104 protein-coding genes, 4 tRNA genes and 1 riboswitch (2 of these 109 running past the window's edge) are annotated in these 113296 nt (G+C 68.6%); of the genes, 63 read left to right on the top strand and 45 right to left on the bottom strand.

Annotation, left to right across the window (positions count from 1 at the left end; translation table 11 throughout):
- The 4 genes in view from KXS11_RS01570 to purU are tightly spaced (at most 21 nt apart) and all read right to left on the bottom strand, a layout consistent with a single transcriptional unit that may run on beyond the window.
- Positions 1–1114, bottom strand: partial view of an FAD-binding oxidoreductase gene (locus KXS11_RS01570; protein WP_437383690.1) — the 5' portion only. 248 nt of this gene lie to the left of the window's left edge; 1114 of the gene's 1362 nt are visible here — the first part of the coding sequence; the start codon lies at positions 1112–1114; its stop codon lies off the left edge, out of view.
- Entirely contained in the window at positions 1111–2265 is a 1155-nt protein-coding gene (nagA, locus tag KXS11_RS01575; protein WP_437383691.1) for an N-acetylglucosamine-6-phosphate deacetylase, read from the bottom strand. Before nagA ends, KXS11_RS01570 begins: the two co-directional genes overlap by 4 nt.
- Positions 2265–2618 (bottom strand): YrdB family protein, encoded by a 354-nt coding sequence (locus tag KXS11_RS01580; RefSeq protein ID WP_437383692.1) that lies wholly within the window; start codon positions 2616–2618, stop codon positions 2265–2267. The genes nagA and KXS11_RS01580 overlap by 1 nt, the downstream gene beginning before the upstream one ends.
- 21 nt (positions 2619–2639) lie before the next feature.
- Positions 2640–3491 carry a formyltetrahydrofolate deformylase gene (gene purU, locus KXS11_RS01585; RefSeq protein WP_437384127.1) on the bottom strand — a complete coding sequence of 284 codons (852 nt, stop codon included), beginning with the start codon at positions 3489–3491 and terminating at the stop codon, positions 2640–2642.
- 200 nt (positions 3492–3691) lie between these two features.
- On the opposite strand from purU, the gene KXS11_RS01590 reads away from it, so the two are divergent.
- Positions 3692–4939, top strand: a complete 1248-nt coding sequence (locus tag KXS11_RS01590; RefSeq protein WP_437383693.1) for an MFS transporter — start codon at positions 3692–3694, stop codon at positions 4937–4939.
- A gap of 25 nt (positions 4940–4964) precedes the next feature.
- Here the strand turns inward: KXS11_RS01590 and KXS11_RS01595 are convergent, their stop codons facing one another.
- Together KXS11_RS01595 and KXS11_RS01600 are read right to left on the bottom strand one after the other, a co-directional pair.
- Complete coding sequence (locus KXS11_RS01595) at positions 4965–7367, bottom strand: sigma-70 family RNA polymerase sigma factor (protein ID WP_437383694.1); 2403 nt, start codon at positions 7365–7367, stop codon at positions 4965–4967.
- Positions 7368–7786: 419 nt separating this feature from the next.
- Positions 7787–9268, bottom strand: coding sequence for a beta-N-acetylhexosaminidase (locus KXS11_RS01600; protein WP_437383695.1), 1482 nt, complete (start codon positions 9266–9268; stop codon positions 7787–7789).
- Positions 9269–9425: 157 nt separating this feature from the next.
- Positions 9426–9545: riboswitch (ZMP/ZTP riboswitch) on the top strand.
- A gap of 42 nt (positions 9546–9587) precedes the next feature.
- On the opposite strand from KXS11_RS01600, the gene glyA reads away from it, so the two are divergent.
- The gene (gene glyA / locus KXS11_RS01605; protein ID WP_437383696.1) at positions 9588–10859 is read left to right on the top strand and encodes a serine hydroxymethyltransferase; all 1272 of its coding nucleotides are present in this window, start codon (positions 9588–9590) and stop codon (positions 10857–10859) included.
- Positions 10860–10870: 11 nt separating this feature from the next.
- Positions 10871–11749: a bifunctional methylenetetrahydrofolate dehydrogenase/methenyltetrahydrofolate cyclohydrolase gene (locus tag KXS11_RS01610; protein ID WP_437383697.1), complete on the top strand. Its 879-nt coding sequence runs from the start codon at positions 10871–10873 to the stop codon at positions 11747–11749.
- A 48-nt stretch (positions 11750–11797) separates the two neighbouring features.
- Here KXS11_RS01610 and KXS11_RS01615 read toward each other — a convergent pair whose 3' ends face one another.
- The 3 genes from KXS11_RS01615 to galT all read right to left on the bottom strand — a co-directional run bounded on the left by KXS11_RS01615 (position 11798) and on the right by galT (position 15153).
- Positions 11798–12706 carry a hypothetical protein gene (locus KXS11_RS01615; protein ID WP_437383698.1) on the bottom strand — a complete coding sequence of 303 codons (909 nt, stop codon included), beginning with the start codon at positions 12704–12706 and terminating at the stop codon, positions 11798–11800.
- Positions 12707–12844: 138 nt separating this feature from the next.
- On the bottom strand, positions 12845–14005 hold the full coding sequence (galK, locus tag KXS11_RS01620) for a galactokinase (protein ID WP_437383699.1): 1161 nt from the start codon (positions 14003–14005) through the stop codon (positions 12845–12847).
- The gene (galT, locus tag KXS11_RS01625) at positions 14002–15153 is read right to left on the bottom strand and encodes a galactose-1-phosphate uridylyltransferase (protein ID WP_437383700.1); all 1152 of its coding nucleotides are present in this window, start codon (positions 15151–15153) and stop codon (positions 14002–14004) included. The genes galK and galT overlap by 4 nt, the downstream gene beginning before the upstream one ends.
- 83 nt (positions 15154–15236) lie before the next feature.
- Between galT and KXS11_RS01630 the strand changes: the two genes are divergently transcribed.
- Together KXS11_RS01630 and KXS11_RS01635 are read left to right on the top strand one after the other, a co-directional pair.
- Entirely contained in the window at positions 15237–16049 is an 813-nt protein-coding gene (locus tag KXS11_RS01630) for a DeoR/GlpR family DNA-binding transcription regulator (RefSeq protein ID WP_437383701.1), read from the top strand.
- Positions 16050–16095: 46 nt separating this feature from the next.
- Positions 16096–16587 carry a YbaK/EbsC family protein gene (locus KXS11_RS01635; protein ID WP_437383702.1) on the top strand — a complete coding sequence of 164 codons (492 nt, stop codon included), beginning with the start codon at positions 16096–16098 and terminating at the stop codon, positions 16585–16587.
- Here the strand turns inward: KXS11_RS01635 and KXS11_RS01640 are convergent.
- The gene (locus tag KXS11_RS01640) at positions 16553–17635 is read right to left on the bottom strand and encodes a CPBP family intramembrane glutamic endopeptidase (protein ID WP_437383703.1); all 1083 of its coding nucleotides are present in this window, start codon (positions 17633–17635) and stop codon (positions 16553–16555) included. The genes KXS11_RS01635 and KXS11_RS01640 overlap by 35 nt on opposite strands.
- Before the next feature lie 181 nt (positions 17636–17816).
- On the opposite strand from KXS11_RS01640, the gene KXS11_RS01645 reads away from it, so the two are divergent.
- The 4 genes from KXS11_RS01645 to KXS11_RS01660 all read left to right on the top strand — a co-directional run bounded on the left by KXS11_RS01645 (position 17817) and on the right by KXS11_RS01660 (position 20221).
- Entirely contained in the window at positions 17817–18326 is a 510-nt protein-coding gene (locus KXS11_RS01645; protein WP_437383704.1) for a hypothetical protein, read from the top strand.
- Positions 18323–19183 carry a hypothetical protein gene (locus KXS11_RS01650; RefSeq protein ID WP_437383705.1) on the top strand — a complete coding sequence of 287 codons (861 nt, stop codon included), beginning with the start codon at positions 18323–18325 and terminating at the stop codon, positions 19181–19183. The genes KXS11_RS01645 and KXS11_RS01650 overlap by 4 nt, the downstream gene beginning before the upstream one ends.
- Positions 19177–19755 carry a hypothetical protein gene (locus tag KXS11_RS01655; protein ID WP_437383706.1) on the top strand — a complete coding sequence of 193 codons (579 nt, stop codon included), beginning with the start codon at positions 19177–19179 and terminating at the stop codon, positions 19753–19755. The genes KXS11_RS01650 and KXS11_RS01655 overlap by 7 nt, the downstream gene beginning before the upstream one ends.
- Positions 19756–19852: 97 nt before the next feature.
- Complete coding sequence (locus tag KXS11_RS01660; protein ID WP_437383707.1) at positions 19853–20221, top strand: DUF2200 domain-containing protein; 369 nt, start codon at positions 19853–19855, stop codon at positions 20219–20221.
- A 107-nt stretch (positions 20222–20328) separates the two neighbouring features.
- Here KXS11_RS01660 and KXS11_RS01665 read toward each other — a convergent pair whose 3' ends face one another.
- Entirely contained in the window at positions 20329–21828 is a 1500-nt protein-coding gene (locus tag KXS11_RS01665; RefSeq protein WP_437383708.1) for an MFS transporter, read from the bottom strand.
- Between the two features lie 105 nt (positions 21829–21933).
- On the opposite strand from KXS11_RS01665, the gene KXS11_RS01670 reads away from it, so the two are divergent.
- A complete protein-coding gene (locus KXS11_RS01670) occupies positions 21934–22533 on the top strand; it encodes a TetR/AcrR family transcriptional regulator (RefSeq protein WP_437383709.1) in 600 nt (199 codons plus the stop codon).
- A gap of 357 nt (positions 22534–22890) precedes the next feature.
- On the opposite strand, the gene KXS11_RS01675 is transcribed toward KXS11_RS01670, so the two are convergent.
- Positions 22891–22963 (bottom strand) — tRNA-Lys (locus KXS11_RS01675).
- Between the two features lie 135 nt (positions 22964–23098).
- On the opposite strand from KXS11_RS01675, the gene KXS11_RS01680 reads away from it, so the two are divergent.
- The 3 genes from KXS11_RS01680 to KXS11_RS01690 all read left to right on the top strand — a co-directional run bounded on the left by KXS11_RS01680 (position 23099) and on the right by KXS11_RS01690 (position 25579).
- On the top strand, positions 23099–23728 hold the full coding sequence (locus KXS11_RS01680) for a DNA-directed RNA polymerase subunit beta (protein ID WP_437383710.1): 630 nt from the start codon (positions 23099–23101) through the stop codon (positions 23726–23728).
- Positions 23729–24101: 373 nt separating this feature from the next.
- Entirely contained in the window at positions 24102–24692 is a 591-nt protein-coding gene (gene sigK, locus KXS11_RS01685; RefSeq protein WP_437383711.1) for an ECF RNA polymerase sigma factor SigK, read from the top strand.
- The gene (locus KXS11_RS01690; protein WP_437383712.1) at positions 24689–25579 is read left to right on the top strand and encodes an anti-sigma factor domain-containing protein; all 891 of its coding nucleotides are present in this window, start codon (positions 24689–24691) and stop codon (positions 25577–25579) included. Before sigK ends, KXS11_RS01690 begins: the two co-directional genes overlap by 4 nt.
- Positions 25580–25696: 117 nt before the next feature.
- On the opposite strand, the gene pstB is transcribed toward KXS11_RS01690, so the two are convergent.
- The 8 genes from pstB to KXS11_RS01730 all read right to left on the bottom strand — a co-directional run bounded on the left by pstB (position 25697) and on the right by KXS11_RS01730 (position 34803).
- A complete protein-coding gene (pstB, locus tag KXS11_RS01695; protein WP_437383713.1) occupies positions 25697–26476 on the bottom strand; it encodes a phosphate ABC transporter ATP-binding protein PstB in 780 nt (259 codons plus the stop codon).
- Positions 26477–26496: 20 nt separating this feature from the next.
- Positions 26497–27597 carry a phosphate ABC transporter permease PstA gene (gene pstA, locus KXS11_RS01700; RefSeq protein WP_437383714.1) on the bottom strand — a complete coding sequence of 367 codons (1101 nt, stop codon included), beginning with the start codon at positions 27595–27597 and terminating at the stop codon, positions 26497–26499.
- A complete protein-coding gene (pstC, locus tag KXS11_RS01705; protein WP_437383715.1) occupies positions 27597–28541 on the bottom strand; it encodes a phosphate ABC transporter permease subunit PstC in 945 nt (314 codons plus the stop codon). Before pstC ends, pstA begins: the two co-directional genes overlap by 1 nt.
- A 113-nt stretch (positions 28542–28654) precedes the next feature.
- Positions 28655–29746 (bottom strand): phosphate ABC transporter substrate-binding protein PstS, encoded by a 1092-nt coding sequence (pstS, locus tag KXS11_RS01710; protein ID WP_437383716.1) that lies wholly within the window; start codon positions 29744–29746, stop codon positions 28655–28657.
- A 211-nt stretch (positions 29747–29957) separates the two neighbouring features.
- The gene (locus tag KXS11_RS01715) at positions 29958–30899 is read right to left on the bottom strand and encodes an NUDIX hydrolase (protein WP_437383717.1); all 942 of its coding nucleotides are present in this window, start codon (positions 30897–30899) and stop codon (positions 29958–29960) included.
- A gap of 50 nt (positions 30900–30949) precedes the next feature.
- Positions 30950–33145, bottom strand: coding sequence for an RNA degradosome polyphosphate kinase (locus tag KXS11_RS01720; RefSeq protein WP_437383718.1), 2196 nt, complete (start codon positions 33143–33145; stop codon positions 30950–30952).
- A gap of 91 nt (positions 33146–33236) precedes the next feature.
- Entirely contained in the window at positions 33237–34142 is a 906-nt protein-coding gene (mshD, locus tag KXS11_RS01725; RefSeq protein WP_437383719.1) for a mycothiol synthase, read from the bottom strand.
- On the bottom strand, positions 34114–34803 hold the full coding sequence (locus KXS11_RS01730) for a response regulator transcription factor (RefSeq protein WP_437383720.1): 690 nt from the start codon (positions 34801–34803) through the stop codon (positions 34114–34116). The genes mshD and KXS11_RS01730 overlap by 29 nt, the downstream gene beginning before the upstream one ends.
- Before the next feature lie 110 nt (positions 34804–34913).
- On the opposite strand from KXS11_RS01730, the gene KXS11_RS01735 reads away from it, so the two are divergent.
- The 9 genes from KXS11_RS01735 to KXS11_RS01775 all read left to right on the top strand — a co-directional run bounded on the left by KXS11_RS01735 (position 34914) and on the right by KXS11_RS01775 (position 43142).
- Positions 34914–35204, top strand: coding sequence for a hypothetical protein (locus KXS11_RS01735; protein ID WP_437383721.1), 291 nt, complete (start codon positions 34914–34916; stop codon positions 35202–35204).
- A 134-nt stretch (positions 35205–35338) separates the two neighbouring features.
- A complete protein-coding gene (locus KXS11_RS01740) occupies positions 35339–36055 on the top strand; it encodes an FABP family protein (RefSeq protein WP_437383722.1) in 717 nt (238 codons plus the stop codon).
- Position 36056: 1 nt separating this feature from the next.
- The gene (ygfZ, locus tag KXS11_RS01745) at positions 36057–37190 is read left to right on the top strand and encodes a CAF17-like 4Fe-4S cluster assembly/insertion protein YgfZ (RefSeq protein ID WP_437383723.1); all 1134 of its coding nucleotides are present in this window, start codon (positions 36057–36059) and stop codon (positions 37188–37190) included.
- A 5-nt stretch (positions 37191–37195) separates the two neighbouring features.
- On the top strand, positions 37196–38320 hold the full coding sequence (locus tag KXS11_RS01750) for an FUSC family protein (protein ID WP_437383724.1): 1125 nt from the start codon (positions 37196–37198) through the stop codon (positions 38318–38320).
- Between the two features lie 127 nt (positions 38321–38447).
- Positions 38448–39041, top strand: a complete 594-nt coding sequence (locus KXS11_RS01755; RefSeq protein WP_437383725.1) for a helix-turn-helix domain-containing protein — start codon at positions 38448–38450, stop codon at positions 39039–39041.
- A gap of 9 nt (positions 39042–39050) precedes the next feature.
- On the top strand, positions 39051–40202 hold the full coding sequence (locus tag KXS11_RS01760) for an ABC transporter substrate-binding protein (protein WP_437383726.1): 1152 nt from the start codon (positions 39051–39053) through the stop codon (positions 40200–40202).
- A complete protein-coding gene (locus KXS11_RS01765) occupies positions 40199–41548 on the top strand; it encodes an amidohydrolase family protein (protein ID WP_437383727.1) in 1350 nt (449 codons plus the stop codon). Before KXS11_RS01760 ends, KXS11_RS01765 begins: the two co-directional genes overlap by 4 nt.
- The gene (locus tag KXS11_RS01770) at positions 41545–42309 is read left to right on the top strand and encodes an ABC transporter ATP-binding protein (RefSeq protein ID WP_437383728.1); all 765 of its coding nucleotides are present in this window, start codon (positions 41545–41547) and stop codon (positions 42307–42309) included. Before KXS11_RS01765 ends, KXS11_RS01770 begins: the two co-directional genes overlap by 4 nt.
- Positions 42306–43142 (top strand): ABC transporter permease, encoded by an 837-nt coding sequence (locus KXS11_RS01775; protein WP_437383729.1) that lies wholly within the window; start codon positions 42306–42308, stop codon positions 43140–43142. The genes KXS11_RS01770 and KXS11_RS01775 overlap by 4 nt, the downstream gene beginning before the upstream one ends.
- A 9-nt stretch (positions 43143–43151) precedes the next feature.
- On the opposite strand, the gene KXS11_RS01780 is transcribed toward KXS11_RS01775, so the two are convergent.
- Complete coding sequence (locus KXS11_RS01780; protein WP_437383730.1) at positions 43152–43991, bottom strand: class I SAM-dependent methyltransferase; 840 nt, start codon at positions 43989–43991, stop codon at positions 43152–43154.
- Between the two features lie 73 nt (positions 43992–44064).
- Between KXS11_RS01780 and KXS11_RS01785 the strand changes: the two genes are divergently transcribed.
- The 3 genes from KXS11_RS01785 (at position 44065) to KXS11_RS01795 (ending at position 47328) form a co-directional block, all read left to right on the top strand.
- Entirely contained in the window at positions 44065–44814 is a 750-nt protein-coding gene (locus KXS11_RS01785; protein WP_437383731.1) for a phosphoglyceromutase, read from the top strand.
- A gap of 164 nt (positions 44815–44978) precedes the next feature.
- Complete coding sequence (locus KXS11_RS01790) at positions 44979–45848, top strand: hypothetical protein (protein ID WP_437383732.1); 870 nt, start codon at positions 44979–44981, stop codon at positions 45846–45848.
- 109 nt (positions 45849–45957) lie between these two features.
- On the top strand, positions 45958–47328 hold the full coding sequence (locus KXS11_RS01795) for a chaplin family protein (protein ID WP_437383733.1): 1371 nt from the start codon (positions 45958–45960) through the stop codon (positions 47326–47328).
- 84 nt (positions 47329–47412) lie between these two features.
- Here KXS11_RS01795 and phoU read toward each other — a convergent pair whose 3' ends face one another.
- Complete coding sequence (gene phoU / locus KXS11_RS01800) at positions 47413–48084, bottom strand: phosphate signaling complex protein PhoU (RefSeq protein ID WP_437383734.1); 672 nt, start codon at positions 48082–48084, stop codon at positions 47413–47415.
- Positions 48085–48250: 166 nt separating this feature from the next.
- Here phoU and KXS11_RS01805 point away from each other — a divergent pair, with 166 nt between their 5' ends.
- Both KXS11_RS01805 and KXS11_RS01810 read left to right on the top strand, forming a co-directional pair.
- Positions 48251–49417 carry a sensor histidine kinase gene (locus tag KXS11_RS01805; RefSeq protein WP_437383735.1) on the top strand — a complete coding sequence of 389 codons (1167 nt, stop codon included), beginning with the start codon at positions 48251–48253 and terminating at the stop codon, positions 49415–49417.
- The gene (locus KXS11_RS01810; protein WP_437383736.1) at positions 49414–50097 is read left to right on the top strand and encodes a response regulator; all 684 of its coding nucleotides are present in this window, start codon (positions 49414–49416) and stop codon (positions 50095–50097) included. The genes KXS11_RS01805 and KXS11_RS01810 overlap by 4 nt, the downstream gene beginning before the upstream one ends.
- Before the next feature lie 91 nt (positions 50098–50188).
- On the opposite strand, the gene KXS11_RS01815 is transcribed toward KXS11_RS01810, so the two are convergent.
- A complete protein-coding gene (locus KXS11_RS01815) occupies positions 50189–50722 on the bottom strand; it encodes a hypothetical protein (protein ID WP_437383737.1) in 534 nt (177 codons plus the stop codon).
- A gap of 211 nt (positions 50723–50933) precedes the next feature.
- On the opposite strand from KXS11_RS01815, the gene KXS11_RS01820 reads away from it, so the two are divergent.
- Positions 50934–51416 carry a CarD family transcriptional regulator gene (locus KXS11_RS01820; RefSeq protein WP_437383738.1) on the top strand — a complete coding sequence of 161 codons (483 nt, stop codon included), beginning with the start codon at positions 50934–50936 and terminating at the stop codon, positions 51414–51416.
- 17 nt (positions 51417–51433) lie between these two features.
- Positions 51434–52693 (top strand): 2-C-methyl-D-erythritol 4-phosphate cytidylyltransferase, encoded by a 1260-nt coding sequence (gene ispD, locus KXS11_RS01825; RefSeq protein ID WP_437383739.1) that lies wholly within the window; start codon positions 51434–51436, stop codon positions 52691–52693.
- Positions 52694–52709: 16 nt separating this feature from the next.
- On the opposite strand, the gene KXS11_RS01830 is transcribed toward ispD, so the two are convergent.
- A complete protein-coding gene (locus KXS11_RS01830) occupies positions 52710–53828 on the bottom strand; it encodes a winged helix DNA-binding domain-containing protein (protein WP_437383740.1) in 1119 nt (372 codons plus the stop codon).
- Positions 53829–53868: 40 nt separating this feature from the next.
- Here KXS11_RS01830 and cysS point away from each other — a divergent pair, with 40 nt between their 5' ends.
- Together cysS and rlmB are read left to right on the top strand one after the other, a co-directional pair.
- Positions 53869–55323, top strand: a complete 1455-nt coding sequence (gene cysS / locus KXS11_RS01835; protein WP_437383741.1) for a cysteine--tRNA ligase — start codon at positions 53869–53871, stop codon at positions 55321–55323.
- Positions 55313–56317: a 23S rRNA (guanosine(2251)-2'-O)-methyltransferase RlmB gene (gene rlmB, locus KXS11_RS01840; protein ID WP_437383742.1), complete on the top strand. Its 1005-nt coding sequence runs from the start codon at positions 55313–55315 to the stop codon at positions 56315–56317. The genes cysS and rlmB overlap by 11 nt, the downstream gene beginning before the upstream one ends.
- Positions 56318–56477: 160 nt before the next feature.
- Here the strand turns inward: rlmB and KXS11_RS01845 are convergent, their stop codons facing one another.
- The gene (locus KXS11_RS01845) at positions 56478–57761 is read right to left on the bottom strand and encodes a DUF4032 domain-containing protein (protein ID WP_437383743.1); all 1284 of its coding nucleotides are present in this window, start codon (positions 57759–57761) and stop codon (positions 56478–56480) included.
- Positions 57762–57862: 101 nt separating this feature from the next.
- Positions 57863–58972 (bottom strand): ABC transporter ATP-binding protein, encoded by a 1110-nt coding sequence (locus tag KXS11_RS01850; RefSeq protein WP_437383744.1) that lies wholly within the window; start codon positions 58970–58972, stop codon positions 57863–57865.
- A 258-nt stretch (positions 58973–59230) separates the two neighbouring features.
- On the opposite strand from KXS11_RS01850, the gene KXS11_RS01855 reads away from it, so the two are divergent.
- The 3 genes from KXS11_RS01855 to KXS11_RS01865 all read left to right on the top strand — a co-directional run bounded on the left by KXS11_RS01855 (position 59231) and on the right by KXS11_RS01865 (position 61417).
- Positions 59231–60199, top strand: a complete 969-nt coding sequence (locus KXS11_RS01855; protein WP_437383745.1) for a DsbA family protein — start codon at positions 59231–59233, stop codon at positions 60197–60199.
- A 47-nt stretch (positions 60200–60246) separates the two neighbouring features.
- A tRNA-Thr gene (locus KXS11_RS01860) sits at positions 60247–60319 on the top strand.
- Between the two features lie 144 nt (positions 60320–60463).
- Positions 60464–61417 (top strand): DMT family transporter, encoded by a 954-nt coding sequence (locus KXS11_RS01865; protein WP_437383746.1) that lies wholly within the window; start codon positions 60464–60466, stop codon positions 61415–61417.
- Positions 61418–61435: 18 nt separating this feature from the next.
- Here the strand turns inward: KXS11_RS01865 and KXS11_RS01870 are convergent, their stop codons facing one another.
- Both KXS11_RS01870 and msrB read right to left on the bottom strand, forming a co-directional pair.
- Positions 61436–61984 carry a nitroreductase family protein gene (locus KXS11_RS01870; RefSeq protein ID WP_437383747.1) on the bottom strand — a complete coding sequence of 183 codons (549 nt, stop codon included), beginning with the start codon at positions 61982–61984 and terminating at the stop codon, positions 61436–61438.
- Positions 61981–62400 (bottom strand): peptide-methionine (R)-S-oxide reductase MsrB, encoded by a 420-nt coding sequence (gene msrB / locus KXS11_RS01875; protein ID WP_437383748.1) that lies wholly within the window; start codon positions 62398–62400, stop codon positions 61981–61983. Before msrB ends, KXS11_RS01870 begins: the two co-directional genes overlap by 4 nt.
- 282 nt (positions 62401–62682) lie before the next feature.
- Here msrB and KXS11_RS01880 point away from each other — a divergent pair, with 282 nt between their 5' ends.
- From KXS11_RS01880 to KXS11_RS01900, 5 genes are all read left to right on the top strand, one after another.
- Positions 62683–62928, top strand: coding sequence for a DUF3263 domain-containing protein (locus KXS11_RS01880; protein WP_437383749.1), 246 nt, complete (start codon positions 62683–62685; stop codon positions 62926–62928).
- A 21-nt stretch (positions 62929–62949) separates the two neighbouring features.
- Positions 62950–63522: a LytR C-terminal domain-containing protein gene (locus KXS11_RS01885; protein ID WP_437383750.1), complete on the top strand. Its 573-nt coding sequence runs from the start codon at positions 62950–62952 to the stop codon at positions 63520–63522.
- A 287-nt stretch (positions 63523–63809) separates the two neighbouring features.
- Positions 63810–64013: a cold-shock protein gene (locus tag KXS11_RS01890; RefSeq protein WP_437383751.1), complete on the top strand. Its 204-nt coding sequence runs from the start codon at positions 63810–63812 to the stop codon at positions 64011–64013.
- A 204-nt stretch (positions 64014–64217) separates the two neighbouring features.
- On the top strand, positions 64218–65837 hold the full coding sequence (gene groL, locus KXS11_RS01895) for a chaperonin GroEL (protein WP_437383752.1): 1620 nt from the start codon (positions 64218–64220) through the stop codon (positions 65835–65837).
- A gap of 179 nt (positions 65838–66016) precedes the next feature.
- Positions 66017–67192, top strand: a complete 1176-nt coding sequence (locus KXS11_RS01900; protein WP_437383753.1) for a hypothetical protein — start codon at positions 66017–66019, stop codon at positions 67190–67192.
- A 64-nt stretch (positions 67193–67256) separates the two neighbouring features.
- On the opposite strand, the gene KXS11_RS01905 is transcribed toward KXS11_RS01900, so the two are convergent.
- The 6 genes from KXS11_RS01905 to KXS11_RS01930 all read right to left on the bottom strand — a co-directional run bounded on the left by KXS11_RS01905 (position 67257) and on the right by KXS11_RS01930 (position 73967).
- Complete coding sequence (locus KXS11_RS01905; RefSeq protein WP_437383754.1) at positions 67257–67547, bottom strand: WXG100 family type VII secretion target; 291 nt, start codon at positions 67545–67547, stop codon at positions 67257–67259.
- Positions 67548–67690: 143 nt separating this feature from the next.
- The gene (locus KXS11_RS01910; protein ID WP_437383755.1) at positions 67691–69361 is read right to left on the bottom strand and encodes an ATP-binding protein; all 1671 of its coding nucleotides are present in this window, start codon (positions 69359–69361) and stop codon (positions 67691–67693) included.
- A 10-nt stretch (positions 69362–69371) separates the two neighbouring features.
- A complete protein-coding gene (locus KXS11_RS01915) occupies positions 69372–70061 on the bottom strand; it encodes a response regulator transcription factor (protein WP_347868548.1) in 690 nt (229 codons plus the stop codon).
- A gap of 83 nt (positions 70062–70144) precedes the next feature.
- Positions 70145–71788 (bottom strand): DNA repair helicase XPB, encoded by a 1644-nt coding sequence (locus KXS11_RS01920; RefSeq protein ID WP_437383756.1) that lies wholly within the window; start codon positions 71786–71788, stop codon positions 70145–70147.
- A gap of 53 nt (positions 71789–71841) precedes the next feature.
- A complete protein-coding gene (locus tag KXS11_RS01925; RefSeq protein ID WP_437383757.1) occupies positions 71842–73686 on the bottom strand; it encodes a helicase-associated domain-containing protein in 1845 nt (614 codons plus the stop codon).
- Positions 73687–73691: 5 nt separating this feature from the next.
- Complete coding sequence (locus tag KXS11_RS01930; RefSeq protein WP_437383758.1) at positions 73692–73967, bottom strand: multidrug ABC transporter ATPase; 276 nt, start codon at positions 73965–73967, stop codon at positions 73692–73694.
- A 136-nt stretch (positions 73968–74103) separates the two neighbouring features.
- On the opposite strand from KXS11_RS01930, the gene KXS11_RS01935 reads away from it, so the two are divergent.
- Positions 74104–74487, top strand: coding sequence for a cold-shock protein (locus KXS11_RS01935; RefSeq protein ID WP_437383759.1), 384 nt, complete (start codon positions 74104–74106; stop codon positions 74485–74487).
- Entirely contained in the window at positions 74480–75133 is a 654-nt protein-coding gene (locus tag KXS11_RS01940; RefSeq protein ID WP_437383760.1) for a DUF3027 domain-containing protein, read from the top strand. The genes KXS11_RS01935 and KXS11_RS01940 overlap by 8 nt, the downstream gene beginning before the upstream one ends.
- Positions 75134–75223: 90 nt before the next feature.
- On the opposite strand, the gene serC is transcribed toward KXS11_RS01940, so the two are convergent.
- Entirely contained in the window at positions 75224–76336 is a 1113-nt protein-coding gene (gene serC / locus KXS11_RS01945; protein ID WP_437383761.1) for a phosphoserine transaminase, read from the bottom strand.
- 109 nt (positions 76337–76445) lie between these two features.
- On the opposite strand from serC, the gene KXS11_RS01950 reads away from it, so the two are divergent.
- The 3 genes from KXS11_RS01950 (at position 76446) to KXS11_RS01960 (ending at position 79425) form a co-directional block, all read left to right on the top strand.
- Positions 76446–77147, top strand: coding sequence for an iron dependent repressor, metal binding and dimerization domain protein (locus KXS11_RS01950; protein ID WP_437383762.1), 702 nt, complete (start codon positions 76446–76448; stop codon positions 77145–77147).
- Between the two features lie 251 nt (positions 77148–77398).
- Complete coding sequence (locus KXS11_RS01955; protein WP_437383763.1) at positions 77399–78520, top strand: CHAP domain-containing protein; 1122 nt, start codon at positions 77399–77401, stop codon at positions 78518–78520.
- Positions 78521–78927: 407 nt separating this feature from the next.
- Positions 78928–79425, top strand: coding sequence for an HNH endonuclease (locus KXS11_RS01960; protein ID WP_437383764.1), 498 nt, complete (start codon positions 78928–78930; stop codon positions 79423–79425).
- Between the two features lie 61 nt (positions 79426–79486).
- On the opposite strand, the gene KXS11_RS01965 is transcribed toward KXS11_RS01960, so the two are convergent.
- A tRNA-Arg gene (locus KXS11_RS01965) sits at positions 79487–79558 on the bottom strand.
- A 73-nt stretch (positions 79559–79631) separates the two neighbouring features.
- Between KXS11_RS01965 and KXS11_RS01970 the strand changes: the two genes are divergently transcribed.
- The 4 genes from KXS11_RS01970 (at position 79632) to KXS11_RS01985 (ending at position 83293) form a co-directional block, all read left to right on the top strand.
- Positions 79632–80573 (top strand): hypothetical protein, encoded by a 942-nt coding sequence (locus KXS11_RS01970; protein ID WP_437383765.1) that lies wholly within the window; start codon positions 79632–79634, stop codon positions 80571–80573.
- 9 nt (positions 80574–80582) lie between these two features.
- The gene (locus tag KXS11_RS01975) at positions 80583–81425 is read left to right on the top strand and encodes a LysR family transcriptional regulator (protein WP_437383766.1); all 843 of its coding nucleotides are present in this window, start codon (positions 80583–80585) and stop codon (positions 81423–81425) included.
- A gap of 178 nt (positions 81426–81603) precedes the next feature.
- Positions 81604–82464, top strand: a complete 861-nt coding sequence (locus KXS11_RS01980; RefSeq protein ID WP_437383767.1) for a pentapeptide repeat-containing protein — start codon at positions 81604–81606, stop codon at positions 82462–82464.
- A gap of 163 nt (positions 82465–82627) precedes the next feature.
- Entirely contained in the window at positions 82628–83293 is a 666-nt protein-coding gene (locus tag KXS11_RS01985; protein ID WP_437383768.1) for a ScbR family autoregulator-binding transcription factor, read from the top strand.
- Between the two features lie 201 nt (positions 83294–83494).
- On the opposite strand, the gene KXS11_RS01990 is transcribed toward KXS11_RS01985, so the two are convergent.
- Both KXS11_RS01990 and KXS11_RS01995 read right to left on the bottom strand, forming a co-directional pair.
- The gene (locus KXS11_RS01990) at positions 83495–84163 is read right to left on the bottom strand and encodes a response regulator (protein ID WP_437383769.1); all 669 of its coding nucleotides are present in this window, start codon (positions 84161–84163) and stop codon (positions 83495–83497) included.
- Positions 84160–85863 carry an ATP-binding protein gene (locus KXS11_RS01995; protein ID WP_437383770.1) on the bottom strand — a complete coding sequence of 568 codons (1704 nt, stop codon included), beginning with the start codon at positions 85861–85863 and terminating at the stop codon, positions 84160–84162. Before KXS11_RS01995 ends, KXS11_RS01990 begins: the two co-directional genes overlap by 4 nt.
- A gap of 199 nt (positions 85864–86062) precedes the next feature.
- On the opposite strand from KXS11_RS01995, the gene KXS11_RS02000 reads away from it, so the two are divergent.
- Positions 86063–87487 (top strand): CitMHS family transporter, encoded by a 1425-nt coding sequence (locus tag KXS11_RS02000; protein ID WP_437383771.1) that lies wholly within the window; start codon positions 86063–86065, stop codon positions 87485–87487.
- Position 87488: 1 nt separating this feature from the next.
- Here KXS11_RS02000 and KXS11_RS02005 read toward each other — a convergent pair whose 3' ends face one another.
- Positions 87489–87986: a LysM peptidoglycan-binding domain-containing protein gene (locus tag KXS11_RS02005; RefSeq protein WP_437383772.1), complete on the bottom strand. Its 498-nt coding sequence runs from the start codon at positions 87984–87986 to the stop codon at positions 87489–87491.
- Positions 87987–88152: 166 nt separating this feature from the next.
- Here KXS11_RS02005 and KXS11_RS02010 point away from each other — a divergent pair, with 166 nt between their 5' ends.
- Positions 88153–89187, top strand: a complete 1035-nt coding sequence (locus KXS11_RS02010) for a Gfo/Idh/MocA family protein (protein ID WP_437383773.1) — start codon at positions 88153–88155, stop codon at positions 89185–89187.
- Here the strand turns inward: KXS11_RS02010 and KXS11_RS02015 are convergent.
- Positions 89150–90352, bottom strand: a complete 1203-nt coding sequence (locus tag KXS11_RS02015) for a glycosyltransferase family 4 protein (protein WP_437383774.1) — start codon at positions 90350–90352, stop codon at positions 89150–89152. The two genes, KXS11_RS02010 and KXS11_RS02015, sit on opposite strands and share 38 nt — an antisense overlap.
- Before the next feature lie 115 nt (positions 90353–90467).
- On the opposite strand from KXS11_RS02015, the gene KXS11_RS02020 reads away from it, so the two are divergent.
- The 3 genes from KXS11_RS02020 (at position 90468) to KXS11_RS02030 (ending at position 95757) form a co-directional block, all read left to right on the top strand.
- Positions 90468–91685, top strand: coding sequence for an ROK family transcriptional regulator (locus tag KXS11_RS02020; protein ID WP_437383775.1), 1218 nt, complete (start codon positions 90468–90470; stop codon positions 91683–91685).
- Between the two features lie 136 nt (positions 91686–91821).
- A complete protein-coding gene (locus KXS11_RS02025) occupies positions 91822–95523 on the top strand; it encodes an AAA family ATPase (protein WP_437383776.1) in 3702 nt (1233 codons plus the stop codon).
- A 15-nt stretch (positions 95524–95538) separates the two neighbouring features.
- Positions 95539–95757, top strand: coding sequence for a hypothetical protein (locus tag KXS11_RS02030; protein WP_437383777.1), 219 nt, complete (start codon positions 95539–95541; stop codon positions 95755–95757).
- A gap of 33 nt (positions 95758–95790) precedes the next feature.
- Here the strand turns inward: KXS11_RS02030 and mscL are convergent, their stop codons facing one another.
- From mscL to KXS11_RS02045, 3 genes are read right to left on the bottom strand one after another with little or no spacing between them, the layout of a single operon-like run.
- Positions 95791–96237, bottom strand: a complete 447-nt coding sequence (gene mscL, locus KXS11_RS02035) for a large conductance mechanosensitive channel protein MscL (protein WP_437383778.1) — start codon at positions 96235–96237, stop codon at positions 95791–95793.
- 52 nt (positions 96238–96289) lie between these two features.
- Positions 96290–96616, bottom strand: coding sequence for an FmdB family zinc ribbon protein (locus KXS11_RS02040; RefSeq protein ID WP_437383779.1), 327 nt, complete (start codon positions 96614–96616; stop codon positions 96290–96292).
- A gap of 32 nt (positions 96617–96648) precedes the next feature.
- On the bottom strand, positions 96649–97248 hold the full coding sequence (locus tag KXS11_RS02045; protein WP_437383780.1) for a 5-formyltetrahydrofolate cyclo-ligase: 600 nt from the start codon (positions 97246–97248) through the stop codon (positions 96649–96651).
- A gap of 153 nt (positions 97249–97401) precedes the next feature.
- Here KXS11_RS02045 and galU point away from each other — a divergent pair, with 153 nt between their 5' ends.
- The 5 genes from galU (at position 97402) to KXS11_RS02070 (ending at position 101109) form a co-directional block, all read left to right on the top strand.
- The gene (gene galU, locus KXS11_RS02050) at positions 97402–98295 is read left to right on the top strand and encodes a UTP--glucose-1-phosphate uridylyltransferase GalU (protein WP_437383781.1); all 894 of its coding nucleotides are present in this window, start codon (positions 97402–97404) and stop codon (positions 98293–98295) included.
- A gap of 122 nt (positions 98296–98417) precedes the next feature.
- The gene (locus KXS11_RS02055; RefSeq protein WP_437383782.1) at positions 98418–99071 is read left to right on the top strand and encodes a GNAT family N-acetyltransferase; all 654 of its coding nucleotides are present in this window, start codon (positions 98418–98420) and stop codon (positions 99069–99071) included.
- An 81-nt stretch (positions 99072–99152) separates the two neighbouring features.
- Positions 99153–100196, top strand: coding sequence for a hypothetical protein (locus tag KXS11_RS02060; RefSeq protein ID WP_437383783.1), 1044 nt, complete (start codon positions 99153–99155; stop codon positions 100194–100196).
- Between the two features lie 154 nt (positions 100197–100350).
- Complete coding sequence (locus KXS11_RS02065) at positions 100351–100965, top strand: hypothetical protein (protein ID WP_437383784.1); 615 nt, start codon at positions 100351–100353, stop codon at positions 100963–100965.
- 67 nt (positions 100966–101032) lie between these two features.
- Positions 101033–101109: transfer RNA gene (locus KXS11_RS02070), tRNA-Ala, on the top strand.
- A gap of 77 nt (positions 101110–101186) precedes the next feature.
- On the opposite strand, the gene KXS11_RS02075 is transcribed toward KXS11_RS02070, so the two are convergent.
- Together KXS11_RS02075 and KXS11_RS02080 are read right to left on the bottom strand one after the other, a co-directional pair.
- Positions 101187–102200 (bottom strand): LacI family DNA-binding transcriptional regulator, encoded by a 1014-nt coding sequence (locus KXS11_RS02075; RefSeq protein ID WP_437383785.1) that lies wholly within the window; start codon positions 102198–102200, stop codon positions 101187–101189.
- Between the two features lie 145 nt (positions 102201–102345).
- Positions 102346–103908: a sugar ABC transporter ATP-binding protein gene (locus KXS11_RS02080; RefSeq protein WP_437383786.1), complete on the bottom strand. Its 1563-nt coding sequence runs from the start codon at positions 103906–103908 to the stop codon at positions 102346–102348.
- 405 nt (positions 103909–104313) lie between these two features.
- On the opposite strand from KXS11_RS02080, the gene KXS11_RS02085 reads away from it, so the two are divergent.
- From KXS11_RS02085 to KXS11_RS02105, 5 genes are all read left to right on the top strand, one after another.
- Complete coding sequence (locus KXS11_RS02085; RefSeq protein WP_437383787.1) at positions 104314–105306, top strand: ABC transporter substrate-binding protein; 993 nt, start codon at positions 104314–104316, stop codon at positions 105304–105306.
- Between the two features lie 118 nt (positions 105307–105424).
- Entirely contained in the window at positions 105425–106951 is a 1527-nt protein-coding gene (locus KXS11_RS02090) for a sugar ABC transporter ATP-binding protein (protein ID WP_437383788.1), read from the top strand.
- Positions 106948–108024 carry an ABC transporter permease gene (locus KXS11_RS02095; RefSeq protein ID WP_437383789.1) on the top strand — a complete coding sequence of 359 codons (1077 nt, stop codon included), beginning with the start codon at positions 106948–106950 and terminating at the stop codon, positions 108022–108024. Before KXS11_RS02090 ends, KXS11_RS02095 begins: the two co-directional genes overlap by 4 nt.
- Positions 108021–109046: an ABC transporter permease subunit gene (locus KXS11_RS02100; RefSeq protein ID WP_437383790.1), complete on the top strand. Its 1026-nt coding sequence runs from the start codon at positions 108021–108023 to the stop codon at positions 109044–109046. The genes KXS11_RS02095 and KXS11_RS02100 overlap by 4 nt, the downstream gene beginning before the upstream one ends.
- Before the next feature lie 140 nt (positions 109047–109186).
- On the top strand, positions 109187–113296 hold the 5' portion of the coding sequence (locus KXS11_RS02105; protein WP_437383791.1) for a family 43 glycosylhydrolase. The gene runs 1134 nt beyond the window's last position; the window shows 4110 of its 5244 coding nt (coding positions 1–4110); it begins with the start codon at positions 109187–109189; the stop codon falls past the right edge of the window.

Below are 113296 nucleotides of genomic sequence, written 5' to 3' on the forward strand. Positions count from 1 at the left end.
CGCCAGCGTGTGCGACGGTGGGGATCGTGATGCCGTACTTCCGTTCGATCTCGCCGATCTCCGCGAACATCGCGGCGAGCTGACTACGCGGCACGGAGACGTCCTCGATGAGCGGCGTCCCGAACTGTTCGAGCGAGGGGTGCAGTGCCCGCCGAACGGCCAGCAGGTGCTCGCCGGTGGCATGGTCGGTCGACATCTCGGCACGTCCGCCGCCGGCGCGCAGCACCTCGACGATCGCGGCCGCCTCCGCTTCGGAGTTCGGCCCGTCGGTCTGGATCACGACGTGGGATTCGCCGGAGGTGGGGGTCGGCAGCTGCAGGTACTGGTGCACGGCGACGAGGGCGACGGGGTCGAGCAGCTCCATGATCGACGGCTGCACACCGGACGCAGTGACGGCCGCGGTCGCAGCGGCGGCGTCGATGACGCTCGGGAAATAGGCGGCGATCGTCGCGACCGTGCCCGGGGTGATGCGTCTGATGCGGACCGTCGCCTCGACGATGACGCCGAGCACACCCTCGGAACCGACCATGAGACTCGTGAGGTCGAGCCCGGTCACGCCCTTGACGCTCCTGTGGCCGACGCTGATGAGTCGGCCGTCGGCGAGGACGACTTTGAGGGCGAGGACCGCGTCGCGGGTCACGCCGTACTTGGCGCAGAGCAGCCCGCCGGCGCCCGTGGCGATGTTGCCGCCGACCGTGGAGATCGCGCGACTCGCGGGGTCCGGCGCGAACCAGAGGCCGCGGGCGAGGAGGAGGTCGTTGAAGTCGCCGTTGATGATGCCCGGTTCGACGACCGCGAGGAGGTCCGGTTCGTTGATCTCGAGCACCCGCGTCATCGCGAGCGTGGACAGGACGATCTCGCCCGCACCACCGAGCGCGCCGCCGGCAAGGCCGGTACCGGCGCCGCGGGTGACGACGGGCGTACCGCTCGCCGTGGCGATGCGCATCACGGTCTGCACGTCTTCGATGCTGCGAGCGGACACGACGGCGATGGGTGCGGCATCGGAGACATGGCCGGACTTGTCGGAGCGGGCCTCGGCGAGGACGGCGTCGTCGGTGGAGACCGCTTCGCCGAGGGCGTCGCGCAGGCTGTCGAGCACGGTGAGGGTGGTCATCGGGGGAGCTCCGTTCCATCGGCCCAGACGGCGAGGACATTCCAGTGGTGGTCGAGGAGGACGGCGTCGGCGACGGAGCCCACCGCCAGTCGGCCGAGACGGTGCTCGAGACCGAGGACCCTGGCGGGTGTGCTCGTCAACGCCTGGACGGCGGCGACGGCCGGGACGCCGCTGTCGACGGCGAGCCGCAGCGCGCGGTCGAGTGTGAGCGTGGATCCGGCGATCGAGTTGCCCTCGACGAGGGTCGCGAGGCCGTTGGAGACGTCGACCTCGAGCGAACCGAGCAGGTACCGGCCGTCGGCGGACCCCGCCGCGGCCATGGCGTCGGTGATGAGGGCGACGCGGCCCGGAGCCTGCTCGAAGACGAGCTTCGCGACGTCGGGGTGCACGTGCTCGCCGTCGAGGATGAGCTCCACGGTGACCCGCTCGTCGGCGAACGACGCGATGATCGGACCGGGTGCGCGGTGGTGGATGCCGTTCATCGCATTGAACACGTGGGTGACGAGGCGTGCACCGGTGTCGAACGCGGTCTTCGTGAGCGCCTCGTCGGCGTCGGTGTGCCCGACCGCGACGACGACGCCGGCCTCGACGAGCACCTGGATCGCTTCGAGGGCGTTCGGCAGCTCAGGCGCGATCGTGATCTGTCGGAGCGTGCCGCGGCTCGCGTCGATGAGTCGCTCGACGATGGCTGGGCTCGGATCGATGAGCGCGGCCGGGTCGTGGGCGCCCTTCTTCGCGGGGGAGAGGAACGGTCCCTCCAGGTGCGAACCGAGGACGAGCGGGTCTTCCGCGACGAGGTCGGCGATGCCCTCGAGACTCGAGACGAGGGTGTCGACCGGGTTCGAGACGAGGCTGATGAGCGAGCGCGTCGTGCCATGGGCGCGGTGGACCGCGAGCGCGCGCCGGATGGCGTCGACCCCGTCGTCGAAGGCCGCTCCGCCTCCACCGTGCACGTGCAGGTCGACGAAGCCCGGAGTGAGATGGGAGCCGTGCGCGTCGTGCACGACGGTGTCGTCGTCGGTGTCCACGGAGCGCCAGTGCTCACCTGAGCCGGTCGCGGTGATCACGCCGTCGACGGCGTGGAACCAGAACGCGTCGACCTGCCCGTCGACATCGATCTTGGTGGCCGAGTGGACGAGCAGGCTGGGCATCAGATCTCCTTGCGACCGTTGATGACGCCGCTGACGACCGCGATGATCGCGAAGACGCCGGCGATGACGGGTTGACCGAGGTTCCACCACGCGAGGGCGGCGGCGCCGAAGATGACGAGCTCCACGACCGTCCGGCCGTAGAGGTCGATGCGGAACACGGCGCGCGGCGAACGGAACAGTGCCCACAGCACGATCGCGGCGAGCGGGGCAGCGATGCCGACCACGACGTTCCACGGGAAGGGGAAGGAGACGACACCCCAGAAGCCCAGGGAGAAGAAGGCGAAGAGTTCGAGGAAGAACCGCAGGATGTCGTTGGGGCCGATCTTCACATCGTCCGGAGTTCGTTCAGGCACCAGACGATTCTACGGCCCCGCTCAACGGAAGATGATCGTGCGTGCTCCGTCGAGGAGGATGCGGTCCTCGGAGAACCACTTCACGGCCTGGGTGAGGGTGCGGCTCTCTTCGTCCTGACCGATCGCGACGAGCTCGCTCGGCGAGCGTGAGTGATCGACGCGGACGACGTTCTGCTCGATGATCGGCCCCTCATCGAGGTCGCTCGTGACGAAGTGCGCCGTGGCGCCGATGAGCTTCACACCACGTGCGTGGGCCTGCTTGTACGGGTTCGCGCCTTTGAAACCGGGGAGGAAGGAGTGGTGGATGTTGATCGCCCGGCCGGCGAGACGTTCGCAGAGCTCGGGCGAGAGGATCTGCATGTACCGGGCGAGCACGACGAGCTCGATGTCGTGCTCCTCGACGGCGGCGAGCACGCGGGCCTCGAACGCCGCCTTCGAGGTCGCATCCGTGACCGGCAGCGACTCGAACGGGACGCCGTAGAACGCTGCGAGGTCGCGCAGCGAACCGTGGTTGCTGAGGACGAGGGGGATCTCGACCGACAGCTGCCCGGCGCGCTGGCGGAACAGGAGGTCGTTGACGCAGTGGGCGGCGGTGGAGGCCAGCACGAGCGTTCGGAGCGGACGACCGACGACGTCAAGACGCCACTCGAGCTCGTAGCGTTCGACGACCGGGGCGATGGCCGCCTCGAACCGTTCGCGGCTGACGGCAGCCTCGACCTGAAGCCGCATGAAGAACCGGCCGGTGTCGTCGCTCGAGAACTGCTGGCTCTCGGTGATGTTGCCGGCGGCTTCGACGATCGCGCCGCTCACGGCGTGCACGATCCCGGGACGGTCCTCGCAGCGGATCGTGAGCACCCAGTGGACGGGGTGCACGGGCTGGTCGGTGGAATCGGAGTCGGTCGTGTTCGTCACCGCCCCAGATTACCGGGACCGGACCCACGCCGCCGACGAGCGCCGGGTAGACTCGTCGGCGGTCGCCGGATGTCGGACGGCCCTGGGCGCGCACATCAGCGCGTAGACGAACTCGCCCGCCAAGCACGCCGACGAGTGAACGCCATCGTTGGAGCAATCCGATGACCTCTTCTCACGCCTCCTCAGAGCGCGCCATCGATCCTTCCTCCCCGGACCGCACCCCGCCGAGTGCCGCGCTACCGCCGTTCCCGTGGGTCGGGCTGATCGCGCTGGCCGCGGGGACCTTCCTCTCGGTGACCGGCGAGATGATCCCGACCGGTCTCCTCCCCGAGATGAGCGAGTCGCTCGGGGTGACCGAGTCGCAGATCGGCCTCCTGGTGAGCGTCTTCGCGTTCACCGTCGTGGTCTCCAGCACCACGCTCATCCACCTCACCAGACGGGTGCCCCGCCACGCGCTCCTCGTCGCGGTCATCGCCCTGCTCGGCATCAGCACCGGCCTCGGCGCACTCGCCCCGAACTACGAACTGCTCGTCGCGACGCGTGTGCTCGGCGGGCTCGCCCACGGCGTGTTCTGGGCCGTCGTCGGTGCCTACGCCGGTCACCTCGTCCCCAAGGAGCAGCTCGCCAGAGCCGTGTCCGTGACGATCGCCGGCGGAACGCTCGCTTTCGTCCTCGGTGTCCCGCTCAGCACCGCGCTCGGGCACGCCCTCGGGTGGCGTCTCGCCTTCGGGGTCCTGGCGGTCGCGATGCTCCTCGGAGCACTCGTCGTGTGGTGGAAGCTGCCTCCCGTGGCGCGCGAGGAATCGCACGCCCACGCTGCAGCGGCCGTCGGGCGCGACCGCACCATCGTGCCCGTCGCCATCGTCTGCATCGCCGTCGGCGTCATCATGGTGGGGCACTACTCGTTCTACACCTACATCGCACCGTTCCTCATCGGCGAGGTCGGCATCCCCTCCGGACAGCTGAGCATCCTGCTCCTCGTCTACGGTGTCGCCGGAGCGCTCGGCCTCCTGCTGACCGGGAGCGTGTTCGCGAAACGAGCGACGACGGGGCTGTTCGTGGCACTGACCGTCTCGGCCGCCATGGTGAGCGCCCTCGCGCTGACCGCCGCGTGGCTGCCGGGCGCCCTCGTCGCGTTCTTCCTCTGGGGGACGGCCTTCGGGATGCTCCCGCCGCTCATGCAGACACGGTTGCTGCACGCGGCGAGCCCACGGATCCGCGACACCGCCAACGCGTTCTACACGACGGCGTTCAACGCGGGCATCGGCGGCGGTTCGGCCCTCGGTGCACTGCTCCTCGCGCAGATCGGCCTCGGAGTGCTGCCCTGGGTCTACGTGGTGCTCGCCGTGGTTGCGACACTGCTCCTCGCGACCGACGTGTTGCGGACCCGCAAGCGGACGATCGGCTGACGGAGCGCGGCCGACCCATGACGCTTCACGGCGTGGGTGCTGCTGCCGGAGTGGTCTGGTCGATCGGCGGATCGGTCTGGGACGGCTCCTCCGGGACGGCGGTCGGGGTGTCGCTGCCGGACACCGGTTCCTCGGGCAGGGCGGGTTGCTCGTCAGCGGGCACGGTGGGCGCTGGAGACTCCGGCACGGAGGTGTCCGCAGGCTCGGCCGGCGGTGTCGTGGCGTCCGGCTGATCGGCGGTTCCCGGGTCCTCCTCAGCGGGCGTCGTCGACGTCGTCGGGTCCACTGGCGCCTCAGCGTTCGACGCCCCGAGCGAGATGAACGAGACCTTTGCTGTCGGGCCCCCGCGGGTCGGGTCGGCGGGGTCGGCGTACGAGACACGGATGACGTGGGTGCCGAGCTCGTCGGCGCCCTCGATCGGCGCAGACCGCCCGGTGTCACCGATCGTCACGAGCTGTTCCGGCCCGTCGTCGAGGGAGGCGCGCACGGTCGCTCCCGGGACGCCGGTGACGGTCAACTGGTCGCCACGATCCAGGTACCAGATGCCGAGGAAGCGGGACAGCCCGCGGACCACCGGCGAACCCACGGTCCCGGTGACGGGAGCAGCAGCCGTCGTCACCACTCCGGCCAGAGTCTGCTGCACGGTGAAGGTGAACGCGCCGGCCTGCGACAGCTCGATCGGCCCAGTGGACCAGGTGCCGGGTGCGACGGTCGTCGTCCGTGCCGCGGGCGCAGGGACCGCCGTCGTGCTGGCGACGACCCTGCCGTTCGAGTCCAGGATGTCGATCGTCGCTCCTGCGGGCGCCGTGCCGGTGAGGATCGGCCAGAATCTGCCGTCGCCCGTGTCGGTGCTCGAGACGACGGGGACGGACGGGGTCGTGTTCGGGCCGTTGGGGTCGACGGGGCCCGTCGGCTCGGTGGGTTTCGGCGTCGGGACCACCGGTGGGGTCGCGGGCGTCGTGGGAACGGGATCCGACGCGGGTGCGGAGGAGTCGACGCTCTCGCTCGCGCCCTCCTGGTCGGCGACGGGAGCAGGGGCGGGCGCCGGCGCCGGCGCAGTGGGGGTCGGAGTCGGACGCGAGCCCGGCGTTGTCGGACCGGCGCTCGGAGGCATCGGCGCCGGACCGGCGGGCGCGGTGTCCTCGGCGACGGCGGAGGTGCCCGCATCGGGCGACTGCGGGAACACCATCGGTCCGACGACGAGGGCTGCGGCCGTACCTGCAATGACGACACCCGTGACGATCGCCGCGATGATGCCGCCGGACAAGCCGGCCGTCGCGACGCCTGCGGCGGTGCCCGCCGCGGCTACGGTCGCACCCGCACCCGCACCCGCACCCGCACCCGCCGTGCCGCCGCTCGAGCCGGCCCCGGCGAGCCCACCGGAGACGGAGGCCCCGGCCGTCCCGACCCCGGCGAGTGCGCCGCCGCTGGCCGCGTGGCCGCCACCGACGTGTGCACCCAGTGTCGTCGCACCGACCGCGTGTGCGCCGAGATGCGTGGCTGCGTCAGGCAGCACTGCGCTCGCTGCATGCGCTCCCGAGGCGTGGGCTCCGATGTGTCCGGCGAGGACGGTGCTGCCGGTCACGCTCGCGGGCATCGCCACTGCGGTCGCCGTCGCATGTCCGCTCGCCTGCAACCACGCGGTGTACCCGGCGGCGCCCGCCGAGCCGGCCACGAGCGGCAGGAGGACCAGCGCCATCCGCGAGCCGACGTCCTTCGCCTCTGCCGCGACGATCGTGCAGCGCTGGCACACATCGAGGTGGGCCTCGAGCTTCGCGGTGTCACGGGCCGCGAGATTCCCCCGGGCGTACGCGCCCAGTCGGCTGATCGTGAACGCGTGCTCCGAGTCGTCGTCCACGGACTGCAGGTGCGCTTGGATCCACGCCTCGCGAAGGCCCTCCCGCGCGCGGTAGGCGAGCGCGGAGACGGAGTTCGCCTTCATCCCGAGCAGCGGCGCCACATCCGCCGGCGTCATGCCCTCGATCTCGGTGTACCAGAGCACCTCCTGCCAGCGCGTCGGCAGGCTGCGGAACGCGCGGGCGCTCAGACTGCGGTCGAGCGCTTCCATCGACGAGGCCTCGTTGGTGTCCGGATCCTCGAAGGAGTCGAGGGTGTCGAGCGACGTCTCGCGTCGGGCACGCCCCCATGCGGCCGCCGTGTTGCGGATCGTGGTGAAGAGGTAGGGCCGGAAGGCGCCGGTCGGTCCCTTGCCGCGAGCGACCGCCTGGTAGATGCGCGCGAACGACTCTGAGACGAGGTCGTCGGGATCGATGCTCGACGTGACCGAGCGTGCGACGGTGCGACCAGCGCTCGCGTGGCGCCGCCAGAGCTCGGCATAGGCGCTCTGAGACCCCGCTCGCGTTCCATCGATGAGCTCGGAGTCCGAGCGTTCGGCGAGCGATGACCTCGGGGTCACGTCCAGGCTCATGATGCCTCCGTCTGCACAGTACGCGTTGCTGGGCGCCTTGCCCGTCCGAAGAGAGTCGGGTGGGGACGGATCATGACGCCGGTTCCAGAATTCTCCCACGCATCCTCCGAAAGGAGGACACGATCTCGCCCACCAGAATTTCTCAAACTCGACGTGGAAGTCGCGTCATGAACCGTTCGGCCTCGACTCTCTCAGCATGAGCAGCACGGTTCCCACCCGAAGGGGACACGGCTGGGCCGCCCACCCGGTGGACGGCCACGACGCACGCTTCACGGCCGCGTGCATCGAAGCAGCGGACCCGGAACGCTGCAGATCTCGACGGGAGGGGGCGCCGACGTGCGAACCCGTCGACAGGCCGGGAGTGGTGCCCGGGGGCGGGCACCACTCCCCGCCGCTTCCCCGCGCCGGCCATGCTGAGGTCAGTCGAACCAGGGGACCTCGGGGGACCGGTGGAAGGCGATGCCGGCCGCCGTCCACCCCTCGGCGACGCCCGCGAGCCGGGAACGGAAGTCCTGCCAGTCGAGCGGGCGCCGCGGCGACCAGCCGATCTCGGCCACCGACGCGATGCGGGGGAAGACCAGGAACTCGAGCGTCTCGGTCCGATCGACCGTCTCCGTCCAGAGCGGAGCCTCCACGCCGAGGATGTCGGTCTCGCCGACGCCGTCGACCATCACGGTCGGTTCCCAGGAGGCGGAGCGTTCAATGCTCGTCGGACCGTCGGCCCACGCGAGACCGGGCGCTTCGATCCCGGGGTACTGCATGTCGAGGTACGCGGCATCGGCTGGAGACATGATGACGCGCCCGCCCTGACGCACGAACGACTGGAGCTTCTCGGCGTGGCCGGCCTCGGGGCACACGTAGTTCCAGTACTGGCCGACCGTGCCGGGAGCGAGGTCGGGAGATGCTCCGAACTCGTGCCACGCGACGACGGTCTTGCCCGTCGCCGCGACGATCTCCGAGGCACGTCGCGCGAACAGGAGGAAGTCCTCGGTCGGTGTCGAGAGGCATTCGTCACCACCAAGGTGGAGGTAGGGGCCGGGTGTCATGGCGGCCAGCTGCGTGAAGACGTCGTCGAGGAAGCGGTAGGTGGCGTCGCCTCGGATGTCGAGGCTCGAGAAGCCCACCTCCGTGCCCGTGTACGGCTCGCGTGCGACGCCGTCCGCGTTCAGCTCCGGGTAGGCGGAGAGCGCGGCGTTCGTGTGGCCAGGGACGTCGATCTCGGGGACGATCGTGATCCGACGGTCGGCCGCGTAGTCGACGATCGCGCGGTAGTCGTTCGCCGTGTAGAAGCCGCCGGCACCGCCACCGACAGCGCTGCTCGCACCGATCCGCGTCAGCTCCGGCCAGCCGTCGACCTCGATCCGCCATCCCTGATCGTCGCTCAAGTGCAGGTGCAGATGGTTGATCTTGAGGCTCGCGAGCTGGTCGATGAACCGCTCGACCTGTCCGACGGTGAAGAAGTGTCTGGCGACATCGAGCATCGCGCCGCGGTACGCGAAGCGCGGTGCGTCCTCGATGACGGTCGCGGCGATCGTCCAGTCCTGCGTGACCGGCTCCGTCGACCAGTTCGCGGCAGGGAGGAGCTGGCGGAGGGTCTGGGTGCCGTTCCAGACGCCGTCGAGGTCGGTGCCGACGATGTCGACGGCGTCCTCGGTGACGCGCAGTCGATAGGCGCCGCCCGTCGAGGAGAGGGTGCTGTCGAGGCTGAGCCGGATCCGCGGTGCGTCGTCGTCCGTTCCGACCGGCAACGCGAAACCGGTCGATGCGCGCAGCGCTGTCGCGAGGATGTCGGCGGTCGTCTCGGTGACCGCCTCCGTCACGACGACGGTGTCCGTCGTCAGCCGGAACGGCGCGGCCGCCGGATCGCCGATCTGTGACACAGGGCGGGGGACGAGGCTCATGCGCGGTTCCTTACGTCGTCGGGGGATCCTCCGGAGCAGCACGAACGGGTTTGTTCGGCGTGCTAACAAGCGTGCATCCATCTTGTCACACCGCCGTCCGCGGCTTCCGATCGTGCGTTCAGGACGGTGCGACAACCTCGTCGCATTGCTATGCTGCTAGCAGTCGCAACTGGCGTATAGACGGAGTCCTGCTCCGCCTCAGATGGTTCACCATCGGGGAGCGACCCTGCACCTTGAAGACAAGGGCGGATTTCGGCCGCACGCCTGGGCCGAAACGGCATATCACCGACATCCGTTCTGTCACAAAAGGGAGCCAGTCTTGTCCGACACCTTCAACGCGCCACTCTCCGAGGTCGATCCCGAGATCGCAGCGGTCCTCGAGCAGGAGCTCGGTCGCCAGCGCAACACGCTCGAGATGATCGCGAGTGAGAACTTCGTGCCCGTCTCCGTCCTGCAGTCGCAGGGCAGCGTCCTCACCAACAAGTACGCCGAGGGCTACCCGGGCCGTCGGTACTACGGTGGCTGCGAGTTCGTCGACATCGCCGAGTCGCTCGCCATCGAGCGCGCGAAGAGCCTCTTCGGCGCCGAGTACGCGAACGTCCAGCCGCACTCCGGTGCCACGGCCAACGCGGCGGTCCTCTCCGCCATCGCCACGCCCGGCGACACGATCCTCGGTCTCGAGCTCGCCCACGGCGGCCACCTCACGCACGGCATGAAGCTCAACTTCTCCGGCAAGCTCTACAACGCCGTCTCCTACGGCGTCGACCCCGAGACCTTCCTCGTCGACATGGACGTCGTCCGCGACAAGGCGCTCGAACACAAGCCGCAGGTCATCATCGCCGGTTGGTCCGCCTACCCGCGTCAGCTCGACTTCGCTGCGTTCCGTGCCATCGCCGACGAGGTGGGTGCGAAGCTCTGGGTCGACATGGCGCACTTCGCCGGCCTCGTCGCCGCGGGTGTCCACCCCTCGCCCGTCCCGTTCGCCGACGTCGTGTCCTCCACCGTGCACAAGACCATCGGCGGCCCGCGCTCCGGCTTCATCGTGAGCCGCGACATGGAGCTCGCCAAGAAGCTCAACTCGAACGTGTTCCCCGGCCAGCAGGGTGGCCCCCTCATGCACGTGATCGCTGCGAAGGCGACCGCGTTCAAGCTCGCCGCGACGCCTGAGTTCAAGGACCGCCAGGAGCGCACGCTCCGCGGTGCCAGCCTTCTTGCCGATGCCCTCACCTCTGACGCGTCGAAGGCCGCCGGCATCGACGTCCTCACGGGTGGCACCGACGTCCACCTCGTGCTCGCCGACCTCCGCACCTCGGAGCTCGACGGTCAGCAGGCGGAGGACGTCCTCCACGAGGTGGGCATCACGGTCAACCGCAACTCGGTTCCGTTCGACCCGCGCCCGCCGATGGTCACCTCCGGTCTCCGCATCGGTACGCCGGCGCTCGCGACGCGCGGCTTCGGCGACGTCGAGTTCGCCGAGGTCGCCGACATCATCGCGCTCGCTCTCCGGAAGGGTGCCGAGACCGGTGCGCTGCGTGAGCGTGTCACGGCGCTCGCCGAGCGCTTCCCGCTCTACCCCGGCCTCCAGCAGTAAGGCGCGGGCGCATGACCGCACAGATCCTCGACGGCAAGGCGACGGCCGCCGCCATCAAAGCAGAGCTCGCGATCGAGGTGGCCGCGCTCAAGGAGCGCGGCATCTCGGTCGGGCTCGGCACCGTCCTCGTGGGCGAAGACCCCGGCTCCCAGTGGTACGTCGCGGGCAAGCACCGCGACTGCGCCGAGGTGGGCATGGAGTCGATCCGTCGCGACCTCCCCGAGACCATCTCGCAGGAGGAGCTCGAGGCCGTCCTCGACGAGCTGAACGCCGATGACAGCTGCACGGGCTACATCGTCCAGCTGCCGTTGCCGAAGCACATCGACACCGACGCGATCCTGGAGCGCATCGATCCGGAGAAGGACGCGGACGGCCTCCACCCGACGAACCTCGGTCGTCTGGTGCTGAACGTCAACCGCCCCATCCACACGCCGCTCCCGTGCACGCCGAAGGGCGTCATCGAGCTCGTGGAACGTCACGGCATCTCCTGGGCTGGGAAGCACGTCGTCGTCGTCGGTCGCGGTGTTACCGTCGGTCGCGCGATCGGTCCGCTGCTCACCCGGCGTGAGTACAACGCCACCGTGACGTTGACCCACACGGGTACCGTCGGTCTCGACGACATCCTGCGCACGGCAGACGTCATCGTCGCCGCTGCCGGCGTGCCCGGCATCGTGAAGCGCGATGCCGTGAAGCCCGGCGTCATCGTCCTCGACGTCGGTGTGAGCCGCGAGGTCGACCCCGAGACGGGCAAGTCCCGGGTGGTCGGCGACGTCGCCCCCGACGTCGCCGAGGTCGCCTCCTGGATGAGCCCCAACCCCGGCGGAGTCGGCCCCATGACGAGAGTCGGCCTGCTGGCCAACGTCGTCAGAATGGCCACCCCCACCTCGTAACCCCCTGCCCGCGAGGGGTCCCAAATGGCTGGTGCGCACGGCGTACCGCTAGCCATTCGGGCCCCCTCGCGAGTGAAGGGCTTGGGCGACACGGTTGGCGATGAGCGACGGCGTGGCCAGGTGGGATCGGTTGACGCGGATGACTCGCCAACCGGCGGCCATCAGACCGTCCAGGCGGTCGATGTCTCTGAACGCCTGACCTTCCGTCGCGAAGTGGACGGCACCGTCATACTCGACGAGCACCTGGTGATCGGGATAGACCAGATCACCGAGCGCCAGAAACGTGCCCGTCTCGTCGAAGATGGCGCGGTTGACCTCGGGCTCAGGAAGCCCCGCCTCGACGAGCAAGCGTCGAAGCCGTGTTTCCTGTGGAGAGTCCGTTCGCGGACGGATCGCCGAGAACGCCGCCCTAAGACGTTTCGCGCCGCGTCGTCCGTTCATGCGAGCGAGCCCGCGGACGAGCTGTTGCATCGTTGCGAGCGGAAGCTGTCGTCGCACCAGTGCATCCCCGACGACGACGAGTTGACCGACCGACAGCAGACTGCCGAGCTGGCACCACACGTCGACGACGGTGGAAACGGGGACCCGTCCGAGCTCGACGGTCTCCCAGTGTGAGCCGTCCAGTTTGTGACCGACGATGCCGGCACCCTTGGGAGCTCGTTGCGGCGCCGCCGCGGACACATGGATCGGACCGTTCTCCAGTGGCAACGGGAGAGGAAGTCCCCAGAGCGTTGCTGCGAACGTATGGCTGTAGAACTGACCCGGCAGGAGGAGCGGCGCGTATGCGAGCGCTCGGTCCCGTGGCGTCTCCGCGTCATGGGCGACCTGCACGCCGTGGTGCGGATGTCGGAGGTCCTGCGCACGGAGACGTGCCCTGGTGACACCGAGTGTGTGCGCCTCTCGCGCCCTGAACGCTCGGTTGCTCAGTGCAGGGGGCAACGGTTCGGGGACTGCCATCCCCTCAGCGTGCCGTGAGTCCGATCTTCTCGCCGAAGTTCCCCACAGCCTGCTCGCGAGGGGTCCCAAATGGCGGTCAGTGGGCTTGATTCTCCAGCCATTTGGGACCCCTCGCGAGCAGGGAGGGAGGGGGATGGGTCAGGACTCTCTTGCGGCTCCGGAGGCTGGGCGCACGGGGAAGATGGACGGAGGGGTGAAGGACGCCGCGGCGAACGCTGCGGTGACCGCGTCCGCGACCGACTGCGCCGCCGCCACCGGGACGAGCGCGATCGCCGCACCACCGAAGCCACCGCCGGTCATGCGGGCGCCGATCGCGCCAGCCGACATCGACGCCTCGACGGCGAGGTCGAGCTCTGGGACCGAGATCTCGAAGTCGTCGCGCATCGACGCATGCGAGGCGAGCAGCAGCTCACCGATCGCGGTCGGACCGTGCTCGCGCAGGGTCCGCACCGTGTCGAGCACTCGCTGATTCTCGGTCACCACGTGCCGCACACGACGGAAGGTCTCGTCGTCGAGCAGCTCGCGCGCGCGCACGAGGTCGTCGACGTCGAGATCGCGCAGCGACGACGCGCCGAGTGCTGCAGCCCCGGCCTCGCAGGATGCCCGGCGCGCCGCGTATCCACCGGACACGTGCGCGTGCTCCACCCTGGTGTCGATCACGAGGAGCTCGAGGTCGTGCTCCTCGAAGCCGAGGGGGATGAGTTCGGTGTCGAGCGACCGGCAGTCGAGGAAGACGCCGCAGTCGCGACGCCCCAGCAGCGACGCCGACTGGTCCATGATCCCGGTCGGAGCACCGACGGCGCGGTTCTCGGCGAGCTGTCCGATCTTCGCGAGGGTCTTGCGGTCGTGGTCGAGGTGCCAGATCTCGTTGAGGGCGACGGCGACCGAGGACTCGATCGCTGCTGATGACGACAGTCCTGCACCGACCGGCACGTCGGAGTCGATGAAGATGTCGACACCCGACAGCTCGCTCAGCGGCGCACCGAACTGGCCGAGCGCCCACACAACGCCGAGCGGGTAGGCGGACCAACCGCTGAGGTCGCCGGGGTCGAGCGAGCCGACGACACCCTCGACGATGCCGGGCGCGAAGCTGCTCGACACGCGGATGCGGTCGTCTTCGCGCCGACGTACGGCGGCGACGGTGCGACGGTCGATCGCCATCGGGAACACGAAACCGTCGTTGTAGTCAGTGTGCTCGCCGATGATGTTCACGCGGCCGGGCGCCGACCACAGGCCGTGCGGTTCGCTGCCGAACGCCTCCTGGAAGCCGCGCGTGGCGGAGTGCTGAAGATCGGTCATACGGGGTTCTCCTCGTCGGCTGCGGCGATCGCCGCACGCAGGGCGGTGGCTGTGGCTTCGGGTGGGACGTCACCGATCCAAGCACCCATCGCGGCTTCGGATCCGGCCAGATACTTCAGGCGGTCTGCGCCGCGTCGGGGCGAGGTCAGCTGCAGGTGCAGGCGCAGTTCGTCGCGGTGCACGCGCGTCGGCGCCTGGTGCCAGGCGGCGATGTACGGCGTGGGGGTGTCGTACAGGGCGTCGACGCCGCGGAGCAGCCGGAGGTACAGGCCGGCGAGCTCATCGCGTTCCTCGAGCGAGGTGGCGGCGAAGTCGGGCACATGACGGTGGGGGAGCACGTGCACCTCGATGGGCCAGCGGGCCGCGAACGGCACGAAGGCCGTCCAGTGCTCACCGGCGATGACGACCCGCTCGTCGGCCTGCTCGGCTGCGAGGATGTCGGCGAAGAGCCCGGGCCCATACGCCTCGCTCGCCGCGATGAGACGCTGGGTGCGCGGTGTCACGTAGGGGTAGGAGTAGATCTGCCCGTGCGGATGGTGCAGGGTGACGCCGATCTGCTCGCCGCGGTTCTCGAACGGGAACACCTGCTGGATCGAGTCGATCTGCGAGAGCGCGTGCGTGCGTCGCGCCCAGGCCTCGATGACCGTCCGGGCACGGGTGCGCGACAGCGAGCCGAACGAGCCGGTGCTTGAGGGGCTGAAGCTCACGACCTCGCAGCGACCGACCGAGGTGCGGGTACGGCCGATGCCGACGGACTGCAGGTCGGCGAGGTCCGCAGGAGCGTTGTCGTCTTCGAGCAGTGGCCCGAAGGAGGGCGACTTGTTCTCGAACACCGCGACGTCGTACTGGTCGGGGATCTCCGAGGGGTTCGTCGGGCTGGCCGGCGCGAGCGGATCGAGGTTCGCCGGCGGCAGCATCACGCGGTTCTGGCGGGCCGCGGCAATGGAGATCCACTCGCCGGTCAGCGGATCCTGGCGCATCGAAGCGGTCGCCGGTCGGGCGTCGAGGACGCGTGCGTCGGGCAGGCGCGTCGCGGGGAGTGTCGTGTCGACGTCGTCGAAGTAGATCAGTTCGCGACCGTCGGCGAGACGCTGCGTCGAGCTCGCGATCGCCGGGTCGATGACGAAGCTGTCGTCGAGATGGGGCATGGGAATCCTCTGTCGGGGTTGTCGAAAGGAAATGTACAACGTTTCGCCTTGAAAAGTATAGGCAAGTCAGCGAAGATTCATCCATGTCTGAACTCGAGTCGACGCAACTGCCGGCGCCGCTGCGTCGCGATCGTATCCGCGAGCTGCTCGACGAGCGCGGATTCGTCCGGGTGGCCGAGATCTCCGACGACTTCGGGGTGTCGCGGGTGACGGCACGCATCGACCTCGACACGCTCGTGGAACAGGGCGACGCGGTGCGCGTGCACGGCGGCGCGATGCCGGTGCAGGGGCGCGGCGTCGTCGAGTCGCCGATCGAGCTCGCGACGGCGACGTCCGCGCACGCGAAGCAGCGGATCGGTGAGGCGGCGGCAGCGATGGTGCGCTCCGGCCAGAGCGTCATCGTCGACGTCGGTAGCACAGGGCTCGCACTCGCCCGGGCTCTCAAGGCGCGGCGTGAGCTCACCGATGTCGTGGTGGTGACCAACGGCCTGACCATCGCCCTCGAGCTCGAGTCCGAGATCCCACGGTTCTCGGTCATCGTCACCGGTGGATCGCTCCGACCGCTGCAGCACTCGCTCGTCGACCCGCTGGCGGGTTCCGTGCTGGCTCAGATCCACACCGACCTCGCGTTCATCGGGTGCAACGGTGTGGATGCCGAGCACGGTGTCACGAACGTGAACCTGCCGGAGGCAGAGGTCAAGGCGCGGATGGTGCAGGCCGCTGAGCGCGTCGTCGTCGTTGCCGATGCGTCGAAGCTCGGAGCGAGGCAGTTGGGCCGGATCGCCGGGCTCGGTGCGTTCGATGCGCTCCTCACCGACGACGGTGCCGACGCGGAGGTCGTCACGCGACTGCGCGAGGCGGGTCTCCCCGTGACGCTCGTACCGCTGAACGACTGAGGTCCGCCACTCGCCTTCCGCCGGTGTGATGCGGCAGCATGGGGAGATGACTGAGCGAACACACCCGGCCGTGACCATCGTCGAGTCGGCGCTCCGCGAGCGCGGGGCGTCCGGCGAGGTGACCTGGCTCGACGACGCGGCCCGGACCGCCGCACTCGCCGCAGAAGCGCTCGGCATCGAGGTCGGCGCGATCGCGAACTCGCTCGTCTTCACGCTCGATGGTGAGCCGACGCTCATCATGACGAGCGGCGCCCACCGGGTGGACACGGCGTACGTCGGTGAGCAGCTCGGTGGTCGGCTCAAACGGGCTGACGCCGAGGTCGTGAAGGCCGCGACCGGCCAGGTGATCGGCGGTGTCGCGCCGATCGGACACCCGACGCCGATCCGAACCTACGTTGACGAGGCCCTCGCCGCCTATCCCGTGGTCTGGGCCGCCGCCGGGCATGCGCACACCGTGTTCCCGACGACGTTCGAGGAACTCATGCGGCTGACCGGCGGGCGCGTCATCGCGGTGGAGCCTGCGGCGGCACCGGCGTAGCGGGTGGCGGCTCCGTGGCCGTCGGGTCGACCGGTTGCCGCTGATCCGGCCACGACACGGTCGGCTGTTCTACGGACGGTTGGTCTCCGGGCCACGCCTGTGGAGCACTGGGACGACGGCCTACCCGCGTGGGCGGCAGCGGCGCCGTGGCGACGACACCGTTGCGTCGGCCCCACCAGGTGCTCACGAGCGCTGCAGCGACGCACAGTGCCATGGGCAGGAGCATGAACGGCCCGCCGGCTCCGTCGCCACGCTCGAACACCTGGTCGGTCTGCGCCATGAGGGCGGTGGGGACGAGGAGGAGGACGTTGTTCGTCGCGTGGATGAGGACGGGTGCTTCCAGGCCTCCGGTGCCGCGGGCCGCGAGTGACATGGAGGCGCCGAACACGAAGTAGTACGCGATGAGCCAGGGGTCGCCGGCGAAGTGCACGGACGCGAAGACCGCTCCCGACACGATCGTGCCCACGACGAACGCCGCAAGCGGGCTGCGGAACCAGGAGCCGACCGAACGCTGGATGAGGCCTCTGGCGCCGTACTCCTCGCCCGCCGACTGCAGCGGTGTCGTGAGGATGACGATCGCCAGCATCGCGATCATCGTGCCGTCGACGACGATCGGTTCGAGCGGGGAGAGGAGGAGCGAGCCGCCCACGTACACGATCCACACCGGCACGATGATGAGTGCGAGCCGCCCCATCCACCGCCAGCGGAAGCCACCGGTGACGGAGGACAACCAGCGGGGCCGGACGCCGAAGACGGCCCACTGGATGAGCATCGATGCGGGGATCAGTGCGGCGAGCGACAGGTTGTTCGCGAGCATGGTCGCCGGGGTCAGGGTGACCACGCCGTTCGCCAGGTCCTGCAAGGAGGTGGTTCCGAGAGCGAGGTCGACGACGACGGCGAGCAGACCGAAGACGAGGGAGAGCGCGAGGAATCCGACCACCAGGAGCAGGATCGCGACGGCACCGCGCCACCAGGCCGGGGCCGCGCGGAGCGCATGGTCGAACGTGGAGGTCGGCGGTGTCTGCGGCAGCTGCTCTGGACTCGTCATACGGCAAGCGTAGGCAGAGGCACTGACGCTCGTCGTCCCCCGAGCGATGGACGACGAGTGGGGGATCGGGCGAGGTATATCTGCATTGTGGATAACCCATTTCAGGGCCGTAGCGCCACCTAGCGTCGAAGGCATGCCCACTCCACGCTCCCGCTGGCTCCTGCCAGCCGTGCCTCTCCTCATGCTCGCCGTGCTCACCGCCTGCACCAGCTCACCCCCGTCGCCGCCGCCTTCGACGACGGCGAAGCCGGTCTTCGAGACAGAGGAGGAGGCGCTCGCCGCGGTCACGGAGGCGTACGAGGCGTTCCAGAGCCGTTCGACGCTCATCCTGACGGAGGGCGGGGTGCATCCCGAGCGGATCGATGACCTGGCTTCGCCGGGTCTCGCTGAACTCGAGCGAGAGGCGTACGCGGAGGTGGCTCGCGACGAATTGAGGGTGACGGGCGCACCGGTGGTTGAAAGCGTCGTGGTGACGCAGTGGTTCCGGATGCCCGACTCGATCGGTGTCGTCGCGCGAGCTGGCATCTGCGTCAACATCTCCAGCGTCGATGTGCTTGGTCCGGACGGGGCTTCGCGTGTCAGTGAGGGGCGGCCAGCCCGGTCGTCTTGGGTCGTCGACTTCGCGCTCCCTGAGGGAGCCGACACCATCATCGTGCACGCACGCGACAAGCAGAGGGGGGACTGCGCATGAAGCGGTCGGTTGCGAGAGGAGCCGCAGCAGGGCTGTTCGCAGGCGTGGTGCTCGGCTGCCTGGTCGTCGGCGGACCTGCAATCGCTCAATCCTGCTCGAGTCTCGGTGACTTCTCAGGTGCCTGCGTCGGCAACGGCACCGTCGATCTCGGCGGCAGCGAGGAGCGTCCGGGCTCCGGAGGCGTCGGTGGCGGCGATGATGGAGGAGCGTGGCAGCCGCATCCCGACTGGGCGATCGGCGGTGACGGGTCGCCCGGTTCGAACATCGGGCCAGGCGGGGAGTACGCCGTCTGCGGCACGAAACGGACGGCGCTCGACTGCTACGTCGTGTCGCCACCGCCGAAGAGCGTCGGTGACCTCGGGACGACCCTGTCGGTGACCGTTCGCGACGTGGCGAGTTTCGCCCCTGACGCCCCGACGGTCGCCACGGAACCGGCCGATTGGGGGCTCGTGAAGCTGCACACGAACGTGATCGCGAGTGCTTCGGGACACGTCAGGTCGGGCACCCTGCTCGGCGCGCCCGCCGAGGTGAACTTCATCCCGATCGGGTTCGCGTTCGACTACGGCGACGGCTCGACCGGTTCGAGTGCCGCAGGCGGTGCATCGTGGGCGTCGCTCGGCGTCGCCGAGTTCACGAAGACCGCGACCAGTCACCGGTACACGCAACCCGGCCCGAAGACGATCACAGCCGAGGTCGAATACGCCGCCGAGTACCGCGTCGGCGGTGGCGAGTGGATCCCTGTCGTCGGCACGCTCAGCATCCCGGCCACGACGCCGCACGAGATCACGGTGCTCCGGAACTCCACGGTCGGCGTGGACAAACCGTGCACGCCCGGCAGGAAGAGCGTCGGATGCTGAGGCGGGCCGTCGCCGGTCTCGCACTCACCGCACTGAGCCTCGGCGTGACCGTCGGATGCTCGGCGCCACCAGCTCCGGTTCCGCAAGCGACGGCGACCGTGGAGCCACTGTTCGCCGACGAACAGGAGGCACTGACCGTGGCGTCGGCGGTGTATGGCGAGTACCTTGCGATGCGCAACCTCATCGAGAGCGAGGGTGGGGTAGGGGGAGAACGTCTCGCCTCGTTCGTCTCGCCCGCACTCCTCGCAGCGGAGACCGAAAGCCTCGAGTCGTTCTACGTCGCTCTCGGCATGCGCGCCACGGGAGCGGTCACGGCCGACTCGATGACGCTCCTCCGACTCGACGCGCGCCCGCGCGCCGACGGCACGGTGATGGTGGTGTCCCTGTGCGAAGACGAATCGGGTCGCACGGTCGCTCGGGACGACGGCTTCACGCTGAAGCGCCAGACAGACGTGGTGCGTTTCCCCTATGAGGTGACCTTGGGCGTCGAGCCAGGGTCGGGCACTGTTGGACCCGGTGGATACCGCATCGTCTCCCGGGAGGCCATCGAAGACGTCGCGCTCTGCGGGTGAGCGCTCGGCGCTCGGCGGTCCGATGGCCGTCCGGCGGGAGGAGCAGACAGTGCGGAACCCCTGCGCGGGATCGGGGTCGCGTGCGAAACTGTCTCCCATGGCAGGACATCGCATCTTCACGACGAGTTTCGCGAGTGTGTACCCGCACTACGTCGCCAAAGCCGAGCGCAAGGGCCACACGAAAGCTGAGGTCGACCACGTGATCTCGTGGCTCACCGGCTACGACGCGGCCGCGCTCGAACGCATCCTCGCCGACGGCACCGACTTCGAGACCTTCTTTGGGCAGGCACCCGCGATGAACCCCAACGCCTCGTTGATCACCGGGCGCATCTGTGGCATCCGCGTCGAAGAGATCGAGGATCCCCTCATGAAGCAGGTCCGCCAGCTCGACAAGATCGTGGACGAGGTCGCCGCCGGGAAGAAGATGACATCGATCCTCCGCGGCGGCGACACCGTCTCATCCTGAGCAGACGACGAACCCTCCGGCATCCCCGCTGAGGAGGATGCCGAAGGGCTGACGTCGACTCGGGAGAACCGGGCCAGCTGTTGCGAGGCCTCGTTCGCCCGATACGCCTAGTGCGCGAGCACCGGCTCCGCCGCAGGCTCCTCCGGCGCGTGGTGCAGGGAGAGCCCCTGACCGCGGCGGCGGAAGAGCAGCGCGGCCAGGATCGCGCCGAGTGCGAAGAACCCGGCGCCCCAGACGTACGCGGTCTGATAGCTGCGGATCGCGGCTTCGGCGAGCACTGCCGGCGTCGCCGGTGCGTTGTCGGTGACGTAGGCGGTCGCGGCGCTCGCCGCGAGGGTGTTGAGCAGCGCGACGCCGATGGATCCACCGACCTGCTGACTGGTGTTGACCGTCGCCGACGCCACTCCGGCGAACGCCCGGTCCACGCCGAGCGTGGCGGTCTGCATCGAGGCGGGCATGATCGAGCCCATCGCGAACCCGAGCACCATGAGTGCGGGGAGTACGTTCGCGACGTAGCTGCTGTCGAGGTCGAGCCGGGTGAGGAGCAGCATGCCGATCGCACCGAGCGTCATCCCGAACGGCACCATGACCTTCGGCCCGAAGCGCGGGACGAGGAGGTTCGTGCCGAGCTGAGCGGCGAGTACCAGCATGGCGATCATCGGCAGGAAGGCGAAGCCGGTCTGCTGCGGCGAGTAGCCGAGTGAGGCCTGCAGGTAGTAGGTGACGAACAGGAAGATGCCGAACATGCCGGCCCCGGCGATCATCACCGAGAGGAAGGCCGCACCGCGGTTGCGGTCGAGCACGATCGAGAGCGGCAGGAGCGGGTGTGCGGCGCGACGCTGCCACAGCACGAAGGTCACGAGCAGCACGGCGGCGGCGGTGAGGAAGCCCCAGCTGAGCGGGGAGTCCCAGCCCTCGGTCTCGGCGTTCGCGAAGCCGTAGACGAGGCTGAACAGCGCTGCGGAGACGAGCAGCGTGCCGGGGACGTCGAGCTTCGGGCGCGGTCCGACGCGCTTGGGGGAGGTGACGAAGATGATCGCGCCGATGATGGCGATCACGGCGATGAAGACGTTGATGTAGAGGTTCCAGCGCCAGTCGAACTGCTCGGTGAGGAAGCCGCCGAGGAGGAGGCCGACGGCGCCGCCGGCACCGGCGATCGCGCCGAACACGCCGAATGCGCGAGCGCGTTCCTTCGGGACCGTGAACGTCGTGGTGAGCATCGCCAGGGCCGTCGGGGCGAGGAGGGCGGCGAACACGCCCTGCAACGCGCGGGCGGCGACGAGGAGTCCGAAGCTGTCCGCCGCGCCACCGAGTGCTGAAGCGATCGCGAAGCCGATGAGGCCGATGATGAAGGCGCGCTTGCGTCCCATGAGGTCGGAGAGACGGCCACCCAGGAGGAGCAGGCTGCCGAATGCGAGGGAGTAGGCGGTGACGATCCATTGGCGGTCGCCGTCGGAGAATCCGAGGTCGGCCTGCGCTGCTGGCATCGCGATGTTCACCACGGTCGCGTCGAGGACGACCATGAGCTGGGCGAGGCCGACGGTGACGAGGGTCCACCAGCGGCGTGAGGAGACTGCCGGGGTTCCGGCGGCGGTGTTCGAAGTCATGGGGATCACCATATACGGAACTTGACAGTTTCGGAACCACTAAGTTCAGGAACTTTGGAGTTCCTGAACTATGCTGTCTCGTAGAAGAAAGGGAGGTGGGCCGCGATGACGCAGCTCGATACCCCGAAGCTCGGTCGCAAGCGCGACCACACCCGTGACGCCGAGATCCTCGACGCCGCGCTCGAAGTGCTCTCGGAGACCGGCTACGACGGCATGACGGTCGACATGGTCGCCGCTCGCGCCAAGGCCGGCAAGGCGACGCTCTACCGCCGATGGGCCTCCAAGTCAGAACTCGTGATCGACGCGGTCGCCTGTATGAAGCAGATCGACCCCGACTTCTCGAAGCTCCCCGACACCGGCTCCTTGCGCGACGACCTCGTGGCGCTGATCAAGGCGCCGACCATCGCCGAGGGTGAGCGCAAGATGAAGATCATGGCCGGCGTCATGTCGATGATCTCCAGCGCGCCCGAACTCTCGGACTCGGTCCATGCGGCCCTCGTCGAGCCGAGGCTGTCGGTCAACCGCTTCCTCCTCCAGCGCGCCATCGACCGCGGTGAGATCCGTGCGGACGCCGACGTCGAAACCCTCGCCCTCGTGAGCCAGGCGATGGTGAGCTATCGGGTGCTCATGCTGCGCGAGCCGATCACGCGGGACTTCCTCGTGTCGATCATCGACGGCGTGGTCATGCCCGCCGTGCGCCGCTAGGCGTCCGCAGACGATCGGAGTCGTCGCGCCGAGGTCGGTCCCAGACCAGTCGGTGTGGCCCGGAACCGGACAACGCCAGTCGCCGTCGCCTGGGCGGCGCCGCATCGACCGGGTGCAGCACGTGCGCGCCGTCGGCTTCGACGACCTCCACACGCGGCCTCGTCCGAACGTCTCGAACAGGTCATCGATGCGGTCGGCCGATTCGGTGCCGTGAGCACTGCTCTGGTGTTCCGCGAATACCCCGGTCACCCGATCATTCCGGCCGGCGCAAACTGACCGTCCCCGGAGCGAGGACACGCCTCCGCAAGGCGGGTGGCGTCACACACGACAGCGTCACGCTCCGAGGAAGGTTGAAAGTGGGCCCGGTGGGGCTCGAACCCACGACCCGCGGATTAAAAGTCCGATGCTCTGCCAACTGAGCTACAGGCCCATACGTCGTCTACTCTACGAGATTTCGGCGGGCCGCGTTGACGCTCCGAGCCGCGCTGGCCGCCAGGGGAATGGCTGACGTGCAACGCGGGTACCGTAGACGGGTGCGCGCACCAGGCGCACGGGAGGAGCACGCATGACCGACGGATTCCACCGACCGACGAAGCTCCCGCCCTCGATGCTCGAAGCGATCCAGGGCGGCCTCGATCCCGCCGAGGAGACCCGCATCGCACACGAGACGGCGGTGGCGCTGCTCGCACGCGTCCGCGAGAACCCGGACCCGGCGGTCGTCGACCGCCTCGTGAACTACACCGACGAGCACGGGATCGACGCGATCGCTGAACTCTGGTCCCACGCGAGTCCGCGCAGCCTGCCAGGAGCGATGTGGCGCATCTACCTGCTCCGCCTCCTCATCCGTCAGGACCCGGTTGGGACGAGCTACAGCTTCCAGCGCGGCACCGAACTCATCCCGACGGTCGACCCGGTCATCGCGGGCGCCGCAGACCCGACCGGGCCGGAGGAGATCACGGTGCTCGCCGACCAGATCCTGCGCGGTCTGTATGTCGGTGACTTCGCCATCGCCCTCGAACGCGCCGCGTCGTTCTGCCGGATCAACGCGGTCGGGTGCAGTGCGCTCGCCGACGACCGTGACGCCGTCGACCCGTCGGACGCCGCGCGCCTCACCACGAAGGCGGCGCGGTTCAGCACGATCGCCGACGAACTCGCCGGCTGTGCCAAGCTGTGGCGCTCCGAATCACTGGACTGAGCACCGCGGAACACCCTGAACCGGCTCTGGGAATATCTTCAGCGGATCACTTGCTACACTCTTCTAGCCGGGCCGCAGTAACCCCGGGCTCCAAAAATCGCCGCTCCGAGCGGCCTTGCGCCGAGAGGCGTTTCTGCGGCCTGGCACTTTCATTGCCCGGGCGCGGACACTGCGCCGGGCGGTCATCATCCGCGGCCCGCCGCAGCCCGTTCTCCGTGTTGTCACCGGAACTGGGGTGGCCTCCGTCGCCGATTCGGCCAATCGGATCCGGCTCGGGTGCCGAATACTCTGCATGACCGCCGAACTGTACACGCCCAGCCCTCACCGGCCGAGCGTCAGGCAATCTCCCGGTGGGCGTGAGAAGCTAAGACTTGTGACCACGGGACCCGAAGCCGACGCTGCCCCGCAGCTCTCCTTGGCGAACGTGCTCGACGCGTTGCTCGTCCGGGTGGCGGGAGGCGACCAGACCGCCTTCAGCGAGCTGTACGACCACATCGCTCCGCGCGTCCTCGGCCTCATCAAACGAGTGCTCGTCGACCACGCGCAGTCGGAGGAGGTCACCCAGGAGGTGTTCCTCGAAGTGTGGCAGAACGCAGCCAGATTCGAAGCCGGCAAAGGCACGGCGACGACCTGGGTGTTGACCATGGCACACCGTCGGGCGATCGACCGGGTACGGGCGTCTCAGGCCGGCCGGGATCGCGACCTGAAGATCGGGATCCGCGACTTCGACGACAGCGTCGACGACGTGCAGGAGACGGTCGAGATCCGCATCGAGCACGAGCGGGTCAAGCGGGCGTTCACCAGACTCAGCGAGTTGCAGCGGGAGGCCGTCACGCTCGCCTACTACGGCGGATACAGCCACAGCGAGATCTCCAATCTCCTCGGGGTGCCGATCGGCACCGTGAAGACGAGATTGCGAGACGGAATGATCAGACTTCGAGACGAATTGGGGGTGCGAACATGACCGACCGAGACGATGCAGCAGACCTGGCAGCGGGACACGCGCTGCACACCCTGACCCCGCGCGAGCAGGAGCGGTTCGACCGCCTTCGCGCCGAACACGACTCGGTCCGCGACGAAGCGGCCGAGTTCGAGGAGACCGTCGCCATGCTCGACCTCGCAGCACCACCCGTGCAGCCGTCGGCAGCGCTCAAGAGCTCCCTGATGGCGGCCATCCAGAATCTGCCGCAGCTGCCTGCCGAGACCCAGGCCACGACCGTCGCGGCGGAGCCGACCCAGGCCACGGCCGTTGCAGCGGAGCCGACTCTGGCCCCCGCCGTCGTCCCATCGGCCGAGCCCGCTCTCACGAAGCCCCGCTTCGGAGAGACGCCTGCCACCGTCCCCGTGGCTCAGCCTGCCGCCCCGGTCGTCGGTGCCGCAGAGCGCAAGGCCGCCTCCCGCTGGCGGCGCGGCACACTCGGCATGGTCGTCGGCGCTGCCGCCGCGATCGGCCTGATCTTCGGCGGCGTCGGCCTCGCGAACACCTTCGGTGGCGGATCGCTGACTCAGACGGTCGCCCTCGCCGAGATCAACGCCGCCCCCGACGTCCAGCGCGCGAAGGTGTCGATGGACGATGCGACGGCGACGCTCGTGTGGTCCGGTGAACTCGGCAAGTCGGCGCTGCTCGTCGACGGACTCGGTTCGTTGCCGGCAGACAAGGTCTACGAACTCTGGTACATCGGGGAAGGCGGCCCGGTCTCGGCCGGCACCTTCTCGGCGGCCAACGGCACGACGTGGCGGGTCCTCGACGGCGCCATGAGCGCCGGTGACAAGGTCGGCGTGACGGTCGAACCGCAGGGCGGCTCGAAGCAGCCGACCACCGATCCGATCATGGTCATCGAGACGGCGTAGCCCCTCGACGGGCTCGGTCAGTGGTGGAGCCGCGACCGGTCCCTCAGCCGGTGAAGGGCATATGCAGAAGTCCCGCCCGAGATCACTCGGACGGGACTTCTGCATGTGGGGCTCAGATCAACCGAAGCGACCCGACACGTAGTCCTCGGTCGCCTGGACCGAGGGCTTCGAGAACATCGTGGTGGTGTCGTCGTACTCGATGAGCTTGCCCGGCTTGCCAGTGCCCGCGATGTTGAAGAAGGCGGTCTTGTCGCTGACTCGGCTCGCCTGCTGCATGTTGTGGGTCACGATCACGATCGTGTACTCCTGCTTGAGCTCCTCGATGAGGTCCTCGATCGCAAGGGTCGAGATCGGGTCGAGGGCCGAGCACGGCTCGTCCATGAGGACCACGTCGGGGGAGACCGCGATGGCACGCGCGATGCACAGGCGCTGCTGCTGGCCACCCGACAGACCCGAACCGGGCTTGTCGAGGCGATCCTTGACCTCGTTCCAGAGGTTCGCACCCTGGAGCGAGCGCTCGACGAGGGATTCCTGGTCGGACTTCGACATCTTGCGGTTGTTGAGCTTCACGCCCGCGAGCACGTTCTCCTTGATGCTCATCGTCGGGAACGGGTTCGGCCGCTGGAAGACCATGCCCACCTGGCGACGGACGAGCACCGGGTCGACGCCCGGGCCGTAGAGGTTGTTGCCGTCGATCAGGACGTCGCCTTCGACGCGAGCGCCGGGGATGACCTCGTGCATGCGGTTCAGCGTGCGGAGGAAGGTCGACTTCCCGCAACCGGACGGGCCGATGAACGCGGTGACCGTGCGGGGCTGGATCTGGAGGGAGACGCCCTCGACAGCCATGAAGCTGCCGTAGAAGACGTTGAGGTCGTTGACTTCGATGCTCTTGGACACGGGGTTCCTTTGCTCGCGGCCTAGCGGCCGAACTTGGGGGCGAAGATCTTGGCGATGAGTCGGGCGATGAGGTTCAGCGCCATGACGATGAGGATGAGGACAAGCGCGCCCGTCCAGGCGCGGTCCACGTAGGAGGCGCCGTCGGTGCCCTGGTTGGCGTACTGCGTGTACACGAACACGGGGAGGGTCATCATCGGGCCGTCGAAGAGGTTGTAGTTCATGCTCTGCGTGAAGCCGGCGATGATGAGCAGCGGGGCGGTCTCGCCGATCACGCGGGCGACGGCGAGCGTCACACCGGTGATGATGCCGGCGATCGAGGTCGGCAGGACGATCTTGAGGATCGTCAGCCACTTCGGCACGCCGAGCGCGTAGGACGCCTCGCGGAGTTCGTTCGGGACGAGCTTCAGCATCTCCTCGCTCGAGCGCACCACGACCGGGATCATGAGCAGCGACAGCGCGATGGCGCCACCGATGCCGAGTCGCACGCCCGGGCCGAAGAAGATCGCGAGGAGCGCGAACGCGAACAGACCGGCGACGATCGAGGGGATACCCGTCATCACGTCGACGAGGAAGGTGATGCCCTGTGCGAGTCGGCCGCGACCGTACTCCACGAGGTAGATCGCCGTCAGGATGCCGATCGGGATCGAGATGATCGAGGTGGCGAGCGTGATGAGGAGCGTCCCCGTGATGGCGTGGAGTGCTCCACCGCCCTCACCGACGACGTTCCGCATCGAGAGGCTGAAGTAGTTGAGGTCGAAGCGGGCGGCGCCAGCGGAGATCACCGTGACGGCGACCGAGATGAGCGGCAGCAGCGCGATGACGAACGCGGCGGTGACGAGCGTCGTGAGCAGACGGTCCTTCGCCTTGCGCCGACCTTCGATGAGGAGGGACGAGCCGTAGACGACGACCGCGTAGAGTGCGGCACCCAGGACCACGGCACCCGGCACGTTGTAGCTCTTGTCGGCGCTGGACTGCTGGATGAGCAGGAAGATGAGCCCCGAGACGATGAGGCTGCCGGCGAGGATCGTGAGCGGGGCGTACTTCGGCAGCTTGCCGGCGGTCAGCGAGTTCGTGAACGGCGTGGCGATGGTCGCCTGAGCGCGGTCGGTCGTGGCGGTCATCAGTTCGCTCCCGAGAATTCTTTACGACGGTTGACGATGAGTCTGGCGATGAAGTTCACGACGAAGGTGATGATGAACAGGATCAGGCCGGTGGCGATGAGCTTGTTCACGTCGATGCCGAAGGACTCGGGGAAGTTCAGTGCGATGTTCGCAGCGATCGTGTTGGGGTTGCTCGAGGTGAGCAGGAAGAACGAGTAGACGGCGGCGGGGGAGAGTACGAGGGCGACGGCCATGGTCTCGCCGAGAGCGCGCCCGAGGCCGAGCATCGAGGCCGAGACGATGCCTGGGCGCCCGAAGGGCAGGACCGCCATCTGGATCATCTCCCAGCGCGTCGCGCCGAGCGCCAGAGCAGCCTCCTCGTGGAGTTTCGGCGTCTGCAGGAAGATCTCACGGGAGATGGCCGTGATGATCGGGATGATCATGACCGCGAGCACGAGGGCCACCGTGAGGATCGTGCGACCGGTACCCGAGACGGTCCCGCCGAAGAGCGGGATCCAACCGAGGTTCTCGGACAGCCAGGCGAAGAACGGCTGCACGAAGGGAGCGAGCACCAGAGCGCCCCACAGGCCGTACACGACCGAGGGCACGGCGGCCAGGAGGTCGATGACGTAGCCGAGAGCGACGGCCAGGCGGCGCGGCGCGTAGTGGGTGATGAAGAGGGCGATCCCGAGGGACAGCGGGACGGCGATGGCGAGCGCCAGGATCGCGGCCCAGATGGTGCCGAAGACGAACGGGCCGACGTACGCCCAGAAGCTCGTCGGAGCGCCGGTGAAGGTCGAGGAGTCGGCCGTCAGGGCCGGGAACGCCTGGACGATGAGGAAGATCGCGACCGCCGCCAGGATGACGAGGATGAGCGATCCGGAGACGACGGACAGCGTGGAGAAGACGCGGTCGCCCGCACGTTGCTTGGCTTTGGGTCTCGCAGCTAGGGCCTCGACAGCCATGGGTTCCCGTTCTCTCGATGCGATGGTGGTGGTGCTTCGGGTGGTGGTGCTGGTGCTGCGGATGAAGCAGGTCGAGCGTGCCGGGGAGGACCCGGCACGCTCGACGCTGTGGACTACTTGATGGTCGCGATCGCGTCCTGGACCTTCTTGGCGAGGTCAGCGGAGAGCGGCGCAGCACCGGCCGACTTCGCTGCCTCTTCCTGGCCGGCGTCGCTGGCGATGTAGCCGGCGTACGCCTTGACGAGGTCTGCGGCCTTGGCGTCCGCGTACTCCTGGCAGGCGATGAGGTAGCTCACGAGCACGATCGGGTAGTGCGTCGGGTCCGTGGTCTCGCGGTCGAGCTTGATCGCGATGTCGTTGGCCTCACGGCCCTCGACGAGCGGCGAGCCCTCGACGACGGCGGCAGCACCCTCGGCGCTGTACTCGACGAAGTCGTCGCCGACCTTGATCTTCGCGACACCGAGGTCGCCGGCCTTGGAAGCGTCGGCGTAGCCGATGGTGCCCGTGCCGCCCTTGACGGTGTCGACGACACCCGAGGTGCCCTTGGCGCCCTCACCGGACTGGAACGGGAAGGTGTCGGCCGGCTCAGCGGTCCACACGTCGGGAGCGTTCTTGTTCAGGTAGTCGGCGAAGTTCTTCGTCGTACCCGAGTCGTCCGAACGGTGCACAGCGGTGATGGCCGTCGACGGCAGCTTCGCGTCGGGGTTCAGGGCGACGATCGCTGCGTCGTCCCAGGTGGTGATCTGGCCGGCGAAGATCTTCGCGGTCGTCGCTGCGTCGAGGTTCAGCTCCTTGACACCGTCGATGTTGAAGATGATCGCGATCGGCGAGATGTAGACGGGGAGGTCGATCGCCTTGGTGTCCGCGGCGCACGCAGCGAAGGTGCTGGTGAGCTCCTCGTCGGACAGTGCCGAGTCGGAACCGGCGAACTGCACGCCGCCGGCGATGAACGCCTTGCGACCCGCGCCGGAGCCGTCGGGCGAGTAGTTGATGGTGACGTCCGGGTTGGACGTCTGGAAGGCGGCGACCCATGCCTCCTGAGCGCTGCCCTGCGACGAAGCGCCGCTCCCGGCCAGGCTGCCCGACAGGTCGCTGGTCGCTGCGGTGGTGGATGCTGCTCCACCTTCGTTGGCTGCACAGGAGGTGAGGGCGAGGGCTGCGACTGCTGCCACGACCGCGACGCGGCCGAAACGTGAGTACTTCACAGGATGTCCATTCATTGGTGTGGGTGCGAGCCGGTGCTGGCTCGTCAGTGACGCTAACCACGTGGCATGAAGAGCATCCCCCGTGATGGTAAACAGCGGGTGAACGGATGTCGACGGCTTCGTTGCGTGCTGAGCGCGGGCGCGACGAAACCACCCTCGGACGGGTGACGGCGCATGGGACGCCGATCCCGTCGAGGGGCTGCGGGACGGCTCAGACGCGGGCTTCGTGCGTCTCGATGGCGATGATGCCGGAGCTCGGGTTGGTGCGCGAGAGGTGCACGACGGAGAACGCGCCCGTGTCGAGTGCGGCGGCGCTGCCGAGGTAGGAGCCGCGAGTCGTGCCCGTGGCGAGCGCGATCTCGTGGAGGATCTCCGGGAGCACCGGGCCGTGGCTGCAGAGGATCGCGGTCTTGAGCGCGCGGACACGGCGACCGACGACACGACGGACGTCCGACTCGCCCCGTTCGTAGGCGTCCTGGCTGATGAGGTCGGTACGCTTCGGTTCGATCCCCGTAGCCGCGGCGACCGGGCTCACAGTGCTCACACAGCGCACCGCAGTGCTCGTGACGATCCGGCGGGGGCCGAACGCCAACAGCGTCGGCACGTTCCCGGCAGCCTGCTTGACGCCGCGGGGCGCAAGGGGGCGCGTCGCGTCGTCTCCGGGCCATTCGGAGGGCGACGTCGCCTTGCCGTGGCGCATCACGATGAGCGCGAACGTCTCCGTCACGCCTTCGTCGACCAGAGCGGCGAAGGCGTCGAGGATCTCGACGTCGCGCTCGTAGCTGAGGTAGCTCCGTGCCCGCTTGATGGTGACCCACTCGAGCGCTGCCACTTCTCCGTTCGGGATGAACGTGCTCTCGCGGATCGCCTGATCGGTCACCTCAGCGGACCAGTAGTGCACGATCTTCTCGCGCCCACTCGACAACGGGTACGTGGAGACGCCGAGCGGCACACCGAGGTGCACGCTGAGGCCGGTCTCCTCCTTGATTTCGCGGACGGCCGTCTCGGCGAGGGACTCACCGGGGTCGACCTTCCCCTTGGGGATCGTGACATCGCCGTAGACGGTGCGGTGGATCACGAGGAGGTGCACCTTGCCGTCGATCAGGCGCCAGCAGACCGCGCCCGCTGCGTAGATTGCCGTGGTCGTCGTCATAACTGCTGCCTCGTTGTCGTGGTGCTCGTGCCTGCGGTGGTGCCGATCCGTCAGCGACGGATCCTCGGACGCCGACGGGCGGCGGTCTCGAGCATGAGCGAGTCTTGCAGATCGGTGAGCGGTCGGCCATCCGCGTCCACCGCGTGGCGCGTCCAGACACCGTCGGCGTCGAGCCACCAGGAGGACGTCTGCTCGTCGAGAGCCTGCTCGAACATCGCGGACGTCGCGGCGAGGTGCGTCGGGTCTGTGAGGCGCACGAGCGCTTCGACCCGGCGGTCGAGGTTCCGGTGCATCATGTCGGCGCTGCCGATGAACACGTGCGGGTCGCCGTCGTTGTGGAACGAGAAGATCCGCGAGTGCTCGAGGAAGCGACCGAGGATGGAACGCACTCTGATCGTCTCGCTCATGCCCGGCTGACCGGGCTTCAGCGCACAGATGCCGCGGACCCAGAGGTCGACGGGCACGCCTGCCTGGCTCGCACGGTACAGCGCGTCGATGATCGCTTCGTCGACCATGGAGTTGACCTTGATGCGGATGCCGGAGGGCTTTCCCTCCTCGGCGTTCGCTCGCTCCTGCTCGATGTGCTTCAGGAGCCCCTTGCGCAGGTGACGCGGTGCGACGAGCAGGCGCTTGAACTTCTTCTCGATCGCGTAGCCGGAGAGTTCGTTGAAGAGCCGCGTGAGGTCTTTGCCGACCTGGTCGTCGGCGGTGAACAGACCGAGGTCCTCGTAGATGCGGCTCGTCTTCGGGTTGTAGTTGCCCGTGCCGATGTGGCTGTAGTGACGCAGGACACCGCGTTCCTGGCGGACGACGAGCGCGAGCTTGCAGTGGGTCTTCAGCCCGACGAGGCCGTACACGACGTGCACGCCGGCCTTCTCGAGCTTCCTGGCCCAGGTGATGTTGTTCTGCTCGTCGAAGCGTGCCTTGATCTCGACGAGGGCGAGGACCTGCTTGCCAGCCTCCGCCGCGTCGATCAGTGCTTCGACGATCGGGCTGTCACCCGACGTCCGGTAGAGCGTCTGCTTGATGGCGAGCACGTGCGGGTCTGCCGCAGCCTGCTCGATGAAGGCCTGCACGCTCGTCGCGAAGGATTCGTACGGGTGGTGGACGAGGACGTCCTCGCGGGAGATGGACCGGAAGAGGTCGGGCTTGCCGTTCGGTTCGTCGGGCTGGAACTGCAGCGCCGTGGTCGGAACCCGCTTCGGGTACTGGAGGTCGGGGCGGTCGATCCCGGCAAGGCTGAAGAGGCCCCCGAGGTCGAGTGGCGCGGGGAGTCGATAGACCTCCTGCTCGGTGATGTCGAGCTCGCGGACGAGGAGACCGAGCGTGACGTCGTCCATGTCATCGGTGATCTCGAGACGGATGGGCGGGCCGAACCGGCGACGCAGCAGCTCCTTCTCGAGGGCCTGGATGAGGTTCTCGCTCTCGTCCTCCTCGATCTCGACGTCCTCGTTGCGGGTGACGCGGAAGACGTGGTGGTCGATGATCTCCATGCCGGGGAAGAGGTGGCTCAAGTGGTTCGCGATGACCTCTTCGAGCGCGATGTAGCGGGCGCTCGGAGCGGTGTCGAGCGTGGCGCTCCGGCGCTCCTCCCGACCGACACGGACGAAGCGCGGCATCATCTGCGGCACCTTGAGGCGGGCGAACTCCTCGCGCCCGGTCTTGGTGTTGCGCACGCGGACCGCAAGGTTGAGCGAGAGTCCGGAGATGTAGGGGAACGGGTGGGCCGGATCGACCGCGAGCGGCATGAGCACCGGGAAGACCTGGTTGCTGAAGTAATCGCCGAGGTAGTCGCGGTCGGCCGCGTCGAGGCTCTCCCACGTGACGACCGTGACGCCGCGTTCGGCGAGGTCGGGGCGCACGAGGTCGTGCCATGCGCGGGCGTGGCGCTCCTGGAGCACGTGCGCCTTCTCGGAGATGTCGCTCAGGACGTCGGTGGGCGCGAGGCCGATGTTGGTGGGGACGGCGAGCCCGGTGAGGATGCGTCGCTTCAGCCCTGCGACCCGCACCATGAAGAACTCGTCGAGGTTCGATGCGAAGATCGCGAGGAAGTTCGCCCGCTCGAGGACGGGCAGCGCCGGGTCCTCGGCCAGTTCGAGGACACGCTGGTTGAACGCGAGCCAGCTCAACTCGCGGTCGAGGTAGCGGTGCTCGGGAAGCGCCGGGTCGTTCCGCTCGAACGCTGGGTCGAAGTCCTCGTCGTCTCCATCGAGGCCGACATCGAGCACGGTTGGGTCTGCTGGCATGCCTTCATCATGACACCGTGACGGCGGTGCCCGCGACGACTGCGGTGAACACTGTGTAAATGCGTCCCGGGTGCGAGCCTGTGGGGGACGGTCAGCGCGCGGTGCGGGCGTACTGCACGTCGACGGTGTGGTCGGTGAATCCGAGCGAGCGGTAGAGCGAGACGGCCGGCACGTTGTCGGCCTCGACGTAGAGCGACACCGAGTCGACCTCGCGCTCCCGCAGGCGGGCGAGCCCGGCCTCCATGAGCAGACGGCCGAGACCGCGGCCACCGGCTGCAGGGTGGACGCCGACGGCGTACACCTCGCCGAGGCCGTCCTCGATCTTCAACCAGATGAAGCCGAGGAGGTCGCCGTCACGGCCTCTCGCCAGGAGGAAGTCGTCGGCGTCGAACCACGGCTCGGTCTCGCGCGCCAGGACGTCGCCCATGGTCATCCGACCCTGTTCCGGATGCGAGGCGAAGGCGAGCGCATTGACCTCGAGCCATTCCGCCTCGTCGTGGCCCGGCTGGAACGGCGCGATCGTGACGTCGGCGTGGCCGGCCGTCGCAGCGAGTGCCCGGTTCGCCGGTGCCTTGGTGAGCCGCAGCTGCAACAGGGTGCGGACGGGGGAGAAGCCGAACTCCTCGGCGAGGACGCGCGAGGCCGGGTGATCGCCGTGCGCCCAGATCCGGACACCCGGAGGGCAGTTGTCGAGGACGCCGCGGAGCGCAGCCCGCCCGTAGCCGTGTCCTCGCCACTCCGGCTCGATCACGAACTCGAGTTCGCCGTGCCCGACGACGGCTGCGCCGACGACCGCGAAGTCGGCCGCGTCGACCGGCGGATCCTGCGGCTCGACGGCCAGGATCAGCGTCCGGGCGCCGGACGCGACGTCGATGAGTGCCTGGTCGCTGAACGGGGGTTGCCCATCGATCAGCGTCGCCGTCCGCACGAGGTGATCGAGCTGGCTCCGCGTGTGGGCGTCCTCGACGCTACGAACCGACAGGGTCAGCCGGGGCATGGTCGTCCTCGTAGACGTTGAAGCGGTAGCCGACGTTGCGTACCGTACCGATGAGCTGTTCGAGGTCGCCGAGCTTCGCGCGCAGGCGGCGGACGTGGACGTCCACCGTGCGGGTGCCGCCGAAGTAGTCGTACCCCCAGACCTCGCTCAGCAGTTGCTCGCGCGTGAACACGCGCGAGGGGTGGGTGGCGAAGAACCGCAGCAGTTCGAACTCCTTGAACGTGAGGTCGAGCGGCTTGCCGTGGACCTTCGCGGAGTAGCTGGCCTCGTCGATGACGACACCGGAGGCCTGGATCTTGCTCGCCGAGTGCTCCTGGGAGGCCCGACCGATGGCGAGCCGGATGCGCGCGTCGACCTCGGCGGGCCCCGCCGACTCGAGGATGACGTCGTTGACGCCCCAGTCGGCGCTGACCGCGGTGAGGCCGCCCTCGGTGAGGATCAGGAGCAGCGGCACGGAGAGCCCGGAGGCCCCGAGGATCTTGCAGAGGGACTTGGCGCTCGCGAGGTCTTGGCGGGCGTCGATGAGCACGAGGTCCGAGCTCGGTGCGTTCACGAGCTGCGCGGGATCCGCTGGAATCTGACGGGTGCGGTGGCTCAAGAGTCCGAGGGATGGAAGGACCTCGGTGCCGACCATGGAGGTCAAGACCAAAATTTGCGCCACGCGCATCCTCCCGACTGAGTTTGGAACCATATTAGGCGACGTGTGGAGTCCACCGCTGCACGGGCGCTGCTCGGGTGGCCCGCGGGCGTCGGCTCTGTGACAATGGGTGCGTGAGCGATACCACTCTCTCCCCCCGGCTGCGCTGGATCAGCGTCGTGTCCATCTGGGCACTGGCGCTCATCGGCGTCCTCGTCTCCGGCGTGGTCTGGAGCGCGGGGGAGACCTTCTTCGGTCTCGCCGCCACCCTCGGGCTGTGCACGCTCGCCGCATTCTCCGCCCAACTGCTCACACGACAGAAGGTCGGCTTCGTCGACCGCATGTCCACGAGCGTCACCGGTGCGGTCATCATCCTCGCCCTGGGCGGCGCTGTGTATGGACTCATCGCTCTGGCGGCGGGGTAGACTTCCCTCATGCTGCTCGCTCTCGAAATCTTCTTCATCGGCTTGCTCGTCCTCGCCAGCCTCGCCATCGCGTTCACCGCCGTGGTCGTGCTGAAGAACCTGTACCGCGGTCAGCGCTAGTCCGGGCCCGCTCGATGATCGAGATCCCGACCGGCCTGCCGAGCGAACTCGTCCCGCTGTCCTGGCTCATCGGCGTCTGGGAGGGCACCGGAGTCATCGACTACAAGATCGGTGACGAGACGGTCACCCGTGAGTTCGGTCAGCGCGTGAGCTTCAGCCACGATGGCCTCCCGTACCTGAACTACAACTCCTACACGTGGTTGCTTCCGGAGCAACCCGCTGCTGACGCCGAAGGCGCGTCGACGACGGACGCCGACGCCCTGGCGGACGACGACTCCCCGGCCTCGGCGCCCGACGAAGCTGCCGCGCTCGCTGCGGCGACGGCGATCAGCGTGCCCGAGCCCCTCGTCACCGAGACGGGCTACTGGCGTCTGGAGCGTCCACTGCTTGAAGGCGACCCCGGTCCCGGCATGCTGCCCGGCGACGGCCCGCGCCCCTTCGGCTCGGCCCAGGCCGTGGAAACGCTCCGCACCTCCACCGGCGCCTTCCCGCTGCAGGTCTCGATCGTGCATCCGAACGGTGTCAGCGAGCTCTACCTCGGGCAGATCGACGGCCCCCGCATCGACCTCGCGACCGACGCCGTCGTGCGGACGGCTGGCGCGAAGGAATACGCGGCGGCGACTCGGCTGTACGGTCTCGTCGACAACCACCTCCTGTGGGCGTGGGACATCGCCGCGCTCGGGCAGGACCTGCGCACGCACGCTTCCGCGCGCCTCGCGAAAGCCGACTGACGTGGCCGGTTCACCGTTCCTCGCGCTGCCCGGCGCTGTGGAACAGCCAGACGGCTTCGATCACGGCGTGCCGTCGCACTACGGCAACCCCACGGTGGAACAGCGACTCATCGAACGCGGTGAGGCCATCGTCGACCTCTCGAATCGCGGCATCGTCACGGTCACCGGGCCCGACCGCCTGAGCTGGTTGCACTCGATCACCAGCCAGGACCTGCGGTCGCTCCCCTCGGGCGGTTCCACCGAGACCCTGTTCCTGGACCAGAGCGGCCGTATCGAGCATGCCGTGAAGGTGCTCGACGACGGCACGACCACCTGGCTCATCACCGAGGCCTCCGATGCAGCGCCGCTGCACGCCTGGCTCGACCGCATGCGGTTCATGCTGCGGGTCGAGGTCCAGATCGTGACGGACGCGTACGCCGTCATCGGTGCGTCCAGCGGCCTCGAGGTCGACGCCGCGCAGCCGAACGGCGAACCGCTCGTGTGGCACGATCCGTGGGCACGCGTGGCCGTCGGCGGACACCAGTACGCGGCGGGTGAGCACCCGGCGGCGTCGTGGTCCTGGACCGAGACGCTCGTCGAGCGTGAGCGCCTCGAGGAGCTTGCGGCGTCCGTCCGGTCCGGCTCCGTCGCGGCAGCCGGTTCGCTCGCAGCCGAGGCGCTCCGGATCGCCGCCTGGCGCCCGCGCCTGCAGGCCGAGGTCGACGACCGCACGATCCCGCACGAACTCGACTGGTTGCGCTCCGCCGTGCACCTCACCAAGGGCTGCTACCGCGGTCAGGAGACCGTGGCCAAGGTCCACAATCTCGGCCACCCGCCGCGTCGCCTCGTCATGCTGCTGCTCGACGGTTCCGATTCCGTGCTGCCTCCCGCGGGCTCGACCGTCGTCCTCGTCCAGGGCGAGGGAGACGACGTCGTGCGGAAGCCCGTCGGCGCGGTGACCTCGAGTGCCATCCACCACGAACTGGGCCCGGTCGCGCTCGCCGTGATCAAACGGTCCACCGACCCGGCCGCAGTGTTGCAGGTCGACGCCGACGGCATCGCCGTCGCCGCGTCTCAGGAGATCGTGGTGCCGGCGGACGCCGGTGCGACGGCGAACGTCCCCCGGTTGCCGCGGCTCGGCGCCGTCCGGCGCTGACCCCGGTGGGCGAGGGCGGGCCCCACGACGCGGAGGCTCGTGCCGACCGTTGGACCGTCGCGGTCCGTCGACGCATCGCGCTCGGCGACGCCTGGCATCGTCTCGTGGGCTCGATTCCGGCGGTGCTGCAGGTCAGCGTCACGGCGATCGCCGCGTACGCCTTCGCGCACTACGTGCTCGGCCATGCCGTCCCGCTCCTCGCCGTCACGGTGACGATCTCGAGCCTCGGTTTCGTTCGCGACGCCCGACCGATCCGGGTTCTCGAGACGGCCGTCGGGATGAGCGTCGGCATCGCGCTCGCCGAGGTGCTGCTCCTGGGCTTCGGGCAGGGGACCTGGCAACTCGCGATCGCCCTCGTGCTCACCCTGCTCGTGGCCCGCTTCCTCTCGCCCGCGGCGTCCTTCGCGATCGCGGCAGCGGTGCAGTCGGTGCTCGTGATGCTGTTGCCGGTGCCCGATGGCGGTCCGTTCGTCCGGACGTTGGACGGTTTGATCGGCGGCGTCTTCGCGCTGATCGCGACCGCGTTGATCCCGCGTGACCCGCGTCGTGGCGCGCGACGCGACGGGCAGCGACTCATCGATGAGCATGTGCGGACCCTGGCCTCGCTGGTCGCGGCGCTCCGTCTCGGTGATGTGGAGGAGGCGGACCGCGCACTCGCTCGGGCACGAGCGACGCAGCCGGCGCTCGAGAGCTGGCGCGCGACCCTCGACTCTGGGCTCGCGATCGCCCGCATCTCGCCGTTCCTCCGTGGAGCGGTGTTCGACCTCGACCGGCAGCGGACGATGCTGTCCGGTATGGATCTCGCGACCCGCAATCTCCGGGTGATCGCTCGGCGGATCGACTACGTGTCCCGCGACGGGGCGGCGCGCCCGGTGCTCGCAGACCTTCTCGCACGGGTCTCGGTCGCGCTCGGCGTGCTCTCGCAGTCGATCGGTGATGTCGCTCAGCAACCCGTCGCCCGACAGTCCCTCCTGGAGATCGCGAAGCACCTCGATCCGGTGGCGATGCTGCCGGACAGCTCGGTCTCGGAGCAGGCGCTCGTGCTCGTCGTCCGCCCGTATCTCGTCGACCTGCTGACCGCGACCGGTGTCTCGACGTCCGATGCGCAGGCCGCCCTGCCCTCCGTCTGATCCCGTTCCGCGCCTTCAGGAGCGGATTTACACGGCCGTAACACGAGGGTCTTCCTTTCGACACGCACGCAGTATACGTTGTGTTCATTCCCAGTAAGCAAAGTGCTTACTGAGGGAAGGGAACCACGTGAACGACATCGACGGCATCACCCTCGGCCGCCGGATCAAGGACCTGCGGACGCTCCGCGGGATCTCGACACGAGAGCTCGCTTCGCGTGCCGGGGTGAGTGCCGGCTACATCAGTCAGATCGAGACCGGCAAGGCGAACGCCAGCCTGCAGACCGTGCGAGCCATCGCATCGGTCTTCGGGCTGCAGTGGATGGAGCTCTTCGAGGCGACCCCTCGTCGCGGCGAACTCCTCCGCAAAGCGGACCGCCCGGAACTCGACTCGACCTCGTCGGCCGTTCGTCACTTCGGCATCACGCGGGCACCGGCGACCGACGTCGAGGTCCTCGTCTCCGAGTACGAGCCAGGCATGGCCGTCGGTGATGAGAACTACGTCCACGGTGATTCCCATGAGGTCGTCGTCATCCTCAAGGGCCGATTCCTGTTCCGGCTCCTCGACCAGGAGTTCGTCCTCGAGGTCGGCGACAGCCTCGACTACCGCACGTCCACCCCCCACATGATCACGAACATCGGCGACACGGTCGGAGAGGCGCTCTGGGTGGTCACCCCACCATCCGGCGTCGCTCCGCAGCCGTCACCGACACCGGCTGAATAGGACCAGAACATGAACGGACCACTGCACCGCACGCACCAGCGCTCCACGCTCCAGCCCGCCACTCCGGCACGGCGCCTCGGCGGATCCGTCGCCGCAGTCGTCCTCGCCGGCCTCGTCCTCACCGGCTGCGCCCCGGCCGCCGGTGACGGCGAAGCCCTCACGACCATCCGCTTCGGTCTGCCCACCCAGATGGGCGCCAACAACTCCCCGATGGCCGTCGCCCAGCGTCTCGGGTACTTCGCGGACGAGGGGCTGTCCGTCGAGATCGTCCACACGAAGGACGCGACGTCGATCGTGCAGGGTATCGACTCCGGTTCGCTCGAGATCGGCAGCACTCCGCCCGAGCCGATCCTGCAGGCGAAGTCGCAGGGCAACGGTGACGACCTCGTCCTGATGTACAACTACATCCGGCAGCAGACCGGTTCGATCGCGGTGCTCGCCGACGGTCCGATCAAGACGATCGGTGACTTCGAGGGCGCGGTGATCGGCCAGGCGAGTCTCGGCACGAGCAACATGCTGTTGTCGAACGGCATCCTCCACACCGAGGGCCTCGAAGCGGACACGGACTTCCAGAACCTCGCCGTCGGTACGGGCGCAGCGGCTCGTCAGGCGCTCGAGACCGGCCAGGTGGACGCGCTCTCCCTGTGGGACACCGAGTATGCGGCCATGGAGGCGACCGGTGTCGAGCTCCGGTACTTCACGACGCCCGAGGTCGAGTCGCTCTTCTCGACGAGCTACTTCACCACGACCGGGTTCCTCGAGGAGCACGCCGATGAGGCTGCGGGCTTCGGCCGGGCGATGGCGAAGGCGACGCTGTTCACCCCGGAGAACCCCGAGGCGGCTCTGACGATCATGTACGAGGACTTCCCCGAGACGCGGATCGCCGGTACCGACCAGGCCGACCAGCTCGCGACCGACGTCATCGCACTCGAACGCCGCATCGAACTCCTGCTTGCCGGCGACCCCGTCGAGACGAGATCGTTCGGCGCGTACGCGCCCGAAGCCGCGGTGGCGTGGGCGGACTTCGCGCTCGAAGCCGGGATCATCGACAGCCCGGTCGATCCGGAGACGCTGTACACGGATGAGCTCGTCGAGCGCATCAACGACTTCGACACGGCGGACGTCATCGACGCCGCAACGGCCTGGAAGGATGGCGAATGAGCGCCACCGAGCTGACCTGGAGCGCCGACGTCCCAGCGATCGACCACCACTCCCACGCGGGCTACGTCCGGCCGGGGGAGCACCTGCACGGATTCGACGGGTACGAACGCGAGTACGCGATGGGCCATGTCGAGGCGAACGTGCCGCACGAGGTCTACGTCGCCTACAACCAGGCGGTGCTTGTGCACGACCAGGACCGTGTCGACGCCATCGAGGCCGAGTTCGACATCCCCGGCCTCATCGCGGACAGCATCCGCTTCCAGTCGACGACGGTGCACGCCGCGTCGCTCGCGGAGGGGACGGAGGCGCTCTACGGGACTGGCTCCCGGGCCGCGCTCATCGAAGCGAGCGTCGAGCAGCGGCGCACCGACTTCGCTGGTCTCTACGATCGGGCACTCCTGCTCTCCGGCACCGAGCAGGTCCTCACCGACATCCCGGCGATCGACGACACGGTGTGGTCGGCCGCGCGCTACAAGCCGATCGCGCGGATCGACCCCTACCTGTTCCCCTTCGGGCACCCACCGATCGTGGACCGGGCGGAGGATTCCCGGAAGTTCCGTCGGGTGTTCCGATCCATCCTCGACGGGCTCCTGGCTACGGCGGGGCTCGACGCCCCGCCGGAGGAGTTCGAGGACTACCGGGCGTTCGTGCTCGGCTCGATCACGCGTCGGCAGCACGCGGGCACCGTCGGTCTGAAGATCGCCTCCGCGTACGTGCGGACGCTCGAGTTCCGACGTACCACGCCGGCCGATGCGGCTGCCGCCTACGGGCGGTTGCGTGCGGCCGAGGCCGCCGGCTCGGACATCGACACCGTCGACCACCGGACACTCGCGGACTTCCTCGTGTACGAGATCGCAGGCCACGCAGCCACGCGGGAGCTCCCCATGCAGATCCACACGGGGATGGGGCACACCGAGCCCGGCTTGAAGCTCACGGGAGCGAACCCCATGCTGCTCGAGCAGTTCCTGGACACTCCGGCGTTGAACCGGCTGAAGGTCATCCTCATCCACGGTGGCTTCCCGTACGGGCAGGCGCTCGCCGCGATGTCACAGGCACGCGGCAACGTGTTCGTCGACTTCTCCTGGATGCCCTATCTCCACGAGCACGCCCTCCATCGCATGCTGCAGGAGTGGCTCGAGGTGCTGCCGGCGAACAAGGTCATCTTCGGCACCGACACCGGTTCGCCAGAGTTCCACGTCTCCGGCACCCGTCGTGGGCGGGTGGCGCTCGACGCGGCGCTGTCAGCAGGTCGGGCCTCGGGTCTGTGGTCCTTCCGTCAGGCCAGCTGGCTCGCCGAGCGGGTCCTCCATCAGAACCTGCGCGACGTCTACGGACTCGATCGATGAGCGCCCCACTCATCTCCATCTCGCATCTGGAGAAGGTCTACCCGACGAAGACGGGTGACGTGCACGCGCTGTCCGACGTGAACCTCGACATCGCGGACGGCGAGTTCGTCGCGATCGTCGGACCGAGCGGGTGCGGCAAGACGACTCTGCTGAAGATCCTCGCCGGTCTGACGGGCTTCACCTCCGGCACGGCGACGATCGCCGGTGCGCCGATCGGCACGCCGCGGGGCGATGTCGGCATGGTGTTCCAGAAACCGACGCTGTTGCCATGGCGCACCATCCTGGAGAACGTGTTGCTCCCGGTCGAGCTGCATCGCAAGGTCGGGACGGCCGAGCGGGAGCACGCGCTCGGATTGCTCGCCATGGTCGGCCTCCAGGACTTCGCCGACAAGTATCCGCATGAGCTGTCCGGCGGGATGCAGCAGCGCGCGGCGATCTGCCGGGCCCTGGTGCACGAACCGGAGGTCCTGCTGATGGACGAACCGTTCGGAGCCCTCGACGCGATGACGAGGGACGCCCTGAACGTCGAGGTCAACCGCATCTGGCGGGAGACCTCGAAGACCGCGGTGCTCATCACGCACAGCATCCCCGAGGCGGTGTTCCTCGCCGAGCGCGTGATCGTCATGGGCCCGCGCCCCGGCCGCATCATCGATGTGATCGACATCCCGTTCGGCAGGGAACGCACGCTGGACCTGCTCGGCTCGAGTGAGTTCGCCGACCTCAGCTCGCACATCCGGACCTACTTCGAGGTGACAGTATGACCGCTCAGGACCTCCAGCGACCGCTGCGGACGACCGGGAAGCCGAGGGCGGAGTCCGCCGGTGCCCGTCCGGCCGGCAACCGTCGGACAGTGGTGTTCGGTGGTGTCGTCGTGGCTGCTGTCATCCTGCTCTCGTGGCAGTTCCTGCCCGGGCTGACGGGCACGCCCAGCTACGTGGTGCCGGCCCTGTCGGACGTGATCCAGGCACTCGTCGACCCAGCAGCCTTCCCGCGCTATCTCTCGAACGCCGGAACGACGCTGGGGGAGGTCCTCGCGGGCCTCGCGATCGGTGTTGCGATCGGGCTCGTGGGAGCGATCCTCCTCGCGCAGTTCCCGACGGCCTACGCGATCGCCTTCCCGTACATCGTCGCGATCGAGTCGATCCCGAAGGTGGCCATCGCGCCGCTGTTCGTCATCTGGTTCGGCTTCGGTATGCCGTCGAAGATCGTCGTCGTGGTGCTGCTGGCGTTCTTCCCTGTCCTGGTGAACACGATCCACGGGATCCGAGGCGTGGATCGCGACCAGGTCGAACTGTTCGAGGCCAACGGTGCCAGTCGCGGGCAGATCCGGCGCAAACTGCTCATCCCGGCAGCACTGCCGAGTATCTTCAGCGGCCTCGAGCTCGCAGTCGCGAACGCGATGATCGGTGCGATCGTCGCGGAGTTCGTCGGCGCGCAGCACGGGCTCGGGGTGCTGATCCTGCAGGCGCAGGGGGCGATGCAGACGGCGGCGGTGTTCGCGCTGCTGATCATCCTGTCTGCGCTCGGCATCACCCTGAATGCTCTGGTGCGCCTCGCCCGTCGGAAGGTCATCTTCTGGCAGCGGGACGCGTGACGCCTGTGCTCAGTGAGCCGTGGCGGTCGTCGCCTCCGAGTCCTCGGGGGTGACGGCCGACCATGGCAGCGTCATTTCGCCGAGTCGCCAGCGGCTGCGCCCGGCGAGGACGGGCCAACCGGCGTCGCGGAGGGTCGCCACCGTCGCGAGCCAGCGCTGCACCGGGCTGTAGACCGAGAGCGACGCGTGCGTCCGCCAGGCGCGATCGAGTTCCGTGAGCAGACGGTGCACCCGCTCGCCGGGGACGTTGTGGTGGATGAGCGCCTTCGGCAGTCGTTCAGCGACGATCGACGGCAGTTCCAGTTCGGCGAGCCTGAGACTGATGGTGAAGGTCTGCGGCATCCCGGTCGCGTCGACGGCCACCCAACTCGCGATCCGGCCGATCTCGTCGCACGTCCCCTCGACGAGCACGCCCTCGGGCTGCAGCCGTGAGCCCATGAGCTGCCAAGCGTCTCGCACCGCCGCTTCGTCGTACTGGCGGAGGACGTTGAAGGCGCGGACGACGACGGGGCGGTCGCTACCGGTCGGCACTTCGAAGCCTCCGAGGGCGAACGACACAGCGGCGTCCGGCGCGAACAGCGTGCCACCGGCACGCACCTGTCGCAGCTGCGCATTGGCTGTGTCGACGCGCCCAGGCTCGATCTCCAGACCGAGGACGCGCAGGTCCTCCCGGACGACGTGCAGTCGGTGGTGCAGTTCGAGGGCGGTGACCCCGCTCGCTCCATAGCCGAGGTCCACGACCAGTGGGCTCGTCGTGTGGCGGAGCGCCGGCAGCGTCGCGATCCACCGATCCACCCGGCGCAGGCGGTTCGTGTTCGTGGTCCCGCGGGTGATGGATCCGACCGGCATGGGTCCATTGTCCCGCACCTCCGAGGCTGTCGTCGCCCGTGTCCACCGGCTGCGCGATCGGTATGCTGGGATCATGCCTGAGACCTACACCCTCGTCCTGCTGCGCCACGGCAACAGCGACTGGAACCAGAAGAACCTGTTCACCGGCTGGGTCGACGTCCGACTCAGCGAGCTCGGCGTCTCCGAGGCCAAGCGCGCAGGTGAGCTCCTCGCCGAGTCGGGGATCACCCCCGACGTCCTCTACACCTCAGTGCTCACGCGCGCGATCCAGACGGCGAACCTCGCCCTCGAGACGGCCGACCGTCTGTGGATCCCGGTGAAGCGCAGCTGGCGCCTGAACGAGCGCCACTACGGCGCCCTGCAGGGCAAGGACAAGGCGCAGACGCTCGCCGAGTACGGCCCCGAGCAGTTCCAGACCTGGCGTCGTTCCTTCGACGTGCCGCCGCCGCCCATCGAGGACGACAACGAGTGGTCGCAGGCGAACGACCCGCGCTACGTCGGCATCGACGGCGAACTGCCGCGCACCGAGTGCCTCAAGGACGTCATCGACCGCATGCTGCCCTACTGGGAGTCCGACATCACGGTCGACCTCGCCGCGGGCAAGACGGTCCTCGTCACCGCGCACGGCAACTCGCTCCGCGCGCTCGTGAAGCACCTCGACGGCATCTCCGACGACGAGATCGCCGAGCTGAACATCCCCACCGGCATTCCGCTGGTCTACGAGCTCGACGCCGACTTCCGTCCGACGAAGCCCGGTGTGTACCTCGATCCCGAGGCCGCCGCTGCGGGTGCAGCTGCCGTCGCCGCGCAGGGAAAGAAGTAGTAGGAACCCCACCAAACCAGGGCCCCGATCATGGAGCGATGCAGCCTGCCGGAGCAGGTGAAATCGCTCCTGATCGGGGCTTTCTGTGTTTTTTTGATGGGGCTTGTCTCTCCTCGATCGTGAGCGTACAGTGATCGCACTGTGACCCGATTGGGGGGATACGCATGGAGCAGTCAGCCGACAGCACCGGCTTCCCCCTGTGGCGCGCGATCGCCATCGGCGGATTCGCCGCAGCCGCGTTCACGGCCATCGCACTGTTCGGTTCCCCGGCCTCGGCGCACGCCGACGATGATGCCGCGACCGACCCGAGCCTGCTCGGCGCCGTGACGCAGGTCGTCGGCTCACTGGAGCAGCCGCTCGACGCTGTCGCCGACGTCGTCGACGCGGTCGACACGACCGTGGTCGAACCCGTCGTCTCGGTCGTCGACGACACCGTCGCCGCCGTACCCGTCGTGAACGACGTGGTCGACCAGACCCTCGGTGAAGCGCCGGTCGCGGCGATCGTCGAGCCGGTCGTCGACACCGTGGATCAGACGATCACCGGAGCAGGCGATGTCCTTGGCGGCGTCGCCGTGCCGGCCGTACCTGGCGTCGACCCCACCGTTCCGGTGAGCCCTGAGACCCCCGCCCTCCCCGGTCCGGCAGACGGGTCGGTCGAATCACCCTCGGTCGCCACGAGCGGGCCGCTGGTGAGTGGACCGGCGACGTCCGTCACGGACACGGAGCGAACCGACGGATACGCGGCATTCCTGGCCGGACGAGTCGTGGGGGCTCCGTCCTCAGCCGCATCGACCACCCCGCCGCCGGAACAGCCCAGTGCTCCTCAGCTGCCGCAGAACGACCCGGCGTGGGCCGTCGCGCCCACCGGTTCGGGCTCGTCCGCGTCTGGCGCCGCCGCTGGCGGACCGGGTGTTGCGAGCGATGCGGGGGTGGACACGGTCATCCCGGCGCTCCGCGACGACCGCCGAGGTCCGGCGCGCGACGACGATCTTCCAGCCTCTCCCACGTTCCCCTCTGACACCTCTCCTGACTGACGCAGGACCACTCCGCCCACTCGTGGCGGAGTCCCACCCTCTGGTGGGTCACGGTCCGAAGTCTCCCGATCCCGGGAGCACACCAGTCACTCTGCAAGGAGCAGGAATCATGAATTCGTATGTCAAGAAAGGCCTCTACTGCGGCCTCTTCGTCGCGGGGCTCACGCTCCTCGGCGCAACAGCGGCCAATGCGGCCGACACTTCGGGCGATGACAGCATCGTCGGCGGCAACATCGTCGACGTCGTGCTGGACGTCCCGGTCGACATCGTCGACACCGCGGTGAGCGTCATCGGCGACTCGAGCGCGACGCCGGCCGCTGAGCCGGCGCCGGAGCCCGCGGCGCCTGAACCGGCACCAGAACCGGCGCCACAACCAGAACCGGCACCGGCACCTGAACCAGCCGTGACGACCGGTGACGACAGCGTCGCCGGCGGGAACCAGGTGGACCTCCCCGTAGCCATCCCGGTGACGGTCGAGGACAACGCGATCTCGATCATCGGGGACGCGGAGACCAGCTCGAGTGCCGAGCCGGCTGCCCAGCCGACCGCTCCGGCTCCTGCGCCGGCCGAGACGTCCGGCGAGGACAGCGTCGCTGGCGGCAATCAGGTGTCACCGGTCATCTCGATCCCGGTGACCGTGGGCGGCAACGCCATCTCCCTCTTCGGCGACTCGTCGAGCTCCGGGGGAGCGGCCACCTCGAACGGCGGTCAGTCTGCGACTCCGGTCGCCGACAGCACGACCGGTGAGGACAGCGTCGCTGGCGGCAATCAGGTGTCTCCGGTGATCACGGTCCCGGTGACCGTGGGCGGCAACGCCATCTCGCTGCTCGGCGACTCGTCGACGACCGGTGGGACGTCGACCGGCGCTCCGACCGGAGCCACTCCGCCGTCTTCGGCCACGACGTCTGGTGAGGACGGTATCGCCGGAGGCAACCAGGTGCTCGGAACCATCGACGTGCCGGTCACCGCGGCAGGCAACGCGATCAGCGTGATCGGCGACTCGCAGTCGACGGGTTCGCCGGCCACGCAGCCCGTCAGCGGTGCTGGCACCGGGTCGACGACAGCCGGTGGGGACAGCGTCCTCGGCGGCAACCAGGTGTTGCTCGACCTCGGTCTCCCGGTCACGATCGGCGGAAACGCCGTCTCCGTGATCGGCGACAGCGAGACCGGTGGGCCCGTCCTCGTCGACCCGACGGATCCGGTGGACCCGACCGACCCCGTGGACCCGACCGACCCGGTCGACCCCACTGAGCCGGTCGACCCGGTGATCCCGACGGAGACCGTCGTCTCCTCCGGGACGGCGTCTGCACAGCTGAACACCCGTGTCGCGGCAGCATCCGCTGCTCGCTCGGGTGCTCCGGCGCTCGCGGACACCGGTTTCGACGGTATGCAGGCGCTGCCCGGCGCCGGCATCGCGCTCGTCCTCGGCCTGCTGTTCCTGGCCGGCGGGGCGATCACGCGTCGTCGTCAGCACAGCTGAGTCGCGACAACGACTGAGCGGTGCCGGCCCCGATGGGGCCGACACCGCTCATCGGTGCGTCTGCAAGCCCGCGACGGGCTCAGCTCAGTGGTGAGCCGGGGCGGTCGCGTCCTCGGGGATCCAATCGCCGGTGGCGAGGTACTGGACCTTCTTGGCGATCGACACGGCGTGGTCGGCGAAGCGCTCGTGGTACCGGGAGGCCAGCGTCGCGTCGACGGTCGCGACCGGTTCGCCCTTCCAGGTGTCGCCGAGGACCTTCTCGAAGACGCTCGCGTGCAGCTCGTCCACGTCGTCGTCGTCGTTGCGGATCTCGTCAGCGATGCGCGTGTCCTGCGTGCGCAGCAGCTCGGTGAGCTTCTGGGAGATCGACACGTCGAGGCGGCCCATCTCGGCGAACGTCGAGCGCAGACCCTTCGGCACGGCCTTGTCGGGGAAGCGGTAGCGCGACAACTGAGCGATGTGCTCAGCCATGTCGCCCATGCGCTCCAGCGACGCACTGATCCGCAGCGCGCTCACGACGATGCGGAGGTCGCGGGCGACCGGCTGCTGGCGGGCGAGGATGTCGATCGCGAGCTCGTCGAGCTCGATCGCGAGCTGGTCGATCCGGTTGTCGTTCGCGATGACCTCTTCGGCGACCGCGACGTCCGAGGTGCCGAAGGACTGGGTGGCCTTCTCGATGGAGACCGTGACGAGCTCGGAGATCTCGACGAGTCGATCCTGGACCTCTCGCAGTGACTGCTGGAATACCTCGCGCATGGCTCTGGGTGCCGTCCTTCCGTGACCTGGCGGTGGGCAGGCAGGTGCCCGCACAGGCGATGATGCCGAACCAAGGTTAACAGTTGGTGCCCGCGGCATGAACAGTCGCCCAAGTGGCGGGGTACTCGGAACTTCGACGTTCGACGGATTGGATAACGTAGACCCCATGGACACCATGTGGTTGGTGCTGATCGCCTTGGCACTCGGCCTCATCGTCGGCGGCGGGTTCGTCGCCCTCATCATCCTCGCCATGCAGCGGGGTCAGCGTGCGGCGACCGTTGTGAGTCCCGTCGTGCCCGACGGCGTCGACCAGGTCTTGGAGGCGCTCGACAGCGCCGGCATCGTCGTGGACCCGTCGGGCAACGTCCTGAAGGCCTCGCCGGGCGCGTTCGCATTGGGCCTCGTGCGCGACCGCGTCATGACCAGTGACGAGCTGAAAGACCTCGCCCTCGAGGTCCGCCGCACCGGTGAAGCGGTGACGGACGACATCGAACTCGCGCTCGGCCGCTTCGGTGAGGCGACCCGGCACCTGTCCGTCCGCGCCGCGCCGCTCGGTTCACGGTTCATCCTGCTGCTCGCCGAGGACCACACCGAGGCCAAGCGCCTCGACGAGGTCCGCCGCGACTTCATCGCCAACATCAGTCACGAACTGAAGACGCCCATCGGAGCGATCGGCCTGCTGTCCGAGGCGCTCGACACCGCCGCCGAGGACCCCGAGCGGGTGAAGCGGTTCGCCAGTCGGCTCGCGACCGAGTCACAGCGGCTCACTCGGATGACGGCCGAGATCATCGACCTGTCCCGGCTGCAGGCCGCTGACGCGTTGCACCAGCCCGAGCTCGTGCGGCTCGATCGGGTGATCGCCGCGGCCGTCGATCAGAACCGTGTGCCCGCGGAGGCGATCGGGGTCGGCCTCTCGGTCCGCGGCGGGAAGGGACTCGAGGTGTACGGCGACGAGGCCATGCTCGTCGTCGCGGTGCACAACCTCATCTCCAATGCGATCCACTACTCACCGACGGGCTCGCAGGTCGGCGTCGGAGTCCGTTCCGTCGACGACGTCGTCGAGGTCGCGGTGACCGACCAGGGTGTCGGCATCGCGGAGGAGGACCGGGACCGCGTGTTCGAGCGCTTCTTCCGTGTCGACCAGGCCCGCTCCCGTCACACCGGCGGAACGGGCCTCGGCCTCAGCATCGTCAAGCACACCGTCCAGAACCACGGTGGCGAGGTGAAGGTGTGGTCGCAGCTCGGTCGCGGCTCCACGTTCACCATCCGCCTGCCCAGAGCAACCACCCCGCCGGAGGATCTCGCCACCGGCACAGCAAGGAGTTCCCAGTGACCCGCATCCTGCTCGTCGAAGACGAAGCGTCCCTCAGCGAACCGCTCAGCTACCTGCTGGAGCGAGAAGGCTACGAGGTCGAGGTTGCCGAGGACGGTCCGTCGGCCGTCCAGGCGTTCACCGCGCGCGGTGCCGACCTCGTCCTGCTCGACCTCATGCTCCCGGGTATCCCGGGCACTGAGGTGTGTCGGCAGATCAGGGCCGTCTCCAGCACCCCGATCATCATGCTCACGGCCAAGGACTCCGAAGTCGACATCGTGGTCGGGCTCGAGCTCGGCGCCGACGACTACGTGACGAAGCCCTACTCCACGCGCGAGCTGCTCGCGCGGATCCGTGCCGTCCTGCGCCGTCGCGTCGAGGCGGATCAGGCGCAGGAGGAGGTGCTGCTCGAAGCCGGGACGGTCCGCATGGACACCGAGCGTCACGTCGTCGAGGTGAGCGGCTCGCCCATTCCGATGCCGCTGAAGGAGTACGAGCTGCTCGAGCTCCTGCTGCGCAATGCCGGCCGCGTGCTGACGCGCGGGCAGCTCATCGACCGTGTGTGGGGGAGTGACTACTACGGCGACACCAAGACGCTCGACGTCCACATCAAGCGCATCCGCTCGCGCATCGAGGCGAACCCGTCCGAGCCCGTGATGCTCGTCACCGTCCGCGGCCTCGGCTACCGGTTCGAGGCGTAGACCGACGGCCCGTCGTGAACGGCGAACGCCCCGCTGCTCCGAGGAGCGGCGGGGCGTTCTGCGCGACAGGGTCGACCCTGACGGGCAGAGACTAGTCGGTCGGCTCCGTCGTTGGAGTCGCTTCCGGGGTCGGCGCGAGCGTCGGCTCGTCCGTGGGCTGCGGCGTCGGGACGAGCGTGGAGTACTCGGCCAGCGTGCCGGTCAGGATCGGGACGCTCGCGGTGGCACCCGTCTCCTCTCCGTACTGGAAGAAGACGTCGAGGATGGCACCCGGCTGGGCGCCGAGCGGCTCGATGCGGATCGGCTCGTTGGCGCCGGAGCCGTCGAAGCTGGTGAGGCCGGGCTCCGCGAGCACCTGGAACTTCTCGTCGCTGCCCTCGACCTCGATGAGGACGGTGTGGGCGCGGTCGTCGGTGTTGGCGACACTGAACACGAGGTTGCCGACCTCGCCGTCGTCGGAGATGACGATGGCGTTGCGGACCTTCACGTGGCCGACCGTGACCCCGACACCGTCGGAGGCGTCGTACTGCTTCAGGGTCGCCTGCGGCGCGATGAGGTTGCAACCGCTCATGCCGAGTGTCAGTGCACCCGCGACGACGATGGAAGCGATGAGACGCGCCTTCACAGAACCCTCCAAGGTGTGGTGTCCCCGGGCGCAGACGAGTGACAGGTGTCCCGGGATCCGGCTTCGAGTCTAGCCCACCCCGCGCGCGCCCCGAGATCGGCTCGTCGGCAGAGCGGACGGGTCGGAGGCCGCCATCGTGGCAGGGTGGCCGGACCCGGCTCTGATCAGGGGTCCTGTGGTATTCTGGTGGGCGCTGAAGGGACTGACACCCATGATCTTCGAAGTTGGCGAGACCGTTGTCTACCCGCACCACGGTGCCGCGATCATCACCGAGGTGAAGACCCGGATCGTCAAGGGCGAGGAGAAGCTCTACCTCAAGTTGCGCGTGACGCAGGGCGACCTCATGATCGAGGTGCCCGCTGAGAACGTCGACCTCGTGGGTGTGCGCGACGTGATCGGTCAAGAGGGTGTCGACCGGGTGTTCGAGGTGCTGCGCGCACCGTTCACCGAAGAGCCGACGAACTGGTCCCGCCGGTACAAGGCGAACCTCGAGAAGCTCGCCTCCGGGGACGTCATCAAGGTGTCCGAGGTCGTCCGCGATCTCTGGCGTCGCGACCAGGACCGCGGGTTGTCGGCCGGTGAGAAGCGGATGCTCGCCAAGGCGCGCCAGATCCTCATCTCGGAACTGGCGCTCGCGGAGCAGACCGACGAGGAGCGGGCGTCGACGGTGCTCGACGAGGTGCTCGCGTCCTGACGCCGTAGGCTCGGCGCATGGGTGCGATCTACGAACCGTCCGCTGCCGAGGAATCCTCGATCGGCTCGTCGACGACCGTCGGCGTGATCGTCGTCGCGGCCGGGAGCGGCACGCGGCTCGGTGCCGGACTGCCCAAGGCGTTCGTGGCATTGGCCGGGGCGACCGTGCTCGAGCACGCGATAGACCCGATCCTGCGTCTGCCCGACCCGGTTCAGCTCGTCGTCGTCGTACCGACCGACCGTCTCGGTGAGGCCGAGACCATCGCGCGTCGCGTCGCCGGCTCGGCGTTCGGCAACGTGCGCATCGTGGCCGGCGGCGGAAACCGACAGGAGTCCGTGCTCGCCGGCCTCGGAGCACTCTGGCCCGGCGTGCGAACCGTGCTCGTCCACGACGCAGCCCGCGCGCTCACGCCGCCGGTCCTGTTCGAACGGGTGATCGAGGCCGCACGCCGCACCGGCTGGGGCGTCGTCCCGGGTCTGCCGGTCACCGACACGATCAAACGGGTGGACGAGGGCGGACGCATCGAGCAGACGGTCGACCGTGCTGCGCTCCGGGCGGTCCAGACCCCGCAGGCCTTCCCGAAGGACTCGCTCCTCGCGGCGTTCCGGGTCGCCGCTGACCGCCTCGCGACCGCGACGGACGATGCCGCGCTCTACGCGGAGGCCGGGCACCCGGTCATCGTCGTCGAGGGTGAGGAAGCCGCCTTCAAGATCACGACGCCCTGGGACGCCCAGCGCGCGGAACGACTGTTGGGCGAGAGGCCCGTTCCCACCGCGTCGACCCACGGCGGCGAGGGGACGGGACGCAGCACGCTCCGCACGGGCATCGGGATCGACGTGCACGCGTTCGCCGACGACGCCGAACTGTGGCTCGCGGGACTGTCCTGGCCGGAGGAGCGCGGACTCGCCGGCCACAGCGACGGCGACCCCGTGGCCCACGCGATCGTCGACGCGCTGCTCTCCGCCGCGGGGCTCGGCGACATCGGCTCCGTGTTCGGCACCTCGGACCCGCAGTTCGACGGCGCGCACGGAGACGTCTTCCTGCGGGCCACCCGGCAGCGCCTGGAAGCGTCCGGGTTCGTCGTCGTGAACGTCGCGGTCCAGCTCGTCGGCAACCGTCCGCGGTTCGCGCCACGTCGTGCTGAGGCTGAGGCGCTGCTGAGCGAGCTCGTCGGCGCCCCCGTGAGCGTCTCGGCCACGACGACCGACGCGCTCGGGTTCACCGGGCGCGGTGAGGGTGTCGCGGCGATCGCGACCGCGCTCGTCGAACGACGCTGACGGGGCTGCGGGCGCTTCAGTCGAGCGGCCGTTCTTCGGCGACCGTCGCCGGGAGCCCGAGGAAACGGCCGTAGTCGCGGGCGGCCCGTCGGAACCCGGCCGACGCACGCTGCGACAGCGGACGGAAGGGCGCCGGGGTGATCGCGACCCCTCCGGCGGTGACCCGTCGTCGCCAGGTCCCGACGATCCGCCCGTCCACCGTGATGAGTGGCAGGAAGATCCCGTTGCCTCCGGGGACGATGAGTTCGAAGTGCTCCGGAGCCAGCACGAGACGGCGATCCCGGTATCCGAGGAGGAGTTCGTCGAAGCCCGGCAGGGCGAGGACCGCGTGCTCGGCGGTGGCGGCGACGTCGGCGGCCACCTGCTCCGAGCTCGCCCAGAGTGTCGCGCCGTCGACCGTGCCGGTCTCGGCCACCCGATCAGCGGCGACCGCCAGTCCTCGCTTGGCCTGAGCGACGGTGAGTTTCGACCACCAGGTGAAGTCGGCCAGGGTCGCGGGCCCATGGCCCGCGAGGTACCGGACGAGGAACTCGCCGAGTGCCTCGTCGGGTTCGAGCACGCGGGGCGACCGGATCCATTCCTCGCTGAGCACGAGCGCCTGCTGTTTGCCGGCCGGCGGCCCCCAGCAGACGACACCGGTCATCGCGAGCTCCATGATGAGGTGAGGACCCCGCTGGCCGGTCGTCGGGATGTCGGCGGCTTCATGCGCCGCCATGAGCTCATCGCGGGTCGTGCGACCGCCTCCGGCCAGCAGCCCCTCCGTCACGGCGCGTGAGCGTGCGAGTGTCGCCTCGTCGAGCCCGAGCTGGCGGTGTCGTCCGCCGATCGCGGAGCGGACCCGTGGGACCCCGAGGGACAGCATCCATCCGAGGTCCGACGCGGCCACGAAGTGCAGGGTGCCGCGCATGGGCCACGAGCGGACGATCGAGCCGTCCTCCAGAGCGCCGAGCACGTCTGCTGCCGTGGCACCGGACGAGCGGACGCCGATCGCCCAGAGCCCGGCGGCGAAGTCCTGCGCCTGCACGGCGAGCAGACGCTCCACGACCTGGGCGGGGCCGAGGTTCAGCGCGCCGTCGAGCGCCTGGGCCTCGAGTCGTGCTCGCAGAACGGTCCGGTCGCCTCGTCGCATCGTCATGCGACCATCATGCCCCTGGTACGGCGGCTAGTCTGGTGTCGTGGCTCTCCGACTCTACGACTCGAAAACGCAGTCCCTCCGGGACTTCGTGCCGCTCCGCGAAGCCGAGGCGGGGCTGTACGTCTGCGGACCCACGGTGCAGTCCTCACCCCACATCGGTCACCTCCGGAGCGCGCTCGTCTACGACCAGCTCCGTCGATGGCTGACGGCCTCCGGACTCCGAGTGACGCTCGTCCGGAACGTGACCGACATCGACGACAAGATCCTCGCGAACGCAGCGGCCGGAGTCGACGGCGGCTTCGCGCTGCCGGGCGAGCAGTGGTGGGCCCTCGCCTACCGCTACGAGCTCGAGTTCACCGCCGCCTACAACGCGCTCGGCATCCTGCCGCCCAGTTACGAGCCGCGCGCCACAGCGAGTATCCCGGAGATGGAGGAGCTCATCGAGCGACTCATCGACGCCGGACACGCGTACCCCGCTCCCGACGACTCCGGAGACGTCTACTTCGACACCGCCTCCTGGAGCCGCTACGGCGAACTCACCCGCCAGAGTGCGGAGAACATGGAGGCGGCCTCCGACGCCGACCCTCGCGGTAAGCGCGATCCGCGCGACTTCGCGCTCTGGAAGGGCACCAAGCCCGGCGAGCCGAGGTCCGCGAGTTGGATGTCACCGTGGGGCGAAGGCCGACCCGGTTGGCACATCGAGTGCTCCGCCATGTCGACCAAGTACCTCGGTGAGGAGTTCGACATCCACGGCGGTGGGCTCGACTTGCGGTTCCCGCACCACGAGAACGAACTCGCCCAGTCGAGTGCCGCTGGCGACCCCTTCGCCCGGTACTGGTTGCACAACGGTCTCGTCGCGGTCACGGGCGGTCAGAAGATGTCGAAGTCGCTCGGCAACTCCGTCTACGCCGCCGACCTCCTCGGCCAGGCCAGGCCACTCGTCGTCCGGTACTACCTCGGCGCCGCGCAGTACCGCTCGACCCTGGAGTTCCACGACGGTGCGCTCGCCGAGGCCGAGGCGGCGCTCGGACGCATCGAGGGCTTCCTCGACCGCGCCGTGCGTGAGGGGCTGCTCCAGAGTGACGGAGCACTGCCCGCGCGGAGCGACCTGCCGCCGGCGTTCGTCGAGGCCATGGACGACGACCTCAACATCCCACGCGCGCTCGCCGTGGTGCACGACGCGGTCCGGGTCGGCAACGCCGCGCTCGACCGCGGCGATGCTGCCGATACAGCTGCCGAGTCCGCTCACGCCGTGCTCGCCATGACGCGAGTCCTCGGCATCGACCCGACCGACCCCGCGTGGTCGATCGGGACAGACCCTGTCACCCACCGATCCCTGTCCGCCCTCGTCGAGCGGCTGCTCGTCGATCGCGCGGACGCCAGGGTCGCCAAGGACTTCGCCGCGGCCGACCGGATCCGCGACGAACTCACGGCGGCCGGCATTACCATCGAAGACACCCCGTCCGGAGCACATTGGAGTATCAGTGGCAAGTAAGCCTTCCCGCCCGACCGGGCCGAAGAAAGCGAAGAAGGGTCCCACCAAGGGCACCGGTGGCCTCGGCCGCAAGGCGCTCGAGGGTCGCGGCCCGACCCCGAAAGCCGAAGACCGCGCCTGGCACCCTGCCGGCAAGCGGAAGGCTGCGCAGGAGCGCTACGCCGCTGCCGGTGGCACCGGCAAGCCGAAGCCGGCCACGCAGGGCGGCCGTCCGTCCACGAACGGGCGCACCAAGCAGAAGTCGGGCGACGAGTCCGAGGTCGTGACCGGCCGCAACTCCGTGCTCGAAGCGCTCCGCGCGAAGATCCCTGCCACCACGCTCTACGTCGCGACACGCATCGAGATGGACGACCGGGTGAAGGAGGCGCTCAGCATCGCCACACGGCGCGGCATCCCCGTGCTCGAGGTCATGCGTCCGGAGCTCGACCGCATGGCCGGCTTCGACGGCGTCCACCAGGGCATCGCCATCAAGGTGCCGCCGTACGAGTACTCGCACCCGATGGAGCTGCTCGACACGGTGATCTCCCGCGGGCAGAACCCGCTGTTCGTCGCGCTGGACGGCATCACCGACCCGCGCAACCTCGGCGCGATCATCCGCTCGACCGCGGCGTTCGGCGGACACGGCATCATCCTGCCGCAGCGTCGGAGCGTCGGTCTCACGGCTTCCGCGTGGAAGACCTCGGCCGGTGCCGCGGCTCGCACGCCGGTCGCGATGGCCGCCAACCTCACCCAGACGCTCAATGCGTTCAAGGAGCGCGGTGTCTTCGTGATCGGCCTCGACGGCGACGGCGACGTCTCGCTGCCAGGTCTCGAACTCGCCGACCAGCCGATCCTCGTGGTCGTCGGGAGCGAGGGCAAGGGTCTCTCCCGTCTCGTCACCGAAACCTGCGACGCCGTCGTCTCCATCCCGATCTCGGCTGCGACCGAGTCGCTCAACGCCGGTATCGCCGCGAGCGTCACGCTCTACGAGATCGCACGCCGCCGCAGCGCGTAGTTCCTCTGCGATGCCGCGAAGGCTCGGCGACCGGTCTCCGGTCGCCGAGCCTTCGTCGTTCCGGGCCGCAGTCGCCCACGACTCGTCGATCTCCCGTCGTCCAGTCACTCCGTCGGTGCCTCGAGCCTGTCGACGGGCAGCCCTTCGACACGCCCCACGCCTAGACCAGGTCGCGCCAGTCCACCGGGCCCGTCATCGTCGAACCCGGCAGGGTGATGGCCTCGGTCGGCGGCACGATCATCGTGGCCTCATCGCGGCGGTGCCGCAGCACGGTGTTCACGTACGACCCGACGGCCTCGGCGAGGGGAATGTCGCGCCCTTCGTCCTGCGCGAGGAACCAGCGGTGCTCGAGCAGCTGGTGGAAGATCTCCGCCGGCTCCAGTTTGCCGCGGAGCTCACGAGGGATCGCCTTGACGACCGGCTCGAACACGCGGGTGAGCCATTCGTGAGCGGCCATCTCCTCGTCGAAGCCGTCCTTGCCGAACGACGCCGAATAGGCGTCGAGGTCGTTGAGGAGGCGTCGGGCCTGGTTCTCTCCGGCGTCGAGCCCGGTGAGCCGCAGCAGCCTGCGCTGGTGGTGACCGGCGTCGACGACCTTCGGCTGGATGCGGACGGTCGAGCCCTCGTCGGTCGTCTTGATGGCGAGTTCTTCGATGTCGAAGCCGAGGTCGTTGAGACGGTGCACCCGCTCCGTGATGCGCCAGCGCTCCGACGCGTCGAACGACTCGGATCCCGTGAGCTCTTTCCAGAGCGAACGATAGGCGGCGACGATCCCGTTGCTGACCGTCACGGGGTCGAGTTCGGGGTCGGCTCGGCCTCCGGCTTCGAGGTCGAGGAGCTCGCCGGCGATGTTGACGCGAGCGATCTCGAGGTCGTTCTCGCGCTGGCCGTTCGACAACCCGCCCTCGTAGAGTTTGCCGGTCTCTGCGTCGACGAGATACGCGGCGAACGCGCCGGCATCGCGCCGGAAGAGGGTGTTCGACAGCGAGACATCGCCCCAGAAGAATCCGACGATGTGCAGGCGGACGAGCAGGACGGCGAGGGCGTCGACGAGTCGCGTGGCGGTGTCGGGACGGAGCGTGCCCTGGAACAGGGCACGGTATGGGAGCGAGAACTTCAGATGCCGCGTGACGAGCACACTCGGCAGCGGCCGGTTCTTGCGGTCGGTGCGGTTCGTGATGACCGCGAGCGGGTCGACGCAGGGGATGTCGAGGCGCTGGAGCGTACGAAGCATGTCGTATTCGCCCCGCGCCATCTCGTCCGTGGTCTCCTTGACGGCGATGACGTAGCCGGACAGGTTGGCGAAGCGGACGAGGTGGCGGGAGATGCCCTTCGGAAGCGATGCGATGGCTTCGTTCGGCCACGCCTCCAACGGGAGTTCCCAGGGGAGGTCGAGGAGCGCGGGATCGACGGTGGCAGCGGTGATGTTCAGTGCGCCGGACATGGGACGATGCGCTCCTCAGGAATGGTGACGACGGCGGGTGGTGCAGAAACGACGATGGTCGAGCGATCGGAAACCGACCGCTCGACCATCGTCGTCAGGAACTAGATGCCGGAGGAGACGACCGGCTTGTTGCCGAGGCGCTCACCCGAGGCCGAGTCGAACGCGTGCACGTGGTGCGGCGTCGGGGCAAGGAACACGGTGTCGCCGATGTGGGCGTGGTTGCGACCGTCGACGCGGGCCACGATGTCGGTGCGCTTGCCCGAGACCTCGGTGTGGCCGTAGAGGTAGCCGTCTGCGCCGAGCTCCTCGACCAGGTCGACCGTCACCTCGATGCCGGAACCAGCATTGGCGGAGACCGAGATGTCCTCGGGGCGGACGCCGACCGTGACGTTCTTCGACGGTGCGGCGTCGGTGATCTCACGCTCGACGGGGATGATGAAGCCGCCGAGCTTGATGCCGCCGTCGGCGATCTCGCCCTCGAACAGGTTCATTGCCGGGCTGCCGATGAAGCCGGCGACGAAGACGTTGTTCGGCTTCTCGTACAGGTCGCGCGGGGTGCCGACCTGCTGGAGGATGCCGTCCTTGAGGACCGCGATGCGGTCGCCCATGGTGAGTGCCTCGGTCTGGTCGTGGGTGACGTAGACCGTGGTGACGCCGAGGCGACGCTGCAGCGATGCGATCTGGGTGCGGGTCTGGACGCGGAGCTTGGCGTCGAGGTTCGACAGCGGCTCGTCCATGAGGAACACCTGCGGCTGGCGGACGATTGCGCGGCCCATGGCGACACGCTGACGCTGACCACCGGAGAGTGCCTTCGGCTTGCGGGTGAGGTAGTCCTCGAGGTCGAGGAGCTTGGCCGCCTCGAGCACGCGGGTGGCGCGCTCTTCCTTGCCGACACCGGCGATCTTGAGCGCGAAGCCCATGTTCTCGGCGACGGTCATGTGCGGGTACAGCGCGTAGTTCTGGAACACCATCGCGATGTCGCGGTCCTTCGGCGGCACGTCGGTGACGTCGCGGTCACCGATAAAGATGTGGCCGTCGTTGACCTCTTCGAGGCCGGCGAGCATGCGCAGCGAGGTGGACTTTCCGCAGCCGGACGGGCCGACCAGGACGAGGAATTCGCCGTCGGCGACCTCGAGGTTCAGCTTGTCGACCGCGGGGCGGGTGCCGCCCGGGTAGAAACGGGTTGCGTTGTCAAACGTCACTGACGCCATGATTTATTCTCCTTCACCGGCAGGTACGTGCCGGACGATCCGTTGTGAATGGACGCGAACACATCGTCGTTGGCGTGTTCGCCGTCCCAGTATGCCATGAGGTGGTGAGAATGGAAGCGGCCTCCGCTGTGCACGGCTCACGGCAGACCCACAGCCCGCTCACCGCCTGGTTTGGGCCTCTCTCAGGCAGCAGCACTACGATTGGTCTGTTTGGTGCTGCTGAGTCAACGCAGCGCAATCCCCCTGAAACGAGGATCAATGTCTGGCGCTGGATCGCAGAACCGACCCACCAAGAACGAACGCCGCGATGCGGCCCGCGAGAAGGCCCGCGTGCTCCGCGAGCAGCAGAAGCGGAAGGACCGTCGTAACCGGGTCCTGCTGCAGGGTGGCATCGTGCTCGGTGCGCTCGCGATCGTGGCGGCCGTCGCACTCATCATCGTGACGTCCATCAAGCCGAGCGGCCCGGTCCCCACCGCTGCCCAGAACGACGGCTTCACCGTCGGTGCGGGCCTCCAGCTCGTCGGTGCGCCAGCGAGCGCCTCCACGCCTTCAGCGACGCCGAGCGACGCTCCGGCAACTGAGGCGCCCGCCGCCGAGGCGACTCCGGCCGCGACGGAGACGCCCAGCGCGCAGGACGTCGAGATCCGGGTCTACCAGGACTACCTCTGCCCGTACTGCGGTCAGTTCGAGACGACGAACGCCGAGCAGATCGGCGGCTGGCTGAAGGCCGGCGCCGCGACCTACACGGTCCACCCGCTCGCAACGCTCAGCAACCTGTCGCTCGGCACCCAGTACTCACTGCGTGCGTCGAACGCTGCGGCCTGCGTCGCCGAGTACTCGCCGAACGACTTCTTCACGTTCAACACGGCGCTGTTCGAGAACCAGCCCAAGGAGAACACCGAGGGTCTGACGGACACCGAACTGAAGTCGATCGCCAAGGGCGTCATCTCCGGCGGAGAGAAGAAGGTCAACACCTGCATCGACGACGGCACCTACAAGTCGTGGGTGAAGGACGCCACCGACAAGGCACGCAGCGGCCCGCTTCCCGGCACCGACGTCGCCAAGGTCGAAGGCACGCCCACCATCCTCGTGAACGGCAAGCAGTACACGGGTTCGCTGACCGACGCTGAGCAGTTCGCCGCCTTCGTCCTCGCCGTCTCGAGCGAGAGCTACTCGACGAGCACGCCCACGCCGAGCGCGACCGAGACGCCGGCGACCAACGGCTGATCGTCTGCCATCGTAAGATGGTCCAGACCGGGGCTCGCCCCGTGTCGGCCGACGTGGCGCAATTGGTAGCGCAACGCTCTTGTAAAGCGTAGGTTACGGGTTCAAGTCCCGTCGTCGGCTCACTCCGGAACCGCTCGTCCAGCACTGCTGGGCGGGCGGTTCCGTCGTTCGCTCAGCAGTGCAGCAAGAGTGTGTGGGAGGAGCGGGCCGGCCCTCGTGGGAGGATGGTACGTCGTCGCGGGAGCGACGTGAGAGGAACCATTCGTGACCCGTATCCCCGCGCCGCTGGCGCTGCTCATCGCCATCGTCAGTGGAGCGTTCATCGCCGTGCAGGCCCGGCTCAACGGGGAGCTCGGCGCGCGCTTGGGCGACGGTTTCACCGCGGCGGCGATCTCGTTCGGCGGCGGCCTGGTCATTCTCAGCATCGGGATGCTCGTCTCGCGCACCGGGCGGCGCGGAATCGCGACCGTGGTGGGAGCCGTACGCAGTCGCGAGATGCCGTGGTGGACCGTGCTCGGCGGCTGTGCCGGCGCGTTCCTCGTCCTGTCCCAGGGATTGACTGCGGCAGCCTTGGGCGTCGCACTGTTCACGGTCGCCGTCGTGGCCGGTCAGACGGCGAGTGGGCTCGTGCTCGACCGGGTCGGCTTCGGTCCCGGCGGCGTCGTCCCGTTCACGCTCCAGCGGGTGCTCGGCGCGGTCGTCGCCCTCGTGGCTGTCGGTATCGCCGTCTCCGGAGAGCTCGGAGGGAGCATCCCGCTCGGTCTGCTCCTGTTACCACTGCTCGCCGGTATCGGGATCGCCTGGCAGCAGGCGGTGAACGGCCGGGTGAAGGTGCGGGCGCAGAGCACACTCGCCGCGACCTTCATCAACTTCGTCGTCGGAACCATCGTGCTCGTCATCGCGGCCGTCGTCCACGCACTCGTCGTGGCGCCCCCTGGGCCGCTGCCGGGGGAGTGGTGGCTCTACCTCGGCGGTCCCATCGGCTGCGTCTTCATCGCCGTCGCAGCGTTCCTCGTCCAGCACACCGGGGTGCTCATCCTCGGGCTCGGCACCGTGGCCGGACAGACACTCAGCGCGCTCGCTCTCGACCTCTTCCTGCCGACGGACGACGGCGGAGTGCACCTCGCCACGGTCGTCGGCACCCTGTTGGCGTTCGCCGCAGTCGCGATCGCGTCGGTCCGGCGCAGACGTTCGGACCCAGGGCCGGCTGCTGCGTGAGCCGGCCCCGTCGTCCGGTCACGGCATTGCGCTGAGGTGCGCTTTCGCGTTCACGACCTTGCGTCGTCCAGCGCGGGCGTTCGCGGGCTTCCCCCCGACATAGAGCCACCCGAGCAGTTCCTCGCCCTTCTTGAGGCCGTGGGCCTTCCTGACGGCCTTCGCGCGCGTCGCGCTCCCAGTGCGCCAGAACACGCCCCATCCCGCGTCGTCGAGGAGGAGGCTGACCATGTGCGCGACACCGGCGGCGGTCGCCTCCTGTTCCCAGGCGGGCACCTTCGACTTCTTGACGCTGACGACGACGGCGAGCACGAGCGGCGCCCGCATCGGCTTCGTCGAGGGCTTCGAATCACCCTCGGCCTTCGCGAGCGCGCGTCCGAGCTTCACCCGGTCGTCGCCGCGCAGGGTGATGATCCGCCACGGACGCAGTGAGCTGTGGTCTGCGACGCGACCGGCCGCTCCGACGATCTGCAGGAGTTCGTCCTGCGTCGGTGCTGCATCGGTCACCTTCGACCAGGAGCGGCGTCCGGCGACGGCCGCGAGGACGGTGCTCTCGACCAGCTCGGTCACTCCGTGGGCTCGGCCGAGTCGGCTGCGGCGAAGTTCAGCGCGATCGAGTTCATGCAGTACCGGTCGCCCGTGGGGGTTCCGAAGCCGTCGTCGAACACATGGCCGAGGTGCGAGCCGCAGTTGGCGCAGCGGACTTCTGTGCGCACCATGCCGAGGCTCCGATCCTCGATGAGCTGCACAGCCTCGGGGTTCACCGACTCGTAGAAGCTCGGCCAGCCGCAGCCGGAGTCGAACTTGGTTCCGCTCTTGAAGAGCTCGGCGTTGCAGGCGGCACAGGTGTACAGACCTGCACGGGACTCGTCGAGGAGTTCACCCGTCCAGGCGCGCTCCGTCGCGGCGCCGCGCAGCACCTGGTACTGCTCCGGCGTGAGCTCTTCGCGCCACTGCTCGTCGGTCTTCGTCACGTCGTACGTCATGCTGCTCCATTCTTCTCGGTCATCCTATGCGCGGGAGGGCGTCGTCCTCGCCCCCGCAGGGCCCACATGACGCAACGCTGCAGAACCGCTGAACCTTCCCGGTGAACGTGCTGCCTCGCCGGGTCGGATGCGGGCTCACGCGCGAGGGCTGAATAGGATGGACCAGCGGCAGCCCCCTGCCGGACTCCAGTCGCCGAATCGGCGCCGATCAGCAGGAAGGTCAGCATGCAGCCAGCGTCGCACGAGCCAGCCGCTGACGACCTGCCCGTAGAGGCATCCGGGTTGACCGCGCGCGAACTCGAGATCCTCGAGTTCGAGTCCCACTGGAGGCGCCACGTCGGTGCCAAGGAAGCCGCCATCCGCGACCGCTTCTCGCTGTCGCCCACCCGGTACTACCAGTTGCTCGGTGCGCTCATCGACTCACCGTTCGCCCTCGCCCACGACCCCATGCTGATCAAGCGGCTGCAGCGCACCCGCGACGCCCGCCTCGCGGCGCGTGGAGCTTCGGCTCCCCGCCACGAGGGGTGAGCATCATCCGGAGACCACACCATGGCTGAATCCTTCCCTCCAGACCGCTTCGACGAGGTCCCCGACCTCAAGCGCGTCGGGGCGCACCGCGCGCCTGCGCCGAAAGGCCGCGGCTGGATCGCCTTCCTGGTCGCCGTGGTGGCGACGCTCATCCTCGTGGGGATCGGCACGCTCGCGCTGTTCGGCCTGAACGACCGCATCGACTTCTTCGGCGGTTCCGCGAGTCCGAGCGCCACGGCCACGCCCACCCCGACGCCGACAGAGGCTGCACCTGTCGTCGATCCCGCGGCCAGCATCCTCGTGCTCAACGGCACCCCGACGTCCGGCCTCGCGGCGGCGGGCGCCGCAGCGATCACCGCGGCCGGCTTCCCGCAGCAGATCTCGACGAGCGACGCCGCGACCGACAACGTGGCCGCGAGCGGCGTCTACTACCAGGATGCCTCGCAGGAGGGTGCTGCCCGCGCCATCGCCGCCGCGCTCGGAGGCATTCCCATCCAGCTCACCGACCAGTACGCGATCCCGGTGGAAGAGGGGGAGACGCCCATCCTGCGCATCGTCGTCGTCCTCGGTGCGGACTACCAGCCGGCGGCCTGAGCGACGCGTACTCCGGGCGCCGTTGACGGGCAGGACTGAGGGGCTGTGTTTCGGGGGTGTTTCCTCCGTGTTGAGTTGTCGTAATACTCCGCGCAAAACACAGATATTCGCGTGATTCCGCAGGTCACTCCGGATTAGTATCTGAAACTGTCCGCTCATCCCGCTCCGTGTCGACTCGCCCCCGAGGCGTCACGGCAGGGATGGCCGCCCGGAGTCCCGACTCCGGATGGCAGGTCCGGCATCGGCAACGGTCGACGCCTGTGAGCACGCAGCAATGGGAGTATGAAATGGCGAACGGAACCGTGAAGTGGTTCAACGCTGAGAAGGGCTACGGCTTTATCACGGTTGACGGAGACGGACAGGATGTCTTCGTCCATTACTCGGCTATCGACATGAACGGCTACAAGTCCCTCGAGGAAGGCCAGGCGGTCGTCTTCGAGGTCGGCACTGGCGCGAAGGGGCCCCAGGCAGAGGCCGTCCGGCTGGCGTAGTCACGAACCACCGGGAGCGATCCCCGCAACGCCGTCCACTCCGGTGGGCGGCGTTGTCCGTTGCCCGAGGGCGTTCCCGGGAGTTCGCTCAGGGCGCCCGCGCTCACTTGCACTCCCACCCCCTGAGTGCCAGAATCGAACTAGCACTCGTACTCATTGAGTGCTAACAACGTTCATGACGTCCGGGAGGGACGAAAAACACACATGGCTAAGATCATTGCTTTCGACGAGGAGGCCCGTCGCGGCCTCGAGCGTGGACTGAACATTCTTGCTGACACGGTCAAGGTCACCCTTGGGCCGCGCGGTCGCAACGTTGTCCTCGAGAAGAAGTGGGGCGCCCCCACGATCACCAACGATGGCGTGTCCATCGCCAAGGAGATCGAGCTCGACGACCCGTACGAGAAGATCGGCGCGGAGCTCGTCAAGGAGGTCGCCAAGAAGACCGACGACGTCGCTGGCGACGGCACCACCACCGCGACCGTGCTGGCACAGGCACTCGTGCGTGAGGGCCTCCGCAACGTCGCCGCAGGCGCCGACCCCATCAGCCTGAAGCGCGGCATCGAGAAGGCCGTCGAGGCCGTCACGGTCGAGCTCATCGCGAACGCCAAGGAGGTGGAGACCAAGGAGGAGATCGCAGCGACCGCTTCCATCTCCGCCGGCGACACCACCATCGGCGAGATCATCGCCGAGGCGATCGACAAGGTCGGCAAGGAAGGCGTCGTCACCGTTGAGGAGTCGAACACCTTCGGTACCGAGCTCGAGCTCACCGAGGGTATGCGCTTCGACAAGGGTTACCTGTCGCAGTACTTCGTGACCGACCCCGACCGCCAGGAGGCGGTGTTCGAGGACCCCTACATCCTCATCGCCAACCAGAAGATCTCGGCGATCAAGGACCTCCTCCCGATCGTCGACCAGGTCATCCAGTCGGGCAAGCAGCTCCTCATCATCGCCGAGGACGTCGACGGCGAAGCGCTCGCGACCCTCGTCGTGAACAAGATCCGTGGCATCTTCAAGTCCGTCGCCGTCAAGGCTCCGGGCTTCGGCGACCGCCGCAAGGCACAGCTGCAGGACATCGCCATCCTCACCGGTGGCCAGGTCATCTCCGAGGAGGTCGGCCTCAAGCTCGAGACCGTCACCCTCGACCTGCTCGGTCGTGCCCGCAAGGTCGTCATCACCAAGGATGAGACCACCATCGTCGAAGGTGCCGGCGACGCCGAGGCCATCGCCGGTCGCGTCTCGCAGATCCGCAAGGAGATCGAGAACACCGACAGCGACTACGACCGCGAGAAGCTCCAGGAGCGCCTCGCCAAGCTCGCGGGCGGTGTCGCGGTCATCAAGGCCGGTGCAGCGACCGAGGTCGAGCTCAAGGAGCGCAAGCACCGCATCGAGGACGCCGTCCGCAACGCGAAGGCTGCCGTCGAAGAGGGCATCGTCGCCGGTGGTGGCGTCGCGCTCATCCAGGCCGGTAAGACCGCGTTCGAGAAGCTGGAGCTCGTCGGCGACGAGGCGACCGGTGCGAACATCGTCAAGGTGGCCATCGACGCTCCGCTCAAGCAGATCGCTCTCAACGCGGGCCTCGAGCCCGGCGTCGTGGCAGACAAGGTCCGCAACCTGCCCGTCGGACACGGCCTCAACGCCGCGACCGGTGAGTACGTCGACATGCTGGCTGCAGGCATCAACGACCCGGTGAAGGTCACCCGCTCCGCGCTGCTCAACGCAGCGTCGATCGCAGGTCTGTTCCTCACCACCGAGGCCGTCGTCGCCGACAAGCCGGAGAAGAACCCGGCTCCGGCCGGCGACCCGACCGGTGGCATGGACTTCTAAGTCCGACCAGTCCCACACGCGCAGGGCGTCTCCTTCGGGAGGCGCCCTGCGTCGTTTCCGTGCGTGCATCGGGGGCAACCCTCGACCTGCATGCCGTCGCGCGCATATGTCGGACATTCGTTGCGCATACGTGATCCGAATGGCCGATCGCTCGACGCCCCTGTTCCTATGATCGAGCTATGAGAACACTCGGGGGAGTCGCGGTCGTCGCCGCGCTGTTGCTGGCCATGACCGCTTGTACGTCGCCGGAGCCGGCACCGACGGCGACCCCGTCGTCCACCGCTCCGTCCCCGACCACGACCCCGCGTCCGACGGTCCCGGAGAGCTCATACGGCTTCGGCTGCGCGAACCTGGTGCCGCAGGACGTCCTGGCGACGGCACTCGCCCCGTCGGTCGAGCTCGATCCGGCCTTCACGCACGCCCAAGACCGCAACCCGCTCATGTGGGCTGTGAGTTCGCTCGGCGGACTGCACTGCACCTGGAGCAACGGCGTTCCACTCACCCAGTCGGAGGGCGGGACACCCCTCGGGACCGAGCGCTTCGCGCAAGTGACGATCCTGCCCGATGCGCACGCCGACTGGGATTCGTACTTCGAGCGATGGGCCGACGGCGAGACGGGACCGTGGGAGGACTCCACGACGCTCGCCTGCTTCACGCAGGACGGCCAGAACCCCGGCGTGTGCAGCATCAACTTCCTGGTCGGGGACAGCTGGGTGGACGTTCGCATCGACGGCCCTGCCGACAACGCCGCGAGCTCCGACGAAGAAGCCGCTGCGCTCGTCACCCCCTTCCTCGAGGCGATCCGTTCAGCCCTCGAACCGGTCGGGACGGCAGCTCGATTCGACTGGGCCGGCCAGGCGCCGGGCCTGAACACCCTGCCGACGGAGTGCGCCAGCTTCGTCTCGGAAGCGGACATGAGCACCACGTTCGGCCAGGAACTCACCTACAGCTCGGTCGCGAAGAAGCGGATGTGGAACCTTCGCGTCGCCGCAGACGACTTCGGCGCCCCGGACTGCATCTTCTCCCTCCCCGACAGCGACTCGTCGCGCGGCCTCCTCACCGCGCTACCCGGAGGACGCTGGGCGTATGAGCAGATGCTGGAATCCCGCATGAGTGCAGGGGAGGACATCCAGACGGTGAGCATCGACGGGCTCGGTGCGAGGGACGCGTTCCTCGAATGCGCGTCAGAGCCGTGGTTGGAGTGCAACCTCCAGCTCACCGTCGCCGGTCATTGGCTGGATGTGCAGGTGTCCAACGTTTCGTCGCTCGACGGCACCTACGCTCTCGAGGAGCTCGGAGCACAGGCGACCGCCTACGCCAAGCTCGCGGCATCCAACCTGCTGGCGATTCCCTGAGACGCTGCGCGATCGCGGGCCGCTGAGCAGCCTCTCCCACTGGCGTCCAGCGGCCCGCGGACTGTCAGCCGCTGAACATGCTCGCGTTGGCGCGCTCGATGTCGGCGTACTGCGATCCGGCGACCGTGAGGGCACGACTGATCTCGCCGAGGTGTTCCTCGACCTGACGCTGGGTTCCCCGCCAGCGGTCGACGACCCCGTGGAACGCCGCTGCCGCGGTGCCCGTCCACTGCCCGTCGAGGGCGGACAGCTGCGCGTGCAGCCGGTTCACCTCGCTCTGGATCTGTTCGATCGTGACGCGTGCGGCGGTCGCGGCACGCTCCACCGCGTCGCTGTCGACCTGGAATGTTGCCATGGGATGCTCCGTTCGTCGTGACGATGCGGATGCATCGCCCTGTCCACGACGCTACGAGCGCGGGGGATCCGCGCCCGGCCAGGAACGGCCTGATGTGCATGCATCACCGACCGCCCGCTCCTGTGGAGCGGTGTCGCGAGCGATCAGGCGGGCGGACCGTCGATGACGAGCGGTGTGGTCGCGGCAGCCGGAGCGAGCGGGAAGGTGACCCGGAACGTCGCCCCGCCGCCGGGCGTCTCAGTGACGTCGACGGTACCGCCGTGTGCGGCGACGATGGACGCCACGATGGCCAGTCCGAGACCGCTGCCGCCGGTCTCACGGGTTCGAGAGCTGTCGGCACGCCAGAAGCGCTGGAAGATCTTCTCCCGGATCTGCGGCGGGATGCCCTCACCATGGTCGACGATCGAGATGCTCGCCGTCCCGGCACGCACGTCGGCGCCCACGGCGAGTTCGATCGGGCTGTCTGCCGGGGTGAAGCGCAGGGCGTTGCCGATGAGGTTGGTGACGACCTGGCGGATCTTGTTCTCCTCGCCCAGCACGATCGGCGGGACGGCCAGGATCAGCGGTTCGGCGACCGGTGCCGGCGACTGCTGCGCGACCGCCTCCGTTCCCGATTTCGGTCGACGGCGGAACCGGTTGAACGTCGCGCCGAAGATGGGTCCGGTGCCCGCCGCCTGCTGCGAGGTCTCGCCGGTGGTCGTGGGGACTGCGGATGATTCCTGGGTTGATTCGGTGCGGGGAGCCGGCGCGGCGTGCTCATCGCGCACGACCCGAACGGTGCGCCCGGGGGCCTGCGCCGTGGTGTCGAGTGCTGCGTCCCGGGCGACGGGCAGCAGATCGACGGCCGACAGGTTGAGCGGGCGGGTCTCGTCGAGGCGCGCCAGCTGCAGGAGGTCTTCGACGAGCGCGCCCATACGGATCGCCTCCTTCTCGATGCGCTCCATCGCCTGCGCGACGTCCTGCGGGGTCTGGAGGGCGCCCATCCGGTAGAGCTCGGCATAGCCGCGCACGGAGACGAGTGGGGTGCGCAGCTCGTGGCTCGCATCGCCGACGAAGTTGCGCATCTGCTCGATGGTCTTCCCGCGGTCGGAGTACGCGCGGTCCATCCGGGCGAGCATGGTGTTCAGCGAGCGGCTGAGTCGTCCGACCTCGGTGTTCGGGGTGGACCCCGCGAGTCGCTGGCTGAAGTCGCCGTCCGCGAACGCGGCCGCAGTGCGCTCGACCTGCCGGAGGGGCTCGAACGTCCCGGTGACGAGCCAGCGGGTCAGGAGCGCCCCAACGACGATGATGAGCACCCCGAGGACGAAGAAGATCGTGAGGTAGGTGGCGATCGTGTTGTCGGTGGACTGCATGGAGATGGCAACCCACGCGGCGCCCGTGCGGAAGCCGTCGAGCGTGACCGGCACCGAGACCGCGTGGTACACGATCGTTCCGCTCGCGTTGGACGTGGAGTAGATCTGATCGCCCGAGGCCGCCACGTCGTTGGCGCTCAGATGCGCCGGGTGCTTCGGAGCGACGCTGTCGTCCCACCCGGACGATGCCCTGAGCTCACCGTTCGTGTCGTACACCGCGACGAACAGCGAGGTCGGAGCGTCGAGCTGGAGCTGGCCGTCCTCGGAGATCTCGCCGACGATCTTGCCCTTGGCAGCGGTGATGAGACTGTCGTTCGCCTGCTGCGTCAGGACCTCCTTGAGGAGCGGCGTCGTGCCCATACCGGCGACCAGCAGGCCGAAGGCGAGCACGAGCACCGTGACACCGGTGATCTTCGTGCGGAGGGAGACGCTGCTCCACCAGGTGGACAGGGAATCGGCCATCGGGTGCGGTCTACGCCTTCCCTGCCTTGAGCATGTAGCCGAAGCCGCGCTTCGTCTGGATGAGTGGCTCGGTGGAGAACTGGTCGAGCTTGCGACGCAGGTAGGAGATGTAGCTCTCGACGATGCCTGCATCGCCGTTGAAGTCGTACTCCCACACGTGGTCGAGGATCTGCGCCTTCGACAGCACGCGGTTCGGGTTCAGCATGAGGTAGCGGAGCAGCTTGAACTCCGTCGGGCTGAGGTCGATGGGGGTGTCGCCGACGAGCACCTCGTGGGTGTCCTGGTCCATCGTGAGCTCGCCGGTGCGGATGACCGCGTCCTCGTCGGCCTGCATGGTGCGACGGAGGATCGCCTTGATGCGGGCGACGATCTCGTCGAGGCTGAACGGTTTGGTGACGTAGTCGTCGCCGCCGACGGTGAGGCCCGTGATCTTGTCCTCGGTGTCGTCTTTCGCGGTGAGGAACAGGATGGGGGCCGTGTAACCGGCGCTGCGGAGCCGCTTCGTGACGCCGAAGCCGTTCATGTCGGGGAGCATGACGTCGAGGATGATGAGGTCCGGCTCCTCCTCGAGCACTGCCGAGATGGCGGCTGCACCGTTGCCGACGGCGCGCACGGCGAATCCGGCGAAGCGCAGGCTGGTGGTGAGGAGGTCGCGGATGTTCGGTTCGTCGTCGACGATGAGGATGCGGGGTCCGGTCATACGACCATTATCTGCACGTTTCTTGGGACTTTTCTGAGAGCCGCGCGGCGTGCCCTGTGGATCGGCGATGAACCGCGCGCGGCTCAGGCGGTCTGCAGGGCGTGAGCGTCGAGGATCGTGTAGCTGTAGCCCTGTTCGGCAAGGAATCGCTGGCGATTCTGGGCGAACTCCTGGTCGACGGTGTCGCGGGACACGAGCGTGTAGAAGCTCGCCGTGAGTCCCGTCGTCTTCGGGCGGAGCAGTCGCCCGAGTCGCTGCGCCTCCTCCTGGCGGGAGCCGAATGACCCCGACACCTGGATGGCGACGGTCGCCTCGGGGAGGTCGACCGAGAAGTTGGCGACCTTGGAGACGACGAGCACCTGTTCGGTGCCGTCGCGGAACGCCTGATAGAGCCGCTCCCGCTCGTCGATCGGCGTGGCACCGGTGAGCTGGGGCGCACCGAGGGTCTCGGCCAGCTCCTCGATCTGATCGAGGTACTGCCCGATGACGAGGATCTGCTCGCCACGGTGCCGCTCCACGAGCTGGCGGACGACGTCGAGCTTCGCCGGAGCGGTGGCTGCGAGACGGTAGCGCTCGTCGTCGGCCGAGGCCGCGTAGGTGAGCCGATCGGCCTGCGGCAGGTCGACCCGAACTTCGAAGCAGGCCGCCGGGGAGATGAAGCCCTGGGCCTCGATCTCCTTCCACGGTGCGTCGAAGCGCTTGGGGCCGATGAGCGAGAACACGTCGCCCTCCCGGCCGTCCTCGCGGATCAGGGTCGCCGTGAGTCCGAGCCGGCGCCTGGCCTGCAACTCGGCGGTCAGCTTGAACACGGGCGCCGGGAGCAGGTGCACCTCGTCGTAGACCACGAGACCCCAGTCCATGGCGTCGAGGAGCGCGAGGTGCGCGTACTCACCCTTCCGCTTGGCCGTGAGGATCTGATACGTCGCGATCGTGACCGGCTTGACCTCCTTCACCTGCCCGGAGTACTCGCCGATCTCCTCGGCGGTGAGCGAGGTGCGCTTGAGCAGCTCGTCGCGCCACTGCCTGGCCGAGACCGTGTTGGTGACGAGGATGAGGGTGTTGGTCGACGCCGTCGCCATCGCCCCCGCGCCGACGAGTGTCTTGCCGGCGCCACAGGGGAGCACGACGACGCCCGAGCCGCCCTCGAAGAAGTTGTCGACGGCCTGCTGCTGGTAGTCGCGCAGGTGCCAGCCGTCCTCCACCAGATCGATCTGGTGCGGCGTTCCAGCGGTGTACCCGGCGAGGTCCTCAGCCGGCCACCCGAGCTTGACGAGTTCCTGCTTCAACTGGCCCCGCGCCCACGGCTCGACGAGGTAGGTGTCGGGAGCCGGGTGTCCGATGAGCAGCGGCGCGATGCGCTTCGCGCCCGAGACCTCGGTGAGGATCGGGAGATCGGTGGAACGCAGGACCAGCTCGCCGTCGACCGAGCGCTCGATGACGAGGCGACCGTAACGGTTCACCGTCTCGCGCATGTCGATGGTCACCGACGCCGGGATGGAGAACTTCGAATAGCGTTCGAGCGTCTCGATCATCTGATCGGCGTCGTGTCCTGCGGCACGCGCGTTCCAGAGCCCGAGCCGCGTGATGCGGTAGGTGTGGATGTGCTCCGGTGCCCGTTCGAGCTCGGCGAAGACCGAGAGGTCGTGCCGTGCGTCCTCGGCGAGCGGGTGGGCGACCTCGAGGAGCACGGTGCGGTCGCTTTGGACGATCAGTGGTCCATCAGACATAACCGCCAAGTCTACCGGCCGAACGGCCACTCGGCGCACCTGGGAGGCGCCGCTCAGTCCGCGACCCGCACCTCGGTGATCATCGCGAGTGGCAGCGTGCGTTCGACGTCGGCCGTGCGGTCGAGTCCGCGCAGACGACCCCCCGCGAGACTCACCGGCTCGATCGTGAAGGAGGACCGGCGCTCGCCGTGCTGCAGCTGCACCGTCACCGGCGTGTGGTCTCGGACGGCGATCTCCAACTGCTTGGCGAGCCACGCGGTGCTCGTGTCGCCGCGATCGTCGGCGCGGAGCCGCGACACGAGGTCCTGTTCGGGCGCTGGGGGCGCGGCGTCCACCGACCGACGGAGGGTCGGCTGACGACGGACGCGGAGCGGAGCGCCGTCGGCGTCCTCAGCGACCACCGGGTATCGCGCGTCGTGCAGGGCCCAGTAGACGGTGAGTGCGTCGGCACGACTCGTCAGGCGACCTTCGCCGCCCGGGCGCAGACCCAGCGCGATGAGGCTCTGGTCGACGGAGACCGCGGCGATGAGTCCGGCGTCGTGCGAGCGGATGTAGCTGGAACGGCCCGGCTCCGCAGAGGCGTCCGCTGATGCGCCGATCATGCCGACGCGGATGAGTCCGAACCGTTGTTCCGCTTCGGACACGAGGTAGCGCAGGGGCTGCGGCATTCCCGTCAGCGAGACGGAACCGAGGAACTCGAGGACGCTCTCCGCCGTCTCACCTGCTGCGAGGGCCCTGGTGACGCTCTGCGAGGTGATCCGGTAGCGCGATGCCTGGGCGCGTCCTTCGGGCTCCGCGATGGACCGCAGCCTGGCGTCGAGTTCGGCGGTCGGCGGTCCGAGGGCGATGACCGTGAGGTCGTCCTGCAAGACGACCTGTGACACCTCCGCAGGCAGGCCCGCGGCGAGCTCAGCCGCCGCGGCGTCGACGTCGCCGTCCAGGAGGAGCCGACCGATGCTGCTCGTGCTGCCGTCCGCGACGACGCCGAGGAGGGCCGCGACCGCTGCGACGGCGGCTCCAGGCACACGGACAGCGTCGCCTGCGAGTGGGTACCACCAGGAGAGTTCTTCGACGAGGTCGCTGGCACCGCGACGGTAGGCGCTGACGATGCGATCGCGGAGCGCGCCAGGGATCGCCGCCTCCCAGGCGGTGGCCAGCGTCGTCCAGCGCGCCGGAGTCGTCGATGCGAGCCAGGTCTCGCCCTCGGCGCTCACCCGGATGGTGGACGCCACGGCGTGGGTCAGTCCTGCGGCAGCGGCGACGGACAGGGCGAGCTCGACCTCTTCAGGGGTGCTCGCCGCGGCCGTGGCGAGCCGCTTGAGGTCCGGCATGGACGGCGCGCCGCGGCCGAGGAGGCGGGCGGGTTCCCGATCGAGTTCGTGCAGGCTCTCGCCGAGGACGCCGACGGCCCGTGCCGCCTGCTCGATGGAGAGGGAGTCGACGTCATGCGGGGAACTGAGCAGGGGCGAAGCGGGTGGTGTCGCCGGCCGGAGGAGCTCGGTGCGCCCGGGGCGGCCCTCCGCCTCCCAGGCGTCGAAGACCGCTCCGACGGCGTTCACCGGCGTCGAAGCGTCGTCGTCGTGCGCGAGGAGGAGGGCGTCGTCGAGCTGCGCGAGCGCCGCGGACACCGCCTCAGGGCTCCGCGAGCTGCGCTCGGCGAGCGCGGCGAGGTCCTGCGTCGATGCCGCGGGAGCGAGGAGGGCGGCGAGCACGGCGAGGGTGTCGCGGTCGAGGAGCGCCATGCGGCGACCGACGCTCGCCTCGTCGAGGAGCGCCTCCGCAAGATCGAAGAAGTCGCCGATCCGAGACGGGGAGACCTTGCGGTCGAGCAGCAGCCTGCGGAGCGCGTCGTCCGGGAGGTCCCGGAGGCGGCGCGCGATCGCGAAGGCCTCGCCCATGGTCGTCAGCGCGACGCGGATCCGCGGGACTCGCGGGAGCGCCTGACGGCGCCCACGATCATCAGCGCGATGACGAGGACGAAGGCGAGTGGGAGGCCGACGTACGGCACCATCGCGACGAACGGCCAGACGCCGCTTCCGAAGTCTGCCTGCTGGAGACCCGTCGCGGTGCCGACCATGATGGCGACGAACGCGGCGATGGACGCGGCCACGATCGTCACGACCATGTAGGCCAGGATGCGTTCGGGCCGCGAGATACTCGGCGTCTTGTCGTCAGTCACAGTTCCCAGGATAGAGGCACCTGGTCGCTGCACCGAATAGGCTGGGGAGCGAGGGCCCATCGCCCTCTCGATCGTGCTGTCTGCGCGATCACCGCACGGCGCTGCAGTTCTGCGCACGACACACAGCGAGGTTCCCATGCCCACCGGCAAGGTCAAGTTCTACGACGAGGAGAAAGGCTTCGGCTTCATCAGCTCCGATGACGGCCAGGAGGTCTTCCTGCACGCCTCTGCGCTGCCCACCGGCACCGTCGGCGTCAAACCAGGGACGCGGCTCGAGTTCGGCATCGCCGACGGCAAGCGCGGCGCTCAAGCCCTTTCAGTGCGTGTCCTCGAGGCACCGCCGAGCCTGTCGAAGCTGAAGCGCAAGCCTGCCGACGACATGGCGATCATCGTCGAAGACCTCGTCAAGCTGCTCGACGGCATGGGCGGCGACCTGCGTCGCGGCAAGTACCCGAACAGCAGCCACAGCAAGAAGATCGCGGCCGTGCTGCGCAAGGTCGCGGACGAGCTGGATGCCTGACGCCGGGTTCGAGACCCCGGAGCAGCCGGGTGAGCGCGTCGAGTCCGACGAGCTGACCGATGCGAGCCCGGCCGGCGAGCACGTGCCGGTCCCCGACGAGGTGTTGATCGCCGCCGTGGAGCTCGCGCGTGAGGCGCTCGAGGAGATCACGCCGGCCAGCACGGTCGGCGAGCCCGCGGGTCACGTCGTGGTCGACGACCACCTGGTGTCGCTGCTGTTCGCGAACACGATGCCCGGCTACCCGGGCTGGTTCTGGACGGTCACGTTGTCGCGAACCGCAGACGACGCCGTGCCGAACGTGCTCGAGACGGAACTGATGCCCGGCGACGGTGCGTTGCTCGCGCCGCAGTGGGTGCCGTGGTCCGAGCGCCTTGCCGACTACCGAGCGGCTCAGGAGGCGGCTGCCGCGGCGGCTGCCGACGAAGCGCTCGACGATGACGACGTCGACGCTGACGAGTTCGACGACGACGCCGCCCTGTCCGGAGACCCGCGCGACCGCGATCGCGACGGCATCGAGCTGGAGTACGACGACGAGGACGACTCGGACGAGGACGACTCGGACGAAGACGACTCCGACGACGACGACTCCGACCAGGACGAGGACGACGAGGACGACGACGACGACGACCGTTTCGAGGACGAGTAGTCCCGTCCAGCGCCGTGAAACACCGAACGGGCGGCCGACCTCCAGCAGGAGGTCGGCCGCCCGTTCGGTGCTTCGCCGCGGGTCAGCTGATCAGAGCGCGCCGACGACGTGCTCGATGCTCGCGATGAGCTGACGGACGTCGGCGGGGTCGATCGCCGTGAAGGTGGCGACGCGCAGCTGGTTGCGACCGAGTTTGCGATAGGGCTCGGTGTCGACGATGCCGTTCGCGCGAAGCGTCTTGGCGACGAGGGCCGCATCGATCGCGTCGTCGAAGTCGATCGTGACGACGACCTGCGAGCGGTGCTCGGGGTTCGTCACGAAGGGGGAGGTGTAGGAGGTGCGCTCAGCCCACTCGTACAGTGCGCCGGACGACTCTGCCGTGCGAGCGGCGGCCCAGGCGAGCCCACCGTTGCCGTTGATCCAGGAGATCTGCTCCTCGAGCAGCACCAGTGTCGACAGCGCCGGCGTGTTCAGCGTCTGTTCGAGCCGGGAGTTGTCGACGGCGTTCTTGAGGCTCAGGAACTCGGGGATGTAGCGCCCGCTGGCTGCGATGCGCTCGATGCGCTCGATGGCGGCGGGGGAGCACAGCGCGAACCACAGGCCGCCGTCGGAGGCGAAGTTCTTCTGCGGTGCGAAGTAGTAGACGTCGGCTTGCGCGGCGTCGAAGTCCACACCGCCCGCCGCGCTCGTCGCGTCGATGACGGTCAGTGCGCCCGCATCGCCCGCGACCCGCTTGACCGGTGCCATGACGCCCGTGGACGTCTCGTTGTGCGGCCACGCGTACACGTCGACGCCCTCGACCACCTCGGGATCGATCCGCGACCCACCGGCGACCTCGCGGACGTCGGGAGCGGTCAGCCAGGGTGCGCCGGCCGCCTTCGCGAACTTGCCACCGAACTCGCCGAAGACCAGGTTCTGGCTGCGCTGCTCGATGAGACCGAACGCGGCCGCATCCCAGAACGCGGTGGAGCCGCCGTTGCCGACGATGATCTCGTAGCCCTCCGGGGCGCGGAACAGCTCGGAGAGGCCGGCGCGGACGCGGCCGACGAGCTGCTTCACAGGCGCCTGTCGGTGCGACGTGCCGAGGAGCGAGAGGCCCGCTGCGGACAGTGCGGCGATCTGCTCAGGACGGATCTTCGAGGGGCCGCAGCCGAATCGACCGTCGGCGGGCAGCAGGGACGTGGGAATGGTGATCTCCGGCATACGGAGATTCTAGAGGCGAAGCCGCCTCTGGTGGAGCGCCATGGCGCTGGAACGTCGCCGGCGCGCACTAGGCTTACCGGGAACGTGCAATCGGGCAGGGAGGGCGTCGATGACCGATTTGATTGACACCACGGAGATGTATCTTCGCACCATTCTCGAGCTGGAAGAGGAGAACATCGTCCCGCTGCGTGCGCGGATCTCCGAGCGGCTCGGGCATTCGGGTCCGACGGTCTCGCAGACTGTCGGACGCATGGAGCGCGACGGCCTCGTCGTGGTCTCCGGAGACCGTCACCTCGAACTGACCGAGTCCGGTCGGCGCAAGGCGGTGCACGTCATGCGCAAGCACCGGCTGGCCGAGCGCCTGCTCAGCGACGTGATCGGGCTCGAGTGGGAGTTCGTCCACGAGGAGGCCTGCCGCTGGGAGCACGTCATGAGCGAGCAGGTCGAGCGCAAGCTGCTCGACATGCTCAACCACCCGACCGAGTCGCCCTATGGCACGCCGATCCCGGGGCTCGATGAATTCGGCGACAGCCCTGCCGCGGCCTTCTCGCAGGGCGTGGTCAACATCTCCGGACTGGTCGAGGGTCGCACGGAGCCCGTCACGGCGACGATCCGTCGTCTCGGCGAGCCCGCGCAGGTCGACCCCGAGCTGCTGCTCCAGCTGAAGCAGGCCGGCGTCATGCCGGGCCGTACCGGCTCGTTCTCCGCAGCTGGCGGGTACGTCCTCGTCAGCATCGACGGTGTCGAGGGCGGGCTCGAGCTGCCGAACGAACTGGCGACGCACATCTTCGTGGCGACTCCAAACGCCTGAGGATGAGACGAGCATGAGGATTCGGCCCACGTGGGCCGAATCCCGTGATCGAAACGTGACTTTCTCAGGGGTAACCCGTAGGCTGTCACACGTCCGCGAGGCCAGGACCTGGCCTGTGGATGACGACCGAGGCACCCCCTAGCCCGTCCCTCGGCCACACGAACCGACACCCAAACGTCGGATGGGGCTGCGCTGTGCCGATCGCCGAGATGCGAGGGGCACCGGGCACGCGGGGTGCCGGAGGAATCCACTTGACTGCAGCTGGCGCGAACGGCCCCGACGGAGCCGGCACGAACCCGAGCGAGATTCCGCTCACCCGCAAGCAGCTCCGACTCCAGGAGCAGGCTGCTGCGGCGGGCGATGCCGAGGGAACCGTCGAGTCGCCGGACTCCGCGATCGTCGAGCACCCGGAGATCGTCCTCGACGACGCCGTGGTCGAGGACTCGATCGTCGATGAGCGTCCGCTCACCAAGCCTGCTGCTCCGGAACTGAGCGCGCCGAGCTCCTTCACCGTCCGCACCGCTGCGGACGCCTCGATCAGCCGTGTCGCTCCGCTGCGCACCGGCGCCGAGCGCGTCGCACGCAACAAGCCTCCCGTGAAGCCGACGCCGTCGTCCGCCGTCGCGGTCCGCAAGCCCAAGAAGACTGGTGCCCGTCCCGGTTCGGTCCGCGGCGTCGCCACCATGGCGATCCTCGTCCCGGCACTGCTCGCGACGGTCGCCCTGCCCGCCTACGCGGCGAGCACGAACGCGCCAGCCGACTACGAGACCTCCGCCGCCGAGCAGCTGAAGGCATCCGGTGCGCAGAGCGTGGTCGTCTCGGACGATGTCGCCGCGACCACCATCAGCCGTGACCTGTACACGGCCACCACGCCGGACGAACTCGCCGAGCGCCAGCGTCAACTCGACGCGGCTGCTGCGGCGAGCGAGGCGACCTACTCGGTCACGGTCGGTGCTGCCCGTCAGGCCGGAGACGACTACCCCTGGTTCGATCAGGCCACGGATGACGAGGGCGGCGGACTGTCGCCGCTGCGCTACTACTACCGCGAGTGCGTCGACTTCGTCGCCTGGCGACTGAACCGCGACGCCGGTACGCCGAGCGGTGGCTGGGCGTTCACCTGGGGCAACGGACTTCCGCCGAGCAGCGCGTACGGTTGGGCCGACTCGTGGCAGTACGGCAAGGGCACGAACGCCATCGCCGGCTCGGTCGCCTGGTTCAACTACAACCACGTCGCGTACGTGCAGTCGGTCAACGGCGACGGCACGGTCACGCTCGAGGAGTACAACTGGGGATCGGCGCGCCACAGCTACAACACCCGCACGATCGCTGCCAGCGCCGTCGCGCTCTACCTGTACCCGCCGGGCGTCGGCTAGATCGACCATCGCCGCTTCACGCATCGCGTCCCTCTGTCGGAGGGGCGCGATGCGTTCGTCCGGGGTGTCGCGGATGTGTCCGCCGGGTGACGCGAGCAGGAAATCTCCGGCAAGGTGCGGAAATCCGGCCGTCGTGGGTTAATCTGGTGCTCTGCAACTCGGAGAGGTTCAGGAGCTGATGCACGCTATAGGTCGCAACACGGTCGCGAATGGTCGCGGCCTCTATGTGTTGCGGCATTCCAGCCAAGCGTGCCGCGGCCCCGCCGTGCGCATGAAGGGTGCTGTCATGATGACAGCGCCCTTTTTTGTTGCCCGGAAACGACCCGCTCCCGAGGTGCAGTGGTTCTGCAGGTGGTGATCGTCGACCGGTCGCGGCAGCCGTCGTGGCCCTTCGGAAGGGAACGTGCATGCGCACACTGGTGTTGAACGCGGGTTACGAGCCGCTCGCGATCGTCTCGTTCAAGCGGGCCTTGCTGCTCGTCATGAATCAGAAGGCGACCGTCGTGGAGATCGACTCCTCGCATCCCGTCTTCGCGACGAGCGGATCGTTCGATCGGCCGTCGGTCATCATCCTCACCAGATACGTTCGGATCCCTCATGGCAGACGCGTCCCGGTCACACGTCGCGGTGTGCTGCGCCGTGACGGCCACCGCTGCGCCTACTGCAACAAGGCAGCGACGACGATCGATCACGTCCTGCCGCGTTCCCGCGGGGGAGCGGACAGCTGGGAGAATCTCGTCGCCTGCTGCCTGCGGTGCAACAACGTGAAGGGTGACCGCACGCCAGCCGAGATGAACTGGGACCTCGGGGTGCTTCCGGGCATGCCGCACGGCTCGCACTGGATGGTGCGTGGCGTGGAGCGCTCGGAGCCCGACTGGGAGCAATACCTGGCGCCAGCCGCCTGACGCGTGCGTTGCGCGGTGCCGGAACGGGGTCATCGAGCGGATGGCCTGACGGACTGGACGGTGCCCCTGGAGGGACTCGAACCCCCAACCCTTTCCTTAGGACGGAACTGCTCTTCCATTGAGCTACAGAGGCTGACTCGACGAGTGTACCGGAGCTGAGTGACCTGCGCGCCCAGACCACTCCGGTCGATATGTAGTATTTGTGTATGACGATCACTCCGACGGAGACCTCCCGAACCGAGGCGCATGAGCGCTGGCAGCGCGGAGGGCTCACGCCGGTCATGGTGCGTGCCCTGCTCTCGCGATGCGATCGGAGTGCGGCTGCGGCCTGGGCCGGCTTCCCCGCCCACGTCTTCGAGCTGTGGGCAGCCGGTCAGTTGTATCCCAGTTGGGGCGCCCTCGGTCGGATCGCGTCCGGAGTCGGCCTCGACGCCGAGGCGGTGTTCGCGCTCGAACCGGCGACCGTCGACGAGCCCGGCGACATCGACGGGCTCCTCGCTCGCCGCTACGACCAGGGCCTCGTCGCACTGACCGTGGAGGCCGGGGATGAGTACCCCGAGCTCACCTCCGAACGGCAGGAACTCCTCGGGCGAACCATCCTGACCGCGCTCGGCCGGGCGGCCGCGGAGCTGTCCGACCGGATCGCCGGCGACCCCGACGGTCCGCTCGCTGAGGCCGTCGTCCGCGTTCTGCGGTCGCGACATGCGGTCGCGTTGCGTGCGCTCCGAGAGGCGCTGTTCGGCGGCGATGTCATTGCTCCGCGATCGCGCGCGGAGCGACGTCGCATCGAGAGAGGGGTGATGCAGGACGCCGACGATTCGGCTGTGCCTGCGGGGGTGCTCGGGCCGTTCCGGGCAGCCACGCAGTTCGGCACGCACGTGGCGTTCTCGCTGGAGGTGCACCGTGTGCCTGTCGAATCGTCCGGACCGGCTCCGGCGATCGAGGTGTCCTGCACCGACCACCTCGGCTCGCCGAGTCCGGTGGAACGACTGCTGTGGTGGCGGGCGCTCCTCGGCGGCTCGACGTGCGATCCCGCCGGTCTCCTGGAGGTGGACGGCGAGCCGGAGCTCGGTGCAGATGGTGTGCTCCGGGGCAGGTTCGTGCTGACCCGGCCCGGTGGAGCGGAGGAGGTGGAGGTCACGCCGTAGGCTCGAAGCATGACGCACGACCTCCACCGCCAGCTCGAACGCGACGCCATCACCCTTCGTCAACTGCGCTCGGCCGTCGTCGTCGCGGATGCGCGGACGCTCAGCGCTGCAGCCAACCTGCTCGGTGTGGCGCAGCCGAGCCTTGCCCAGCAACTGCGTCGGCTCGAAGCGGCGATCGGTGTCGAGATCTTCAGCGTGCTCGGCGAGGAGTACCGTCCGACGCGCGACGGGCAGCGGTTCCTCCTGAAGGTGCGCACCTTCATCGACGTCGTCGCCGACATGGATCCGAAGGCGCCCGCCAGGCACATCCGCGTCGGCCGTCCCTCGACGACCTGGGATGCCGTGGTGTCCGAGGTCGGGCGCCGGATCGACGTCCCCGCCGTCGCCGTCGCCGTCGAATCCGTCGAACAGCTCCACCTCGTCACCACGGGCCGCCTCGACGCGACCATCGTCCGGCTGCCGATCGACCTGCCCGACGAGCTCTCCGCCGAGGAGGTCGCCGCCCTGCCGCTCGGTGTCGTCATGCGCGCTGAGCACCCGCTGTCCGCCAAAGACTCGATCGAATGGTCCGACCTCGTCGATCAGGAGCTCCTGCGACCGGAACCCGGCAAGGACCCGGAGTACTCCGCGTGGCTCGCCTCGGCCCTCGCTGCGCGCGGCTGGTACCCGCGTTCGCTCACGATCGATGCCGGGAACGACACGCTCTTCCTCGACGCGCTCCGCTTCGGCGAACGGTTGATCGCCCTGCGCCCCGTGGCCGCGATGCGTGAGGACGACGGACTCTCCTGGCGGCCCCTCGCGGACGCTCCGGAGCTCCGCGAACGCTTCGCCCTCGTCACCCGCCGCGAGTAGCGGCTCGAGCGGTATCCTGGACGCAGTGTCATTCATGGTTTCCGCTTAATCAGCACCATCCGTCGCCGCTCACCGCGCCGTCCCGGGATGGCTGTCCTGTGCGCCTGGAAACGGGGCTCCCGATCAGGAGTCCCGTCGCCCCAGCCCACGACGCCCTCTTCCCGACGGAGATCCCACCATGACCGCTGTCCCCCTGACCCTCGGCCGTTCGGCCGACGACCCCCGCGCCCACCTGCGCGCGGACTGTTCGACGTGCTTCGGCCTGTGCTGCGTCGCGCTCTCGTTCACCCGTTCGGCGGACTTCGCCGCGTCGAAGTCCGCCGGCACGCCGTGCGGCAATCTGCAGGACGATTTCCGCTGCGGCATCCATGAACGTCTCCGCGACACCGGCTACCGCGGCTGCACCGTGTACGACTGCTTCGGAGCTGGACAGGCGGTGTCGCAGCAGATGTCCGGCGGTGCGAACTGGCGTGACGTCCCTGAGGTCGGCACGGCCATGTTCGCCGTGTTCCCGCTGGTCCAGGCATTGCATGAGGTGCTCTGGCTCCTCACGGAGGCCGCGGAGCATGCGGTCGGCGAGGAATCACGCGACCGGATCGCCCGACAGCAGGCGACGATCGACGCGGTCCTCGCGGGTCGTCCTGAGTGCATCGTCGAGGAGGACGTCGACCACGCGAGGCGCGAGGCATCGCCGGTGTTCGACGCGGTCGCGGCGGTGGTTGCTGCGCGGATCCGTCCGGACGCGGCCGGTCCGCTCGATGCGCGACTGGTGCCCCGTGCGCAGCTCGGAGGCGTCAGGTTCCGGAATCGGGATCTCCGCGGCGCTGCGCTCCGAGGCGCGTCGCTCATCGCCGCCGACCTCCGCGGGTCCGATCTCCGTGGGGCGTCCCTGCTCGGCGCGGACCTGCGCGACACGAGGCTTGAGGGGGCCAGGCTCGACGGCGCGTTGTTCCTCACCCAGCCGCAGCTCAACGCCGCTCGCGGTGACGCGGCGACCACGGTGCCGCACGCGCTCGACCGTCCGTGGTCCTGGCGATGACCCGTGCGGGCAACGCCGGGCTTTTCCGAGCCGACCGGGATGTTGTGCGCCTCCAAGTCGGTCGACTTGTTCACGGAAAAGCACGTTTTCGACACAGTGTTCTCAGGTTCGAGTGGGTACGCTTATCCCTGAATCGGGGGATGACAAGAAGCAGGAAACGTACATGCCCGAACGACGACCGCAGCAGCAACGAGGTCATGAACGACGCCAGACCGTCGTCGAGGGTGCCGCGCGCATGTTCGACCGCGTCGGCTACGGACAGGCCAGCCTGTCCGACATCGCCCGAGAGGCGGGCACGACCCAGGGGTCGCTCTACTTCTACTTCCCATCGAAGGAAGAACTCGCTCTCGCCGTGATCAACGAGCAGAGCACCCGATCGATCGCCGCACTGACGGCTCCGACGACGGCTCCATCGCCGTTCGGTGGGCTCGTCCAGGCCTCACGCGCCGTCGCTGACCTGATGCTCACCGACCCGATCGCCCGCGCAGGTGTCCGTCTGTCGCTCGAGCAGGGCGTCATCCAAGCGCAGACCACCGGATTCCACGAGCAGTGGATCGCGAACGTCCAAGCACGCGTGCAGGAGTCCATGGAGCTCGGTGAACTGCAGTCGCAGCTGGCGTCGGAGGTGCTCGCACGATCCTTCGTCGCATTCTTCACCGGCACCCAGCTGCTCTCGAGTCTCCTGAGCGGTCGCAGCGACCTGTTGAGTGCGATCGATGCGATGTGGCGGATCGCCGTGGCGGCCGTCATCGTCGCCGATCGACAGTCGGAAGTGCTTGCCGTCATCGACGAGGCCTTCGGTCCGCTGCAGCACGACGGCGCACAATAGGGGATAACCCTGACGCAGCTCTGCTGAGTCCGGCCTAAACTCAATCGGGTGATTAACTCACTTTGCTGATCGTCGTGTCACGACGGACGGATCGCGGCGTGCGGGGGCATCCCGCGTTCCGTCGGCGAAGGGTTGGTTCACGTGCCGGGCTGGGCGATGTCGTGGGGGGATCGCCCAGCCGACGGCGGCCCGTCGTGATCCTCACGATCCGCGCCTGACGGAGTACCGATGTTCCGGTCGGCCCGTCGTGCCGTATCGCAGCTGCGTCGTGACGAGACCGCGTCCGGCCAGTGCCGCGAGATAGCGTTGCGCGGTCGCCCGGGACACGCCGACGACCGCCGCGATGTCGGCCGCGGAGTGCTCGCCACCCGCCTCGGCGACGGCTTCGAGGACGGCCGACTCGGTCGCGGACCGGGAGCGGGTGCTCGCCGTCGCGTCGCCGGAGTGGAGGATGCGCAGCGCCCGCTCGATCGACTCCTGATCGACCGTCGCGTCATCGGCCAGGACGTTGCGGAAACGCGCGTACGCGGTGAGTCGATCGTGCAGCAGCTGCGGCGCGAACGGCTTCACGAGATAGCCGAGGGCTCCGGCGCGGAGTGCCCGGCGGACCGAGGCGGCGTCGGACGCGGCGGAGATCACGATCGTGTCGACGGTGAGTTCGGTGAGTAGCTCGAGCCCGTTCCGGTCGGGCAGGTACCCGTCCAACAGGATCAGCTCCGGCCTGCCGGTCGCGACGGCTCGCATCGCTTCCGCCGCGCTCCCCACCGGAGGGAGTGCACGGAAACCGTCCAGGTGGTCGACGATCCGACAGTGCAACCGCGCGACGTGGAAGTCGTCGTCGACGACGAGGACCGGGAGTTCAGGGATCATCGACGGGTTTCCTCGGTGGTGTGCTCGACCGCGTCGACCGTCCCGGGAAGGCGCGCGCAGAAGACCGCGCCGTGCTCTCCGGGGACGCCGGGCGACGCGAGCCAGACGTCGCCGCCGCGGCGACGGGCGATGTCGCGTGACAGCGGCAGGCCGAAGCCGTGTCCGTGGACGTCGTCGTCACCCGGAGACGACGGGGCTTCACCCGGGGCGGAGCTCGTCTGGATCCCGTCACCCGAGTCCATGACCGAGCAGTGCAGTTCCGTGCCGTGGTCGAGCACCTCGACCTCGACCCAGGCGGGACGCGCCGACCCCGCGACGGCAGCGGTGACGGCGTTGTCGAGGAGGTTGCCCAGCACGGTCGTCACGTCCTCAGGATCGCACAGCGTGCCGGTGACCAGGGTCTCCGATCCGATCGTCAGGAGCACTCCGCGTTCTGCGGCCTCGACGCCCTTCGCCCCGATGAACGCCTGCAGGTAGGGCTCAGTGAGGCGGTCCGCGTGCTCGACCGGGTACTTCAACGGCCCGTGGTCGAGGACACCGGCGAGGTAGCTGCGGGCCTCCGCGTCCTGGCCGATCTCGAGCAGTCCGGAGATCGCGTGCAGGCGGTTCGCGAACTCGTGGCGTTGGGCACGCAGGGCGGTCGTCATCGTCGCGACGGCGTCGAGTCTGCGGGTCAGGCCCTCGACGTCGGTCCGGTCGCGCACGAGGACGACCCGCCCGAGGTCGACGCCGTCTTGGAACACCGTGCGCACGTCGATGAAGAGCACGCGTGAACCGACGACGAGCTGGGCGGGCGGGGGACTGTCCTCGACGCTGTCCACGAGCTGCAGGAGCGGTTGCGGGAGACCGAGGTCGACGAACCGTCGGCCGATGATCGGACCGACGCCGAGGAGCGTGGAAGCCTGCTCGGTGCACACGGTGACGATGCCGGCGGGCGAGATCCCGAGCACGCCCTCGCCGACGCCACCGAGCACTGCGGCCTGGTTCTGGACGAGGGCCGCGAGGTCCTCCGGTCCGAGGCCCAGCGTGAGGCGGCGGAGCCGGCGGCGGATGAGCATGGATGCGACGAGGCCGATCGTCATCGCGAGCAGCGCTGCGCCTCCGACCGGGACGATCTCGCGCAGGACGTCGGCGAAGACCCGCTGCGGTGCGAACCCGACGCTGACCTCTCCGACGACCTCGCCGGCTTCGCCCGCACCGCTCGCGTAGACGGGCACCTTCGCCCGGGCGGACGGGCCGAGCGTCCCGGTCTCCCAGGACACGGTCTCCTCGCCGCGCAGGGCTGCGTCGGGGCTCGTGCTGACCTGGCGGCCGAGCTGGTCCGGATCGGGGTGCGCGAGTCGGATGCCTCGCTCGTCCGTCACGACCACGAAGAGGGCACCCGTCCGCGTCTGCACCGCGGCGGCGAGTGCCTGCACCGGCCCGTCCTGCAGGCCGGCCGGCTTGGGAACTCCCGCGGTGCGCGCCTCGAGCGTGACCTCGGCGCGGATGTCGGGGTCGCTCGCCACGCTCTGGGCGATGGCGAGGGCGGTCGACTGCGCTTCGTGGACCAGACGTTCGCTGCTCAACCAGGCGTAGGCGCCGGCGCAGACGAGGACCACGGCCGTCACGACGATGAGCTGGAGGACGAGCACCTGGGCGGCGAAACTCGAACGCCGGCCCCGTCGCCGTTCCGCCTGGTCCGCTTCGTCGCCGGTCATGCCTCGATGCTACGTCCAGGGGTCATCGGGCTCGACCCGACCCCTGATGAGCAGAATGCGCAGAACATGCGGCAACACGCAGATCCGAGCCGAACGTCGACAAGCGAGCGATCGGGGAGGAGGTCTCGTAGCGTGCCGTGAACGCCTCGACAGGCGGACGGCAGTGCACACCGCGGTGCACGCAGACGAAGGAGTCGACATGCTGGTCATTCTCGGGTTCGCGATGATCCTGACGTTCATGGTGCTGATCATGACGAAACGCCTGACGCCCATGGTGGCGCTCATCATCGTGCCCACCGTCTTCGGACTGTTCGCCGGTGCGGGACTCGGCCTCGGCGACATGGTCATCGAGGCGATCGGCGGGCTCGCTCCGACCGCTGCGCTGCTGATGTTCGCCATCATGTACTTCGGGATCATGATCGACGTCGGACTCTTCGACCCGCTCGTCCGGTTCATCGTGCGGGCGCTCGGCAACGATCCGGCCAAGATCGTCCTCGGGACGGCCCTGTTGGCGGGCGCCGTCTCACTCGACGGGGACGGGTCGACGACCTTCATCGTGACGACGGCGGCGATGCTGCCGATCTACCTGCGCCTCGGCATGAATCCCGTGGTCCTCACCTGTGTCGCGGGCCTGGCGAACGGCACCCTGAACATCGTGCCCTGGGGCGGGCCGACGGTCCGTGCCGCCTCCGCGCTCGGTGTCTCGCCGACCGAGATCTTCGTGCCCATGCTGCCGTCGCTCGCTGCCGGCCTCGTCGTCGTGTTCGCCTTCGCCTGGATGCTCGGCCTCGCCGAACGGAAGCGTCTCGCGGGCGTCGACCTCCTGGGCGACAGCGCCGTCGGGATCGCCGCGCCAGCCTCCGGGACCGGGCCGACCGACCACCCGCTCACGGGAGGCATGTCGACGACGTTCTCGACGCCATCGAGTGGGCGCCTCGCGACCCTCGTGCGCCCCGACGACACCGCCATGGCCGACACGATGCTCGATCCGCAGCGCGAGACCCTGCGCCCCCGCCTCATCTGGGTGAACCTCGTCCTCACGGTCGCCGTCATGGTGCTCCTCGTGATCGACCTCGTGCCCCTCCCGTTCGTGTTCATGGCCGGCACCGCGGTTGCACTCCTCGTGAACTTCCCCAAGCTGTCGCAGCAGTCGAAGGAGATCGTCGCGCACGCACCGAGCATCGTGGGCGTGGTGTCGATGGTGCTCGCTGCAGGCGTGCTCATCGGGGTGCTGAACGGAACCGGGATGGTCACGGCGATGGCGGACTGGATCGTCGACATCATCCCGAACGAGCTCGGACCGTTCCTCGCCGTGATCACGGGTGTGCTGAGCATCCCCATGACCTTCTTCATGAGCAACGACGCGTTCTACTTCGGGATCCTGCCCGTGCTCGCCGAGAGCGCCTCGGCCTTCGGTATCGAGCCGGTCGAGATGGCGCGGGCCTCGATCACGGGTCAGCCGGTGCATCTGCAGAGCCCGCTGGTGCCGGCGATCCTGCTCCTGGTGTCCCTCGCGAGCGTGAACCTCGGTGACCACCACAAGAAGGTGCTGTGGCGTGCGGCGGTCGTCTCCGTCGTGATGCTCGTGGTCGGTGTGCTCGTCGGCACCATCCCGTTCGGCTGATTCAGCGCGTCGTCGTCCAGTCGAGGTTCACGATGTCGCCGATGTAGATGTCGAGTCCGAAGCCGGGGATCGACGGGTTCATCCGCAGCAGCTGCTGCTGCGGGAGGTCGAACCGTTGGGCGATGTCGAAGAACACGTCACCGGCGACGACCGTGTAGGTGAGCGGATTCCCGTCGCCGTCGGTGACGACCGAGCCGAGAGCGCCGTCCCGGGGGCCGAGATCGAACGCCGGGCCCTCGGGCAGGGGCTCCGCGGGCTGAGCAGGTGCATTCGGCTCGATGGGGGCGGGCTCGGGCGGCAGTGCGTCTCGAGGCGTCTGCGTCGGTACCGGGGCGACCGAGGGCGACGGATCCGGCTGCTGGGTGACCACGACGGTGACCGGCGGTGGGGCCGGGGTGCCGACGCAGCCGGTGAGGAGCAGGAGGCCTGTGGTGGCCAATCCGGCTCCGGCCAGAGCGAGGCGGGCGCGACGGCGTGCCCACGGATCAGGTCGCTTCACGGTGCATCCCCCCAAGGATGGAACAGGCTCGAGGCCGGACCGACAGAACTCGGTCGAAATATCAGTCTACGACCCCGTATCGCCGCGCCAAGCAGGGCTAGCCCCGAATCGAAAGGCGCGCGCATGCCTCAAGTAGGCTGACTCGGACGCGCATCGAAGGAGAGCCATGACGGACCAGTCCATCACCCAGCCGGGCACCACCACACCGGAGAGCGGAACGTCGACAGGCCTGCGCTGGGGCATCCTCGGGCCTGCCGGGGTCGCCAAGTCCTTCACGGCCGACCTCCGTCTCCACGGCTTCGACGTCCGAGCGGTCGCATCGCGATCGGCCGAGACCGCGGCCGCCTTCGCCGCTGAGTTCGACGTCCCGAACGTGCACGTCGGCTACGAGGCGCTCGTGGCCGACCCTGAGGTCGACGTCGTGTACATCGCGACGCCGCATCCGTTCCACGCCGAGCAGGCCGTCCTCGCCCTCGACGCCGGCAAGCACGTGCTCATCGAGAAGCCCTTCACCCTGAACGCAGCCGAGGCCCAGGCGGTCGTCGCCCTCGCAGCACAGCGTGGGCTGGTCGTGCTCGAGGCGATGTGGACGCGTTTCCTGCCGCACATGGTGCGCCTGCGCGAACTGCTCGCGGCCGGCATCATCGGACAGCCTCGCAGTCTCGTCGCCGACCACACGCAACTCCTCTCCGACGACCCGGCGCACCGGATGAACGCGCTCGAACTCGGCGGCGGTGCGCTGCTCGACCTCGGGATCTACCCGATCTCGTTCGCCTCAGCGCTGTTCGGCACGCCGACGACCATCCAAGCGACCGCAGCCCTCCGCGAGACGGGAGCCGACATGCAGGTCGCGACGCTCTTCACCTATGCGGACGGGCAGGTCGCGAACACGCTCTCGGCAAGCAACACCGTCGGCCCGAACCGCGCCGCGATCGTCGGGACGGACGGCTGGATCGAGTTCGACCGCGTCTGGTACACCGCGACCACGTTCCACGTGTTCGACACCTCGGGCGAGGTCGTCGAGACCTACCGCTCCGAGGTCGAGGGGCGCGGCATGCATTACCAGGCGTGGGAACTCGAGCGTCTCGTCTCCGAGGGCCGTCTGTCCGGTGAGATCCTGCCGCTCACCGAGACCGTCGCGATCATGGAGACCCTCGACGAGATCAGGCGCCAGATCGGCGTCCGTTACCCGACCGAGTGATGCGGGCGGCCGTCCCGCGGGGCTCCCAGACCGACCGTGGGGCAGTCCTCCCCGAGTGGAGCTCGATCGCGTCACTGTAGTGGCCGATCAGGGCACTGCTGACGCTCTTCCAGCTGCGCGGCAGGACCCCGGCCCTCGCCGCCGCTCCGAACGCTTCGCGCTTGAGGTCGTCGCCGACGAGGTCGACGACGAAGCCGCGCAGCTGCTCCAAATGGCCGGGTTCGTAGAGCCAACCCGTGCGACTCGAATCGACGAGGTCGACCGGGCCGCCGCGTCCGGTGGCGACCACGGGCACGCCCGAAGCCATCGCCTCCTGGATCGTCTGACAGAAGGTCTCCGACTCGCCGGGGTGCACGAACACGTCGAGCCCGGCCATCGCGACCGCGAGCTCGTCACCGCCGAGGAAGCCCGTGAAGACGGCGTCGGGGAGGCGGTGCTCGAGCGCTTGGCGGAGCGGACCCTCCCCGACGATCACGAGTTTGACCCCGGGGAGGCCGCCGAGCACCGCGAGGTCCTCGACCTGCTTCTCAGCCGCCAAGCGACCGACGTAGCCGACGATCCGTTCGCCGTTCGGGGCGATCCGCGCCCGCCAGGCGGCACTGCGGCGCTCTGGCGAGAACCGGACCGAGTCGACACCGCGGACCCAGAGCCGGATCCGCTCGATGCTGTGCGAGGCCAACTGCTCGATCGACTGCTGCGACGGGGCGAGCGTGATCGTCGCCTTACCGTGCAGGCGTTCGACGTGCTGCCAGAGCAGCGCCTCCGCGACCGGGAAGCCGTAGCGGCCGGCGTAGGCGGGGATGTCGGTCTGGTACACCGCGACCGTCGGCACGCCGAGGCGCTCTGCTGCTTGCACGCCTCGCCATCCGAGCACGAAGGGCGAGGCGAGATGGACGACGTCCGGGCGGAAGCCGCGCAATAGCTCCGTGATGCGTCCGACTCCGCCGGCCGCGACCCGCACGTTGCGGTAGCGGGGGAGTGGGATGGACGGCACGCCGTCGACTCGGAAGCCTTCGTGGCGTCGCGGTGTGGAGGCACCGGTGCCCGGAGCGATGACGAGCACCTCATCTCCGCGGTCCGCGAAGTGCTCCATGATGCGGAGCAGGGAGTGGGTGACGCCGTTCATCTGCGGCAGGAACGACTCGGTCACGATTGCGATCCTCACAGGAACGATGCTCCGCGCCGCGCTCGGCGAGGAGGTGCCCGCGAGGAGACGTGTCGGTGACCATCGGGTGACATCCCGGTGCGCGTGATGAGGCGCAGCCTGCTTTACTTATCGCATGAGTGTTGGCGGATTCGGGAGCGGCGGTGGCGAGGTCGCGTCGGATCGGGCCGACACCTTCTCCTACACGCCGGCGAGACGCCTCCGCCCCAATGCGAAGGTCCTCCCCGAGCACGCCCGCGGGCACAACCGGGCGCTCGTCCTCCAGACGCTGTTCGCGAGCGGAGCGATGAGCCGCGCCGACATCGCCCGTGCCACCGGCCTGACCCGGGTGAGCATCTCCGACCTCGTCGCCTCGCTCATCGCCGACAACCTCATCGTCGAGATCGGCCTGCGCGAGACCTCGCGCCCCGGCAAGCCCGCCACGCTCATCGACATCAACCGCGACGAGTTCCAGATCGTCGGACTCGACCTCTCCGACACCGAACTGTTCCGCGGCGCCGTCCTCACCCTGGACGGCGACATCGTCACGCTGCGCGAAGTCCCCCTCGACGGCTCGACCGGGGAGCAGGCGATCGACAAGGCGGTGGCGCTCGCCGCAGGCCTGCTGGAGGAGGCGACCGTCGAGGTGCTCGGCATCGGCGTCGGGTCGCCCGGTGTCGTCGACATGACCGGCACCGTCCGGAGTGCTCCGAACCTCGGCTGGACCGATGTCGACCTGCAGGGTGCGCTCGAACAGGTCGCCCAGGTGCCCGTGCTCGTCGCGAACGACGCGAATGCCGCGGTCCTCGCCGAGTACAGTTTCGGCGGAGCCGACGGCGACCTCATGCTCGTGAGCGTCGGCAACGGTGTCGGCGCCGGCCTCCTCGTCGGCGGGCACCCGCTCTTCGGAAGTCGGTTCGCCGCCGGCGAGATCGGACACGTCGTCGTCGGGACGGACGGCGGGCCGCTCTGCGCGTGCGGGAAGCGCGGCTGCCTCGAGGCCTGGCTCGCTGTGCCGCACCTCCGCGAGCTCCTCGACGCGGTCGACGCGGCAGGACTCCCCGCCGAGGAGGTCGTGCTCCGGCAGGACGAGATCCTCCGGGCAGCGGGCGAGCGGCTCGGCATCTCGCTCGCCGCGATCGTCGGCGCACTGAACCTCTCCGAGATCGTCGTCAGCGGGCCGGAGGAGCTCCTCGGCGGCGTGCTGTTGGCTGCCGCGATCGACACCGTGCGCGAACGGACGATGACCGAGTTCCACGGTGGCGTGCAGATCCGCATGAGCGAGCAGGGGTCGGACATCGTGCTCCGCGGCACCGCGGTCATGGTCCTCTCGGGCCTCCTCGGCGTCTCCTAAACGACACTCGTGGGCTTTGACCCCGCATTTCGGGGGTGAACTCGACGAAAAACCGAAGCGCTTCCCGGCGTTTCGGGCTCTCGGCGCTTAGGGTGCAAGTGTGTGGCGGCTAGAGAAGAGACGGGATGACGGCGACGTGACGTCCGGAGTCGAACGGGAAGCAGCGGAGGCGAACCTCCGCGAGGGCCCCGTGGCGGCGTCGGCAGGCGTGGTCGACACAGCGCTGAACGGGTGGCGTGAGCAGCTCGGCACGGTCGGTGGACCCTCGCCGCTGCTGCATTTCGTCGATGCACCGACCACCCGCGTGGAGCTCAGCTCCACCCACCCCGGTGGCCTGCCGCAGTTCATCTCCGGCAAGTCGACCCTGCTCTCCAACCTCATCCGAGACGAGATCGCGCTCCGCGGCGCCAAGCGCGCGGCCGACCGCATCACGACCAAGGGCATCGAACTCTCGACCGTCCGCGGTATCGACTCGGTGCACCTGGCCGTCGGTCTCGCCCAGTGGAAGCATCAGGGGGAGGAGTTCAGCGCGCCCGTGCTGCTGCGTCCCCTCGCCATCCGCCGCTACGGCCGCGACTTCGAGGTCAAGCTCCGTGGAACGACGACGGCGAACCCCGAACTCGTCCGGGCGCTCCGCGAGCAGTTCGGCATCGTGCTCGATGCCGACGAGTTCGTCGCCCTCAGCGAATCCGGCGGCGTGTTCAAGCCGCAGCCCGTGATCGACCGACTCCGTGCGCTCGCCGCAGGTCTCGAATGGTTCACGGTGCAGCCTCGCCTGCTCGTCTCCTCCTTCGCCGCCGTCGGGCACTCGCTGCTCGACGACGCCGCGAAGCTCGACCACCCGATCCTCGACGCCGTCGCCGGTGACGAGGACGCGATCGGCCTCGTGCGCGGTAGCTTCACGCCGGTCGACGCCCCCGGCCAGGATGACCGGCCGCCGTCGACGGACACGCTGCTGCTCGACGCCGACGTCGAGCAGGAGAACGTCATCGCGCAGATCGGGGCGGGCAACTCGCTCGTCGTCACGACGCTGCCCGGAACCGGCGGTACGCAGACCATCGTCAATGCGATCGGCGTCCTCGCCGCGCAGCACAAGCGTGTGCTCGTCGTGAGCCCGCGTCGGTCGACGCTCGAAGGCATCCGCCACCGCCTCACCAAGGTCGGTCTGCCCGGCCTGTGCGCCTCGCCCGCGACGCTCCGTCGCGACCTCATCCAAGCGATCACCCGCAACGAACGCGCGATCGCGCCGCAGGTCGGCGAAGTCGACGACGCGCTCGTCCGTCTCCGGCGCGTGCTCCTCGACTACCGCACCTCGCTCCAGGCCAGAGACCCAGACCTCCGCGTCTCGGTCATCGAGGCGCTCGAAGCACTGTCCAAGCTGTCGAAGCTGCCCAATCCACCCGGGACGCTCGTGCGACTCGATCGCCAGACACTCGTCGGCCTGGCCGCCGGGCGTTCGCGGGCCGCCGAGGCGCTCGAGGGCGCGGCCGCCCTCGGCGAGTTCCGCTACGGTCCGAGCGACTCACCCTGGTACGGGGCCTCGTTCGACACGACGGCAGCCGCACAGGAGACCCACGAGCTCGCGAAGCGCCTGCACCGTAAGGACCTCCCGCAGCTGCTCGAACGAGCCTACGGGCTCGTCGGCCAGACGCAGATGCGCCCGTTCGAGTCGATCGACGAGCTGGGCATCTACCTCCGGCTCCTCGCCGACATCCGCGAGACGCTCGACCGTTTCCAGCCGGACGTGTTCGACCGCTCACTCGCCGACCTCATCGTCGCGACGAGCGCGCGCAAGGACTCGGCGGCGATGTCGTCCGCAAGCCGCCGGCGGCTCAAGGCGCTCGCCAAGGAGTACCTGCGTCCTGGCGCGCACGTGCCCGACATGAACGCCGCACTCCGTCGTATCCAGCAGCAGCGGACGCTCTGGCAGCGCTATGTCACCACGGGTGCGCCGCCCGAGGTGCCGCTCGGCATCGCCGAGGTCGACCAGGCCTACGCCGCGGTCGCCGCGAAACTCGAACTCGTCGATCAACCCCTCGGCATCGCAGACACGCCGGATCGCCTCGGACGCCTCGCCATCCCGAGCCTCGTGCGGACGATCTCCGAACTCGCCGCAGAGTCCGAGGTGCTCCACAACCTGCAGGAGCGCACCGCCATCCTCGCGGGCCTCCGCGAGCAGGGTCTCGGTGAACTCATCATCGACCTCTCGCAGCGACACGTCCCGCGGAGCCGCCTCGCCGACGAGCTCGAGCTCGCCTGGTGGCAGTCGATGCTCGAACTCGTGCTCACCGAGGACCGCGGTCTGCTCGGTGCCAACACGAGCGTCGTCGAACGCCTCGAGTCAGACTTCCGGCTCGTGGACGAGGCACACGCCTCCGCCTCCGGACAGCTCCTCGCCTCCCTGCTCGCCGACACCTGGAAGATCGGGCTCGTCGACCACGCAGGGGAGGGCATGGCGCTTCGCACGCTCCTGAAGCGCGACCGCCCGCTGCGCGCGGCGGAACTCGAGCAGGTCGCTCCGACGCTCTCACGCGTCCTCGCGCCGGTCTGGCTCGTCTCGCCGTACGAGGTGCCCCGCATCCCCGAGAGCTCGTCGTTCGACGCGGTGTTCCTGGTTGACGCCGGTGCGACACTGCTCGCCGAGAACGTCGACGCCATCCGTCGTGCCCGCCAGGTCGTCGCCTTCGGTGATCCGGTGACGCAGAGCCCGTCGCCCTTCGCGATCCGCCTCGAGGACCAGGAGTCCGCCCCCGAGAACCCCGCGGATGTCGCAGAACTCCACCGTGACTCGGCGCTCGAGCAGTTGAGCGCCGTGCTGCCGACGCTCATGCTCACCCGCTCCTACCGCGCCGGTGGAGAAGACCTCGCCGAGCTCGTCAACGAACGGTTCTACGGTGGACAGATCGACTCGCTGCCGTGGGCCGGGTCGTTCCTCGGCCACGGCAGTCTCAGCCTCGACTACGTCCCTGGTGGCCTGGGGATGCCCGACCCGGTCACGGGTGCCGTGGAGAGCGTCGACGTCGAGGTGGAGCGCGTCGTCGAACTCGTGCTCGAACACGCGTCCAACCGTCCTCGCGAGTCGCTCATGGTCGTGACGGCGAGCGACAAGCACGCCGTGCGCGTGCAACAGGCCGTCCTCGCCGCCTTCTCGCGTCGGGCCGACCTCTCCGACTTCCTGCTGCGCGAGCGTGCAGAGCCGTTCACGGTCCTGACGCTCGAGCAGTCCGTCGCTGAGAGCCGTGACCGCGTCATCTTCTCCATCGGCTACGGACTCACCCCGCACGGCCGGGTGCTGTCAGACTTCGGTGCCCTCGGACAGCCGGGCGGCGACCGACTGCTCGCCGTCGGGATGACCCGTGCACGCCGATCCATGGTGATCGTCTCCTGCGTGCGCCCGGAAGACCTCGATCAGGGCCGCGTCCAGCACGGCATCCTCGCGCTCGCACGTATCCTCACCGACACCTCTCGGCGAGCTTCGGAGGACCAGGCGACGCACGAGGCCGAGCCGATGCTCGTCGACCTGGCCACCCGCCTCGAGACCCTCGGCATGCGTGTCGACATGGGCTACCGCGGCAAGCTCGCGCTCGTGGCCTCCTGGAACGGCCGGGCCGTCGTCGTCGAATGCGATGAGGAACTGGGCGATGCGAGCCTCCGCGAGTCGCTGCGTCTGCGTCCCGACGTCCTCCGGCGCCTCGGGTGGCACTACGTCCGAGTGCACAGCTTCGACCTGTTCGCCGACGCCGAAGCGGTCGCGCAGCGCGTCGCCGGTGTCCTCGGGTTGGTCTCGACGGAACATCTCGACACCGCACCCATCCCGGTGCAGGTGCCGCGTCACTGACGTCCGGCGCTGATCATGCAGGACGATCAGGAGCCGCGGATCGTCCGATCCCGCGGTGCTCGACGCGCCACGCGTCCGGGAGCAGCCGGGACCGATCCGTCGCCCCAGCTCCCGAAGGCGCCGGTGAAGGCCGCTGAGGACACCGACGAGGCCTGGAACGGCACGGCCCGGCCACCTCGCACGGGCGGCGGGAACGACGATGAGCTGAAACGGAACGTCCCGCCCCACTGGTGAGCGGGACGGGACGTCGACGGTGGTGCGGAGCGGCTAACGGCCGTCGGTCGTGTCGTCGCGTGCCGGCGGCAGCGGAGCGCTCTCGCCGGTCTTCAGCAGGTCGCGGATCTCCGTGAGGAGCGACAGCTCGCTCGGAGCGGCCGGTTCGTCGGCGACGGTCGGCTTGGTCGTGACGCGCTTGAAGCGATTCATCGGCAGCACGATGACGAAGTACACGACCGCGGCGATGAGCACGAACTGGATCGCCGCGCCGAGGAACGCACCGAACGCGAGGACAGCGGGCTCGCCGTTCACGGTCGGGATCTCCACCTTGAACGCATCGTTCAGGCTCTCCGCCTTGAACAGCGCGCCGAGCAGCGGGTTGAAGATGTTCTCGACGAGCGAGTTGACGATCGCGGTGAACGCGGCGCCGATGACGACGGCGACCGCGAGATCGATCACGTTTCCGCGGAGGATGAACTCTTTGAAGCCTTTGAGCATGGGCGTCTCCCTGATCGGGGATTGAAAGGACGGACCCCGCTACGCTATCCGGTCAGGACGCGGAGCCACCACTCGTCGCCGGAGCGGCGCTCGACCCGGACGAACCGCTCGACGAGGCGGTGGAGGTGCTCGACGATGACGACGAGGAGCTGTCGGAGCTGCTCGACGACGCGGGGATCGAGCTCGAACCCTTGCTCGCTCCGGCGCGCGAATCGGTGCGGTAGAAGCCCGAGCCGTTGAACGTGACACCGACAGCGCTGAAGAGCTTGCGGAGCTTGCCGGAGCACGCCGGGCACTCGGTGAGCGAGTCGTCGGTGAACGCCTGCTGGACGTCGAAGGCGTTGCCGCACTCGGTGCAGCGGTAGGCATAGGTGGGCACGGGGTCTCCTGGGATGTGGTGGGGGAGCGCGCTCAGCGGCGCGGTCTGACCTGGTCGAAATCGATGATGCGGCTCGGCGTCACGGCGCCGCCGACGGGTTCGTCGTGGACCTCCCGAGGGACCTCGTCGAGGATCTCGGTGTCGAACACGACGGCGTAGACGGGTGGGCAGCGCTCCATCGAGCCGAGCGTCTTGTCGAAGTAACCGCGTCCCCAGCCCATCCGCATGCCCTGGCCGTCGACGGCGGCGGCGGGGACGAGGATGAGGTCGACGTCGTTGATCGCGATGGGGCCGAGCCGCACACCTTCGAGCTCCGGGGTGCCGGCGAATCCGGACGTCTCGATGCCGGCTTCGCCGATGGTCCAGTCGAGCAGTCCGTCGGGTCGGGTGACGGGGAAGAGGATCCGGATCCCGGACTCCTGCGCCCACTGCAGGAACGGGCGTGTGTCCGGTTCGCTCGGAGAGGACAGGTAACAGGCGATCGACGTCGCCTCGAAGCGGGAGACCAGCGCGCGGAGGTTGTCGGTCAGGCCGGTGGCCGACCGTTCCTTCTCGAGGGAGGTCAGCAGCTCGCGTCGCTCGCGGAGCTCGGCGCGCAGCGCTCGTTTCTCATGCTCGGCCGGGCTCGTCATGGGACCTATTCTAAGCGGCTCCGTGTTCCGGGCCGCCCGCTGTCCACCACTTAGCGGACAAATCGCGCCGAGTCCAGGGGTCACCGACCACTTCACCCCCGTTCGGGGGGAGATTTCATCTGTTTGACACATCAGCACGGTAGGTTTCCCTCTATGACCACTCGAGTTACCAAAGCCGTCATCCCTGCAGCCGGTCTCGGCACCCGGTTCCTCCCGGCGACGAAGGCCCTCCCGAAGGAGATGCTTCCCGTCGTCGACAAGCCGGCGATCCAGTACGTCGTCGAAGAAGCCGTCGGCGCAGGTCTTGCAGACGTCCTCATGATCATCGGACGCAACAAGAACGCGCTCGCGAACCATTTCGACCGCGTCACCGAGCTCGAGCTCAACCTCGCCAAGAAGGGCGACACGCAGCGCCTCGAGAAGGTCAACGAGTCGAGTGAGCTCGCCGACATCCACTTCCTCCGTCAGGGCGACCCGAAGGGCCTCGGTCACGCCGTGTTGCGCGCCAAGCGTCACGTCGGCGACGAGCCCTTCGCCGTGCTGCTCGGCGACGACCTGATCGACGCCCGCGACGTGCTGCTCGAGCGCATGCTCGACGAGCAGGAGAGCCGGAACGCGACCATCATCGCCCTCATGGAGGTCGACCCGGACGCCATCCACATGTACGGTGCCGCAGCCGTCGAGGCCACCGACGACCCGGACGTCGTGCGCGTCACGGGCCTCGTCGAGAAGCCCGCGAAGGAGGACGCGCCGTCCAACCTCGCGGTCATCGGACGCTACGTGTTGAAGCCCGAGGTGTTCGAGATCCTCGAGCGCACCGAGCCGGGCAAGGGCGGCGAGATCCAGCTGACCGACGCGCTCCAGGAGATGGCTGCAGACGTCGAAGGCACGGGCGGCGTCTACGGCGTCATCTTCCGCGGCCGTCGCTACGACACGGGTGACCGCCTCGACTACATCAAGGCGATCGTGCAGCTCGCGGTGGACCGCGAAGACCTCGGTCCCGAGCTGCGTCCGTGGCTCAAGGACTTCGCCGGCGACCTGGCCTGATCCACGCCGGACCATGCACACCGCGCCCCGCGCCCACCTCGGTGGAACGCGGGGCGCGGCCTTGTCGGCGAGTCGGTGGGGGCTCCACTAGGCTCACCACAGAGCGCGAGAGGGGTGGCAACGTGGCGCAGGTCGTACCCGTGCTGAGCAGTGGTCGAGTGAGCATCCGTCCCATCAAGGCGCGGGACGCGAAGGCACTCGAACGCGAGCTCGCGGAGAACCGTGGATGGTTGCGTCGCTGGGAGGCCACGAGCCCCTACGGCCCCATCCCCACCGACAGCCGTGCCGCGATCCGCTCGCTGCAGAACCACGCCAGGTCCGGCGGTGGCCTCCCCTTCGTGATCGAGGTCGACGGCGAGTTCGCCGGTCAGCTCAACGTCTCGGGCATCACCTATGGCTCGCTCGCCTCGGCGTCGATCGGCTACTGGGTGTCGCAGCGTTTCGCCGGCCTCGGCGCCACGCCGATCGCGACGGCGCTCGCGACGGACCACTGCTTCACCGCGCTGCAGCTGCACCGCCTGGAGATCTGCATCCGACCGGAGAACGCTCCGAGCCTCCGCGTCGTGGAGAAACTCGGCTTCCGCTACGAGGGGCTCCGGCGTCGGTTCATCCACATCGACGGCGACTGGCGCGACCACTTCTGCTTCGCGCTCGTTCGCGAGGAGGTGCCGGGCGGGGTGCTCAACCGCTGGCTCGACGGACAGGTCCCGAAGGATGCGTGCGTCATCCCGGACGCCGACCGCGCCGCGGCCGCGATCCCGTTCCCCTTCCGGTGATCCAGTGGATTCGCTGACGCATCCGGGGACACACCCGCGAACAGAGCTGCCCTGGTCGATCAACCCGCTACCGTCATGACCATGGACGGTGGATTCCTGAGCGGTGGGGTGATCATTCTGGTCGCGGCGATGCTGTGGCTGGTCTACCTCGTGCCGTCCTGGGTGCGCGACAGCCAGTTCTCCGCGAGCGAGCGCAACGCCATCCGGCTGCAGCAGACGCTCCGGATCCTCGCCGAGACGGCCGAGGTACCAGAGGCGGTCCGGCTCGAAGCCACCTCGAAGGAAGTCGCCGCGCAGCGCAAGCTCCTGAAGCAGCTCGAAGCGCGCACCAAGGCCACGGCCGACGCCGCTGCTCGTGTCGAGCTCGCCGAAGCCGACCGCATCCGACGCGAGGAGGAGGCGAGGGCCGTCCAGGCCGAGGCCGTCGCCCGTGCCGCGGAGGAGGCGCGCCGAGCAGCCGTCGCAGCCGCTCGTTCCGCACAGCGCAACGCCCGAGCCGCACGGCTGGCACGCAGCCGTCGTCGGTCGCGTCTGCTCGCCACCACGATCCTGGTGGCCTCCATCATCGGCGTCTGCTCCGGTGTCGGGACGTTCCTCGCCGGCGGCGGTCTCGTCCTCGGTGTCGTCTCCACGATCGTCGGCCTGCTGGCCCTCTCAGGTCTGTCTCGCATGTCCCGCATCGCACACCGTGCCGTCGCACCGGTTCCGACCGTCGCGGTGACGACCAGACGCGTCGAGTCAGCGCTGTTCGAGTACAGCGAACCCGTGAAGGCCGCGTCGCACGCGCAGACCTGGACGCCCACCGTCATCCCGAAGCCGCTCCACCTCTCCGAGGGGTCCTCGGCTGCCGCGGAGATCGCGAAGGCCGACGCCTACGATCGACTCCGTCAGGCCGCCATGGCCGAGGCGATGGCCTCCCGGGCCGAGCGCCTCGCGCCGGCCGTGCCGACCATCGCTCGTCGGCCGGAGCCGATCGTGGCACCGGCACATGTCGTCGCACCGCAGTCGGAGCGTCCTGTGCAACAGCCGACCCCGAGTCGTTTCGCCGCAATGGGCGTCGTCGACGAGGGCGAGATCGCGGCGAGCGGCTCATCTCTGCTGCAGCGTCGCCGCGCAGCGGGCTGACCCACTGGCGGTTGTGGGATTCCGGCCGTTCATGATGCGGCAACCGGCGACGGATACACTCGTCGTGGGGGTTCGTCGATCCGATCGTGACACCGACGCCCCTGAACGTGAAAGGTGATCGATGGGCGTGTGGCGCAAGAGCCGGCGGAAGCCGATGAAGCCATATGTGGCCCCTCCGGAGGTCGCTCCGCCGCCCGTGTCGCACGCGGTGGACGAAGGCCTCCTCATCGCCCGCTCGTGGACGGTCGTCGAGATCACCAACTGGATCATCGAACGTGCGCTCCGCGACGGCGCACCGTACGACGCCGAGGCGACGCAGGCCGCCGTCCGCCGTGAGCTGGGGCGCATGGCCGACGAGCAGGAGGAGTACGCCGACCTGGCGCGCGAAGCCCGGCAGACGGCCTTCCAGCGCCGGGGGAGCGCTCGCCACCAGCACGACTACCGTGCCGGCGACCTGAGTGCCCTGTCGCGTCGCCGTGAGGTGTACTCGGGACTCGCCGCCGAGCTGCGTCGGGTGAGCGCGGACGAGGAGTTCGTCGCCGCGATCGCCGAATCCGCGAGGGAACGCGCCTGGGGCGACCTGGAGCGCGCGATCGAGGCGAAGTTGGAGCGGGTGCTCGACGAGCCCGTCGTCGATGAGAGCTACCGTCGCGCCCGCAGCCAGCGTCTCCGCTGGTTCCGAGACCTCGACCTCGCGGCCCTCATCGCCGCCCATCCGACGGACGGCAGCATGCCGGTCGACGACGGCCCGAACCCGTACGAGGACTGATCCGATCAGCGCACTCCGCTCGATTCGGAATCGGAGGGTAGGTTCTGATAGCCTGATCGAGCAGTTTGGGCCCATGGCGCAGTCCGGTAGCGCACCTCGTTCGCATCGAGGGGGTCAGGGGTTCGAATCCCCTTGGGTCCACCATTGCACCACGACAGCCCGCACCTCACCGTGCGGGCTGTCGCGTTTTCACCGCGCGATAATTGCTCGGGCGGGCGGGCTCAGTCGCCGGCGGCGAGGCGCCGCGTGGAAGCGCGCTCGATGAGTTCCGGCACGGACGGGCTGGCTGTCCGCTGTTCGCCGTTGATGCGCGCGAGCAGGGCGTCCAGCATGTCGCGGCCGATCTGCTCGAAGTCCTGACGGATGGTCGTCAGCGGGGGAGCGACGTAGGCGGCTTCGGGGATGTCGTCGAACCCGACGATGCTGACGTCGGCGGGAACGCTGCGGCCGCGCTCGGTGATCGCGTGGATGAGACCCATGGACATCTGGTCGTTCGAGACGAACACCGCCGTCAGTCGGTCGAGATCGCACTCCCGGCCGAAGCGGTAGCCGGACGACGGCGACCAGTCGCCTTCGCCGACGATGCGCGCAGCGAGGCCGCGCGCTGAGAGCTCGTCGCGCCAACCCCGGGCGCGCTCCTGCGCGTCGACGGAGTCGGGCGGACCGGCCAGATGCGCGATCTCGCGATGGCCCAGGTCTGCGAGATGCGCGACCGCACGTCGCGCGCCCGTGTACTGGTCGGCGCCGATGGTGGTGATGCCGGTCCGCGGAGTCGCTTCGAGTGCGACCAGGGGGATCGTGAGCTCCATGCCGGCCACGATGTCGACCGTGCTCTGATGCGACGTCATCACCGCGATACCCTCGACGTTCTGCCGCAGGAACGCGCTGATCGCCGCCCGGATGGCGTTCGGTTCGCTCCCGATCATGTTGGCGGTGAACACCGACCACGATGCCTGCCGCGCGGCTGCGTTGAAGTGGAGCAGCGTCGTCGACGGCCCGAACTCGGGGCCGCCCGTGGCGATGAGCCCGATGGTGCGCGAACGCCGCGTCACCAGAGCACGCGCCGCGGGCGACGGCACGTACCGCAGCTTCTTGATCGCCTCCTCGACCCGCACCCTCGTGGATGCGCGGACGTTCGGCAGGTCGTTGAGGACGCGCGACACGGTCTGATGCGACACCCCGGCGAGCCGGGCGACGTCGAAGATCGTCGACTGGCGCGGCGTCTCCTCGCTCACGATTCCCTCCCGTCCGGCGACTCGTGGTGCTCCGCGCCGACCGCGACCAGCGCGCATCGAGCGGCCCCCGGTACCGAATCGTGTCTCCATTCGAACTGTAGTCGAGGGACGACACGATCCCGACGCACACGCGAGCTCGGCGCGGTCAGGGAGCATCACTCCCATCGGCGTCCTCGTCCTCGTCCGCAACCCCGGCGATGACGGCGAGCAGGTGGTCGACGGTCAGGTCGTGATTCACGAGGTCGCCCACCTTCACCCGTTCGCGCAGCACGGCCACCCGGTGACTGATGCGCAGGACCTCCTCGAGCTCGGCGGAGATCATCACGACCGACAGGCCGTTATCGGCCAGGTCGGAGACCAGCCGCTGGATCTCGGCCTTCGCGCCGATGTCGATCCCTCGCGTCGGCTCATCGAGGATGAGCAGCCGGGGAGCTGTCGCGAGCCACCGGGCGAGGAGCACCTTCTGCTGATTGCCACCCGAGAGGTTCCGGACGAGCGTCTCCGGGTCGGCCGGCCGGATGCTCATCGCCTGGATGTAGCTGACGGCGAGTTCCTCCTGCCGCCGACGGGAGATGGGTCGCAGCCAGCCGAGATCCGCCTGGAGCGCGAGCGCGATGTTCTCGCGCACCGTGAGGTCGCCGATGATGCCCTCCGTCCGGCGATCCTCGGACGCGTGCACCACGCGGTTCCGCAACGCCCCGTGCGGGCTGCCGAACCGGCGACGGACACCGTCGACGAGGACCTCGCCGGTGTCGGGCCGATCCGCGCCGGCCAGGAGGCGCGCCAGTTCCGTGCGACCAGAGCCGAGCAGCCCGGCGACACCGACCACCTCGCCCTCGTAGATCGAGAGGTCGAACGCCTCGATGCCGCCGCTGCGACCGAGTCCGACGGCCTGCACGAGCGGCGTCTCATCGGTCTGGGCGTCCCGTGCCGTGCTCTCCTCGGTGTGCGCATGCAGTTCCTCGAGCATCGACAGCTTCGTGCCGACCATCTTGTGGACGAGGTCGATCCGGAGCAGATCCTCGGTGAGGTACTCGCCCATCAGGCGTCCATCGCGCAGCACGGTCAGCCGGTCGGAGATCTCGTACACCTGGTGCAGGAAGTGGGAGATGAACAGGATGGCGACGCCGTCCTCCTTGAGCCGCGTGATGGCACGGAAGAGCTCCGTCACCTCGTCGTTGTCGAGGCTCGACGTCGGCTCGTCGAGGATGAGGACGCGCGCGTCCACGGCGATCGCGCGGGAGATGGCGACGAGCTGCTGGATCGCGGGGGAGTGGTCGCCGAGCGTGGAGGCGGGGTCGATCTCGAGCCCCAGGGTCGCCAGGTGCTCTGCGGCGAGTCGCCTGGTCGCACGCCAGTCGATGCCGCCCAGGCGCCCGCGCGGCTCACGGCCGAGCATCACGTTCTCGGCCACCGACAGGTTCGCGAGCAGGTTGCCCTCCTGGTAGACCGTGCTGATGCCCGCGCGCTGGGCGTCGGCGGGAGCTGCGAAATGCGCAGGCACCCCGTCGATCTCGATCGTGCCGCGGTCGATGCCGTGCACGCCGGTGAGCGCTTTGATGAGCGTCGACTTGCCCGCGCCGTTCTCACCCATGAGCGAGTGGACCTCGCCCGGGAACAGACGGAAGTCCACGTCGTCGAGTGCGACGACCCCGGGGAACTCGACGCCGATGCCCGACATCGTCACGCGCGGCGACACGGCGTTCATCGGCGCGGCAGCGTGAGGACGCGGCTGAGAGTGCTGTCATAGCGCTCGTCCATCGACGAACCTCCTTCTCCTGGTGAATGTTAGGGTTCACAACTCCCGTTTGCAAGCGGCCTCCTCGGACCGTCTGGAGGCGAGCGGGCGACGGGAGCCCTGTCGATCAGGGGAGCTGACGGCCTGCGCCCCGGCGAAACACTGATGCTTGACAAGGATCGAAGACGGCCGTTATCGTCGCGTCAGACGGAAATGTGAAGGCTAACAATTCGTCCGGAATCCCCTCTCAATGCAGATCGAGGGTTCACTGCCGGATGTGTTGTGAGCGATAACACTCGTCACGCACCGCAGTTCGTCCGCTCGGACGCAATCACCCTGCCGCACCCCGGTGCGCAGTTCTCAAGGAGGAGACCAATGGCACACTCAGCACGCTTCACGTCGATCGCGGGCCTCGCGCTCGCCGGAGCCCTCGCGCTCAGCGTCACGGCATGCTCGTCGGGTGCGACCGACGACGCGGCAGGCGGCGAAGACGGACTCGTCACCGTCGGATTCGTGGCCGTCGGCCCCGAGGGCGGATGGCGCACCGCCAACGAGCAGAACATCCAGGACTCGTTCTCGAAGGAGAACGGCTTCGACCTCAAGTACGCCCCGGCCACCAACGGCGACCAGAACTCGCAGATCACGGCGTTCACCTCCTTCATCGACGAGGGCGTCGACGCGATCCTCCTGTCGGCGACCGAGGCGACCGGCTGGGAGGACGTGCTGAAGCGGGCCCAGGAGGCGGAGATCCCCGTCGTGCTCCTCGACCGCGGCATCGAGCCGAACGACGAGAGCCTGTACACGAGCCGGATCGCTCCGGACAACGTGGGCATCAGCACCTCGGCCGCCGAGTGGGCGAACGCACAGTTCCCCGAGGGTGCCAAGTACGTCGTGCTCGAAGGCCCTCCCGGCCTGTCCGTCGTCAACGACCGCAACAAGGGTTGGGACGCGTCCATCGCGGACAACTTCACCAAGGTCGAGAGCCAGTCCGCGAACTGGTCGACCGAGGAGGCCAAGAGCGTCTTCGAGACGATCCTGAAGGCCAACAACAACGACGTCCAGCTCGTCTTCGCACAGAACGACGAAATGGGGCTCGGCGCGGCCCTGGCAGTCGAGGAAGCCGGCCTGAAGCCCGGTACCGACGTCAAGATCATCACGATCGACGGCACCAAGTCCGCCCTCGAGGCGCTCGCCGCAGGCCGACTGAGCTTCGTCGCCGAGTACAACCCGCTGTTCGGCGAGGATGCGGTCGACGTCGTGAACAAGGCACTCGCCGGTGAGAAGGTCGAGTCGAGCATCGTCGTCGACTCCACGACCTTCGACTCGCCGGAGGCGGCTCAGGAAGCCCTTCCCGAGCGCAAGTTCTAGCTTCCATCCACCACACGAGTCCGTCCCCGCGTCATCGCGCGGGGACGGACCCGTGGACCGTGCGGCAGAGCCGCACGACAGGGCGACGCCGGCACGCCGGCAGAACAACGAGGCACCCATGGCAGCGACAGCGCCGATCATCGAGATGACCGGCATCGGGATCGAGTTCCCCGGAGTCAAAGCACTCCAAGACGTCGACTTCCGGCTGTTCCCCGGCGAGGTCCACACCCTCATGGGCGAGAACGGCGCAGGCAAGTCGACGCTGATCAAGGCCCTCACGGGCGTGTACACGATCGACGCCGGCACGATCAGCGTGGCCGGTCGATCCGTCAGGTTCTCCGGCACCGCCGAAGCGCAGGACGCCGGCATCTCGACGGTGTACCAAGAGGTCAACCTGTGCGACAACCTCACCGTCGGTGAGAACGTCATGCTCGGGCACGAGATCCGCGGGCCCCTCGGCATCAACTGGCGGAAGACCAACGCGGCAGCGCACGATGCACTCGTGAAACTCGGACTCGGCGCGCTCGACCCCGCCCAACCGCTCTCCAGCATCTCGCTCGCGCTCCAGCAGCTCGTCGCGATCAGCCGCGCGATGGTGTCGGAATCGAAGGTGCTCATCCTCGACGAACCCACCTCGAGCCTCGACGCGAACGAGGTCGAGGGACTCTTCACCGTCATCCGCAAGCTGCGCGACGAGGGCGTCGCGATCCTCTTCGTCTCCCACTTCCTCGACCAGGTCTACGCGATCAGCGATCGCCTCACGGTGCTCCGCAACGGTGAGTTCGTCGGCGAGTACCTCACCCCCGACCTCTCCAGGGCCCAGCTCATCTCGAAGATGATCGGCAAGGACTTCGACACGCTGGCCTCGCTGGGGTCGAACCGCGGTCGCGCCGAGCACTCGGCGAGCGCTCCGTTCTACGCCGCCACCGGGCTCGGTCGCAAGGGTTCCATCGACCCGGTCGACATCGAGGTGCACCCGGGCGAAGTCGTCGGCCTCGCCGGTCTGCTCGGCTCCGGTCGCACCGAGTTGGGGCGCCTCATGTACGGCGCCGACCGTCCGGACTTCGGCTCGGTGTCGATCGAGGGCCGTCCGGCGGATGTGCACACGCCCGTCGCAGGGCTCGCGAAGAAGATCGCGTTCTCCACCGAGAACCGTCGCGACGAGGGCATCATCGGGGATCTGACCGTTCGCGAGAACCTCATCCTCGCCGTGCAGGCGCGTCGCGGCTGGGCGAAACCGCTCTCCCGACGCGAGCAGACGGCGCTCTGCGACAAGTACCTCGTGGAGCTCAACGTGCGACCGGCGGATCCCGAACGCCCCATCAAGAACCTCTCGGGCGGCAACCAGCAGAAGGTGCTCCTCGGTCGCTGGCTCGCCACGGACCCGGAGCTCCTGATCCTCGACGAACCCACACGCGGCATCGACATCGGCGCGAAGGCGGAGATCCAGGAGACGATCGCGAAGCTGGCCGAGGACGGCATGGCCGTCGTCTTCATCTCCTCAGAGCTCGAGGAGGTCGTTCGTCTCAGCGAACGCATCGTCGTGCTGAAGGACCACCGCAAGATCGGCGAGATCGTGAACGGGCCGGACATCACCGCGGAGACCGTCGTGGACGTCATCGCCGCAGAAGGGACCAACGCATGAACGACGTGACCGGTCGTCGCCCCACGGTCGCGAGGGCCGTCAACGCGCTCGTGCACCAGCCGTACATCTGGGCGATCGTGGCCCTCGTCCTGCTCCTCGTCGTCAACCTGGTCAAGAACCCGGCCTACCTGGGCGTGTCGATCAACCAGACCACGGGCGACCTCTCAGGCAACGTCATCGACATCCTCCGCGCGAGCGCGCCGATCATGATGATCGCCGTCGGCATGACCCTCGTCATCGCGACCCGCGGCATCGACCTGTCGGTCGGATCGGTCATGGCGGTCGCGGGTGCGGTGTCGATGGAGTTCCTGCGCGGTGCGGGTTCCGGCGACGTCGGCAGCGCCCTGCTCGCCGTGGCACTCGCGCTCGGGATCAGCGCCCTCCTGGGCACCGTGAACGGCATCCTGGTCTCCATCGTCGGCCTGCAACCGTTCATCACCACGCTCGTGATGATGCTGGCGGGCCGGGGGCTCGCGAAGGTCATCACCTCGGGTCAGAACACCTCGGCGAGCAACGACGGGTTCCGGTGGATCGCGAACGGCACGATCCTCGGCTTCCCCGTCGTGTTCGTCATCGCGGCGATCATCGTCGCGGTCATCGCGATCCTCGTCAGACGGACGGCGCTCGGGCTCATGATCGAAGCGATCGGCATCAACCCGAAGGCCGCTCGGATGGCGGGCATCCGCCCGATCGGCATCCTCATCTCCGTCTACATCGTCAGCGCGATCCTCGCCGGCGTCGCGGGCATCTTCGCCACGGCGAGCGTGATGACGGTGGAGGTGGCCAAGACCGGCGTCTCGGCCGAGATGGACGCGATCCTCGCGGTCGTCATCGGCGGCACCTCGCTCGCGGGTGGCAAGTTCTCGCTCACCGGCAGCGTCATCGGTGCCCTGCTCATCGCGACGCTCGACAAGACCATCGTGTACCTCTCGATCCCGTCCTCGGCGACACCGGCGTTCAAAGCCGTCGTGATCGTCATCGTCTGCCTGCTGCAGTCGCAGCGGGTGCGTGCCCTCTTCAACCAACGACGCAGCAGTCCCACCAGGACGACGAAGGGAGCGGTGTCGGTATGACCTCCACGCTCATCGACCAGCCGACGCGCCGAACGCTCGTCTCACGCCTCCGACCGAGACTGGAGACCCTGCCGACGCTCGCCGCCATGGTGATCTTCGTCGGCATGATCATCTACGGCGAGGTGGCCTACGGCCGGATCACGCAGTTCAGCACCGTCTCGAACCTCTTCATCAACAACGCCTACCTGATCATCCTCGCTGTGGGGCTCACCTTCGTCATCCTCACCGGGGGCATCGACCTCTCCGTCGGCGCAGTGATCGCGATCAGCTCCCTGGTGGGGGTGATGCTCGCGAACGCCGGCTGGAACCCGCTCGCCGTCATGGTGCTGATGGTGGTCATCGGCTCGGTGTTCGGAGCCGCCTCCGGGGTGCTCATCCAGTACTTCAACGTGCAACCCTTCATCGCGACGCTCGCGATGATGTTCCTCGCCCGCGGCCTCGCGGCCATCCTCAGCACGACACCGCAACGCCTCGGCGACGATTCGCCCATCCGCGCGCTGTCGACCGAGTGGAAGGTCATCGACGGGCCGAAGATCAACGACCTCGTGATCACGCCGAACGTGCTCATCGCCGCCATCGTCGTGATCGGTGCGTTCTTCGTGCTGCACCGGACACGCCTCGGACGGACCGTGTACGCGATCGGCGGCTCCGAGCAGTCGGCGCTCCTCATGGGGCTCCCGGTCGTGCGCACCAAGCTCGCGGTCTACGTCATCAGCGGCACGCTCGCCGGACTCGCCGCCGTCGTCTACACGTCGAAGCTCGGCATCGCGCAGAACATCACGGGGAGTGGCTGGGAGCTCGACGCGATCGCAGCCGTCATCATCGGCGGCACGCTGTTGACGGGCGGTGCCGGCTTCGTGCTCGGCTCGGTCGTCGGGGCGCTCGTGCTCGGCCTCATGAACGTGCTCATCACCCGTGACGGCAGCATCCGGCCGGAGGCGACCACCATCATCACCGGCGGCATCCTGCTGGTGTTCGTCCTGCTCCAACGCCTCGTCGTCTCGCGCAAGCGCAAGACCTGATCAGCCCCGCCGCAGCAACCGACAACGGATCCACCCACCCCACCGGCGGTCCTCACGACCGCACCACTGTCGAACCTCGCTCACCGCGACGTCCGGCGCGCCCTGTCGACAACGAAGCCGAACCCAGGAGGACGTGCAGCATGAAACCCATCTCGACCAGAACAGTGGTCGCCGCGCTCGCGGCGTCACTGACGATCCCATTGCTGAGTGCGATACCAGCCTCCGCAGACGACAGCGGACTCGTGCTCCACTACGCGCTCGACGAGACGGCCGGCACGACCGCGACGGACTCCTCGGGCAACGGACACGACGGCACCTTCGTCGGCGGTCCCGGCTACGGCGGCACCGAGGGTGTCTCCCTGGACGGCGTCGACGATTACGTCGCCCTGCCGAACGACATCCTCGCCGGACTCGACTCGATCACCGTGAGCACGGACGTCCTCATCCGACCGAGCCAGGCGACCCCCTACTTCATCTTCGGCCTCGGGAACCCCGCGACCAGTAACGCCGGAACCGGCTACCTCTTCGCGACGGGCAACTCGTACCGGGCCTCGATCACTCCGGGCAACTGGAGCGGAGAGCAGACGGCGGATTCCGCGTCGAACCTGGCGCGCGGTGTCTGGAAGACGCTGACCTACACCCTCGACGACGCGAGTGACACGGCGACCCTGTACCTGGACGGCGTGCAGGTCAGCCGGAAGACCGGCGTGACGGTGAAGCCGAGCGCCATCGGTGGCGGGGTCACCACGGCCAACGCCATCGGCAAGTCCAACTACGCCAGCGACCGTCTGCTCTCGGGCAACGTCCGTGACTTCCGCATCTACGACTCGGCGCTCGACGGCTCGGCCGTTGCCGCTCTGCAACCGACGGATGCCACGAGAGCGGCCCGCGACGCGGCGTCCCTCGGCCTCGGCGACCTCTCGGCCGTGACCGCCGACCTGTCGCTGCCGAGCAGCGGGGTGAACGGCAGCACCATCGCCTGGACATCGGACACCCCGGCGCGCATCTCGGACGCCGGTGTCGTGACGCGGCCGGCGCCTACCGACGGTGCCGCCACCGTGACCCTCACCGCGACGATCACCCGCGGGAGCGAGAGCGCCAGCAAGCGGTTCATCGCGACGGTGCAGCCGCTGCGGTCCGACCAGTCCGACGTCGACGCCGCCGCAGCCGAACTCGTGATCAACACGATCGACGACGTCCGCGGCAACCTCACCCTGCCGGGTGCGCCCGACGGCATCGGCATCGAGTGGGAGTCTTCCGACCCCGGCATCGTCCAGACGGACGGGATCGTCTCACGGCCTGACCGGGACACCGAGGTCGTGCTGACCGCGCATCTCACCAAGAACGCCGCGACCGCTGAGCGCACCTTCACCGCCACGGTCCGGAAGGCCGTGGACCTCCCGGACTACGAGGGCTACGCCTTCGCCTACTTCACCGGGAACTCGCTCGAGGGCGAGAACATCTACTTCGCCGCGAGCGAAGGCAACGACGCACTCTCGTGGCGCGAACTCAACGGCGGCAAGCCTGTGCTGCGCTCCACCGAGGGCACGAAGGGTCTCCGCGACCCCTTCCTCATCCGCTCACCCGAAGGGGACAAGTTCTTCCTCATCGCCACCGACCTCTCCATCGGCAGCGGCACCTCGTGGGGCGATTCTGTCCGGCAGGGCAGCCGGTTCCTCGAGGTCTGGGAGTCGACCGACCTCGTGAACTGGTCGCAGCAACGCCACATCGAGGTGTCGTCGGCCAACGCCGGCAACACCTGGGCGCCCGAAGCCTACTACGACGAGTCCATCGGCTCGTACGTCGTGTTCTGGGCGTCGTCGCTCTACGCCGACGACGACCCCGGCCACGTCGGCAACTCCTACCACCGCATGATGTACGTGACCACGCGTGACTTCGTGACCTTCACCGAACCGCAGGTGTGGCAGGACCAGGGCGTCTCGCGCATCGACTCGACCGTGCTCGAGGACGACGGCACGTACTACCGCTTCACGAAGGACGAGGGTGCTGGCGGCACCGGATGCAGCGACATCATCCAGGAGTCGTCAACGGAGCTCCGCGCGCAGCTCGACGCCTGGACGATGGTGGACAGCTGCATCGGGCGCAACGCCGGTACGAGTGCCGTCGAAGGCCCGACGGCCTTCGTCGCCAACCCCGGTGACGTCAACGGTCAGCAGTACTACCTGTTCGTCGACGAGTACGGCGGACGCGGCTACATCCCGCTCGCCACGGACGACATCGCCGACCCGGACTGGAAGGTCCCGGCGAAGTACGATCTCCCGGCGAGCCCCCGCCACGGCACCGTCATCCCGGTGACCGCAGCCGAGCTCGCCGCGCTCGTCGACAACGAGCCGACCGGCCCGGAACCCGCGCCGGTGAACGAGGTCGGTGAGATCCTGCGCTACTCGTTCGACGGTGGATCCGGCTCGACCGTGGCCGACGTCTCCGGCAACGGACAGGACGGCGCGATCGTGGGCGGTGCGACCTGGCAGGACGGCTCGCTCGCGCTCAACGGCACGACCGGCTACGTGGACCTGCCCGACAACCTCCTCGCCGGCGTCGAGGACGTGACGGTGGAAGCGGACGTGTGGATCGACCCCGGACAGTCGGGCGCCTACTTCATCTACGGACTCGGCAACACATTGTCGGGCGTCGGCAACGGCTACCTGTTCACCTCGGGCAACGCCTACCGGACGAGTCTCGCGACCGGCAACTGGACGACCGAGCAGACCGTCTCGCAGGGATCGAACCTGCCCAGAGGGAAGTGGGCGCACCTGACCTACACGCTCTCGGGGACCTCCGCGACGATCTACCTCGACGGCGTCGCGGTCGCGACGAGCACCGTCACGACCGACCCCGGTGACATCGGCGGCGGTGAGACCACGGCCAACTACCTGGGGCGCTCGAACTACGACGCGGACAACCGTTTCCGCGGCCAGTTCCGGGAGTTCGCGATCTACAACCGCGCGCTCTCAGCGGCCGAGGTGCTGCAGTCGTCCGGCAACACCCAGGCGCTCGCCGAGGTCACCCTCGCCGAAGCTGATGTGCTCCGCACGGCACCGATCATCGATTCGACGAAGCGGGAGATCGTGTTCCCGGTCGAGCCGGGGACGGATCTGACGGCGCTCACGCCCGTGTTCTCCACCGCTGCGAGCGCCGTCGCGACGCCGGCCTCCGGCACCACCCGCGACCTGAGTACTCCGGTCCAGGTCAGTCTGTCCTCGGGGTCCGGTGACCCGGTGGTCTGGACGATGCGTGCCGTCGACATGGGGAGCCCGACCATTCCGGGCCTCTACGCCGACCCGAACATCGTGGCCTTCGGCGACACCTACTACGTCTACGCGACGACGGACGGCTACGCGGGTTGGGGCGGCAAGGACTTCTACGTCTGGTCGTCGAAGAACCTCGTCGACTGGGAGCGATCGGCCGATCCGATCCTCACGCTCGACGGATCCGCCGGCAACGTGCCCTGGGCGACGGGCAACGCGTGGGCACCGACCATCACCGAGAAGGACGGCAAGTTCTACTTCTACTTCAGCGGACACAACCCCTCGGTCGATCGGAAGACCATCGGCGTCGCCGTCGCGGACGATCCTGCCGGCCCGTTCACGGCCGACCCGACGGCGATGATCCTCAACAACGAGTCTGTCACCTCGGGCCAGGCCATCGACCCCGCCGCCTTCACCGACCCGGTCTCGGGCAAGAGCTACCTGTTCTGGGGCAACGGCTCTCCGGTGTACGCGGAACTCTCGGACGACATGCGCTCGATCAAGCAGGACACCCTCCGTCGCATCAGCGGATTGACGGACTTCCGCGAGGGGGCCTTCGTGAACTACCGCGACGGCCTCTACCACCTGACGTACTCGATCGACGACACCGGCTCGGCGAACTACCGCGTCGGCTACGCGACCTCGACGAGCATCGACGGCCCGTGGACGTATCGCGGCGTCATCCTCGAGAAGGACGCCTCACTCGGCATCCTCGCGACGGGTCACAGCTCGATCGTGAACGTGCCGGGCACGGACGACTGGTACATCGCCTACCACCGGTTCGCGATTCCGGGCGGTGACGGTCAGCACCGCGAGACGACGATCGACCGCATCACCTTCAACCCTGCGACCGGGCTCATGAACGTCGTGACGCCGACGCTCGAGAGCATCGAGCCGCAGACGATCGTCGACGCCGAGCCGCTGTCCGCAGGGATCACCGGCACCGCCAGGGCCGGCGAGACCCTGACGGCGACGGCCTCT

Source organism: Plantibacter flavus, from assembly GCF_051487245.1.
GTDB lineage: Bacteria > Actinomycetota > Actinomycetes > Actinomycetales > Microbacteriaceae > Plantibacter > Plantibacter flavus_B.

Excerpts from the sequence above, each read along its gene's own strand:
- nagA (WP_437383691.1), bottom strand. The coding sequence starts at position 2,265 with ATGCCCAGCCTGCTCGTCCACTCGGCCACCAAGATCGATGTCGACGGG.
- KXS11_RS01590 (WP_437383693.1), top strand. The coding sequence starts at position 3,692 with ATGACCTCTTCTCACGCCTCCTCAGAGCGCGCCATCGATCCTTCCTCC.
- KXS11_RS01595 (WP_437383694.1), bottom strand. The coding sequence starts at position 7,367 with ATGAGCCTGGACGTGACCCCGAGGTCATCGCTCGCCGAACGCTCGGAC.
- KXS11_RS01600 (WP_437383695.1), bottom strand. The coding sequence starts at position 9,268 with ATGAGCCTCGTCCCCCGCCCTGTGTCACAGATCGGCGATCCGGCGGCC.
- KXS11_RS01610 (WP_437383697.1), top strand. The coding sequence starts at position 10,871 with ATGACCGCACAGATCCTCGACGGCAAGGCGACGGCCGCCGCCATCAAA.
- KXS11_RS01615 (WP_437383698.1), bottom strand. The coding sequence starts at position 12,706 with ATGGCAGTCCCCGAACCGTTGCCCCCTGCACTGAGCAACCGAGCGTTC.
- galK (WP_437383699.1), bottom strand. The coding sequence starts at position 14,005 with ATGACCGATCTTCAGCACTCCGCCACGCGCGGCTTCCAGGAGGCGTTC.
- galT (WP_437383700.1), bottom strand. The coding sequence starts at position 15,153 with ATGCCCCATCTCGACGACAGCTTCGTCATCGACCCGGCGATCGCGAGC.
- KXS11_RS01630 (WP_437383701.1), top strand. The coding sequence starts at position 15,237 with ATGTCTGAACTCGAGTCGACGCAACTGCCGGCGCCGCTGCGTCGCGAT.
- KXS11_RS01635 (WP_437383702.1), top strand. The coding sequence starts at position 16,096 with ATGACTGAGCGAACACACCCGGCCGTGACCATCGTCGAGTCGGCGCTC.
- KXS11_RS01640 (WP_437383703.1), bottom strand. The coding sequence starts at position 17,635 with ATGACGAGTCCAGAGCAGCTGCCGCAGACACCGCCGACCTCCACGTTC.
- KXS11_RS01645 (WP_437383704.1), top strand. The coding sequence starts at position 17,817 with ATGCTCGCCGTGCTCACCGCCTGCACCAGCTCACCCCCGTCGCCGCCG.
- KXS11_RS01650 (WP_437383705.1), top strand. The coding sequence starts at position 18,323 with ATGAAGCGGTCGGTTGCGAGAGGAGCCGCAGCAGGGCTGTTCGCAGGC.
- KXS11_RS01655 (WP_437383706.1), top strand. The coding sequence starts at position 19,177 with ATGCTGAGGCGGGCCGTCGCCGGTCTCGCACTCACCGCACTGAGCCTC.
- KXS11_RS01660 (WP_437383707.1), top strand. The coding sequence starts at position 19,853 with ATGGCAGGACATCGCATCTTCACGACGAGTTTCGCGAGTGTGTACCCG.
- KXS11_RS01665 (WP_437383708.1), bottom strand. The coding sequence starts at position 21,828 with ATGACTTCGAACACCGCCGCCGGAACCCCGGCAGTCTCCTCACGCCGC.
- KXS11_RS01670 (WP_437383709.1), top strand. The coding sequence starts at position 21,934 with ATGACGCAGCTCGATACCCCGAAGCTCGGTCGCAAGCGCGACCACACC.
- KXS11_RS01680 (WP_437383710.1), top strand. The coding sequence starts at position 23,099 with ATGACCGACGGATTCCACCGACCGACGAAGCTCCCGCCCTCGATGCTC.
- KXS11_RS01690 (WP_437383712.1), top strand. The coding sequence starts at position 24,689 with ATGACCGACCGAGACGATGCAGCAGACCTGGCAGCGGGACACGCGCTG.
- pstA (WP_437383714.1), bottom strand. The coding sequence starts at position 27,597 with ATGACCGCCACGACCGACCGCGCTCAGGCGACCATCGCCACGCCGTTC.
- pstC (WP_437383715.1), bottom strand. The coding sequence starts at position 28,541 with ATGGCTGTCGAGGCCCTAGCTGCGAGACCCAAAGCCAAGCAACGTGCG.
- KXS11_RS01715 (WP_437383717.1), bottom strand. The coding sequence starts at position 30,899 with ATGACGACGACCACGGCAATCTACGCAGCGGGCGCGGTCTGCTGGCGC.
- KXS11_RS01720 (WP_437383718.1), bottom strand. The coding sequence starts at position 33,145 with ATGCCAGCAGACCCAACCGTGCTCGATGTCGGCCTCGATGGAGACGAC.
- mshD (WP_437383719.1), bottom strand. The coding sequence starts at position 34,142 with ATGCCCCGGCTGACCCTGTCGGTTCGTAGCGTCGAGGACGCCCACACG.
- KXS11_RS01740 (WP_437383722.1), top strand. The coding sequence starts at position 35,339 with ATGATCGAGATCCCGACCGGCCTGCCGAGCGAACTCGTCCCGCTGTCC.
- KXS11_RS01760 (WP_437383726.1), top strand. The coding sequence starts at position 39,051 with ATGAACGGACCACTGCACCGCACGCACCAGCGCTCCACGCTCCAGCCC.
- KXS11_RS01765 (WP_437383727.1), top strand. The coding sequence starts at position 40,199 with ATGAGCGCCACCGAGCTGACCTGGAGCGCCGACGTCCCAGCGATCGAC.
- KXS11_RS01770 (WP_437383728.1), top strand. The coding sequence starts at position 41,545 with ATGAGCGCCCCACTCATCTCCATCTCGCATCTGGAGAAGGTCTACCCG.
- KXS11_RS01775 (WP_437383729.1), top strand. The coding sequence starts at position 42,306 with ATGACCGCTCAGGACCTCCAGCGACCGCTGCGGACGACCGGGAAGCCG.
- KXS11_RS01780 (WP_437383730.1), bottom strand. The coding sequence starts at position 43,991 with ATGCCGGTCGGATCCATCACCCGCGGGACCACGAACACGAACCGCCTG.
- KXS11_RS01785 (WP_437383731.1), top strand. The coding sequence starts at position 44,065 with ATGCCTGAGACCTACACCCTCGTCCTGCTGCGCCACGGCAACAGCGAC.
- KXS11_RS01790 (WP_437383732.1), top strand. The coding sequence starts at position 44,979 with ATGGAGCAGTCAGCCGACAGCACCGGCTTCCCCCTGTGGCGCGCGATC.
- KXS11_RS01795 (WP_437383733.1), top strand. The coding sequence starts at position 45,958 with ATGAATTCGTATGTCAAGAAAGGCCTCTACTGCGGCCTCTTCGTCGCG.
- phoU (WP_437383734.1), bottom strand. The coding sequence starts at position 48,084 with ATGCGCGAGGTATTCCAGCAGTCACTGCGAGAGGTCCAGGATCGACTC.
- KXS11_RS01805 (WP_437383735.1), top strand. The coding sequence starts at position 48,251 with ATGGACACCATGTGGTTGGTGCTGATCGCCTTGGCACTCGGCCTCATC.
- KXS11_RS01820 (WP_437383738.1), top strand. The coding sequence starts at position 50,934 with ATGATCTTCGAAGTTGGCGAGACCGTTGTCTACCCGCACCACGGTGCC.
- ispD (WP_437383739.1), top strand. The coding sequence starts at position 51,434 with ATGGGTGCGATCTACGAACCGTCCGCTGCCGAGGAATCCTCGATCGGC.
- KXS11_RS01830 (WP_437383740.1), bottom strand. The coding sequence starts at position 53,828 with ATGACGATGCGACGAGGCGACCGGACCGTTCTGCGAGCACGACTCGAG.
- KXS11_RS01845 (WP_437383743.1), bottom strand. The coding sequence starts at position 57,761 with ATGTCCGGCGCACTGAACATCACCGCTGCCACCGTCGATCCCGCGCTC.
- KXS11_RS01850 (WP_437383744.1), bottom strand. The coding sequence starts at position 58,972 with ATGGCGTCAGTGACGTTTGACAACGCAACCCGTTTCTACCCGGGCGGC.
- KXS11_RS01855 (WP_437383745.1), top strand. The coding sequence starts at position 59,231 with ATGTCTGGCGCTGGATCGCAGAACCGACCCACCAAGAACGAACGCCGC.
- msrB (WP_437383748.1), bottom strand. The coding sequence starts at position 62,400 with ATGACGTACGACGTGACGAAGACCGACGAGCAGTGGCGCGAAGAGCTC.
- KXS11_RS01885 (WP_437383750.1), top strand. The coding sequence starts at position 62,950 with ATGGCTGAATCCTTCCCTCCAGACCGCTTCGACGAGGTCCCCGACCTC.
- KXS11_RS01890 (WP_437383751.1), top strand. The coding sequence starts at position 63,810 with ATGGCGAACGGAACCGTGAAGTGGTTCAACGCTGAGAAGGGCTACGGC.
- groL (WP_437383752.1), top strand. The coding sequence starts at position 64,218 with ATGGCTAAGATCATTGCTTTCGACGAGGAGGCCCGTCGCGGCCTCGAG.
- KXS11_RS01900 (WP_437383753.1), top strand. The coding sequence starts at position 66,017 with ATGAGAACACTCGGGGGAGTCGCGGTCGTCGCCGCGCTGTTGCTGGCC.
- KXS11_RS01905 (WP_437383754.1), bottom strand. The coding sequence starts at position 67,547 with ATGGCAACATTCCAGGTCGACAGCGACGCGGTGGAGCGTGCCGCGACC.
- KXS11_RS01910 (WP_437383755.1), bottom strand. The coding sequence starts at position 69,361 with ATGGCCGATTCCCTGTCCACCTGGTGGAGCAGCGTCTCCCTCCGCACG.
- KXS11_RS01915 (WP_347868548.1), bottom strand. The coding sequence starts at position 70,061 with ATGACCGGACCCCGCATCCTCATCGTCGACGACGAACCGAACATCCGC.
- KXS11_RS01920 (WP_437383756.1), bottom strand. The coding sequence starts at position 71,788 with ATGTCTGATGGACCACTGATCGTCCAAAGCGACCGCACCGTGCTCCTC.
- KXS11_RS01925 (WP_437383757.1), bottom strand. The coding sequence starts at position 73,686 with ATGGGCGAGGCCTTCGCGATCGCGCGCCGCCTCCGGGACCTCCCGGAC.
- KXS11_RS01935 (WP_437383759.1), top strand. The coding sequence starts at position 74,104 with ATGCCCACCGGCAAGGTCAAGTTCTACGACGAGGAGAAAGGCTTCGGC.
- KXS11_RS01940 (WP_437383760.1), top strand. The coding sequence starts at position 74,480 with ATGCCTGACGCCGGGTTCGAGACCCCGGAGCAGCCGGGTGAGCGCGTC.
- serC (WP_437383761.1), bottom strand. The coding sequence starts at position 76,336 with ATGCCGGAGATCACCATTCCCACGTCCCTGCTGCCCGCCGACGGTCGA.
- KXS11_RS01950 (WP_437383762.1), top strand. The coding sequence starts at position 76,446 with ATGACCGATTTGATTGACACCACGGAGATGTATCTTCGCACCATTCTC.
- KXS11_RS01960 (WP_437383764.1), top strand. The coding sequence starts at position 78,928 with ATGCGCACACTGGTGTTGAACGCGGGTTACGAGCCGCTCGCGATCGTC.
- KXS11_RS01970 (WP_437383765.1), top strand. The coding sequence starts at position 79,632 with ATGACGATCACTCCGACGGAGACCTCCCGAACCGAGGCGCATGAGCGC.
- KXS11_RS01975 (WP_437383766.1), top strand. The coding sequence starts at position 80,583 with ATGACGCACGACCTCCACCGCCAGCTCGAACGCGACGCCATCACCCTT.
- KXS11_RS01980 (WP_437383767.1), top strand. The coding sequence starts at position 81,604 with ATGACCGCTGTCCCCCTGACCCTCGGCCGTTCGGCCGACGACCCCCGC.
- KXS11_RS01985 (WP_437383768.1), top strand. The coding sequence starts at position 82,628 with ATGCCCGAACGACGACCGCAGCAGCAACGAGGTCATGAACGACGCCAG.
- KXS11_RS01990 (WP_437383769.1), bottom strand. The coding sequence starts at position 84,163 with ATGATCCCTGAACTCCCGGTCCTCGTCGTCGACGACGACTTCCACGTC.
- KXS11_RS01995 (WP_437383770.1), bottom strand. The coding sequence starts at position 85,863 with ATGACCGGCGACGAAGCGGACCAGGCGGAACGGCGACGGGGCCGGCGT.
- KXS11_RS02000 (WP_437383771.1), top strand. The coding sequence starts at position 86,063 with ATGCTGGTCATTCTCGGGTTCGCGATGATCCTGACGTTCATGGTGCTG.
- KXS11_RS02010 (WP_437383773.1), top strand. The coding sequence starts at position 88,153 with ATGACGGACCAGTCCATCACCCAGCCGGGCACCACCACACCGGAGAGC.
- KXS11_RS02020 (WP_437383775.1), top strand. The coding sequence starts at position 90,468 with ATGAGTGTTGGCGGATTCGGGAGCGGCGGTGGCGAGGTCGCGTCGGAT.
- KXS11_RS02030 (WP_437383777.1), top strand. The coding sequence starts at position 95,539 with ATGCAGGACGATCAGGAGCCGCGGATCGTCCGATCCCGCGGTGCTCGA.
- mscL (WP_437383778.1), bottom strand. The coding sequence starts at position 96,237 with ATGCTCAAAGGCTTCAAAGAGTTCATCCTCCGCGGAAACGTGATCGAT.
- KXS11_RS02045 (WP_437383780.1), bottom strand. The coding sequence starts at position 97,248 with ATGACGAGCCCGGCCGAGCATGAGAAACGAGCGCTGCGCGCCGAGCTC.
- galU (WP_437383781.1), top strand. The coding sequence starts at position 97,402 with ATGACCACTCGAGTTACCAAAGCCGTCATCCCTGCAGCCGGTCTCGGC.
- KXS11_RS02060 (WP_437383783.1), top strand. The coding sequence starts at position 99,153 with ATGGACGGTGGATTCCTGAGCGGTGGGGTGATCATTCTGGTCGCGGCG.
- KXS11_RS02065 (WP_437383784.1), top strand. The coding sequence starts at position 100,351 with ATGAAGCCATATGTGGCCCCTCCGGAGGTCGCTCCGCCGCCCGTGTCG.
- KXS11_RS02080 (WP_437383786.1), bottom strand. The coding sequence starts at position 103,908 with ATGAACGCCGTGTCGCCGCGCGTGACGATGTCGGGCATCGGCGTCGAG.
- KXS11_RS02085 (WP_437383787.1), top strand. The coding sequence starts at position 104,314 with ATGGCACACTCAGCACGCTTCACGTCGATCGCGGGCCTCGCGCTCGCC.
- KXS11_RS02090 (WP_437383788.1), top strand. The coding sequence starts at position 105,425 with ATGGCAGCGACAGCGCCGATCATCGAGATGACCGGCATCGGGATCGAG.
- KXS11_RS02095 (WP_437383789.1), top strand. The coding sequence starts at position 106,948 with ATGAACGACGTGACCGGTCGTCGCCCCACGGTCGCGAGGGCCGTCAAC.
- KXS11_RS02100 (WP_437383790.1), top strand. The coding sequence starts at position 108,021 with ATGACCTCCACGCTCATCGACCAGCCGACGCGCCGAACGCTCGTCTCA.